Below are 115,343 nucleotides of genomic sequence, written 5' to 3' on the forward strand. Positions count from 1 at the left end.
TCTCGCGATAGACCGGCTCACCGGTCGTTACGACGGCAAGACTGCGAGTCGTCGGAATGCGCAGCCCATGCATGGCTTCACTGATGATGTACTCCCGCAGCATCGGCCCAAGTGCCGCACGTCCGTCTCCTCCTCGGGAGTAGGGTGTTCTCCCCGAACCCTTGAGCTGGATATCAAACCGCTCACCGCCCGGAGTCAGCTGCTCACCGACCAGCAGCGCGCGGCCGTCCCCAAGCCGGGTAAAGTTTCCGAACTGATGCCCGGCATAGGCTTGGGCAAGAGGCAAAGAGCCTTCCGGAACACGGTTGCCCGCAAATACGTCAATCCCCTCGCCGGCCTGCAGGGCTTCAGGATCCAGTCCCAGTGCTTTTGCCAGCGGCTGATTCAGAATGACCAGCTGCGGCGAGCGGACGGGATTCGGTTCGATTACGGAAAAGAAGAGCTCCGGCAGACGGGCATAGCTGTTGTCTAAATTCCATCCTGCTTTTTCGTTCATCATTAAAAACTCCTTTTTAGGAAGTATTGCTTTAGATTAGTTTCTTGATCACATTAATTCTCTCCAGATGCATGCCCTCATGATACAGGCAGCAGCTTAAAAATTCTTCAACAGAGGAAAGATGCAGCCCCATGGAGGTCGTATAGGGCTCTGTCTTTTCTTTTAGCCTATCCTTCAATGTGGATTCAATCCGGTCGATCTGGTTTTCCAATAAACGAACGATCTCTGAAAGCTCGACCGGCATCTTTTGCCCGTTTTCAGGCTTTGTGCCAGGGCTGAACAGGGAAGGGAAGGACTCGGGCATCACCCAATCTTCTTTTTCCTTTACGAATCGAAACGCATTACGCTCGTGGATGAAATAAATGTGGCCGAGATTCCATTTGATATGGTTGTTTAAAGGAGCTGGAATGATCTCGGAACGTTCATCCTCCAGGCCGTCAACCAATTTCAGCGTGTTGGATCGGACAAAACGCAGTTGATCGAAAAGATAAGAACTCATACAGACGCCTCCTCATAAAACGATTTTTTCTTTTAGTCTACCACCAAAAGCCGGAGGACCCTAACGTTAGGACTTAAAAAAGTGCACCCCCATTGTTAGTGTGTCTAACAATGGGGGTGCACTTCATAACCGGTTTAACGATTATGCTTTATTATTTTGATTCGCCTTTTCTTCCTTCTCATCTGTACTTATTAAATCTTTGGCAGAGTTTTTAAATTCACGAAGGGTATTGCCGAACGCCCGTCCGATCTCTGGCAGTTTCGCCGGGCCAAAAATGATTAACGCGATCACCAGTATAATGATTAATCCAGGAATCCCTATATTTTGCAGCATGAAAAGCCCTCCTTAGAAATTGAATCCTGTAATGGCAACAACCGATGGACGAGGCCTATTGCCCCCGCGCACCTGCGGCCAAGTACTCGTTGGGTGCAGCTTGTCTTTTGTTTCTTCTCCCGGGTGCTGCACGGATAAGAAGAGGGTGCGTTCGTCTGGTGTAAAACATGGTCCTGTTAATTCGGCCTGTACAGGTGCGGATGCGAATTGAAACGCGACCCCTTTATCGCGGCCTGCCGTTGGAATCATGAACATGCCGTTGTTTTTAAAGCTCGTCCACACAGCCGTATTAAGCTTGTCGGACGAGATATCCGTTACAGTCCAGAGATTGGCATTGCTGTCGAAGGTCAGGTTGTCCGGTGCGCTGAATCCGCTCTGTCTTCCGCCCGCGGCAAAAATCTCAAAGTCAAACTCGGCTGCGCCATGGTCGCTGTCTTTTTCAAAGAAACGGGTAATGTGCCCGTGGATGTTTCCGTGTTTGTCATTATTGGTGTGGGCAATAAAAACCGTTTGGTCCAACGGTGAAATTTCCACATCCTCCGGCCGGTCGGTTGGAGTGGCACCTAAAAGAATGGCTGCTTCGTGGCAGTTGGCCACGACATCGCCCTGGGTCTGAAACTTCTTCAGCACATTACTTTTCCCTTTTGCTGCGTTCTGTACCGCGTCAAGGGTCAAAGGCAGCCATTTCCCGTTTTTTAAATCCGCCGCATAAAGTGTTCCTTCTTCCAGCAATTTTGAATTTTTATTACCGAGACTTTCCTTGTATTTTCCGGCACTCACAAACTTATAGACGCACGCATCCTTCTTGTCGTCTCCCATATAGACAACGACCCTGCCGTCCTTTGCGATTCCCATGGAGGCATTTTCATGGTTGAATCGCCCAAGGGCAGTGTGCTTGCGCACCTGAAATTCCGGATCGAAAGGATCGACTTCAATGACCCAACCATAATGGGCGGCATCCAATTTTGCGTCAGCGGACGTGGTTTCATAGTTTTCTTCACAAGAGAGCACGGTATTCCATAACGTTCGGCCACCCGAGCAATTGGCAAACGTTCCTTGAACCATGCTTGCACCATTTACGGAACGGCTGCCTTTCGCCGGTCCTGTCAGGGCAAACGGCGTCAATCCGGTAATCCTTCGTGCCATCACGGAATCCTGAATCATGTTCCATGACCCTTTTCTCTTATCATAGATCACTTCAATAATGGATCCTCCCTGGTTATAGAGGAGCTTTTCAATTTGAGAAGAAGTGTATGTATCGTTTACTTTTTCTCCTTCGACGTATAAAGGATTGGTGTACTCATGGTTGACCCACAAAAGTCCGTGGTTTGCGGAATCGTAAATAGGAAAATAAAGGGTGAAATCATTATTAAAACCGAACGTGTCGCCCTTTTTGTTGATCACATCTCCGTAGGAGGCGATGACATCGTATTTATAGCCTCTTGGGAGTACAAGATCATCCTTGGTTGAAGGCTCGATTGGCTGAAAATGGTAGCCGTGCTTGCGCGGCCTGGTACGCAGCAGGCTGTTGCTTTGTGCATTCGCGGTTTCGCTTAAAACTCCCAGTCCTGTAGAAGCCGCGGCGAGCGCCGTAGCCCCTGTCCCTAAATAGGTCAAGAACGTTCGTCGATTCAATGGCTTATTCTCCACTCTAACCCCTCCAATAAAAGTAATGGTTCCATTTCACCATAGCGAAAGATTGTTAAGAAAATATAGAGGAAGGATGAACAATTTATAAAGGATGAGAAAAAAAGAAACGGCTGCGTATACCGCAGCCGTTTCTTTATAAGATTTTATTGGATCGTCTCCGGCAATCGTACTTTATTGTAGGTCGATGTTCCGATTTCTTTAGCCCCTGCTTTTCCGTTCTCAACCACCCAAGAGGACATGGTAAATGGTTTTGCGTTCACATCGCTGGCAGAAGGAACGGCACGGTAATCGCTCGTCCATGCATCACGCGTTACATGACAGCGTACGTATCCGCGCAAGTCCCCATTAAAGAACTTAACGTGCGGGTTAACAGAGAGTGCTTGTTCCACCGCACCTTTCCACCCGCATCCAGAGCTGATGGAGGTCCCGACAAATTCTGTTGCCAGGATTTCAGATTGGGGCTTGTTAAAGTCACTCTTTAAATCATTTACCCAGCCCGAGTGCCAATCCCCGGCTAAAACAATCGGATTAGAAGGACGATTTTGCTGAATAAAATCCAAGATACGGGCACGCTCGCCGGCATAACCGTCCCACTGGTCATGATTGACACTTATGCCTGACCCGGTGTCATAATCGTACTGGGCCATCATCGTTTGCTGGGCGATCACATTCCAACGGGCACCCGACTTCTGAAGATTATTCAATAGCCATTTTTCTTGTGTGGAGCCCATCATTGTACGAGTTGGATTCCATGCTTCAGGGTCTTGAGGGGCGCCCGGAAAACCATCTTTTAACTGGTCATCACGGTATTGCCTTGTATCTAGAACACTGAATTCGGCCAGATCCCCAAAGTTAAAATGACGGTAAAGAATCATGTCGGAGCCATGTGGTTTCGCCCGAAGCCTCAATGGCAAATGCTCATAATAGGCTTGAAACGCAGCAGCACGAATGGCAGGAAAATGCTCATTCGATGCTTCACCATCCGGCTGTGAAACTTGATTGGCCCAGTTATTTTCCACTTCATGATCATCAAATGTACAGATAAAAGGGAACTTGGCGTGAGCAGCCTGCAAATCGGGCGAGCTCTTATAAAGAGCATGCAGATTTCGGAAATCGGCCAACGTTTCAGTGTCTTTCTTTTCATAGATATAATCCCCAAGATGCATGACAAAATCCAGGTCTTGCTGTGCCATATCCTTGTATGCTGCATAGCGCCCTCCAGCCCATGACTGGCAGGAAGCAAAGGCAAATGATAGACGGTTTAATCGAGAGCCTGTTACCGGCGCCGTTTTTGTTCTTCCTACGGGACTTACCTCATTTCCAGATTGAAACCGATAATAATATTCTCTTCCCGGTTTCAAGCCGAACACTTCTGCATGTACAGAATGCGCAAGTTCAGGCATGGCTACTTCCTTTCCATGCCGTACAACTTTATTAAACTTCTCGTCCTCGGCAATCTCCCAATTGACGATAATATTACGATCCTTCATCCCTCCCAATCCGTCTGGGGACGCAGGATTTGGAGCTAATCGTGTCCATAAAACAACACTGTCCGGCAGCGGGTCACCCGATGCAACGCCAAGAGTAAATGGATAGCTGTCAAATGTAAAGGCAGCCTCCACACCCTTGTTTCCCAATGAAACGGGGACAGCTAGCCCGAGTGTTGTCGCGAGCGCTGCTTTACCAGATGACCCCAAAAACGTCCGTCGGTTTAATTTTTTCGAGCTTAAATCCTTCAGCCATTCCTCATAACCCATCATTTACCACTCCCAGATTAGTAATTTACGATTTACACAATCGTCAGAATAGCATGGGCCCGTTAAAAAATGGTGAGATTTACGAAAAACATAAAATAAGCTTACATACCACATGAAAATTTTAGAAAAGAGGGAAAATAGAGATGGACATCCTCAGCCGCCCTAACTAGATTCCAGACCGGAATGAATAGGAAATATGTATCGGGAAATAGGTGCGTTTTCATGTCGAATTTTCAAGGTTCACTGCCGATATTTCCCGGGAAAAATACTAAAGATTTGTCGTTACACGTCGATAAAAGGTATGAGGATCGATGAATTTTGAAAAAATGAACAGGAGAAAAAGAGATGGCAGACGAAATCGGATTTTTTAAAGGATGCATGTGGGGATTAGGGTTATCACTCCCATTATGGGCTTTAATCATCATGGTCGCGATATTCATTAATCATGCAGTGAACACACATCATTAACGAATCATAGAGTTTTGGTAAAAAATTTATATCGTCACCCGATATATACATTATCAGCATTGATGTAAGGTATGATCGATATCAAGCGTTGCATCATTTCAAACGGTGAGAAAGAAGCAGCAGGCTCGGGGTCGGTCTCTGCCATATGCATTACAAAAGGTGGGCGAGGCACGGAAGTCCGGCAATCACAAAAGTAATAAAGGAATGGCAGTTGGAAGGCCGCGAAATCCCTTACTTTAGTAAGGGATGCTGTGAACGGCATTACCGGCGAATGCGCAGGCGGATTTTAAAGCAAACCGCACAATGAATAAAAAAGAAGGTGCGGCCAGGCACCCTCTCTACATCGATCGTATGATGTAAGTTAGTAGATGGAATGATATTATTTCCACTTCTTTAATTTCATTTTTAATAGATCTCTAATTTCTTCTGTTTCTGCATCGCTGAGACTTTCAAATTGACCTTGATATTTTGCGATAAAAAAGGTGCTCTTTGGAACCTTTTTGTTATACGTAAGGTCATAGCCTTCTTCAATGCTGCATATGAGTTTGTATTGCTGCCGATGAAACGTTAATATGTCCGCGGGACCGCCCACGATTTCCTCAAACTTTTTAGAAGTATTGGGGATTTCCGTGATGTGCGGTCTTTTCTTTGGCAATACCATGACCACTTGTATGTCTGACATGATCTCCCTCCAATTGACCTGATTTGTAGTGACAGAATGTTCAATCAATTAAACCATATTCCCTATAAAAAGGAAATATATTCTCTGAAATCAGACAAAAAGTTACAGCTGCTAAACTTTTAGGTTAAAAACACATGATCATTTACAAAGATTTTCTGGAATAACAATCCACAAAAGAGATGTTGCAAGATTATAAAGTGGATATCAAATGTAAATCATACCTAAATAGGTAATAAATGACTTTTAAAGTTATATCAACAAAATATTAAAGGGTAAAAAATTTACACAAAAAGTGATTTTGTGTCTTTTAATTCCAAATTCCTATGCTATAATGAATCGTATGTGAATTTTTTACAAAAATGAAAAAGTGAATAACTCATGGAGGGTGTTATGGAAGAAACGATAAATTTAAAAGAGATTTACCAAACGATTAGGAAACGTTTGCTCATTATTGCGCTGATCACTATTGCAGCAGTAGCCATAAGCGGTATAGTTTCTTATTTCGTATTAACCCCAATCTACCAATCTTCCACTCAGATTCTCGTAAACCAGGAAAGAAAAAAAGATGTCCCGGATTACAATCAAGTTCAAACCAATGTTCAGATGGTCAATACGTACAGCGTCATTATTAAAAGTCCCGCCATTCTTTCTAAAGTCATCAATAACCTCAATTTAAATACAACAGTTGAAGAACTAACGAACAAGCTTACGATTAACAGTGAACAGGAATCCCAAGTATTTAACGTAACGGTTCAGGATCCCGATCCTGCCATGGCAGTTAAGATTGCCAACAACATCGCAACAACCTTCAAGGACGAAATTCCTTCCATCATGAAGATCGACAACGTGAGTATTTTGTCTAAAGCAGAACTAAAAGAAAACCCGTCTCCAGTAAAACCGAATCCGATGATGAACATGGCGATCGCCTTGGTGATTGGATTGATGGCAGGTGCAGGCCTGGCCTTCCTGCTGGAATACCTTGATAACACGTTAAAAACAGAACAGGATATTGAAAACTTCCTGGAGCTGCCTGTACTTGGAGCGATACCAAAAATGACCGCAAACGATGAAAAAGATGCTCCCTATCGAAGCCGAGCCGTATAAATATTGTAGGAGGAACGACCATTGAGCCGTAAATTGCGCAAAACCATCAGCAATCTTACACAGTTAATTACACACAATAACCCGAAGTCTCCGATCTCGGAGCAGTACCGAACGATCCGAACGAACATTCAATTTTCATCCATTGATACAGAATATACAACATTAATGGTAACGTCTCCCGGACCTGGAGAAGGGAAATCAACAACGGTTGCCAACCTGGCTGTAGTACTTGCTCAGCAAGGAAAAAGTGTATTGCTTATTGACGGAGATTTAAGAAAACCGACCGTCCATTATACCTTTAAAGTAAGTAATATCCAGGGGCTCACGAACGTACTGACACGACAGGCGGCATTAGAGGATGCGGTTCAACAAACGAACGTCGATGATCTCTATGTACTGCCAAGCGGGCCGATTCCTCCCAATCCATCAGAACTTTTAAATTCAAAAGCCATGGAAATGCTGGTGGAGGATGCAAACAAAAAGTATGATTACGTTCTTTTTGACTCACCGCCAGTTTTGGCAGTGACCGATGCACAAGTATTATCCAATCGCTGTGACGGAGTCGTATTGGTAACGAGCAGCGGAAAGACAGGAAGAGAAGAAGCATTGAAGGCGAAGGAACTGCTGGAGAATGCAAATGCGAAGATTTTAGGTGTCGTATTGAACGGAAAAGAAACGAAAGAGAACAGTTATTTCTACTATTACGGCAATAAGTAACAATAAGATTAAAAATTTACGGTTTTCGACAAAATAAGCCCCTTGCTAGAAGGGATAATTATGCTACTATAAAAAAGTAATTTAGTTTGATGGTAAAAAGAACCAAAAAAATGCGAAATTGGTTCTTTCACCTTTTTTTATGAAAGGGATGTGGGTACTTTGATTGATGTCCATAGTCACGTATTGCCGGCTTTAGACGACGGAGCAGTAGATTTATCTGCAAGTCTCGACATGGCTAAACAGGCCGTCGAAGACGGGATTACCACGTTATTTGCAACACCCCATCACCGCAACGGTAAATATGAGAATAGCAAACAGGACATTCTGCTCGAAACCGAACGCCTAAACGAAGCCCTGATCATCCATCAAATTCCTCTAACTATTCTCCCGGGGCAGGAAATTCGAGTGTATTCTGAATTTCTCGAGGATCTCGCTAATGATCAATTGCTGACATTAAACAACCTTGGGAAGTACATATTGATCGAGCTCCCATCCAATGCCGTACCCGAATACACCAGCCAAATCGTTTATGAGTGCAAGCTGCAGGATATCACGCCCATTATCGTTCACCCGGAACGCAACAGTGAACTGATGGAAAATCCACAACTGTTATATGAACTTGTCGCAGAGGGTGCATTAACTCAACTCACCGCCTCTAGTATTATCGGCAGGTTCGGAAAGAATATTAAGTCCTTCTCTCAAAAAATAATAGAAAATCACTTAACACACTTTATAGCATCCGATGCCCATAATATTTCGTCCCGCGGGTTCCATTTATGGGAGGCGTACGATGAAATAAGCAAAAAGTATGGCCATCAAATGACGTATGACCTGCAAGAAAACGCAGAGCTGATACTAAATAATCAGAACATTTATATAGAAGAACCAAGACCAATAAAGAAGAAAAAGCTGCTTGGTATTTTCTAAAGAAAAGAAATTCTTAGTATTTTTTGACGGAAATACTTTGTATTTAAAAATAATAGTTGATTAGGGGACGATAGGGATGAAAAAAGTACGAAAAGCAATCATTCCGGCAGCGGGATTAGGGACCCGTTTCTTGCCGGCAACGAAAGCGATGCCAAAAGAAATGCTGCCGATCGTGGACAAGCCGACGATTCAATACATCGTAGAAGAAGCGATTGAATCCGGAATTGAAGACATTATCATCGTAACCGGTAAAGGAAAGCGTGCCATCGAAGACCACTTCGACCATGCTTTTGAACTGGAACAGAATCTTTTTGAAAAAGGCAAAATCGATTTACTTCAAAAAGTGCAGCAATCTTCCAAAATGGCAGACATTCATTACATCCGCCAAAAGGAACCAAAAGGTCTTGGACATGCGGTATGGTGCGCACGCAAATTCATCGGAGACGAGCCGTTCGCTGTATTGCTTGGTGATGATATTGTGCAAGCAGACAAACCTTGCTTAAAGCAGCTGATTGAGCAATATGAAAACACCGGATCGTCTGTGATCGGGGTACAAACCGTACCTGAAGATCAAACAAGCCGCTACGGCATTGTGGATCCAACTTCTCAAAACGGAAGATTATATGGGGTTCAGAACTTTGTGGAAAAACCAGCATTAGGTGAAGCGCCTTCCAACCTGGCAATCATGGGTCGTTATGTCCTGTCTCCAGAAATCTTTCACTATCTTGACAAGCAGGAAAAAGGATCTGGCGGTGAGATTCAACTGACTGATGCGATTCAGAAGCTAAATACCTTCCAACGAGTGTTTGCATATGACTTTGAGGGTACCAGATATGACGTTGGGGAAAAACTGGGGTATATTACAACGACAATTGAATTCGCACTTACTAATTATGATATAAGAGATCAACTTTTAGAGTTTTTAACTAATTTGACTTTTGATAATAAAGAAATGGTTGAAAAAGGGTGATTATATGGAAGCTAGAGAACTGCATCAATTTGTTAATCAAGATGTTATTAATAGGGATTTTAATACTACCAATGTCCGAATATATTTGTTCTTAAGGGGCTTAATAGATTTTGTTCTTGCTTTGTTTGCACTTATATTAATTTCACCTATCATAATTTTATTTAGTGTAGTAATAGTCTTGGAATCTAAGGGGTCAGCTTTTTTTTACCAAGAAAGAGTTGGGTTAAATGGTAAGAAATTTAATATTATAAAGTTAAGATCTATGGGCATTGATGCAGAAAAAAGTGGTGCCCAATGGGCAACAAAGAATGATCCCAGAGTTACTCGTATAGGCTCTTTTATACGAAAAACTAGAATCGACGAGTTACCTCAACTAATAAATATTTTAAAAGGAGATATGAGTTTAATTGGTCCACGACCGGAGAGACCAATTTTTAATGATAGATTTTCTAAAGAAATACCTGGTTTTTCAAATAGATTAGTTATTAAGCCCGGAATCACAGGTTGGGCACAGGTAAATGGTGGTTATGAAATAACAGCTTCGGAAAAATTGAAGTTAGATTTACAATATATAAATAACTTAGGAATTATTATTGATTTGAAAATCATTTTTAAGACTATAAGAGTTGTTTTAACTGGAGACGGGGCTAGATAGACTAATAATTCACTAGTATATCCATATTTTATCAGACCAATATTAGTAAAATATTAAGATGATTTTAAAATAATGTAAATTGCAGGGTTCGAACAACGGGGGTAACGCATATGTACCTTAATATCAATAGACAAAATTTAAATTATATAGTGGCGATGCTATTGAGTGTAACAATTGGTTTTTGCTCAACTGATATATACTTTTCGATTTTGTTTTTTTTATTAATAGCTTTGTTGGTGGCTCTAAAGGTATATCTTATCAATCCTTTTTTTATAATAGGATTGATAATGCCCATTGAAGTTATAGGGCCTCTTCCGCAAGCTATTTTTAAGTTTTTAAAGATTTTTCTTTTAATAATATTAGGATTGCTAATTTATCTTAATTATTATAAAAAAATGACTATTGATTTGAAGCAAAAGTCGAATTTCTCGCCTTTTGTTTTCCTCTTTATTTTATTTTCTATTATTAGTTCTTTAATGAGTCCGGATATCTTACTTAGCTTATCAAAGGTGTTTCAATATTTAATTGTATTTTTTGTATATCTACTTATGAGTAAAACTAACTTAGAAAAAAAAGAACAAAAAAAAGTAATCGATTATTTCATAACTGGTGCAGTTTTTTCTTGTTTAATAGGAATTTGTCAATATGCCTTTAATGTGAGTTGGTTATGGCCTGATGCTGTTATACAATCAACAACGGGTACAAGCAGAATCACCGCCTTTTTTAATAATACTAATGGATTTGCTGGTTATTTAAGCTTAATTTTCCCTATTTTAATAATTAGAGTTTTTATTAGTTCACAAGAATATAATCTGAAAACAAAATTTTTTAATATCATAGTATTGCTATTAATGTTAATTGCTATTTTTTTGAGTAAGTCAAGTGGAGCGTTAATAAGTGTATTTATTTCAACTATTGTTATAATTCTTTCCCGAACAATCTCTTTCCGAAGAGCTTTGATTATAAGTACACCTGGATTTATTTTATTATTAATACTCTTGACTAATATCTTCAATAATTCTATTTTTCATATAGTTAAATCAATCTTAATTAGCCAAAATAGACTTTTTTTGTGGGAAGCCACTATAAAGATTATAAGAGATCATCCATGGTTTGGAATAGGGTTCTATAATTTTTATAATACCCTTAATAGTTATGGCGTTTACTCTCAATGGGGACAAGAATGGCCTCATCCTCATAATGTTTTTTTGGATATTATCGTCTGTATAGGGCTTAGTGGTTTAGTCGTTTTAATTTTGATAATATACAAAGTTATTAAGGGATTATTACAAATAGATAAAAATAAAAATATCTTTAGCTTAGGAGTTTATAGTGCCCTAATAGGTGGTTTATTTCATGATTTAGTAGATAGCGGATACTTTATAGGAACAAGTTCGGTTGCTACAACCCTATGGATCCTTTTGGGATTAATAGAAAATACAGAAAGAAGAAATGGCTCAGGTGTATAAATATGAACTTTAAGATGTTTTCTACTTCAGGAGTTATACTAATTATAGCGATATTCAGTTCAATATTAGGATTACTAAGAGAAACGCTACTTGCAGCTTACTTTGGAATTTCTTCTAGTTTAGAAGCATTTTTAATAGCTTCAGTGATTCCTTTGACAATCCTTCCAGCTGTTGGAAAATCAATAACTACTGCTTTCTTGCCAATTTTTTTAAAGTTAAAAAAAGATTCAAAAGATAAAGCACCTTTATTCTATAAAAATGTACAAATATGTATAACGATTGTTAGTTTAATATGCATTTTGTTGTTGTTAATTGTAACGCCGATTTATGTAGGATTCATTGGAATAGATGAGAATATAAGAGGAAAAACCATTATTCTAACATGTATACTATTACCAACTATTTTATTTTTGAACTTATTTGCCTTAGATAGAGGTTTATTTCAAGCAAACAATAAATATATTTTATCTTCATGGGTGGGTGTAATTCAAAATGTTACTTTTATTACCTTTATTTTTATAGCTGGGTATTTTCTTAATATAATTTATCTAGGCATTGGTTTATTAGTCTCCAGTTTTCTTCAATACATTTTTATGAAAAGGGATAGTTTAACTAAACAATCATTTAAAAAACATAAAAAATTAAAAATTAACTATGATCTATCTTTTAAACTGTTTGTATCATTATTCATTGGTTCACTGGTTACAAGTTTAGCTCCACAAGTACCACTTATATTAACACGTTTTTTTATTAATAAATTTGATAATGGTGGATTACCTAGCTTAATCTACTCTTTTACTATCTATACTCTTCCTGTACTCCTGCTGAATATGTCTGTTTTAACCATTTTATATACAAAATTCAACGAAGATTATATTGGAAAGAAAAAAGAAAACTTAGTGAAAAACCTTCTTGATGGCCTTAATTTACTAGTGATTTTAATAATACCCCTGTCAATTTTCTTTTATTTGTACAGTAAGGAAATTATCGCGTTAATTTTTGAAAGAGGAGCATTTGATGTAAACGCTACTAATTTAACAGCTCAATCATTAAAAATTCTCATGATTTGTCTACTTCCTACAGTGCTACGAGAATTATTATTTAAATTTTGTTTTGCTGTAGGTAAAACAAAAGCTGCCTTTAATAGTAGTATCATTATGATTATTAGTAGTGTCATTTTATGCTTTGTGTTAGTTCCTATATATAAGCAAAACGGAATTTCTTATGCAATTTTAGCCTCTAACTTTATAGTTGTATTTAATATTTTATATAAAATTAAAGAATATATTTCTACGAAATTCACAAAATATTTTATTTTGAATTTGATTGTTATTTTATTAATTTCTCTAATAATAGGGTTGTTTTCTAAAAAAATTTATAGCTTTTTTAATAATGCATTTTCTTCCCCTATCATTTCATTATTAATAACTGGTGTGAGTTGTGGCGTCATCTATTTAATTATTATTCTATTGTATAAATTTAAAGAACTGAAAAACTTTAGTAAAGGCAAAGCAGCAGCATAATTAAAAAGGAGGAAGTACAGAGTAGGTATGTTAGAAAAAATAAAATTATTGTTTAAAAGTATCCCTGCAATTATGTTAAGCCGATTTAAACAAGTTGATAATCAAAAAATTATTTTTTCATCTTCAAATAATACAGATTTTGATTACAATTCAAAATATTTGTTTGAATATTTTATAAATCATAAAAATAACTATGACTGTAAATTTGTTATAAATGATGAAGAAAAAAGACAGAGATTAAATAAAGAGATCGGTAACTATTTTATAGAAACAAAATCCTTTAAAGGAATGATGGATGTTTTACAATCTGGTTGTTGGATCACATCCGCTGGGTTGCCTATGTACTTTCCTTTTATCGGTAAAAGAAGAAAGATAATAAATTTGTGGCATGGCGTACCATTAAAAAAAGTATGTCTATTAGAAAATAATAAACCTCTAATAAATAAATTATTTTTTAAACTTATTTTTTCTATGAATTATACTAGTGTGGTAACTACTTCACGGCAATTAATACCACTAATGGCTAAGAGCATGGGAGTAAAAGAGAAAAGGGTATTAGTGCTAGGTCAACCGAGAAATGATTTAATTATGATACCTAAAAGCAAAGAAATCCTTAATTCCTATTTTAGCTCTCTTCCTTCATTTACAAATGTTATTTTATATGCTCCTACATGGCGAGATAAAGGTAGTACTAAGTATTTTCCTTTTGAAGATTTTGATGCTAATAAGATTAATGATTTTCTTGAAACTAAACAACTACTCTTACTTATAAGAGGGCACAAAGCCTCTTCTTCTAATTTTTTTAAAGAAACATCAAGGATTAAATTTTTAAATAACGATAAGGTCGAAGACATTATGGAAATTTTAAATATCTTTGATTTGCTTATTACCGATTATTCGGGAATGTATATTGATTATTTATTATTAAAAAGACCAATCTTATTCTTGCCCTACGATTTAGAGGAATATTCTACTTTAAGAGGATTTAACTTTGATTATGAAATGTTTGCACCTGGACCGAAACCATTAAATCAAAAAGATTTTTTGATTGAATTAGAAAGTCTAATTGAGAACGAAAACTACTATAGAGATGAGAGAGAAAAAGTAAACATGTATTTTAATGAAGTAGTAGAAGGAAATTGTAAAAGGAATTTTCAATATATTAATACATTATTAAATTAAAGGAGTTGAGTTTTAATATGTACTTACCCAAAGTATCTATAGTTACCCCTTGTTTTAATGCTTCAGAGTTTATTGAAGAAACAATTAAATCAGTGCAGAGTCAAACATATAACAACTGGGAGTTAATAATTGTTGACGATAATTCATCAGATAATAGCACTATATTAATAAATAATCTAAAAAAAACAGATAATAGAATAAAACTAATTGAACTAAACAATAATGTTGGTCCTGCAAAGGCTAGGAATATAGCTATGGAAAATGCAGAAGGAAAATACATTGCTTTTTTAGATAGTGACGATCTTTGGCTGCCGTCTAAGTTAGAAAGACAAATTGAAATAATGGAAAAACATGATTTGATCCTGACTTTTAGTAATTATCGGATAATCGAAGAAAACGGTGAATTAACTAGCAAAGTAATAAAAGTACCTGAAAAAATTAATTATGCACAACTGTTAGGTAATACAATTATTGGTTGTTTAACAGTTGTGTTTAATAGAGAAAAAACAGGTGATGTAAGAATGCCTGAGTTTAGGGATTGTCCAGAAGATTCAGCGTTGTGGTTATCAATATTAAGATCTGGTAGTGAAGCAGTGGGGATACAAGAAGAGCTAGCACTTTATAGGAAAACTAAAGGGTCCCTTTCAAGAAATAAGATTAAAGCAGCAAGAAAAACTTGGAATATGTATAGAAAGCTAGAAAAATTAAATGTTATTAAGTCTTCTTTTTGTTTTTTGAACTATTCTTATAATGCTATGAAAAAGTTATAAAACTATTTATGTGAAAAAATTAACTTGGAGGATATCATGATGATTTTAGTAACAGGAGGAGCTGGATACATCGGAAGTCATACATGTGTTCAGCTTCTAAATGAAGGATATGATATTGTAGTTCTAGATAATTTATCTAACAGCCAAGTGGAGTCTTTGAATCGAGTCAAAGAGATAACACACAAATCGTTTGCTTTTGAGGAAGTTGACTTATTAGATAAGCTAGAGATGGAACGAGTATTTCAACAATATTCTATCGAAGCTGTCATTCACTTTGCAGGGTTAAAAGCGGTCGGTGAATCAGTTGCTCAACCACTACATTACTATATAAATAATGTGACAGGGACTCTTGTTCTTTCTGAGATAATGAAGAAATTTAATGTGAAGAAGATGGTTTTTAGTTCATCTGCAACAGTCTATGGTTTAACCAACCAAGTGCCTATTGCAGAAGATACAAAGCTTGGGGCAACTAATCCTTATGGTCGTACTAAACTTATGATTGAGGAGATTCTTCGTGACCTACAGGCAGCAGATTCTGAGTGGAGCATATCTTTGCTGCGTTACTTCAATCCAGTCGGTGCTCATGAGAGCGGCCTTATCGGAGAGGATCCCAACGGAGTTCCCAATAACTTAACTCCTTATATCACACAAGTGGCAGTTGGTAAGCTAAATGAACTACAAATTTTCGGTAATGACTATGACACTATAGATGGCACAGGTGTCAGAGACTATATCCATGTAGTTGATTTAGCTAAGGGCCATTTGAAAGCTTTAGATAAAGTTTTGAATAGTACTGGAATTGAAGCCTATAATTTGGGAACCGGGAATGGTTATAGTGTTCTTGAAGTTCTTAGAGCTTTTGAAAAAGCTACAGGGAAAGTTATCCCGTATAAAATAGTTGATCGTAGATCTGGGGATGTTGCTGTGAGTTATGCTGATCCGACAAAAGCAAGAAATGATCTTGGTTGGAAAGCAGAGAAGGGAATCGACGAAATGTGTGCCGATGCATGGAATTGGCAGAAGAAAAATGTGAATGGGTATAAAACAGAAGAGCTTATGAAGTAGAGCTAATATGGATATAAATGAAATATGAAAACATTTAAATTTCTTATCGTTGTTGCCTGGACCCTTTTCCTTGGTATTCATACCTTTACGGACAATCTTGAGGCACTGTTAGGAAGCCACATTATTGAATTTAGACTGACATCACCTGACTTCTCTCACTTCTTCAGTTTCTCGGACATTACCCTGATCCATCCTAACTTTATTCTTATTAAAACCGGACACTTTTTAGGTTTTGCCATCCTTGATCTTTTGCTTTTTGCCTGGTTAGAAAAGCATGGACGAGCTGTGGTTCTGTCCTTTGGATTTGCTGTATTTACCGAAGTAATGCAGCTGTATTTTGGACGGGATGGCCGTTTGTATGATGTAATTATTGATACGATGGGAATTATTTCGGTGTATGTGCTGCTGAGGCAATTTAAAGCGAGAGGTCACGAGCCATCGATGTAATGAATGTAAGCCAAAAAAGGAGAAGCATCGATTCCCTAGAATGGATGCTTTTTCAAGTATCTAAGGGGGACACATATTGAAAACGGAAATCAAAGTCATAGCTTCAGCGATTCATATTATAAACCAACATGCGAAGAATGCACCTTCACTCTACTCCATTAAGCAGAGGGCAATTCAGCAATTGCTGAAAGAGGGCCGTGCTCACAAATTAGGTCTACATTATTCCCCGAACCCGGGAAAGGCGTGGCGGCAATTGGATGTGCTAATCAGAGTTGATGATTTTTTATTTCATCTCCCCTCCACGAAAGAAGACCGGAAAACATTAGAGGTGATAGAATCTAATCCTAATCATCGTAATCCCAAAGTAAGTATGTCTTTAAATGGTGCCAAGCAAATTCTAAAGATTTTTTATCCACAGCCAAAGCCTCCTGTTGTTCATAAGCACCCTACTCCAAAGCAATATACTCCTTATATTGGGTTGTCCACCTATCTGAATGGTAAAAAGAGATAATTAAGTTTGTCATTTAACATGAGTACTTACTTTTAAGTTACCCGGGAGATCCTTATTTACTACAAATGGATTCGTAAAGTAACGCTGCTCAATATCTCGCCAATGCACATTCTTGACATGGTCCATATAGTTAACAATTTCCCAGAAGATGTTCTCAGCATCAGGGTGAAAGCAGTTAAAGGTATTTCCTTGTTTCATGTGATAATCAATAAAGGTAGAAACGTCTTTTTGAGTTAACCTTACTGTATTCTTAGAGGCGAGTGAAAAAAGAAAATGTTTATTTTCCGCGCTTAATGGGGAGTTTTTAATGTAGTTGAATAACGGTTGTTCGCCTAATGAGTTGGCAAACTTTTCATTTCTACCCAGGGAGGGATGTAATATAAATTTTTCCAGGTCTGCCTGGTCCACCTTTAGTCTATGAGATAAGGAAGAGATGTCCCAGTTGGAATCGGCTAGAATGCATTTTATATAGAAGTTTTTCAAACTCCAATATCGGCATCCTTCTACGAACAAGTTATTAAGCGTTCGAATATAACGATCTATCTTGTCATTGTTTTCGTAGGTTGATACGTTGCATAGAAATACCCCGTTAGCCTCCATATATAAGCAGCTAAAAAAGTATTCAAAATTCCCCACTACATAGTAGCAGTCACTCATTTTTTCTAATTTAATCAGAGGGCCGGTAACTCCATTAGTCATTAACCTGTATTTTTTTACCATGGTGGCTTTAGAAGGGAAAATTTTAAAATCATAAGCAATGTCGTTTAACTTTACTTCTTCTATTCGAATAATTGCCATGACTCACCCCCAACAGTATTTTTATAATGCGGATTCATCTGCATTGAGCCAATCATACGTGTGAACCTCAGCATACCGCTCTCTTCTGCGCTCAACGGTTAAAATCCCATAGAGAACACCATAGAAGTATTGGGAGAACGTTGATTTAATCTTTCGCAGTTTGTATTGGTAAACCGTGATCTTAAAAGCCTGAATCACATCTGGAACCAATAACTCCAGCGGCCGTTCCATCTGCAATTTTTTATAAGCAATTCGCGCCTTCTGCCAAAGTGAACAAATTTCTGCAGCGGTTGTGAAGAAGGGTTTGACCGCAGAAATAAAATCCATGGGTATGTAGTCAGGAAGATATGAATAATCCAATGTTGGAGAAAACGCGGGTTGCTTACGTAGGGTTTTGGTTGTTAATTTCTTTATTTCTTTTGTTTCTAGGTTTTTAGTTTCCGATACTGAAATGTCGGGATTTTTCACAGTGCTGCTAGGTGTTTGGGGACTTTGCCGGCCCGTCAATTTTTGCGGAAGCGGTCTGTCAAAACGATGGAATACAAAAATGTTGTGGGCATAACCGCCCTTGTTCCGGATGGTGTGATGGATGGAAAGGACTCCAAACTTTCTTGCTTTGCGCAGCATGCGTTCAACCGTGGAACGGGAAATGCCGCCTTTTTCATGACACGCAGAAACTAGCGTACCAATTCTTGCATTGCATACGCCAATGACTTTGACACTATATCGTGTGAGCTGGTGAAAGGCGATCAACTCCCCCTTCGTAAACTTCTCCCCATGTACCTTCAAAAAGTGTTTGTTTGATTCATTGAACTCTTTTACCGTTTGGAACTCACTCAGCTCTTTAAAATTTGTAATCTTTCCAGGCAACATTGCGCTCTTCCTCTCTAAAAAGATATTCACTCTTTAAATAGAGAAAAAGAGGGAAAAGGGGGCATCACTTTGTATATTTTTTTATAAGAGCGTCTATAGGTGTCAAAAGCCCTAGGTAACTACATAAAGGTTGGTAAAAAGGATAGAGTTAAAGGTTTAACAAAATAAGGTAAAATATGATGGTGACTAACTATATAGGGATTTGTACGGTAAAGAGCTAAGGACGAAAGGAGGATGATCGGTATGCTGGGGTTTATGGATGGTGTCCGTGTACAAAGGCAGATTGAAACGATTAATCAGGATATACAACAGATTAAAGAGGTTCAGCAAGGCCTTCTTACCTTGCAAAAAGAGACAAATACGCTGTCTCAGAATATTGCTCGTGATGTGACTCAGGAAACGCGGGAAGACACCTGGAAGGGAAAGAAGCAGCAGGAATATAAGGACATGTATGAGTCACTGGATAAGACCCTTTCAAGCTTTAAGGGTGACATCGGACAGCAGGTCTATTACATAGATTACTGGATTTCTTATTTGGAGGGCGAACGTTCCAAGTTAATGGTGTCCCTTCGCGAAATTAAAGAAGCACTGAAGAAGCAGGAATCAACCAAATAAGGCAGGAGGGACTTCATGGAAATCAAAATAGAACCTAATCGGCTGGCAAGCCTGTCCAAACGGATGCTGGAGCATCAAAACCGGGCGAAGAACCTTCAGCACAGCCTGGAAAGAGAGACTGAAAAAGCTAGTTCCATACTCTCACATTCTGAATTCCCGCCTCCGTTTTCAGGGCAGATTTCCGCCATAAATGGTAGTATAAAAGAAACGAGCAAAATGATCGTACAGACTTTCGAATACCAGGCAGCCTGGCTCTCCTATTTTGCCCATAAGGCCTCCGGTGCCGATAACGTTCCGCTTTCGCTCACTCAGGCCACAGCGATCCTTGCAAAGTACGACGACCGCTTCAAGGATCCCGGCAAGACAGATGGCATTGATGCAGGAAAACTCGCTAAAGACGCAGCCGGGGAACTAAGCGGCGTCTATGATGCTCAACGTGCTGCCACAGGCATTGACCCGGTTACAGGAGAAAAAATCTCGGGATGGGGCAGGGTTTTGGCTGGAGGAATGTTTGTCTTTGGGCTTACCCCTATCGGGAAGGGTGTTAAGGCATTCAAAGTCGTACGAACGGCGGATAAAGTGATTGGAGTGGCGAAGGAAGGGCAGGCTGCGAGAAGGGTTGTTGGGTCGGCGGATGTCAGTAAAATAAGTAGTAAAACAAATAATCATTTTATAGGAACCCTAAAAGGAGAAAAAATTCATTTTGAAGGTGTAAGGGTAGAAGAAATTAAATACACTAAGAGACTTCCAGAAGAAACAGCTAAACTTAGGAAAGAATTTAACAGTTCTGTTAGGAAAAATTTTCTTAAAGGGTTTGCTAACGACCCAGTGAGAGTTGAACATCTTAGAAAAGCTGGTTTAACTGAAGGTGATATTGCAAGAATGAAAGATGGTCTTAATCCAAAAGGCTGGCAAGTCCATCATAACTTACCTTTGGACGATGGTGGCACAAATAATTTAAACAACTTAGTGTTGATAAAGAATGACCCTTATCATAAAGCGGTTACTAATGAACAGAACTCCTTAACAAGAGGATTAACTCCAACCGAAAGTAAAAAAATACATTGGCCATTGTTTCAGGATAATGTTTACCCACCAAAACTAAAAAGAAGGGAAGAGTAGATATGCCTCAATGGAAAGACTTGCTGATAGAAATAGAAAAAATCGAAAAAAAATATGGGAGTTCACTCAGGGAACCTGCTTTAGATACAGAGATTAGAAAAATGAATGATAATATTCATCAGAGATTAGGAAACATTACAATTACCCAGTCATATATTGAGTTTCTACAAAAAGTAAATGGATTAGATTTTAATGGTTTAGTAATCTATGGGATTGATGAAGATTTTTTAGATAATGAAATCGATGAAGAACTCCATGGGTTTATTGAGACCAATGAAATTTGGTATGAAAATGATTGGCAAAAAAAATATATATTTTATGGGGATTCCGATACAGCATGGTATTGTTTTGACTTAAAGGAACAACTTTATGTGGAACTCGATAAACCTTCAGGAACGTTAATTCAGTCATATGATAGCTTTGATTCCATGTTGAGTGATGCAATTGAAACAGTACTTTAATAACAAACAGATTTTTTGATTTACATATTCTAGGCGAGTATTAGAAATAATGTGACCTTGATAGGCAAAGGCCTCTCAAGGTTTATTTTCTATTCATTCTCTATTATCGATTTATACGGGTGAAAAAGTGCCTGGAGAGTATAACACACGTATTAATGCAACCAAGTACAAAGAATTTATTGATTATATCAACAGAATCTCCTCTGTAAATTGGGAGAAAGGACAAAAATACTTTTACGGGCATAAGCTTTAAAACCCGGTGAATGGAGGGCTGGATTTGTCAGTAGTACTTGTAGTGGTAGAACACGATGAAAATGTTAAAAAGTATATACCTGTAATTAGGAAGAATACATATTTAGGATCAGCAGAAATAACAAAAAGGATTCGGAAGGATAAACCAATCATGGAGTGTAAGTTATTTCATGATACAGATGACGATGTAAAACTAAAACAGTTAATAAAAGAGCTGATCGATGCTGGCGCAAAGATCAAACTCTTTCAGGATGAAATACATCAGAATAACGAAATAACGGTTGACTATTTGATCAATCGTTTTAATAGGTATGAAGAAATTCAGCGAATAAATGAAAATGCAGATGACTTTAAGGATAATGAAAAGCAGTTAATCGACCAGTTGAGAGTAGTGGTTAACAAATTACAGAAAGAAGCTGTTCATGACAATACTGAAATTTTACAACTTATAACCAAAAGATATAAGAATGCTTTAGAACTGTTAGAGAACCAAGGGGATATTAAGCAGATCATTATTTTAGGCAGTGTGCAAGCGTATATGGACAGCTATAACGATTATCAAAATTCTCTGTTAGGGGAGATGCATGAAGCTGAAAAATTATTAAAAGAATTAATAAGGTCTGTAGAAGAGTGAGGTGTGACAGTGATTTACGAGGCTCTTGGTAAAGACCTGGATTCGAATATTGAGGAAGAGGTGACTCTTGAAGTTGATGGTGTTGAGGTAACGGGATGTTTTTTAGTAAAGATTTGCTGTTTTCTTACTGACCCGACCTTATTCGAGTAAAACCCCTGGTCAGCAATTTAGGAGGGAAATTCATGGGTAAAATGAGACTGAAAATTGAAGACGATTCAAATAAATTAAAGTATGTATCCATTATTAGACAGAGTAATGGAACAAGTATTCAAGATATTAAAAGAAATATAGAAGATAATAATGTTGTACTTGAATGTGATTATTTTGATACAGATGAATTAAAAGACTTTAAAAAAACAATGGATGCTTTAATAAGTAAAGGAGCAACTGTACATTTGTTTCAAGATAATAGAGAGGTTCAAATTGATTATATAAGTAACCTTATTAGTTCTTATGAACAAATTGCTGAAGACAGAGAAAAGTTAGATGATAGAATTTTAGGTGATGATTAATACAAGAAATCAATGCTGGTAAAAAATGATGAGAAAATCTTGATTGGTGGAATATTCCTTTCGAGATTTTTTACATTTGGCCAGAAGTGGAAGAAATTTAATCATATGGGTGGAGCAATGAAGGGTATTGTAAAATAAAGAAACGAGGGGGAGATACATCAATCCTGCCGAGACGATCATAGTACTAGTAAAATATAAAAATTTATAACAATGGTATGCTACTGATAAGGAGATATGGTATTTAGATTTGAAAAAATTAATATCGAGTTATTTTGAGAAGGGATTCGAAATTCATAATCCTGATGATTTTTCAGACAGACTTGATATTGCTGTCGTTAACGAAAATACAGCAGAAGATTTTCTCCAAAGGCTTAGTGAATTCAAGGTGAGCAATCAGCAGTTACATAACATTATGGTGCAGAAATCATACGATCACATTTACGATATGCAGCCTTTTCTATATGTGAACTTTGACGATAAAGAATTGATATCTTCTTTTCCTGAGCCTTATGAACACTATGTTCCAGATGGAAAGGTGAAATTATATATCCAGTAACATTTAGAGAACATTTGTATCGATGGCATGGTGGTAGCTATAAGAAAAGCTTACCTGGTAAACCTCTAAATGATTCCGTCGATAATGACTTTTAAGGAGGATATAAATATGTCAGTAATACTTTTAGTAGTTGAACAAGATGAAAATTCAATGAAATATATATCCACAATAAGGAAAAATACGAATTTAGGACTATCTGAGATAAAAAAAAGAATAGGCAATGGTAGTCCAATAATGGAGTGTGATCTATTTAAAGATGAGGAAGACGATGCAAAACTAAAAAAATTAATTAATGAATTGATAAATATTGATGCAAATATAAGACTGTTTGATGGTGAAGTTGCTAAAAATAAGGAAGTATCGATTGAATACTTGATGAATAGATTTGATAGATTCAAAGAAATTCAACGACAAAATCAAGCGTTAGATGATTTAATGTATAGTGAAGATTAATTTCTAGGAATGTTATGCATATTTTTAGAGTGTGAAATTATTTTATTTATTATGGTTAAAGAAGGACAGAAAGATTATCAAACAGTGGCCTTCAAGCGGGGCTGCTGATTTTTTGTATATTGTACAGGGGAATGATTGAAAAAATTTATACTTGCAGAGAGGGTTATATGTTTACCAGTGACTTTGTTCTCGTAGAAAAAGCTCCTCAAAGTGTTATTGAAAAATATAAGAATAACATCCCAAAGCAAATGATTGAGTTATGGACTCAGTACGGCTTTGGTACAATAAAAAATGGGTATTTAAGAATCATTAATCCAAATAATTATCAGGAATTATTAGATGAAACATATATCAGTGAAGAGAAAGCGATACCTCTATTTACAACAGCTATGGGGGACATTTTGGTATGGGAAGACGACTATTTAATGTTGCTAAATTATAGAAAGAATTTAGTGGAAGTAGTCGGAGGTAATTTTGATATTTTTATTAAAAATTTGAGTGACGAGACATTTTTAAATGAGGCTCTTGACTGGATGCCATATCCAGAGGCCGTTCAAAAATATGGAGAACCCGCTTTTGACGAATGTTTTGGCTATGTTCCGCTTTTAAGTTTAGGTGGTCCAGAGGTGGCGGCAAATTTACAAAAGGTTAAGCTCAGAGAGCATCTCAATTTAATTACACAATTTTCAGGCCCTGTTGAATGATTTGAAGTAAAGAGAGAACATATTCCAAGTTAAAAAACTTCTGCTTATATAAAATGAGTAGAAGTTTTTAAATATTCTCATGGAGGTTCTAAGAATGGTCGAAGGTATTTAACAAAAGATTATATTTTACAAAACGGTGTGGAGTTTGAAGAACATCTGGATTACGGTGGTCCTTATGATTTAGGAATAGTAGAGTATACGGCTGACGGCAAAGAGAGGTTGTTTACCGGATTAGCGTATGATCTTTATGAAAATGGAAATTAGAGAGTTATTTCTTTGTGGAAAACGGTGTAAAACAAGGAAGATATGTTGAGTTTTATTCGAATGGTAATATTAAAAGAATAGGGAATATGAATAAAAATTCGGCAGAAGGATATCAAGTTGAGTTTTATGAGAACCAGAATAAAAAATATGAATCCGAATGAATTTGGCCAAGGGACTTTTAATGTTACCAAAAAATTTCTTACGAAGAGTTTAAAAATAATATTGGTCAATTGCAAGAAATTATGGAAGCTCCCTATAATGTAATAACGAGCACAATCCAATGCTTTAGAATTGCGCCCTATCGCGTATATACAAATTATTCTCGCTCCTTTGGCCAAGAGCCTTGTTGTTTACGGATTAATACAATTTGTCCTATGTGGTATACGTTGTGTAAAATTTGACGAGACAGGCCCCCAACAAGTTCCTCATCCAGCTGACTGTCATTAACTTGTGCCAGTGATTGACGCAAGTTTCCACAAATCAGGCGTGTTTCTGCCAAGACTTCCTTCCATTTTTCAGAGTCGGCTGGGTCCCCGATATCCCCAAAGGTATTCTCTGCCAAGACTGCCTGCCATTTCAAATTTGGTGGTTCCCCAATATCTCCAAATGAAGGCTTGTTATCAGATGCCTTTTTTTTGGGCGTTGTGTCATTGATTTGTCTAACAAGGAGGGCGTTGTAATAATTTAGATGGTTCACCGTTTGCCAAATGGTATTCCCTCCTCCAGGAGGCTGCCAGCTTGCATCTGCGGAATTTAAACCCTCAAGAGCAGATTCTAAAGGTAAAAACCAGGTCTCAGTATCCCAACTAAAGTCAAATTCCATGCGAAAAATATCCATCAGTTCCAGGCTCATTTGCTTTCTCCCCTCACCTCAAGTTATTTAATATCAACATTTTTATTTAACAGAGCCTTTCAATTAAGAATAAATCACTCTCATTAAAATATTCTGGGGATAATCACCTAATTGATTTCCAAACAGGTTGATCCCCCCAATGTTCGGAGCATCGGATTTAATACCGATTCTGAAATTCAGATGTTTTTGTTTATCGACAAGTACATCTTTTAACGAAGTTTGAGAAACCAGTATTTCATCTAAAAAGCTTCCCTCTTCGTTAATTTTCCAGGTTTTTAAAAGACCATACTGCGTGTGCCCCTCCGTTGGGAACCATACAGGGTTTAATTTCCCTTTCCTTTCACCAAAATCCCCGGGACATGTCCACGTACAGATTTCTGTATCATTTATCCATATCGTAATATCGGAAGGCCAATTATGGTCATAGTGCGGTGCCTCTGAACAGAGCTCCATTGAAAATTGAACAGACTGAATCTTTGCATTAGGCGGCAGCTGCAATGGGAATCGATAGTCGATATACCCCTTGCGAAACCAGATCAGTTGAGCATTCATTCTTTCCGGATGGTAAAATAATGCAGGTTCATCCAAGGGATCGAGTACCCCATTCTTCGTAATGATTCCGCAGGTTGGCGAAATATTAGCATCAAAATAATGACCAATCGGCATTTCCAGCTGATACATGTTTTCTTTATGGCCATAACCAGTACTCATCTTTAAATCCATATGGATATCTTCAAAAACCCGCGAACAAACCTTCATTGTCCCCCTCGTTGCAGGAAGCAGTTCCGTATAAATGATCCCGGCAGTCTCTAGAACCCGTATGTTTAAAGCAATTGTAGAAACGGGCAGATTTAATTGTTCCGCGATTTCATTGATGTTCATTTTTTTCGTATTTAATAATTTTAGAATATCGATTCTTACCTTTGACGAGAGCGCGTGAGCGACCTTAATCAAAGCGTCTGATTCATCAATTGTTAGTTCAAGCAAGAAAATGCAGCCCCTATCTTATTTTTATGAGGAGAACCATATAGCTCCATAATAAAGGAATATCTGGAAATGTAAAAAGATATTGACTTATCAATATGAAAGCGTTATCTTAACAATTAATACAACAATACTGTTTCAAACATAATATTTGTATTAAATACTACAGTATTTGTTATGAAAAAAACAGGATTTTTATTTGCGGCATCGGGGATTAGCAACATAAATTTTCAGAATGTTTAAACTTTTGGTCAGGAAGGGGGAACTATCGGTTTTAAGTGATCAAGCAGGTCATAGTTTTCTGTTTTTCCAACGGCCTTAACTAATTAACGAGGGGGAGATTCAAGATGCATAAGAAAATCAAAGTAATGATCAGCTGTATGATCATCGTTATTTTTATTCTTTCCTTAGGGGCGTGCAGTCAAAGTTCATCGTCTGATAAGGTAGGAAAAAATGAAATTGTGTTTTGGAATCCGTTTGTAGGTCCAGATGGCAAAAACATGCAGATGATGGTCGATGCCTATAACAAAACGAATCCGAAGTTTAAAGTGAGAAATATCTCACTAAAAGAAGCCGATATGTACGCAAAGATCCCTACCGTTGTCAATTCGGGCAGAAACATCCCTGATTTAAACATTGTTCATGCTGAGCGGATCAAACAATTTGTGGACAAGGATATGCTGATTCCAATGGATGATTCCCTTGCAAAATATCCTGAAATCAAAGCTGAAAATTATGTGAAAGCGGGCTGGGATATCGGCGGCCTGGACAATAAGCGATATAGCGTCCCTTTGGATGTGCATAGCTTTGTTATGTACTACAACAAAGATCTGGCTGCCAAATATGCGCCACATGCCCTTGATGATCATATCGTTACATTTGATGAAATAAAGGAAGCAGGATTAAAAGCGAAAAAAGATGGCATTATAGCGGCGCCTGTTACTTGGATGAAGCCTGCCTTCTTGTCGGTGTACAGCCAAATGGGTGGAAGCATTACGAGTGATGGCACGAAGCCGACGTTAAACACGGAACAAGCCGTAGACACGTTAAAACTCTACAATGGTTTTGTAAAGTCAGGCATCACTAATAAAGATGGCCAGGATGCGGGTCAAGCCTTTAAATCTGGAAAAGCGATCTTCTACCCTGAAGGAATCTGGATGCAAAATGATATTAAGAAGGCAAAGAATTTAAATTGGGGAATGACAAATTTCCCTCAGCTAAGTGATGACAAGAACAAAATGGTGAACTGGAGTTCTTCCCACCAATTTGTACTTCTTAAAAACCCTGAAAGAAACAAGAAGAAAACAGAGGGCGTCATAAAGTTTATTAACTGGGTAAGGGATAACTCCCTTCCATGGGCAGAAGCGGGGCAAAACCCGGCAGCATTGGCTACATTGGATAATCCCAAATATCACGAGATGCCTCAATCGTTCTTGATTAAAGATGCAACAGAGCAAAAATCGTTAAAAATCTTTGACTACAAATACAACGGCTATATCTCTGAACAACTGGACAAGATCGGCAACGATACGGTATTTGGAAAGCTCGATATTAAAAAGGCTCTAAAGGATTCCCAAAAAACCGTGGAGGATAAGATCGCTCAGGATAAGTAAGAGGAACCAGGTCTCCAGCAGAATGGATAGAAGGCAATGGAAGGATTTCTTCTATTGCCTTCTACTAAAAGAGAAGGAGAAAAAATATGGATCTTAAGCTGACAGAAAAAAAGAGAATAGACGTGCTTTCACCAGCCATGGGTAAGCCGCATCGGAAAGGAATCAATTTTTCGCCCATGATTTTTATCGGGCCGCATCTTTTGTTGTTTGCTTTATTTTTTCTTATCCCTATATTTTTTGGTGTGTACATTTCTTTTACGAACTGGGATTTGGTCAATACTCCCGAGTTTGTGGGGCTGGATAACTATAAGGAAATTTTATTAAATAAAGAATCAACGTTCTACACCCAGCTGCATACCGGACTGGGAAATACCTTTAAATTTGTGGCTTTTACGGTTCCTGCGTGCATCATTATCCCCTTGCTTTTAGCTGCTGCACTCCATGTGAAACCAAAGGGGATGAAGATCTTTCAAGCGATTTTCTACTTGCCCGTATTGTTTTCCATTTCAGCTGTCATGATCATCTGGTCCATGATGTTTAACGTTTCGTTTGGACCTATCAACCATTACTTCACTTCCTCACCCAACTGGCTGGGCACACAGCCTTACGCATGGATCGCACTCGTCGTTGTAACCGTCTGGTGGGGGATCGGCGGGAACATGATCATTTACCAGGCAGCATTAAACGGAGTATCCAAAGAATACTATGAAGCTGCGTCACTGGACGGGGCAGGCAGGCTGCAAAAGTTTTTCCACATCACTCTTCCAAGTATAAAGAATCAGCTGCTGTTCACGATCGTCATTACCACCATCGCCCAGTTTAATATCTATGGACAGGCGCTCATGCTCACAAAGGGGGGTCCTTCCAGTTCAACGACCGTGCTGCTTATGTATATCCAGCAGAATGCCTTTGGATCGGGTCAATCCATCGCAGGAATTGCGTCGGCCATGGCGGTTATCCTTGGTCTGTGCATCATGGCTGTCTCGGTTATTCAATTTTTCTTATTAAGAGAGAGGAAGTAGGAGGCGGGTACCATTGAAAAAAGTAAACATCTCCACCCTGATTTCATTCATTTTTCTGCTATGCATGACTTTAATCTGGATATTCCCTCTCGCCTGGTCACTTTTTACATCCTTTAAAAATGAGATCGATATCCAAACCTTTGGTTTTACGATGCTGCCCATCCACTGGGTCATCACCAATTACCAGGACGTTCTTTTTCATAACACAAGTGCTCCTGTAGCCAAGTGGTTTATGAATTCCATGATCATTTCTGTCACACAGACCATTCTTGTATTGGTTGTTGTTTCAATGGCAGCCTATGGATATACCCGGCTGCGATTTAAGGGAAGGGACTGGCTTTTTTCCTTCTTGCTGGCAACCATGATGTTCCCTGCTGTTGTGAACCTGATCCCGTTGTATAAAATTGTTGATACCCTCGGTTGGGTCAATAGTTATTGGGCGGCGATCGTTCCAGGAGCGGCAGCGGTGTTTAATGTTTTTTTAGTAAGACAGTTCATGATCGGGATTCCGATTGAACTGGATGAATCAGCGCGGATCGACGGAGCCAACGATTTTCAAATTTATACGAAGGTTACACTCCCCCTCATCAAACCCGTATTAACCGTTGTGGCGTTATTTACTTTTACGAGTTCATGGAATGACTTTTTGTGGCCTTCGATCGTGTTCAATGATATTGATAAAATGCCGATCACACCAGGGCTGCAGCTCCTGCAAGGAATGTATGTCACAGATATCGGACATGCGATGGCTGCCGCTATTATTGCAATCGTCCCCACCTTTATTTTGTATTTGTTTACTCAGCGTTATTTCTTACAATCGATGTCTTTATCTTCTGGAGTAAAAGGATAGGGGGGGAAACGCTTTGAATAGAAAACTGGAAAGAAAACTGATCATCATCGGATCGGCATGGCAAATGCTTTCGGGTCTGCTTACCATGTTTATCTATGGATCTTATATCAAATCACAAAGTAACGGTATTCAAGAAACGCAGTTTGCGCAAATGAAAGCGGTGGAATCCTTGTTTGGCAGTTTATATAGCTTTGCGGTAACATTCGGCCTCTTTTTTGTAGCTTTAGGGTTATTGAATCTTTATCTGGCAAGAAACTTTAAAGATGACAAAGTGGAAGTAAAACTCTCATTCTGGTTTATTTTATTAGGTGTTGCATCCTACTTTTTTATGGATTTCTTGAGTACTGTTCTTTTTCTTTCGGGCGGAATATTGGCCTTGGCAAAAAATAAAACGATTTCGAAGTTACATAGCCAGATAGAGCAAACCAACTAATTTATCAAGGAGCTGTTGATCATGGAAGTGAACATTCGCAAGGAATATCCCAGACCGCAATTTGAGAGAAAAGAATGGTTGAATCTTAATGGAGAATGGGATTTTCAGTTCGATCAGGCGAATCGCGGAGAAGAAGAGCAGTGGTACAAACAAACAACATTAAACCAAAAAATTATCGTTCCCTTTACGTATGAGACGAAGGCCAGCGGAATACATGAGGAAACCTTTTGCCCCTATATTTGGTATCAAAGGTTAGTAACTGTGCCTGAAGAGTATTCCCATAAAAAAACCATTCTCCATTTCCAGGCAGCCGATTATGTGACCAAACTATGGGTGAATGGTATGTTTGCCGGCCAGCATAAAGGGGGATATACGGCATTTTCCTTTGACATTACCAACTATATAAATGCAGGAAAAGAAAATAACGTAGTCGTCAAAATAGAGGATAGCCATAACGAACATCAACCAAGAGGAAAGCAACGATGGATCGATAAGAACTTTGGCTGCTGGTATGTACAATCCACCGGTATATGGCAAACCGTATGGCTGGAGTTTTTAAATCAAACGAGTATACAATCGGTTAAAATCACTCCCGATCTGGATACGGATTCCGTAGAGTTCGACTATAAATTGGCGAATGTTCAACAAGATCAAAAGGAGCTTTCGTTAAGAACATCGATCACATTTGATGGCCACCCTGTGAAGGAATTTCGTTTGAAGGTGGACCGTGAAAATGCAAGGATGAAAGTAAATCTGGCCAGTGAGATCCACGAGTGGAAAGTCATGCATTGGAGTCCGCAGCATCCTCATTTGTACGATGTGGAATTCACCCTTTACCATGGGGAACAAGAAATGGATCGGGTACAGTCCTATTTCGGCATGCGAAAAGTATCGATAAAGAATGGCAATATTTTATTGAATAATGTGCCGATTTATCAAAAACTGCTGTTAGATCAAGGATATTGGGAAGATTCCCATCTTACACCACCTTCAGAAGAGGCGATCATTTTAGATATCGAGAAGACATTCGAAATGGGCTTTAACGGGGTAAGGAAACATATGAAAGTAGAAGATCAGCGTTTTCTGTATTGGGCGGATAAGAAAGGCCTGTTAGTGTGGTCTGAAATGGCCGCAGCCTATCAGTTTTCGGATGAGGCGATCCAAAATTTCACGGAGGAATGGATGACCGTTGTCCAGCAGCACTATAATCACCCAAGTATTATCACGTGGACACCATTCAATGAATCCTGGGGAGTAAAGAATATTTACACGAATGAACAGCAGCAAAAATTTACGGAAGGCATCTATTATCTGACAAAATCAATGGATCCTATGAGGCCTGTCATCGTAAACGACGGTTGGGAGCATACGGTTTCAGATATCATTACGCTTCATGACTATGTGGAATATGGTGACGAATTTCTAAGCCGCTATAAGGAAAAAGAAAAAATCGTGGATAATGAGATTGCCTTTAATAACTTTAAACATGCCATGGCACAAGGATATGAGTATAAAGGACAGCCGATTATGATAAGTGAATACGGAGGCATTGCCTTTAATTCTGAAGAAGGCTGGGGATATGGGAACCAAGTAAAAGACGAGCAGGAATTTTTAGATCGTTATGCATCCATTACGAAGGCGATCATGAGCCTGGACTACATTTGTGGCTTTTGTTATACCCAAATTACCGATGTTCAGCAAGAAGTCAACGGATTGCTGACCGAAAACAGAAAACCTAAAGTGAATCTATCTAAAATTAAACAAATTAATGATAACTAAGGATTAAATGACAGTTAAGAAAAAAGTGCTTATGGGAATTGTTTGCATAGCGGTCTCGTTGCTGGTTTAAATATCAGCTTTTTAAAGACACAAAGAACCTTGCCAGCGAGAGGTTGGCAGGGTTCTATTTATTTCGTATTTTTTAGTTTTTACCTGCAGCTGTAACTTTAAAATCGTTCTCGTTAACGTTCTCGGTTTTTCCCACTGGCACCCTCCAAATAGGAGCAATAACGCCCAGTACGATAGAAAAAATGATAAATATTATCCCCTCTATAACCCCATCTCGTTTACCGATATGAGATAAGGTTAATTTAATAACATTTATTTTTTCCTTATCAGGTTCTATCTCTTGTTTTAATTCTTTTACTTCCTTTATAAGTTTATTTTGAGAATTTTCATGGTTATGTAGCACAAAGGTACTTATCTCACATGGTAGCCATGATTTTCGTAAAGCCCGGCAAACGAAATGCCATTACTGTCGTCTCTGGCCAAAGTGTTGAACAAAGATAGTTGCGTATAAAGACGCGGCCTCATTGTTTCAAGGCCGCTTTATGATGCCAGCAAGAAAGGCGTTCGGGATAAAGACTAAACCTACGGACTTTTGCACAAAAAAAGAGCAAGCTCCCTTTAAGAAACCTGCTCTACTAATCTTCTACTCCATCACCATAAGATAAAACTTTAAAATCCTGCATGTAATTAATGTTGATCAGCATTTTGTTATCTTTATCTTCCTTACAGTATCCGTATACCACTATTGAACCGGTGGAAGAATCTAGAAAGTCATAACCTGTTACCACAAACGTTTTCCCTCGTTCCTCCATAAAGTCTTTAGCTACCACCGCCGCTGTTTGCTTGATATCCTCCTCTTCCATGCCGTTCTCCTTTTTACATCCTGCCATTAGTAAGATACTCACAATTATTAACGCATACAGTATTTTTTTCATGCTGTACTCTCCATTTGATTGGAAAATTTTATATAATAAAATTATACCCTATTTAAATGAGGTGCGACAATGGGAGATAGAGTAAGAGACGAAGTTTATAACACATTAAGTAATGCTAGCTATCAGCCTACAATGGAAAAAAGGCTTAAAATCCCGTTAAAAGATGGCGAACAAGTTTGGAAGGTTATCGCGAAAGATAAGTACATACAGCACGATGATTACACCGGTTTTGATGCTACAATCTATAAAAAAGAGTCAAAGACAAAACACGGACAGGACGAGCTTATCATTGCTTATCGAGGCACAGAACCAAACAGATGGTACGGGAACGGTGCCAATGACATATATACAGACATAGTAAATATTGCTGGAAAAAAGAAGATTGATCATTTTGATGTTTCATTTTATGCATATGACGGAAAGCTTGATATTGATCTAAAACCTAAGAACCAATTTACGTTAGCTGAGAGACTGGCAAAGGATTTAAAGAAGGATCATCCGAAAGCTCACATCACATTAACAGGACATTCATTGGGAGCGGGTCTCGCTGGCTTCGTTGCCGCGAAACATGGTTTTGAGGCTGTGACGTTCAATGCGCCAGATGTTACTCATTTGCTGCCGGATGATCTGCAAGCAGAGGTTAAAGCCGGCAAATTTGATGACAAGATCATTAACTATGTGAATCCTAAAGATTCAATTGGGTCTGGAGCGGTTGTTGAATACGATGGCCATATCGGTTCAACTTATTACATTGGGCCAGCTTATGAAATTCAAAACAAAGACCAAAACCCTTTTTATCGGGCGTGGCAATCCATTGCTGGCGAAAAGAATCACAACCTTTTTCATTTTAAATTTGATCGGTATGGCAACTTGAACAATCCAATTATGGTGAATGCTGCTACAGGTGAATCCATTTGGCAATCACCACGCTATTATTCATCGGAAGCAGCTACCATAGATGTTACCCCCGAACACTTAAAGAATACTGCTAGGGACCTCAAGCAATTTTCCCATGAGGTTGAGGCAGAGTGCCAAAAGATTCGAGGATTGGTTTACACGTTAGATGCGATCCAAACTCAAGAACATGTTTTAAATCAGGTAGTCCACTCTTCTTCTGATTTCAGTTTCTGGTTCAATGAAAAAACGAATAGCCTATGCAAGACTTTGGAAACCAAGGCGCTGGCTTTCGCGGAGGCGGATGCACAAACATGAAACAAGACTATGAGCTCCTACAACAAAAACAAAAGTTAATGGAAGAGATTTCTCAATTAGAAACTTTGGACTCGAAGTATAGACTATACATCAATAGGTTAAGAGGAAAGCAGATGGGTATCCGACGTATTATTGAGCAGGCCAATTCCTGGAGATCGGGTCAATCACAAAAGGCATTTCAAATGGAACTCCAGGATTATTTTGGACAATATACCCGCAAGATTAATGAAATGGAAACAATATCGGATAATATAAAAAAAGCAAAACACGCAGCTCAAAACTCGCTCACCCTCCTCTTGGTTTCGAGAGGACCAAAGTGGTAAGGGCACAAGTGAAGACAAACATTATCGCTGAATTTTTATTATTCATCCAAGTTTATCCTACTGGATGCAGTAAGGACGGTGAACATCAATTGGATGATAAGGAACTCAAAGCAGTGGCTGCAGAGGTCGCAAAAAATGACATCGATAGAAAACAAAATCGGGAGCTCATCGTGAAAACGTTGTGTTTCCATATAATGTTATAAAACAAAAGCAAAAAAAAGAGCCTTATATAGGCACTTATTTCATGAAACTGGAGAGAAGTCTCCTCCATTTTCCTTTTGGTTTTCGCATCGCATTTTCTAAGCGTACGTTAAAATCATTTTGTGAACGCCATGCCTTTCTCTGTTCTTCCGACATAATTTGTAATTCGTTTTGTAAGAATTCGCTTTTTTGTTTTTCGTGCTGCAGCAATGCTTCGTAATGGATCTTTTGCTGTTTGGTTATATTTTCAAGTTTAGCATGCGTTTTTTGAGCGGAATTCCCAATGCTGGAACTTATGACATGATGGTCTTGCTGCAGCCGGGAAACCGTTGTTTTAAGCTGAGACACCTCATTGGTCAGATGGGCATTCATTTCACGTGTAGCTGTAAGTTCGTTCGCTAAAAACAGTAACATTTCCCTCAGTGGTTTGGCATCGTGGGGTAAATCCTCATATGTATCGCGTATCGCCATGTCGGTTTCATTGGAACCTTGTAATCTTTCTTTTTGTTGATTCACAAGGTCTTTCGCTGTATCGTCCAGGGGCTTCTCCGTATCGCGTAACGCTATGAGTGCTTCGATATCGGATTGAACAAAGATACGCCGATCGCCATCTTTAAAAAACTCATATCCGTTTCGCTCCAGAATTTGGCCGTACTTTCGAACAGTGGGGGTGGCTATCGCTACGACTTCTGCCACTTCCTTGGAAGAGAAAGCTCGTTCATTCGGTTGTATATCGCTTCGCATATCGGGTTTCCTTTCCTTTAGGATAATAAAGAATTTTTTGATGAATCGTATATCACCTCGCGATATGTTGATGGAGCCGGGAAACCGAGGCTTTACGCGGAGACACATCCAGTAAAATTCCCGTATGTATCGCGTATCGCAATCTCAGTTTTATTGGATCCTTGTAATCATTCGTTTTGTTGATATATAAGGTCTTTCGCTGAATCGTCTGGGGGCTTGTCCGTATCGCGTACGCTATATGCTCTTCGGTAGTTATTCTTCCATTAGAAATTATTTTAATAAACGCAAAAAAGGCGACTTTTCCTGGGGAAAGTCGCCTTTGATTCGGGGATGTGGGGAGGTGTGTTTTAGTTATACAGAAGCAGGCTCAGTCTTTGCCAGCAGACTTGGTTTGCCGTCTTCGACCACAAATGATGCCCGCGTTTCGATTGGAGCACCCGGCCTTGTGACATACGGCAAGACCAGATAATCCGTTTGCCACGTCTGCTGGGTTAGTTTGCAGCGCACATAACCGCGCTGGTTGCTGAAAAACTTAATATGGGGATTCTCCTCGAGTGTTTGTGCTGTGTCAGGCCGTACATCAGCACCGTCTCCGCCGGATGTAATGGATGTTCCGACAAATTCAACTGCCACATTCTTTGAGTTCGCATCGTCGAAATTGGCTTTCACTTCATTCGCCCAGCTCGAGTGGACATCTCCGGTTAAAACGACCGGGTTGGAAATGTTTTTCTCCGCTAAAAAGTTCAGAATCCTTTGGCGTGCTCCGGGATAGCCATCCCAAGCATCCATACTGAAGGATTGTTGATCCGGACCAAAAGCTCCATCTCGTCTGGCGAAAAAGACTTGCTGTGCAAGAACCTTCCATTTTGCCCGAGAGGCAGCCAGCCCATCCAATAACCAGCGCTCTTGTTTCTCACCCAGCAGGGTACGCGACGCATCCATGGACTCTGGTGTAGGGCTGTCCCACCCGTCACCGTTGGCTTGATCATCTCTGTACTGACGTGTATCCAGTAAACTAAAATCGACTAAATTTCCAAAAGAAAGACGCCGGTAGATTTGCATGCTGCTTCCGTTCGGGTAGGACGTGCGGCGGAGCGGCATGTGTTCATAATACGCTTGAAACGCAATCGCTCTGCGTTTTAAGAAAGCCTCCCTTGATTGTTTATCAGGATCCTGCGGCACATCCCCTGCCCAGTTATTATCCACTTCATGGTCATCATTGGTTACAAGCCATGGGAAATTGGCATGGGCGGCTTGAAGGTCACTGTCTAATTTATATAAGGCATAGCGGTTGCGATAATCGTCAATGGTATAGATTTCAGGATATTCTTTGTTAATCGGCCGAACGCCGGTCGAATTATGTGTGCCTTCATAAATGTAATCCCCTAAATGAATAACCAGATCCAGGTCATCCTTGGCCATATGCTGATAGGCGGTGTAATAGCCTGCTGGCCAATTTTGACAGGAAGCAAACGCAAATGTCAGATGATCAACCTGGCTATGCAGCGCAGGAGCCGTCTTTGTCCGCCCTACAGGACTGATCTCTGTACCTGCTTTAAAGCGATAATAATACCACTTAGAAGGTTGTAAGCCATTGACTTCGACATGAACAGAATGGCCGAGCTCCGGTTTTGAAATCTCTGTTCCTCGCTGTACAATTTTTTTAAAGGCTGAATCCAGTGAAATTTCCCATTGCACCGGGAGGGGAGTGGGTTTCATGCCGCCGCCGTTCAGCGGGTCTGGTGCTAGCCTTGTCCATAAAACAACACCATCTGGCAATGGGTCACCAGATGCCACGCCAAGTGTAAATGGATAAGATAGAGAGCTCGGCGCTGCTGATGCGAAATTCACTGGTAATGTATTGGCAATGGAAACACCGAGAGCAATTCCCGCTCCTTGTCCGGCTTTCTTTAAAAAACTTCTTCGATTCAGCTTTTCTGAATGATTGGAATCGTTCATTTTTAGTCCTCCTTGGAAGATTAATAGTGAAGTGTCAGGTCAGCTATAACTGGATAATGGTCACTCGGAAATTGACCGTTTTTTTGATAATTTAATATTTCTATGCTTTTCGCTTTTGCCTTATCATTGGATAGGATCCAATCGATTTTATTAGCGGAGCCTCCCCCCGTAGGATCGCGAAAACCGTTAAATGTACCGAGGTGTTCATTCTTCTTTATTTCTGCAGAATCCCATAGATCTGTAAAAGGTCCTTCGTTCGTCAGCGTTTGGTGAGGCTGGCTATCAGGGCCGGTATTAAAGTCTCCGGTTAACAAGACAGGAAGCTCGGGATTAAATTCTTTTATTTTTTCTGCAATTAATGCCGCACTTTTCTCTCTCGCTTCTACGGACCGATGATCAAAGTGTGTGTTCACAAAGTAGAATTGCTTATTGGTTTTCCTATCAAGAAACTTGACCCATGTAACCATGCGCGGAATGGTATTTCCCCATGACATGGATCCGACCTCATCCGGAGTATCAGAAAGCCAATAATGATCGTACTCTAAGGGAGAAAAGCGTGTTTTGTTAAAGTAGATGGCCATGAATTCGCCCTTACTGCCACCTTCCCGGCCCAAACCGATCCAATCATATTCCGGTAAGTCCTCATCAACATCCTTAAGCTGTTGATACACAGCTTCTTGCGTCCCGAAGATATCCGGCTGTTCATTGCGGATCAGCTGGCGGACGGTCGGACGCCTTTCTGCCCAAGTATGCGGTGACGCATCCGTAGTATTCAAATACCTGAGATTGTAGGTCATCACCCTTAACTCCCGGACAGAGTCTTCTTGAGCTGCTGCATAAGACGAAACAGGCAGCAATCCTCCTAAAAGTAAAAACGCAAACGCAAACAAAAGAAAAGATTTCATTGCCCTTTTCACCCAAAACCCTCCTGTGAATGTAGTTTTTTACAGGATTATGATAACGAAGCTATGTAAATTTCTTACGACAGGAATGTATAAATACTTCTGTAATTTCGTGAAATTTGTAAAGGTTCGTCGAAATCGATGGGAAAAATACGAAATACCTCAACAGATGCTTTTGCAAGGGTGATAGTTTCTAGCGACAGAATTTTTGAAAATGATGTGTTTTGCGAGTAATAGTGTCAGAACGGTGAGTAAAGTCCGAATTTCCGTGAGTAAAGGTGCTAAAATGGTGAGTAAAATCTGAATTTCCGTGAGTAATGGCATTAAAAACCAACTGGAAAGATAGGATAGTCACAATGATAGTGTTCGCTCTATCGTAACAGGAGTAAGGCCTGAGGTTGCCCGGAGTGTGGTTCAGCTCGGAATGGATCTATCCTTATACAAATCTATGGAACGGTACAGCAAGCATTGCGTGAATTTGGTGTAAAAAAATAGATTCGAAGGTTTTCAAATAATCAAGTGACAGCGCCAGCTTTTTCAGATGACTAAAAGCTCTGGCTTTTTTAGTCTCGTTTTAAATGACATAAAAAATTATCTTGCAATTCAGATAATTTCAGTTATACTAAATGTAACCGATTTCATTATGAGTTGAATGTAAACTTTGTAGTATAGGGGATGCACCAATGGTAAAGATGAGCGATGTTGCAGAAAAGGCGAATGTTTCGAAGGCTACCGTCTCAAGAGTACTGAGAAACCCGGAAGCTGTGAAAAAGGATACGCGGGATAAGGTACTGGCGATCATTGAGCAGATGAATTACCAGCCGAATATATTGGCGAGGCATTTCAGAAGAAGCCAGACGAATACGATCCTGGTGGTTGTTCCAAACATCATGAATACCGTGTTTTCCCATATTCTTGGCGGAATCGAGCATGCAGCGGGTGAGAATGGATACCGTGTGCTGCTCGCAAACACGAATAAGCAGGTGGAAAGGGAATATGAGTACCTCGACCATCTGAAACAGCGGCAAGTCGATGGAATGATACTTTTGTCTGCAAGAATGGATAAAAATGTGTTAACTGAAGTGATGAAACAGTTCCCGGTCGTTCTTACCGCTGACTATCTGGAGGGAGTTGCCATTCCAACGGTCACCATCGACAATGTGAGCAGCGCCCGAACGGCGACTGAGCATCTCATCAACATGGGCCATTCCCGCATCGCTCATATTACCGGTCCGCTTCATCTTTTAGTCAGTCAGGACCGCCTGAAGGGATATCGCCAAGCGCTGCTGCAGAACGGCCTGGCGTTTGACAACATTTTGATTCAGGAAGGTGATTTTTCCCATGAATCCGGCTATAACCAGATGACCAAGCTGATGGCGCTTGAAAAGCCGCCAACCGCCGTGTTTTCGGCGAACGATGAAATGGCTACTGGTGTAATAAAGGCTGCGAAAGAAAATGGACTTTCCGTCCCCGGGGATCTTGCTGTCGTTGGATTTGATAACATCAAGCTATCAGCGATTTACGATCCTGGAATCACTACGATTGCACAGCCGACGTTTGAGATGGGGAAAAAAGCGATGGAACTGCTGCTTGAGCAGATTAACGGCATTGAGATGGGAAAGAGGCAGCATGTGCTCGAGAACGAATTAATCATTCGGGAGTCCTGCGGCGCAAATTTCAAAAAAAACGGTTAGGTATGTAATGGGTTACATTTTACTACAGGCCATAACCTTTAAATTTAAAGGTTTATCGTGACTCAAAAATGAAACCGATTACATTTTAAAAATATAAGTTTAAAAGGAGAGGTTTTTCATGTCAAATCGCATACCCGTTGCACTGCAGATGTACACGTTAAGAAACGAAACAGAAAAAGATTTCATCGGAACATTGAAAAAGGTCGCGGATATTGGGTACGAAGGCGTAGAGTTTGCCGGTTATGGCGGCCTCCAGGCTTCAGAGCTGAAAAAGGTGCTGGATGATCTCGGGCTAAAGGCGGCATCCAGTCATGTGCCGTTGACTGCACTGGAATCCGAGTTGAACTCAGTCATCGAGTATCAGCACATCCTTGGAAACAAACATATCGTATGTCCTTACCTTCCGCCGGAACGACGCACTGAACAGGATTACCGCCAGCTTGTATCCATTCTAAATGCTGTCGGGGAAACGTGCCATAAAGAAGGACTAGCATTCGCATACCATAACCACGATTTTGAACTTCAACCAATGTCTGATGGCCGAAAGCCGCTTGAGCTGCTGCTGGAAGAAACCCATCCTGACTGGATGAAAGCGGAGTTTGATGTGTACTGGCTTACAAAAGCGGGAGAAGACCCGGTCAAGTGGCTTGAGAAATACGAGGGAAGAACACCGCTTGTCCATTTAAAGGACATGACAGCTAACGGCGAACAGTTCTTTGCTGAACTCGGTACAGGCGGCGTAGATTTAACGCCGATTTTAAACAAAGGAGAATCATCCGGCGTCAACTGGTGGATCGTTGAGCAGGACCAAAGCCGCCGTTCACCGCTTGAAAGCATCGAGATCAGTTTTCAATACCTCAACAAGAACTACATAACGGCGTGACCATCATTAAATGAGAGAAGAGGGGATAGCTGTGAAAAAAGCAGGGTTGATGCTGACCATTGTCTGTGTTCTATTGTTAACAGCATGCGGGTTGAACGGAGGAGGTTCAAAGGAATCAGCTTCCAGCAGCGGTTCAGGTTCCAAGGGGAAAAAGACGCTGGAGTTCTGGCAGATTGATCCGGGTGAAAAGGAAAAAGTGTATCAGGAAGCTGTGGCACGTTTTGAGAAGAAGCATCCGGATGTGAACGTGAAATTCTTGACGATTCCAAACGATGCCTACAAACAGAAGCTATCTGTTGCCATGTCGGGCAACCGTGCACCGGACGTATTTGTCAGCTGGGGCGGAGGCTGGCTCAAGAACTTTGCGGACCAGGGCAAGGTACTGGATATTACGGCTGATACGGACAAAGAACATTTCAACAAACTGGCTCTCGACAATTCCACGTTTGATAACAAAGTGTACGGATTGCCGCTCGGCTTATCCATTGACGTAGTGTTCTACAACAAAGATATCTTCAAAAAATATGGGTTAACGCCTCCAAAGACCTATGATGAGTGGCTCAAGATCAATGATACGCTCAAGAAAAACGACATTATTCCCCTTGCTTTGGCCAACAAGACCAAATGGCCTGGCGCGTACTATTTAATGAACTTCGCCAGCCGTGCAGGCGGAACGGAATTGTTTGACAGTGCGTTCCATCGTACCGGTAAAGGCTTTGACGATCAGGCATATGTGAAAGCAGGAGAACTCATTCAGGAAATGGTGAAGAAGAAAGCGTTCAACTCCGGATTTAATGGTATTCCTTATGATGAAGGACAAGGCCGTCAGCTCATGTATTCCGGTAAAGCTGCGATGATGGATATGACCATTTCGTTCGTAAACAACATGAAGGAAGAAGCACCTGACTTTGCGAGCAAGCTTGATTTCTTCGTATTCCCGACCGTTAAAGGCGGCAAAGGCGACCAAACGAACTTGGGTGCGTCAGCGAGCCCGGTATGGTCGGTTGCGAAAAACAGCAAAAACCAGAAGCTGGCCACTGAGCTTGCCAAGGAGCTGACCAGTACAGAAACGGCTCAGGCGTATGTAGACCGCACCGGTTCATTAAGTTCGGTGGATAATGTGGTTCCAAAAGATGAAATGACCAAACGTTTTTATGATGTCGTAAAAAATGCGACACACCTCCAGATGCCATATGACCAAACGCTTCCTCCGGAACTTGCAGAGCTTCACAAAGATACGACACAAGCGGTGTTCGGTCTGGATATGACGCCGCAGGAAGCAGCGAAAAAGATGGAGCAAAAAGCGAAGGAAGATTTGAAGAAGGAATAAATGTTGAGGAATCAAAGGGGCATGCTGCCCCTTTGATTCCTTACATGGCAAGACGCTGAGGAGGGATGACGTGGAAACGCAATTAAAAGGAGTACGAACGGCCAATACAGCGGTGCAGCCGGCTGTACGGCCCAAAAGGAAATCAGTGAACAAGTTTGTAACCATCAGTCTGTTTCTGGCACCGGCCATCATCGTGTACGTGTTTTATGTGCTATACCCGATCTTCTCGACCCTGCTCTACAGCTTTTACAAGTGGGACGGTGTGGGTGCCGGTACGTATGTTGGACTGCAGAACTATGTCAACCTGTTAAAAGACAACGTGTTTTGGACATCGCTGACGAATAACACGTGGGTCATCCTGACCTCGATATTTGTACAGATTCCGCTGGGGCTGATCATGGCACTTATGCTTCTCGCGCCGATCCGGGGCATTCGGCTGTTCAGCGGGGTTTATTTCTTCCCGTTCTTAATTTCCACGGTAGCCGTTGGATTGCTGTGGGTGCTCATGCTCGATCCTTTGAACGGCATCATCAACAGGCTCGTAAGTGTGTTCGGTTTTGAAAACGTCGAGTGGCTCAGCCAGTCCCATACGGCCATGTTTGCAGTATTGCTGGTCATCGTCTGGCAGTTCTCGCCATTTTATATGATTCTGTTTAAAGCGGCGATCGTCGGCATCCCTGAAGAGCTGTATGAGGCGGCAGAGATCGACGGGGCGAATGCGTTCACAAAGTTTTTCCGGATCACCTTGCCGTTGTTAATGCCTACCATCGTGAGTTCATCCATCCTGGCCATCGTCGGATCGCTGAAGGCGTTTGATATTTTCTATGTGATGACGGGCGGCGGGCCAAACCATGGAACCGAGCTGCTTGGGACGTACATGTTCAAGCAGGCGTTCGTGAACTTTAACATGGGCTATGCCAGCGCCATTGCATTCGTTATGTTTTTCCTAGCGATGATCGTGACCATCCTCATTCAGGCACTTGATTTTTACCGGAAAAAGAAAGGAGCCTACGCATGAATTTAGCGATAAAAAAAGTCCCTCTGTATGTGATTGCCCTTATCCTGCTTGTGTTCACAGGCTATCCCTTTCTTTATATGATTTCCACCAGCTTAAAGAGCCGGACCGAGTTCTTCGAAAAGCCGTATTCTCTTTTTTCTTCCTTTACACTTGAAAACTTTAAGAGTGTGTTCGAGATGGGATTGTCCCGTTATTTCCTGAACAGCATCCTCGTATCGGTCATCGCTGTGGTTGCGGTTATGCTCATCGCTGCATTGGCGAGCTATCCGTTAAGCCGAATGAAGTTTAAGCTGAACCGCGTCGTGTTCCTGCTGTTTATTGCGGGAATGATGCTGCCCATTCATGCCACCTTGATTCCCGTCTTCAAGCTCTCACAAAGCATGGGGCTGTATGATACGGTCTGGGCGCTTCTCGGGCCATATATCGCGTCCAGTCTGCCGATCTCCATCTTTATCCTGACTCAGTTCATGCAAGAAATTCCGGCCTCATTGGAGGAAGCGGCAAAGATTGACGGGTGCAGCCACTTCGGCATTTTCTGGCGCGTCATCTTGCCGATGCTGACACCGGCGTTAATGACCGTACTCATCTATAACTTTATTCATCTTTGGAACGAATTTATTTTTGCCCTCGTCCTGATCTCGAGTCCTGAAAATATGACCCTGCCGCTCGGACTGCAGGATTTTAAAGGAGAATTTTCAGTGAACATACCGGGCTTGATGGCGGCCCTCACCCTCGCCAGCTTGCCGATCCTGGTTGTCTACCTTTTCTCACAGGAAAAAGTCGTCAAGGGCTTGGCTGGAGGAGCAGTGAAAGAGTAAGGAAATGGAGAGAGACATCTTGAAAAAGATCAAGGTTGGACTGATTGGCTGTGGCGTCATCAGTGATATTTATTTGAAGAACTGTCGCAGTTTTGAGCATGTGGAGGTGGTCGCCGTTGCCGATCTGGAGCAGGTGCGGGCAGAACAGAAGTCGAAGGAGTATGGCATTCCTATTGTTCTCTCTGTCGATGAACTGATTCACCATGAGGAAATTGACATTGTCCGGAACCTGACCCCTCCTGGCGGACATTACGCTCTGTGTTTACAGGCACTTAATGCCGGTAAGCATGTGTATGTGGAAAAGCCGCTGAGTGTTTCGCTTGAAGAGGGAAAGGCATTGATCGAGACGGCCAGTAAGAAGGGTCTGTTGATTGGTGCAGCACCTGATACGTTCCTTGGAGCCGGGCTGCAGACGTGCAGAGCGCTCATAGAAGAAGGTGCAATCGGAAAGCCGGTTTTGGCTACAGCCTTTATGCTGAAGCGCGGGCCGGAGCACTGGCATCCGAATCCTGCGTTCTTTTACCAGGCGGACGGAGGTCCGATGTACGATATGGGGCCTTATTATTTAACGGCATTCATTAGCCTTATGGGTTCGGTGAAGCGGGTGACCGCATCCGCCGGCATTCCTTTTTTGGAACGAACCATCATGACTGGAGAGGATATCAAGGAAAGAAAATTCCGGTGCATACGGCGACCCATATTTCCGGCAATGTTGAATTTGAAAGCGGGGCGATCGGCACCATCCTTACAAGCTTTGATGTGAAGGCGACCCAGACACCTTTTATCGAAATCTACGGTACGGAAGGAACGATCTCGGTTCCGGATCCCAACACCTTTGATGGCCCTGTGCTTTTGAATCGCAAGGGCTCTGATGAATGGGTGGAGCAGGAGCTCGTGTCAGATGCTGTGGAGAACCTGCGAGGACTTGGGATCGCCGATATGGCGGACGCATTATTGAATGGCCGGCCGCACCTTGCATCGGGAGATCTTGCTTATCATGTGCTGGAAATCATGCACGGGTTTCACGAATCGTCGTCTCTTGGCAAGCATTATGAGATGCATAGCTCGTACAGCAGGCCTGCAGTGGTCAAACAAACGTTAATTTCAGGAGGTAATGAGAGATGAGTACATTAAGAGTCGGAGTGATCGGCTGCGGAAGTATCGCAAGAAAACGACACCTGCCAGAATATGAAGCCAATGAACACGTGGAAATTGCAGCGGTTTGTGATTTGATTCCTGAAAGAGTCGAGGAAACCTCCCAGCAGTATGGAGCTGCGAGCTATACGGATTATGAAGAACTGTTGAAAAATCCGGATATCGATGCCATCAGTGTGTGTCTGCCCAACTACCTGCATGCCCCCGTCACCATCGCGGCATTACAGGCAGGCAAGCATGTGCTCTGCGAAAAGCCGATGGCCACGTCCAAAGAAGAAGCAGAGGCCATGAACCAAGCGGCACAGGAAAGCGGCAAAACCTTGATGATTGCTCATAACCAGCGCTTTGTTGCCTCTCATGTCAAAGCGAAGCAGCTCATCGACAGCGGCAGGATCGGTAAAATCTACAGCTTCCGTACGACCTTCGGGCATCCCGGACCGGAACGATGGAGCATCGATGGCCGAAACAGCTGGTTCTTTGATCAGGAAAAAGCATTTATCGGCGCGATGGGTGACCTTGGCGTCCACAAAACCGACCTCATGCGCTACCTGCTCGGAGAGATCATCGAGGTGGGTTCCTTCATTGATACAAGTGCGAAGGAGAATACAGACGTAGATGACAACGCGGTTTGTATTTTAAAAACCGAAAAGGGTGTGATCGGCACCCTGGCGGCCAGCTGGTCCTACGTGTCAGGCGGCGATAACTCCACGGTCATCTACGGCGAAAAAGGTATACTCCGCCTGGAGGATGATCCAAATTATTCGCTCGTCGTTCAATACCAGACCGGCGAAACCGTTAACTACGAACTGGAACGGATCCAGTCCAACGAAAAAGGCGGCCAAACCCAGTCGCATGTCATCGACCACTTTACCGATTGTGTTTTGAATGGCCAGCCCCCGTTGATTACCGGAGAAGAAGGGATGAAGTCTCTCGATGTCATCCTGGCTGCAATCGAGTCGAACGAGACGAAGCAGATTGTGAAGGTTGGGGTAAGTGAGGGGAAAGCGGCAGTTAAGTAAATAAATGATGTCCGGGCCTGCATGACAATGCAGGTCGTTTTTTATGTCTGGTGTTAATTTGCGTAATTGATATGTTTTGTGAGTAATTGAATGAAAACAGTGAGTAAAGTCTGAATTTCCGTGAGTAAAGGTGCTAAAACGGTGAGTAAAGTCATAATTTCCGTGAGTAATACAATTAAACTTTTATGAGTATGACGTGTTTTGCAAGTAAATCGTGTCGAATCGCAAGTAAAGTCCAAGTTTCCGCAAGTAAAACAAGCCAAATCGCAAGTAACGGCTGACCGAAGAATGATTTACTAGACTAATCACTATTAAAATCTCAAAATCACTACTAAATGGTTACGAGTTTACATAGGATTGAAAGAGAAAAGATTATTGGCAGAGTACGGAGGGATGTATGGGTAAAAGACAGCCTTTCATCATTTTCCTAGCAACGATCGTGACGGGTTTATATGTTGGTTTTCAAGTGAATGACGCGCTGAACGCAAAATACGCGCAGCCGGCCTCGGTTTCAAAATACTTAGAACAAGAGGAGAAGCCCTATGATTCAGCCAGCCGGCATAGGGAAGCCAGGATCAAGATGAAAAAGGAGATTGAATCAGCGTTTGATACGTATATGTCCTACAATTTTGGGAGCGTAAACAGGTATCATGATGTTCTGGATACTGAGGCCATTATCGCGAAGGAAGAGAGTTTTTTTATCATCCAGTCCAAAAAAGCCGCCTATGATCAACAGGTGAAAAGCTTTTTTAACGTAAGCCTTGAGCACTTCAGGGGGACAGAAAGCGGCAGCCGGGTGAACCAGGTCTGGCTGGTCGACAGGGACTTCACGGTTCTTGAGAAGTATAGGGTGGACGATTGAAATAAGCGGATACTGTCATTTTTGACAGCCTTTCTTATGGAGTTCTATACTTTTACTAATGATAGAAGAGGCAGGAGGGGTGTTCATGTTCATAAAGCAAGCGTTTGATGAATTTTTGGATCTGGAGTATGAAAGAGTGGACCGGAAAACAGTGAAGGTGCGCTTACCTGTAAAACCACTGTATCGCAATAGTGTGGGAGTCGTACATGGGGGCATTATCTCATCATTGGCGGATGTAGCCATGTGCAATACGATTGAACCGGATGAAAACAATCAGCAAAAAGTGGTAACGGTCGATCTTAATGTCTCCTTTTTAAAAGGAGGAACAGGGGATTATTTAGTTGCCCATGCCCAGGTTGTTAAAGAGGGCCGAACACTGGCCCATGCTGAATGCCAAATCTTTAATGATCAAGATGTAATGGTCGCTAAAGCAAGTGCTGTGCTTTTTAATGTTCACGGGACATGACCATTCCCGGTTACCATCCTTTACCTTTTTCCCTGTAAAGGATGGGGATTTCTGTTATAATAAACGTATGACGCTTTTTCAGATCAGCTGCATTGTGAATAAATTGGCTGACTACATAGTGCCAGACCCCCCCACACCGGGCAACGTTTGTGGAGGAGTCGGGCATTTTCTTATTCATCTGCCTATTTGGAAAGCAGGACTGTGTTTTTCAGGATTTTTCATCATGAAAGAAAGTTGCATCATGAATTTTGAGGAGGAAACCATGTGAGTTCAAAAAAACAAATGTTGCACGGTCAAGCCGTTTCTAAGCCAGGATTATGGCTGCTCATCCTGGGCATTATATTTGCGGGTGCTAATCTAAGGGCACCTTTAACCTGTGTTGGTCCGATCATCGAAATCATTCGTAATCATACTGGAATGTCGAATACATTGGCGGGAATGCTGACTACGCTGCCCTTGCTTGCCTTTGCCCTGATCTCACCGATAGCCCCAAGACTGGCCCGCCGGTTTGGGTTGGAGCATACGCTTTTTGGAGCCTTGCTTTTATTAGGCGCGGGTATTCTTTTACGCTCTGTTCCTTATACAGATGCTTTGTTCAGCGGGACTGTTTTGCTTGGAGTTGCCATCGCGGTATGTAACGTATTATTGCCAAGCTTAATAAAAAGAGAGTTTCCTAACAAAGTGGGGTTGATGACAGGCACCTATTCCGTTTCCATGAATATGTGGGCTGCGATTGCTTCTGGTGTAAGTATTCCGATTACGAAAGGATTGGGGTACGGCTGGCGCTTTGCCCTCGTATGCTGGGCGCTTATCTCACTCGTATCCATTATTGTTTGGATCCCTCAGCTGCTTCAAAAACAGCATGTTCCCAATGCTTCTTCTTCAGGGACTGGCCTTTGGGGTTCCGGGCTTGCCTGGAAGGTGACCTTGTTTATGGGGCTGCAATCCACGGTCTTTTATGCCATTATTACGTGGCTTCCTGCCATTTTGCATCAACAGGGAATCAACCCGACAAAAGCGGGATGGCTTTTGTCATTAACTCAATTTGCAAGCCTTCCTCCTACGTTTATTGTGCCGATTTTAGCAGGCCGGAGTGCGAACCAGCGCAAATTAGTAACATTCACTGTCATCTTTTTGCTCTTGGGATATGCCGGCATACTTAGTGGAGTGACTGCGCTGGCACCCATTTATGTCATACTGATTGGTATTGCCATTGGTTCCGGGTTCGGCCTTGCGACCATGTTTTTTGTTCTGCGGACGCACAATGCTCAACAAGCTGCAGAGCTTTCGGGTATGGCACAATCTGTCGGGTATCTGCTGGCTGCAGTGGGACCAGCTCTTTTTGGTTACCTGCATGATCAGACCAACAGCTGGAACATTCCACTGATCCTATTAGCCGTTGCGGCGGTCCTCCTTTATATTGTTGGGATGGGTGCAGGCAGCAACCGCTTTGTATCAGCAGAAAATGAAAATAACACCGCTCCCCTTGAACAGAAGGCCCTATAAGCAATATGAAAAAAGCCGTCTAGAACCTTTGCCTGGCAATGGTTCTAGACGGCTTTTTAAATACAGGTTATTTCTGTTCCAGATTGACCGCCGTATTGGCGTCGGTCATCCGGACATTGCACGGGAACTTTACTCCTTTTAAACTCCCGGATAACTGTGAGGTCGAGGACGAAAAATTAGTACTGCTGGCGGATGCCGCTTCAACCGCTTACTGGAGTGTTGATCATGCCGGGGTCAAACCAGGAGACACGGTGATCGTCGTAGGATGCGGACCAGTCGGACTTCTGACGCAGAAGTTTGCATGGTACAAAGGCGCGGTCCGTTTGGCGCACGCAAAAAAGACGAATAAAGTGGAGACCATCAACTTCGAGGATTATGAGAATGTTGGTGATCATTTAAAAGAGATTACCCAAGGGGGAGCAGACATCGTTATCGATTGTTCGGGTATGAGCGGTAAGATGACCCCAATGGAATATCCGGCATCAGGAATGAAGCTGCATGGCGGTGCATTGGGAGGTTTTATCATTGCATCCCAAGGGTACGTAAAGCGGGAACCATTCAGGTTACCGGTGCTTACGGAGGCCGTTACAACGGTTTCCCATTAGGGGACATCTTCCAAAGAAACGTCGATATCAAAACGGGACAGGCACCTGTTATTCCGTTTATGCCTTTTCTTTATAATCTTGTTACGGAAGGCAAGGTCGATATTGGGGACGTAGTTACCCATGTCCTCCCATTGGATCAAGCAAAGCACGGATACGAGGTTTTTCACACAAGGACAGAGGATTGCATTAAGGTTGTTCTTAAACCATAAGAAAGCTCATGAAGAAAGGCCGCCAAGCTGGCCTTTTTTGCAATCATGAATCTGTATCTTCTGAACAAACCTGTGCTCTTACATACAAACCTTCTTTTTGCTCTTCCAGACAAAAACCAACTTAATCAAGTTGGTGTTTTATTACACCGAATTTAAGTAAAATACTTAGAATGTTAACAGATTATAAGCGTTTTACTTGTTAAGTTTATGGGATTGGTTTATCCTTAATAGGCAAGGGAGTGACATTATGGCGCAAAAGCGGCGTTTGGAAAAAATTTTGGATTGGCTACAAGTACATCATGAAATTAATGCTGAAGACATAATCACTCAATTTAACGTTTCACGCGATACGGCAAGGCGGGATCTTGTAAAACTGGAGGAAGAAGGGAAAATTCTCCGAGTGAAGGGAGGAGCGGTTCTGGCATCGCAAAGTACAGCACTCTCTCCCTATCGTGACAGGGGAATGCCCAGATACAAAGAAGAGATTGCCAGAAAAGCTGCCGCCTATGTAAGGGAACATGACCATATTTTTTTCGATACTTCAACCACTGTAGAATTGACGGCCCGTCTGATGGCGAATAAAGAAATCACCGCAGTAACCAATTCGATCGATATCTTCCAGATTCTTAGTGAGAGAGACGGGTATATAACCTACTTGACCGGCGGGAAATTCAATAAGTTTCACCGCAATTTCACTAGCTTCCATACGGCAGGGGAGGTTACAAAATATAAGACCGATGTTTTATTTCTCGGAGCATGCGGTTTAGGCATGGAGGGACTCACTTCTCCTGATGAAGGGGAAGCCTATGTGAAAAAGAGCATGATCCAATCGGCAAAAAAAGTCATTCTGCTTGCCGATCACACAAAATTTAACAAGGAATTTCTTCATCAGGTTTGTGATTTATCCCAGATTGATCTTATTATTACAGATCAAACTCCACCTAAACAAATGGAGCAAAAATTAAGGTCACTTCATATCGAACTAATGGTCACTGAAAAAGAGAGAGGAAGATAGGAATGGATATCATGAAAACGGGTTTGATTGGTTACGGACTTTCTGGAGCTACATTTCATGCCCCTTTTTTACAAGCGTTAGAGCAGTATGAGATTGTTAAAGTAATGTCTTCAGACCCGGAAAAGGTTCAGAAAGACTTAGGGAATGTGGAAGTTGTGGATGAACTTGAAAGTATCATGGAAGATCCTGATATTGAATTAGTTGTCATCACCACACCGAATGTTCTGCATTATGAAATGGCAAAAAAAAGCCTTCAGCACAACAAGCATGTCATTGTGGAAAAGCCGATGGTCATCGATCCTGACGAGGCAGAGGAGCTCATCGCGTTAGCCAGGGAAAATAACCGGATGCTGAGTGTCTATCAAAACAGAAGATGGGATAATGATTTTCTAACGATATGCAAGCTGCTTTCTGAGGACACGTTAGGTGAAATCGTAGAATATGAAGCCCATTTCGACCGTTACAGACCCGAAGTTCGTGATCGTTGGAGAGAGAAGCCTGGAAAAGGTGCGGGAATGCTGTATGATCTGGGCTCCCACTTAATTGATCAGGCGATTTTCTTATTCGGGGAGCCAGAATTCGTCACGGCTGATGTATTTGCTCAAAGAAAGAATTCCGCAACAGATGATTATTTCCACATTATCATGGGATACGAAAACCTGAGGGTCATTTTGCATTCAGGCTCCATTGTCGTCGATCAGGGGCCGCGTTATAAAGTACACGGAAGCAAGGGAAGCTTCATTAAATATGGAATAGACGGACAAGAAGACGCGCTAAAAGCAGGAAAAGTCCCTGGAAGCAACGAGTGGGGACGCGATAAAGAGGAATGGTTCGGAAAGTTGACATTAAGCCGCGAGGGGCAACAGGTGGAGGAGATTATAGAAACGGTGCCAGGCAATTATGCCGCTTATTATGAACAGGTGTATGAGCACATCAAGGAAGGAAAGGCTTGTCCCGTAAGCGGGGAAGATGGTTTAAAAACGATTCGCGTCATACATGCCGCCCTTCAAAGCAGCCGTGAAAAGAAAACCGTTTTTTTCAACAGGAAGGGATTATTGGGATGAAAGTCAGCGAAAAACTAACGGAAACGCTAAATCAGGAACAAGAATTGCAATTTGATGCATTTACAAATGGTACAGCCCTAAAATTAGGCCTGAAACTCATCGAGCTTGCCAAACAAGGAAATAAGTCAATAGCCGTCGACATTATGAAAAATGGGCAGCGATTATTTTATCATGCCATGGATGGCACAAGTCCGGACCAGGAGCATTGGATCCGAAGAAAATCGAATGTAGTCAACCGGCATTTTCATAGCTCTTTTTATGTAAAGTTATACAATGAATCTAAAAAACGTTCTTATTTTGATGCGTATTCCGTTAATCCTGAAGAGTATGCAGTGCACGGAGGATCCTTTCCGCTCATCATCAAAAACACTGGAGTGATTGGCACCATCACAGTTTCCGGATTGTCCCAAGAAGAAGATCATCAGCTGATCGTTGATGGCCTGCGGAGCATGCTGCACCTTTAAATTCTTTATCTGCATATTTCAGAGCTCACAAGCTATCCTATAAAAGGATATGAGCGGACAAATGGAAACATATGAAAGTCACTGTCCATTGTACGCCGCGTTTTAAGCCTCTTCTGCTAGGAAGGTGGCTTTTTTCATTCAATAGCATAAGAAAAAGCCGCCCGGATGGCAGCTTAAGATACAAAAGTTGCTTAGTAACCCTTTTCACCATGGCAGACCGGTGCCAAAATCCTTTGCCAGGCTGCTCGTTTCCTTTCTTCTTCGCTTGCGGTTTTCTGCTCTCGCTGCTGCTGTAGTAAACAACTGTTTTTCCACATCCGTTTCCGGGACCACCTGGGGAACGGGTGTGGGCTTTCCGTTTTCGTCGATGGCCACCATCGTTAAAAAGGAAAGGGCACATACATTTCGGTCGCCTGTTAATAAATCCTCAGCGATCACCTTGACGAATACTTCCATCGAGGTCCGTCCGGTATACGTTACAAATGCCTCAAGGCAAACCGCACTCGCTTCTGAAATGGGATGGAGGAAATCGACAGAATCAGTCGAAGCGGTTACTATGTTTCTTCGTGAATGACGCATGGAAGAGATGGAGGCTATATCATCTATATATGCCATCAGCTTCCCTCCAAAAAGGGTTCCATTATTATTGGTATCTGAAGGCAAAACTTTACTGGTTTTTACAACAAATGAATCCCTGCATTTCTTTTCAGTTGTCATATTGACACACCCTTCTATTTTTCTTAACACCCTGGTCTTTCATGATTTTTCCCTGTTCATGGGTTTTTTTCAGCGATCACACATAGCTGCTCATCATCCATATGTAAATCAAGTTCATTCGGTTTGTCATTGCTTTCGTCTGGCAAACGTATCAACTCCTTTCTTCGTCACAAGTATTAACATTAGTTGGCTGATTCAATCAAAATGAATAATCGGTGCCAGGCACCGCAATTACACACATGTGTAATGCGGGTGCCTGGCACCGGATAAACATCTTTTTGACACATATATTAGGTATTGGTAATATGATGTGTAACCATACATTAGTTTTTACTAATATGAGTGGAGGTAATAGATGGAAACCGTTAATCTAGACACAAAGGTGAAATTTCTTCGTGGTTTCGCTGATAAAACAAGGATTCAAATATTAGAGACATTGATGGATCAGGAAAAAACGGTCTCTCAGATCGTAGAAGATATCAACGGGAATCAATCCAACATATCCCAGCACCTGGCCTGTTTGAAAGGGTGCGGCATTATCTCTGGGAGACAGCAAGGAAGGTACTGCTATTACAGCATCCGTAACGAACAGATACGTGAACTGCTCACGATGTTTAACGTAGTTCTTGCCGACGTTCAAAATGATGTTGCCAGTTGTGACAGTCATATAGATTAGGAGTGATCCAGCATGTCAGAACAATGCTGCAGTACAGGTGAAAGCCAGGTGAAGAAGCAAGGTTATATGGCAGAGCCGATTTCTCTTAAGACCTACACGGTTGAAGGCATGGACTGCGGAAATTGTGCTAAAAGTATCGAAAATCATTTAAACCTGCATTCTTCTGTTCAACAAGTACATGTCAATTTTTCAACGGGAAAAATGAAAATTGAACATACCAACCTTCCGGAAGAAATTGTTTCAGAAGTTTCCAAGATTGGGTTTAAAGCGACTTTGGATACAGGCCGTACATCCAGTCAGCCTGTACAAAAGAAAAATGATAACGGTTTGCTGCTTCTTTCGGGACTATTCATTGCATTTGGTTTTGCCGGTTCCTATACCGGTGTATCCGCACTGATGTCCTCGATCCTCTATGCTGCGGCCATGATTCTGAGCGGCTATAAACCAGTGAAAAGTGCATATTATTCGATTAGGAGCCGTTCCTTAGATATGAATGTACTCATGTCAGCGGCAGCGATTGGAGCAGCTTTCATCGGGGAGTGGCTGGAAGGGGCAACCGTCGTTTGGTTATTCTCTCTGGGCAACGTTTTACAGAATAAATCCATCGAGCAAACGAGAAAATCGATCAGGAACCTCATGGATTTAGCTCCTCCTAAAGCGTGGGTGCAAGAAGGGTCGGAGGTGGTAAAAAAGCCCGTCGAGGAAATTTCCATTGGCGAGGTCATCATAGTTAAGCCAGGTGATAAGATCCCCTTGGATGGAGACGTAATGCAGGGAGAATCCACCGTTAACCAGGCTCCAATTACGGGTGAGTCCATCCCTGTCGATAAACGGCCTGGGGACAGCGTATATGCAGGCACCATTAACGAACACGGGACGCTTGAAGTACAGGTGACCAAGCTCGTCGAAGATACGACGATTTCAAAAATCATTCACTTGGTTGAAGAAGCCCAGGAGAAGAAAGCACCCGCTGAAGCCTTTATTGATAAATTTGCAGGGATTTATACCCCGATCGTTTTTGGACTGGCGTTGCTTCTTATGGTCCTCCCGCCGTTATTGGCGTTTGGAACGTGGGGTGAATGGTTTTATAAAGGGCTTGAATTATTGGTGATCGCCTGTCCGTGTGCGCTGGTGATTTCTACTCCAGTGGCCATTGTGTCAGCGATCGGAAATGCTGCAAAGAACGGAATCCTGATTAAAGGTGGAACGTTCTTGGAAAAAGCGGGTGCCGTTACAGCGATTGCGTTTGATAAAACAGGAACCCTGACCGAGGGGAAACCAAAAGTATCGAAGGTTGAAGTGCTGGCCGGTACCGAAGAGGAACTGTTATCCATCGCCTTCACATTAGAGAATTATTCCACTCACCCCATAGCTAAAGCCATAGTGGACTATGCGAGGATACAAGGGATTCCTCCAAGAGACGGCGAGCTGTACAGGGCGATTGTTGGGAAGGGCGTTCAAGCCGCCATTGACGGGGTGAACTATTACGCAGGCAACCTGGCGCTGTTTAGAGAAATGGCCGTGCCGCTGGATCCAATCACGCAAAATGTAGTGGAGCTGCAGAACCAAGGGAAAACCATTGTGATCATCGGTACGGAACAAAAGGTCCTCGGTTTGATCGCGGTGTCAGATATGCTGCGAGGATCCACCATCTCTGCGTTACAATCCTTAAAAGAAAAAGGAATACGCGAGACCGTCATGCTAACGGGAGATAATGAAGGCACCGCTAAGAAGATCGCGTCTGAAGCGAACGTGAGCCGTTGCTTTTCTCAATTATTGCCGGAAGATAAAGTGACCGCGATCAAGAAGCTGCAAAGCGAAGGCTACAAGGTGGCCATGGTCGGTGATGGCATTAATGATGCCCCTGCCCTGGCCGCTGCCGATCTGGGGATCGCGATGGGCGGAGCGGGGACGGATACTGCCATGGAGACCGCAGATATTGTGTTAATGGCCGATAATCTTGAAAAGCTGCCGCATATGATGAGATTAAGTAAAAATGCGTTATCCATCATTAAGCAAAACATATGGTTCTCCATTATCATAAAAGCCATTGCCCTAGGACTGATCTTCCCCGGCTTGCTCACGCTGTGGATGGCCGTATTAAGCGATACAGGCGCCGCATTGATCGTTATTTTAAACGCTTTGAGGCTGTTGAAGGATGGGGATTGAATCTAAAACCGGTGCCAGGCACCTCGGATCATTGGCCATAACAAAAGTAAATGGCATGCTGGTAAGGGAAGTGATTAATAGCAGCTGGGGGCCGAGTGAGTGCGGAATAATGGAGACAAGTGCTCGCTTCTGAAATCGTGGAAACCTATCAAAAAATGGTCAATGGCGTCGCTTTGGAAGTTTCTAAAAAAACGGATACCAATTTGAGCAATAGTTTTATAAGCTGAAGAGGGCTGCCGAAAAAGGCAGCCCTCTATTTATGGTAAAACAACTTCTCCATATGCTTCTGCTTAAAACGCTTAGGCGACTCTCCCGTAAACTTCTTAAACAGCATCGTGAAGTAGTTCGGGTTGTCATATCCGACCAGCTGGGCGACTTCTCTTATCTTCAGGTTCGTTGAAACAAGCAGCCGTTTCGCTTCGCCCATCCTTCTTGTGATGAGGTAGTGGATCGGCGAGAGGTTCTTTTCCTCTTTAAACACATGTGAAAGGTAGTAGGGACTGATAAAGAAGGCTTCTGCCAAGTCTTCTAAAGAAAGGCTCCTTGTATAGTGTTTATCGATATATTCTTTTATTCGGTGAGAGAGGGAGTCGTTCTTTTCGGTTGATGTGTCTTGATGATGCAGATGGATGATGCGGTGAATGACGGTTATGAGTGCCGTGAGCAGGTGCTGGCAGATCATCTCGTACCCTTCTGCTTGAAGGGCCGCTTCATCAAAAATCTCGGACACGTATGTTTCAATTTTAGAAGAATATTTATTACGGCGAATGACCGGATTGATGCCGGATGGTATGACATGCAGATCCTTTAAGCCTTCGATGGACAGGTTGGTGATGCCGCAAAAATACGTTTTTAGCGGATGATCAGGGTTAGACCATTCTTCGTGGAGGACGTCTTTATTGTAGACCAGAATGTCTCCTTTTGATGCTTCGTACGTTACTCCATCAATAATGAACGTCCCTTTTCCATCACAGATATAGACAATTTCACTGAGGTTATCATGCTTATGGCTTGAAAATTTCCAATGCGGATTATTGCTGATCTGCCCTGCATATAAAAGATGCGGGGCTTTTTGGATGTTTAAGGTTTCTGGGCCATCGGCACTTTGGTTCATGGAAAACTTCATTTGAAGACCCCCCGGTGGATTGATGCTCCTTTAAGTGTATAAGATTTACCGTCTGATCACCATAGTGGACAGCAAGATATGATAGTTTTTACTAAAAATGAGCAAGAAACTGATGGTGCATGAATGAAAACGCCATCAGACGGGTTATTCACGGCCGTTTTACGGAGCGAAACCACAAGATATCTTAGTTTTATGAGAAGGACAGCAACATCGTTTATTGTATTGATTTGCTGTGAGCCCTAACATGGAACCAATCAAAGGTACTATAAAAGGAGGAAGTTATATGAACCAGAAGCTGAATAATATTCTTGAGATTGCTGTTCCGCTGAATGAGAGGAAAAATAATGAGCCGCTGCGTGTCTTGAGTGAGGAGGATTGGAAGTTCTGGAAGGAGAACGGCTATGTGATCATACGTGATGCAGTTCCGAAAGACCATATCGATCGGCTGGCGAGGCTGATTTGGGATTTTGAAGAGAAGGATGCGGATGATTCCTCCACATGGTATACGGCGGCACGGCGCGAAATCGAGATGGAGGAATTGAAGAATACCGGCATGGTAGAGCTGTACAACCATCAATACTTATGGGACAACCGCATGTATCCAAAGGTGTACGATGCTTTCGTTGATATTTGGGGAACGGAAAAATTGTGGGCGAGCATTGACCGCTGCAACCTCAATCTCCCGATGAAGCCAGGGCACGAGTATAACAGCTTTATTCACTGGGACGTCGACACTTCGCTCGATCCGATTCCGGTAAACGTTCAGGGCGTTCTCTCACTCGTTGATACGGATGTGGATATGGGAGGATTCCAATGTATTCCTGAACTTTATCGTGACTTTGATGAATGGGTAAAAGATCAGCCGGCCGACCGCGATCCGCACAAGCCGGATACGGCGGGCTACACACCGACAAAAGTCGTGACCAAAGCGGGGGATTTACTTATCTTCAACAGCATGCAGCCGCATGGAATCCGTCCCAACTATTCAGATAAGCCGCGCCTCGCCCAATATATCTCCATGTTCCCGGCGCAAGAGGAGAATGAGCCGCTCATTGCTACGCGAGTAGAGTCATGGAAAGAGAGAATTCCACCGAGCGGCAAAGCCTTTCCTGGCGATCCCCGCAACCTGGAGCATGAGAAGTATGAGACCGCTCAGCTGACAGAACTAGGGGAGAAGCTGTTGGGGTTGAAGAAGTGGTAGCTTGGTCTTTTGGGGTGCCAGGCACCGGTTTTACACACTTGTGTAATCGCGGTGCCTGGCACCCGCCAATATGTTCCTTTTTAATCCCGTTTAGCCTATAATGGTTAAAAATAGAAGGGGGCTATATTATGGGAGAGCTGCAGACCGAGAGATTATTGTTGAGGGCGTGGAAGGAGTCAGACGTCAAAGACTTGTTCGAATACGCGAAAAGTGAGTTGGTGGGCCCGAATGCCGGCTGGAAACCTCATAAAGATGAGGAAGAAAGCAAAGAGATCATCCAAATGTTCATGGAAAGCAATGACGTGGTGTATGCCATTGAACTGCTCTCTGAAAACAAGGTCATCGGCAGTATCGGTCTGCATGATCGAAAGCCCGATGTAAGCCTTTCCCATTACAAGCAAAAGGAGATCGGATATGTGCTCAATCCAGCTTATTGGGGAAAAGGATATGTCCCTGAAGCCGTACACCGGGTGATTCAGCATGGTTTTGAAGATCTCGATCTAGATATTGTATGGTGCGGACATTTTGATTTTAATCATAATTCCAAGCGGGTCAATGAGAAATGCGGATTCAACTACCGTTTTAGTGAAAAAAAGAAATTGGACCGGTTGGATGGGCGTGAAGTCACCAGCTTGTATTATAATATTTTGAAGTCTGAGTATGAGGATCGCTTAAATATAAAGGCATCAAACACCGTTTAAAGAGTGTGATAGAAAAACACCGTGACAACGGTGTTTTTTATTTGGCGAAAGTGCTGGGAGTGATGTACTGCCAATTGATTTTATGAAAATGATGTCTTCTGTGAGTAATGGCAGAGAAACCGTGAGTAAAGTCAAAGTTTCCGTGAGTATATCGTGTCGAACCGCGAGTAAATAGAGCATTTCTGCAAGAAAGGCATGTCGAATCGCAAGTAATCGACACAGTCAAATGCATCACCCTTTTCCGGCAATTAATTTTGCATCATATGAAGGAAAAACCAGCATACAGTTCGAATGTTTACCTAGTAAACAAGGGAGTTGATCGATATTGATTGTAAAACAGCGAAAAGTACCTATTGTCATACACAAACTGGAAGCTTTACTGAGAAGGCTGCCTCCAGGGCACCCGAAACGGCCGATAATTTCTGATCATCTGGCAAGACGTATGGCTGGTTACAAAGGCGAGCTTGCTCTTGACTATCACCTTAAATTTCTCCACAAGAAAAATTTCCACATTCTGCATGACCTTCGGCTTAAAGATGGCGATTACTTTTTCCAGATTGATACCCTCATCCTTTCCCCTAGCTACATTCTCATTTTAGAAGTGAAAAATATCTCAGGAACACTTGTTTTTGATCACAATTTTACACAGCTCATTCGTGTGTCGGGTGAAAAAGAAGAAGGCTTTCCTGACCCGATATTGCAGGTTGAACGGCAAGGTACACAACTCCAGGAATGGCTTTCTAATCACAAACTCCCCAAGGTTCCCATAGAAAGGCTTGTAATCATCAGTAACCCCAACACTGTCATTAAAAACACTCTTTTAAAGCTGGATCCCGCCACGGCTAAGCACGTCATCCACAGTGCAAATCTCCCCTCAAAAATAAAAAGGTATGAAAAAAAGCATGCCATCGAGCAGTTAAACCCCCAGCAATTAAAAAAGCTCTCCCGTAAACTCGTCAACAGCCACATTCCAGATGATCCTCAAATTCTCCAGAAATTCCAGCTTTCTTCAAAAGAAATTTTAACTGGTGTCGTATGCCCGGAATGTTTTATGCTCCCCATGCACCGAATGAATGCTAAGTGGGTATGTACAAAATGCGGATCGTTCTCAAAAGATGCTCACGTTGCAGCCATCATGGATTATAAACTTCTTTTTGGACTTTTAATTACCAACTGCCAGCTCAGATCCTTCCTGCATTTGCCCTCAATTTCTGTTTCCACTCGCATTCTCCAATCCATGAATCTCGCATCCACTGGAACCTATCGAAATCGAACCTATGTGATGAAAATAGAAGATTGATGTTACTTGAGGTTGTGAAAATGATGTGTTCTGTGAGTAATGGCAGAGAAACCGCGAGTAAAGTCAAAGTTTCCGTTAGTAAATCGTGTCGAACCGCGAGTAATGCTTCGGTTTCCGTGAGTAAAGCCAAGAAACCTGCAAGTAATCTTCCAAACAGGTAACAAAAAACATGCAGGTCTCTTATCATGGCATAGGGAATCTATAAAACATACTGATTTTTGCTATGAGAGGAGTGCCTGCTGTGAAAATTGTTATTTTAGGATACGGCTTTATCGGAGACATTCACCTGAACGCCTACCGGCAGATGAACGATGTAGAAGTGGCGGGGATTTATTCGACGACCCGAACCGGCGATCTACAGGGAATTCCCTTTTATAATGATCTGGAGCGATGTCTGGAGATTGCGGATGTGGTTGATGTCTGCCTTCCTACTTTTATGCACCGGGATGTTTTTGAAAAAGCGGTGGAGAGGGGGAAGCATGTTTTTCTTGAAAAACCGATGGCGCATACGGATGAAGACTGCCAGCGCATGCTGGAGCTTGAAGAGCGGAGCCGCTCAAAAGTGATGGTCGGACAGGTGCTGCGCTATTTTCCAGAATACCGAAAGCTTAAGGAGAGCATTGATCCTGATAAGCCGGCTTCCACACTGCTTTCACGGCGCTCCCAATTGCCGGTGAGTGCAAAAAACTGGTCGCTTGACCGAAGCAATAGCGGCGGGGTTATCCTGGACCTCAGCCTTCATGATATTGACTTTGCACGATGGGCGTTCGGTCCGGTCACTCGGGTTTATGCCCAAACTGATCCCGATCATTATTATGCCCTCATCACGCTGCGTCACGAAAATGGTTCGATCAGCCGTATTGAAGGCAGCTGGCGGTATGATGGCGGATTTGCACAGGAAGCGGAAATCGCACAGGAGAATGATTTGTTGACGTTTAACAGCCAAGAAATTCATCCGCTCATGGTTCACCGGAAGGTTTCCCTTAAAAACGATTCCACTGAAGTTCCTCCTGTTCTGCGGCGGGATGATCCTTGGTATCTTGAACTGAGAGATTTTGTTGATAGTATCCGAAACGATGGGCCGGTTCCCGTTACGCTGCAGGATGCTTATGAAAGTACGAAAATTGCACTGCTTGCCTTGCGATCTGCTCATGAAAAACGACCGATTTCCTTAGCGAAGGAGCTGAACAAACGATGAGAATCTCCATTTTATCAGCCGCCCATGTCCATCTGGATGCGTTCGCGTCTGCCGTGAAGCTTTGCCCAGGCACGGAGTTGGCGGGTATCTTTGACGATGATGCTTATCGCGGAAAGAAGAAAGCGGCAGAGCATTCCACCATTTGTTATGACAGTTTGCGAGAGGCATTGGACGAGTGCGACGCGGTGATCGTCTGCTCGGAGAACACCAAGCATGAAGAGCTGGTACTGGCGGCATTGGAAGAGTACAAGCACGTCCTTTGTGAAAAACCATTGGCTGTATCAACTAAAAGTGCCTTACTCATGGCTAAAAAGGCGGTCGAGCAGGATGCTGTTCTGGCCACTGCTTTTCCATTGCGTTTTAATACGCCGGCCGTCCAAATGAAACGGATCATCGATCAAAAACAAATCGGTGACATTTTGGCTTTTCATGGTAAGAACCCGGGTCAGTGCCCGAAAGGCTGGTTTATCGATAAGAACTTGTCCGGCGGGGGTGCGCTGATGGATCACATTGTTCATCTCACGGATCTGATGAGATGGCTGACTGGGGCCGAAGTGACACGGGTCTATGCGGAGGCCGATTCGTTCCTGGTCCCGTGCATTACTATAGATGATGTCGGCCACGTGCAGCTGGAGTTTGATAATGGAATCATCGCCGACATCGATCCGAGCTGGTCGCGGCCTGAGGGGTATCCGACGTGGGGAGGCATAGATCTGCGGGCCACAGGAACGGAAGGAGCGATCGACTTAAAGGCGTATGCCCAGAACATCATCCAGCATAACAGTACAAAAACGCTTCACCATAACTTTGGTGATTTTGAATACCTTCACATGCTGAATGCGTTTGTTGAGACGATCCATAAAAATCCGACGGAGCTGGCCGATGCCTGGGACGGGGTGGCGGCAACAAAGATCGTCGAAGCGGCGTATCTTTCGGCGAAGGAGCATGAAGCTGTAAAGATCTAATATAATATACTTTGGGCTGGTTGGAGGAGCAAAAATGCTCCTCCATTCTGCTGAAAAAAGCGATGACAGGTGAATGGCGAGGAGGATCTTTTATGAGCAAACTAAATGAACTATTCCGTAAAAGGCTCAACATTCCAGAAAGCGAAAATATTACGTTTGAAACGTTGGATCAAGTGCTTGAAAAAACGGCAACGGCCATACCTTTTGAAAACATATGCGTGATTGATAATAGAACACGTGACATTTCAAAAGAAAATTTAATAGAAAAAATTCTGGTGAAAAAAGAGGGAGGTCTTTGTTACGAGTTGAATTCGCTTTTTTATTTCTTCTTGATTGAAAATGGATTTCATGCAGTCCTCGCGCGGGGGGACGTTTACGAAATTGCTGCTCAAGAGTACCAGACCCTTGGGAGGACTCATGTAACGATACTTATTACTCACGAAGAACGAACGTATTTAATCGATACGGGTTTTGGAGGCAATTTGCCTCTAAGGTCGGTCCCTTTAACCGGAGAAACGGTAACCTCCTATAATGGGGAATTTCGGATTAAAAAAATGAATGGTGAACATGGAGATTATGTGCTTGAGTTGAAATTGAGACATAAAGATAAAGATTGGCGAATTGGGTATGCCTTTGATTCCAAGAAAACGATAACCGACGTATCCGAATTTAATGAAATTCAAACCATTATTTCCGAACACAAGAACTCGCCCTTTAATAAACATCCATTAATGACCCGGCTGACCAATCAAGGGAACGTAACACTGACCCCAACCTCTTTTACTCAATGGGAGGATGGTAACGTCACAAAAGAAAAAGTGGATAAGGTAAGATTCAAAGAGCTGGCGATAGGGCATTTTGGGATACACCCTGATTCATAATGACCTAATCAAAAAGGCTTTTTTAATAATTTCCGAATCCCTTGACCGATCCTTTTTACCCCATCGGCGATGAGTTTTTCATCTGCTTGAGAAACGCTGAGCCTCAGTGTGTTTTGTTTTCTGAATTCAGGAAGGTACATCCTCTCGGTACTGTCGAGCAATAGCTGATCTTCTCTCAAACGTTCAATCAATTGAATCGCTTTGATGGGGGACGGAAGTTTAATTGGTTGCGCTTACATAAAAAGAATATTCTAAATTTACAATAAACTTGTTGACTTGGCATTTTGAAGCTGTTAATCTTAGTTTTAAAATTGAACACGAAAGTCGATGACGAGAAAAGTAGGATAATATTTTTGTTGCACAGAGAGTCGGTGATGGTGGGAGCCGATGAACAACCATTATCTGAAGATCATCTCGGAGATACAAGGCTGAAAGGGGAAGTAAGCCTTGTCGGGTAATCCGTTATAGTGTCTTTTAGACTGGAGAGCCGGAGTTTTTTTGCTTCGGAACTAGGGTGGTAACGCGAGCTGACTCGTCCCTATTGGGGTGCGAGTTTTTTTTGTGAAAAAAATACGAGTTTTTTTATTGAAAAAAACGAATGAAGGAAGGAAGAGGATGATGGAACAGGTACAGCAACGTCAAAAAATGGTGCTCGTCGAAGATATCATGATCGCCAATCAACGAATCAAAGATGTGGTCCTCCATACGCCGCTGCAGTATAATCCGCTGCTGTCCGCACAGTATGACTGTAAACTCTATTTGAAGCGGGAGGACTTGCAGGTTGTTCGCTCCTTCAAGCTCCGTGGTGCATACAACCGGATCAAAAAGCTGAGCCAGAGGGAACTCGAGGACGGCATCACCTGCGCGAGTGCCGGGAACCATGCCCAAGGTGTCGCTTATTCCTGCCACCTGCTGAAAAGCAACGGCAAGATCTTCATGCCTACGACAACGCCAAAACAAAAGGTGAATCAGGTGAAATTTTTTGGCGGTGAACATGTGGAGATTGTTCTGGCTGGAGATACGTTTGACGATGCGTACGAAAAGGCGATTACCTGCAGCGAGGCCGAAAACAGGACGTTCATCCACCCGTATGACGACGTCGATGTGATTTCCGGACAAGGCACGGTAGCGGTGGAGATTTTAAATGACTGCGACGAAAACATTGATTATTTGTTTGTTCCGATCGGAGGCGGGGGCCTCGCTTCGGGTATCGGAACGTATTTAAAGAGCGTTTCTCCGCAAACGAAGCTGATCGGTGCTGAACCGGCGGGTGCTCCGGCGATGAATGAATGCATGCAGCAGGGGAAACATGTTTGTCTTGACCACATCGACCCGTTCGTTGATGGGGCGGCAGTAAAAAACGTCGGGGCGCTTACGTACGAGATCTGCCAGGAACTCCTCGATGACATTGTTGTTGTACCAGAAGGAAAAGTATGTTCAACCCTGCTTTCGCTCTACAATCAAAACGCGATTGTCGCTGAACCGACCGGCTCTCTTTCCCTCGCTGCTCTGGATGAGTATGCTGATCAAATCAAAGGGAAAACGGTCGTCTGTATCGTGAGCGGCGGCAATAATGATATCGGCCGCATGCAGGAGATCAAGGAACGCTCCATGATCTACGAGGGCTTGCAGCATTATTTCATCGTTCATTTTCCGCAGCGTGCCGGTGCGCTTCGTGAGTTTTTGGATGAAGTGCTGGGACCGGATGATGATATCAACCGCTTCGAATATACGAAGAAAAATAACAAAGAAACCGGGCCGGTGCTGGTCGGCATCGAGCTCAAGCATAAAGAGGATTATCCGGAGCTGATCCAGCGAATGAACCGCAAAGGCTTTGCCTATCAAGAAGTGAATAAAGACAAGACGCTGTTTCAGCTGTTGATTTAGGAGGGAGATGACGTGCAGGACGCACGTCATCTTTTTTATTCAAAATTTCTGTGCGTCTAAGAAGTTTGTTCATGTGGAATAATTGCATTATCTAACGAGTAACGAGATAAGAGGTTATATCATGAATCCAAGCGTTCAGGATAAAAAGTTAAACAAAGCGGTATTCCATTTTATATTTCCTTTTTTGATCAAGCCGGATAATGAGCAAGCTCTGATGAATGATTTGCTGGACGAAAACTATCAGCATTTTAATATAGAGGATAAACAGCTGGAACAAGCATTCTATGGGGAAAATCAACGGGTGTCCCACAGAAATATGGAGCATTATTATTTGCCTTTTACATCTAAAATCCTCTTCCCGACCCGGAAGGAGGATAGGGGATTTCAGCGTTTTTCCAAATCAATCGACCAAAAAGTATCGGTAGTCTCTGAGTATTTCACTCTTCCATTTCTTCTCCTCTCTGTCGATGTCATCATTTGTCCATTTGGATTGGGCTTTCTAAGCTTACGGACAGAAATCGCAAATAATGACTTAACGTATACTGAGGCTTTAGAATATGCGGCCAGATTTAGAGTGATGGAAGATCGTACAACCCTGGATAAAAAATCGCAAATTTCATACCAGGGCCGTACTTTTAATCAAGTTGAACATTTCATTTTTGAAACAGTAGCCCCCATGATCCTGCCGCATTTTGATAAGGAAGGAATCAAGGGTTCCCATTTTGAAACATTGCCCTATTTTATTGATGAGCGGATGTATGTTCAAGGCTTTTTTTCATTTGAAGAGGGCGAATCCATTGATGAATCCGATATTTATCGAGCTGGGCAGCTGGATGGTATGGATGAAAAGGGGCAGCCATTTATCGGTGCAAGCAGCAAACGGTATTTGAAAGGGTATATTAAGGAACAAACCTACTGCCGCTGGGAACCGGATACTTACTATGTTACAGACCGGAACAGTTTTTGCTGTTTGACCAACCAACAAGGAGAAGTCCTGGACTCTCTGATCAGTCAAATGTATGGAGAATATTATTATAGTCTGCTGCTCAATTTATTTCACAAAATTGTCCTATTAAAATTAGCGAATGAATATTCACAGGTGAAACTTGAATCCGATCGGGAGAAAGTAGAAGACTTGATTCGATCCATTACCCGGTTTTCATCTGAATATTTCTTTTTGGAACTTGCATCTCAAACTCAGGGCAGAGAACTATTCGTTCAGTTGAGGAAGGTGTTTGGCACCCAAGAACTATATGATGATGTTAGAAACACGCTTTCGAGTTTATTTAAATATCAATCCAATTTTTCATCGGAACGAAACGGCTATCTGTTGTTAATCTTAACTGTCTATACCGTCGTAAGCGGGATTTATGGAATGAACCTCGCCATTGAAGATCTCAAAGGCGATATAAACTGGGACAAGATGGCTGGATACTCATTGTTTGAATCTATTGCCTTGATTACGGCGATGAGCGGATTAATCATTGGCATTCTGCTGGGAGCGAAAAGCATATACAATTGGGTCCGAAAAAAACGGAGAGTAAGACAGGATTAGTTTTCTTCTCCGAATTTAGCATTTATGATTTCTTCTTTGCCATAAACGATGACACGATCGCCATCCTGAAGCTCCTTCTTATTCAGGTTTTCTCGTAGGGGCCTGTTCCCACGAATGAGGGATAAGACATGCAGGTCTTCCCCGGGCTTGATCAAAGACTCTATTTTTTGCCCGACAAAAGGAGAATCGCCCTGTATATGTATGGAAGTAACATAATCATCGTCTTCAAAATAAAGAACATCCTTTATGGGCAGCTCTGACAAAGGATACGTATCCTTCGTTTCTTCTTTCAATTTTTTTGAGAACGTTTGTTTTATGATAGGTAATTTTAATAGGAAAAGAAGGAGGATCAGGATGGAACAGATGACTGTTAACTCTGTTGTCTGAAAATTATCAGAAAGTATATTGCTGATGGAGGAGATAATCACGGCCAGTGAAAATGCGCCAAAGAGGATAAGGAAGGCGCTGATCTTCCTTCGTAGCGGGTGATCAATGATTAACTTTGATTCATCCGTAGTAAAACCCGTACCGGTCAGCATGGAGATGACCTGATATCTCGAAATTTCAGGTTCCAGTCCTGTATACACCAGCAATGTTGAAGCGATTTCAATGACAAGTGCAACAAATAAAAGATATAAAAAAATGAAGAAATAACCCATAATGCCTCCAAATGATATGTTATCTGTAATTATTCCAAGTACACATGCATTTTAACCATCATTAAGAGGCAGCGAGAGGGGAGTGAGATCCGTTGCTGCCCCTCACCGTTTTCAGAATGGCAAAACACTAGCCATTCTTAACACTTGCAGACCATGAGATGATTTCCATCCGGGTCCTTAAAATTAAAATAGTGCCCATGTTCGATTTCAGTTGTTAACTGGACTTTCTTGCTTTTCATATACTCGTAGGCTTCCTCAATATTGTCCGTATTGAAATGGAATAAGGGTGTGTTCACAATCGTTTCTTCTGAAAAGATCTTGCTGTCCAATACAATCCCCGCACCCTTCATCGGCAGGATATAAAGATGGCCGAACAGTATTTCCCCATCTGCCGGTAAACCTAAAAGATCACAATACCAATCCCGAGCGTGTTCAATGTTGTTTACAGGAATAAAGACCGTTCCGATTTGATTTAAAATAGGACTGTTCAAAAAGAAACCTCCAAATCTTTTTTTCGTTCATGTAGTACATTCCCCTTTTTTTCGGATCCTCCTTCTGGTTGAAGGAAAATGAAAAAAGGAGAAGGGGGTCCCTTCTCCTGGATTCTGCTTATTTGTAAACGGACAAAGGTATGTCCACGGCAGGAGTTCCAGCTGCATAAGGGGCAACCGAGTACTCGCCGAATTTCAAAGTAATACCATTAAAATTAAAGTAAAACTCCGCATCACGTTTAATATTTACATCACTTTGACGGGTGACATAAAAAGTATCTTTATGCTGTTTCATATAGTTATACGCATATTTCTGTACAGCTTTGTATTTCGCATCACTTGTAAGAATGCTGCTCAGTTTAATTTCCTTGCCGTCGCTGACCGTAAAATTATATCCTTCGAGGGATGACATCCCGTGCGCACCGCCAGTATATTGATAGTCCTGGAAAAGAACACTCAGCTGCTTGCCATCATTATATTTAACGGAATAGCTGGATTGGTATTCATAGTTGCAGGAGGAAGGATACTCCTTGCATATTTTATCTCCCTGTGCCTCTTTTTCGTCTTTCAGCAACTGAAGGTATTCATTGTATGATGCTTTGGCATGGCTCAGCAGTACAGCGTTGATTTTATCCTGAGCTTTTTTGCTTTTTAGTCCGGCCACTTGAGGATAGGTTACAGCCTTCGTATTTTTATATAGATGTTTACTGATCGTTACACCGTTAAAAAATTTCAGATACTTGGTAGAGACATAGGCCTTCTTGCTTTTATAGCGGATCTCAGACCAGCCGGATTTGGTTTTTGAATAAACGGACACCGTCGCACCGGATTTTAAAGAGCCGACGATTTTGGCATTTACGCTTGGAGCGTTTCGGACATTTAATGTTGTTTTAACACTAACAAACGCGGTCTGTACGGATGCGGCCTTTGCCTCGCTATTCACAAAAAATACGGAAGCAATCAAAGCAAGCGCGATTGCAAGCATGGTGAAGCGGAAGATTGATTTTTTCATCATTACATGACACCCTTCATTTATTTTTTAACACTAGTTGATGACGCGTTTTGCGCTGATCACTTTTGTCTTCCAATAAGCGTCTTTTATGTTAATCGATTTAACACCCTTTGATGCTGCAGCGATGACTTGGCTGCCTCCACTGTAGATTCCAGCAAAGGAAGGTTTCTTTTTGCTGTTGAGATCAAAGAATACTAAATCGCCTTTTTTAGTTGAGATGAACAGCTGAACGGGATTAGCCTGTGCCTGGAATTGAGTTTTGGCTTGAGTTCCCGCGGCAGCCTGCGTCTCAAACCCTGCTGGCAGGATGAGTGATGCGGCTGATACGGAAACGACTAACCTTTTTTGATTACGTTCCTCCAATGAACCTTTTATGTAATCCAAAGGGACGATCGTTATATTACATTTATGTTACAAAGGTTACAGTGAAATTACAACAGGTATTTTAGACTATTTTTCCAAAAATGAGCCATACAGAATTTCTGGGCGAATCGTCATAGTCGTACGAAACTGAGGTTTCCGCCAGCACACGAGCGGGTAAAAATTTTTAGGGAATGGCTCAAACTCCCGAATATTCCTAACTATACAAGGGACAATATGGAAGTATTTGTGTAATTGAGGCAGTAACTGAAAAAGGAGACTACATAATGAAGAAAACCGTCGCTGATCTATTGGTCGATTCGTTAAGACACGCTGGAATTGAGCGAATTTACGGGATTGTGGGCGATTCATTGAATGCGGTGCTGGACTCCATTCGCCGGTCGGGAAAAATTGAATGGATCTCGGTCCGTCATGAAGAGGTCGCGGCCTTTGCTGCGGGCTCGGATGCCGTTTTAAGCAATAGTATCGCCGTCTGTGCGGGTAGCAGCGGTCCAGGGAACCTCCATCTGATCAACGGACTTTACGACTGCCATCGCAACCGGATCCCGGTGCTCGCTATTGCGGCGCACATTCCAAGCAATGAGCTTGGCGGAGATTATTTTCAGCAGACCCGTCCAGAAATGCTGTTCAGAGATTGCAGCCATTACTGCGAGGTGCTTACTCGTCCGGAACAGATGCCGCGCATGGTCACGATGGCGATGCAGCACGCGATCGGCAAAAAAGGCGTTTCAGTGATCATATTGCCGGGTGATGTGGCTTCCCTTCATGACGAACAGAAGGTGCCGGAACAAGTGATTCATGTAACAGAGCCGGTGATTCGTCCATCAGAAAACGAGTTGCAGAAGCTTGCGGATTACTTGAACAAAGGAAAGAAGGTAACGTTGTTATGCGGAGCGGGATGTGAAGGTGCGCATACTGAGGTGATGGCCTTATGTGACGCGCTGAAATCTCCAATGGTCATCGCGCTCAGAGGGAAGGAGCACCTCGAGTATGACAATCCTTATTCTGTCGGACTGACGGGGCTCATCGGGTATTCGTCCGGTTATCATGCGATGATGGACTGCGATGTGCTGCTCATGCTTGGGACTGATTTTCCGTATCGGCAGTTCTTCCCGGAAAAAGCCGTTATTTTACAGGTTGATATCCGGGCGGAGCACCTTGGACGAAGGGCTGCCTTAACGTATGGATTATGCGGGGATGTCAGGCATACAGTCGAGTCACTGCTCCCGTTAATAAAAGTGAGGAAAAGCACGAGTCACCTGGACAAGCATGTGAAGGACTATGCGAAAGTGCGCAAAGACTTGGACAAGCTGGCCACCGGGAAAAAAGGCAAAGCACCGATTCATCCGCAATATTTAACAAAAGTGGTCAGTGACCTTGCTGACGAGGATGCGGTTTTTACTTGTGATGTGGGGAGCCCAACCTTATGGGCGGCTCGTTACTTGGAGATGAACGGCAAACGCCGGCTGTTAGGATCGTTCAATCATGGCACGATGGCTAATGCCATGCCGCAAGCGATAGGGGCACAGGTCTCACAAAGAAAGAAGCAAGTCGTCGCTCTTTCCGGAGATGGCGGACTCTCCATGCTGATGGGTGATCTTTTGACGATCAAGCAGCATCAATTGCCGGTAAAAGTGGTGGTGTTCAACAATGAGTCACTGGCCTTTGTTGAGCTGGAAATGAAAGCGGCGGGATATTTGGAAACCGGTACAGGCCTTGGACAAACCAGTTATGCCGCCATCGCGGAAGGAATGGGGATCCACGGTATCCGTGTCGAGGATCCGGGTGACCTGGAGGGTGCCGTTAAACAAGCGTTTAAACATAAAGGCCCCGTCCTCCTTGATGTGGTCGTCAACCGCCAGGAGCTTGCGCTTCCGCCAAAAATTGAGTTCGAACAGGCGCATGGATTCACGCTCTGGATGCTCAAAACCGTGCTCAACGGCAAGGGAGACGAACTGATCGAGCTGGCGAAGACGAATCTGTTTAGATAGCTTTTATGAACAAGTGGCATGCAGAGTGTTTTTTATTTATATTTAAGAGTGCTTGTTAGACGTACTATTGCTTTGTAAGGCAAGCGGATAAGAGCAAATACTATGGCTTCGCATATTTTGGTTACAGGATTTAACTCGGTGATGGCTGGAACTCTGATTTTATCTGTATTTGGCATGGCTTTTCCGCTCATTTACTATCGGAATTATTCTGGTTTGAAACCTGTTCTAATGAAAACTTTCATTTACATGAACTTCCAACGAACCAGCTGCTGCGTCTGGCAGCTTTCACCCAAATGAAAAGGCCCCATCAGAGGCCTTTTTCGTGTTTAAAATAGAATTGTTCTTACTTGATTAGTTCGAACCCGAGTTCCAAACGTGTTGTTTTGTACTTTTAGAAGTTTCATCGGCTGTTCATTCAAATTGGCCAACTGTGCTTCTTCCACAGCATGCCGTGCTTCAAAAGACGCGGAGATTTCTTCGTCCGTTGCATTGTAAAATCGCAGCACATAGCGATCTTCTTTTTCTGCTTTTTTCAGCGTGCTCAGCACGGCACCAGGCTGTACCTCGTTTAAGAAGCTGTAGCTGAGCGGAGTTTTTATTTCTGCGTTGTTCAGCTTCATGGCGTTGAACGGGATCTTGTTATAGAAATGGATCGGTGTGAGATACTCTTTCGCCATTCGTGCCACATTTGCTTTCAGCGTAGAGTCTGAATGAATCACAAGTGAGAAGTCCAAAGAAATCCTCCCAAGCAATTGTGAGTCAGGTGTCGGAAGTTTAATACCAGAAGGACGTCCTGGCCTTCTCAGCATATTTTCCTTTCCGAGAACACCCACACTTCTAAACAGTGTTACCGCAATGGTGTCATACTCCTCACCGACAATTTCATATTCCCGCGAGCTGTTTGTCAAAAGACTCACGCCGTATTCCTTGTCCGATAAACCAGCATATGTCAGCATCGGATAAATGCTGTCAGGACGTTCGTCCCAGTCTTCCTCTTCCCAAATATCCATCGCTTCATCGATAACATGGCGCGTAATTGATCCAAATTGATTATCGGAAACAGAGAAGGAGGAAGCAATGCCCGTTGGAATCAGCGCTCTCAACCGATGATCTTTTGCATGGTTATCGATATCAAAAGCGACCTCAATGATCGGCTTATGATGAGCAACCGTTACAGTGATCTGAACATCAACAGAGCTGTTTGCCAACAGGTTCTTTCGATCGTCCAGGTTTTCCGGAACAGTCAGGCTGTATCGAATGGTAATAACAGCTTCAAATTGATTCTGTTTAATATTCACATCCGCTTTTGCTTTATCACTGTAGATCAGCTTTTCGTCTGGCAGGGGGGAGAAGTCGTACTCATCACCGTCATCTCCGCCATCCTCCAGCATCAGGATATTACTGAAACGCTTGTTTAGTTTTTTATCGAAAATATTTAGTGTTCCGTTCGGATTGACGGTGATTTTATAAAAGTCCGTTTCCACTTGATCGACTGCAGATTCAGAGCTTCTCACTTCCGTGTCACTTTCCGTCACAAAATATGTTTTATATCCCATGGCTGGAATACGGTCTTTCAATTGAATGGTGTACTTGATAAAAGGATCATAGTTTCCATAATGAACGATTTGGCGGTCGATTAAGCCCGGATCCATAATTTTCTGGTCCAGAACCTCAAATTCCAGCTCAGCATTATTTTCATCCACCAGTTTAAAGGAGCCCAGTTTCGAAATGACACTGGCAGTCATCACATCCTCGCGCTCATATGGCAGCAGGTTGAAAGCGGAAAGGCGGTCCTGTTCCGTTTCTGTAGCCATTGAATCCACAATCTTGCGTTTATAAAAGTGAATGAGCTGGTCGACTTTTTCCTCTGCAAGGAAAAAACGGTTGGATATTTCCTGATGCACCTTGTCCGAGCAGCAGCATCCGATACTGTCGTGAGCATGGTTCTTCATGATCTCTTTCCAGATCGGCTCGATCAGCCCGTGATGATACTCAAAGCCAAGACTGTATGCCAGGGAAGCGAGCGGTTCTAAAATATTGGTGATCTTGTTCTCAATCCTGGTATTGGCTGCCTTGATGTCCATGCGGGTAGAGTAGATGCTGCGGTGAACACGGGAATATTTTCCGTCCAGGAATTCGCCTGTTAACGTTGGAAGTTCTTGATTTCTTTCAAGCTCCGCAAAAATATTTTCATAGCGGCTTAAAAAGAATTCACGGTCTGGATATAGCTTTCGCAGTTTTTCCATAATCGTAAAGATATTCTTCTGAATCGGCATCTGGTCATGTCCGTTTGGCAGTATGATGTTCCCGGTTGTTGCTCCGCGATCCAGTACGGCGAAATATTTATTGATACGTTCCTGAAGCTTCTCCTCATCCTCAGGCAAATATTTACCGATGGCATAGCCCAGTGGAAACAACTGAACGAGGACCTTTGAACCTTCGTCTGTCTCCCAATAAAATTCTGTTTTATCCGTACCGTGGCGCTCAGAAGTTCCCCGCCAGAAAATAGAGTACTTAATGTCAAAGCCGTTTAAGATCTGTGGCATTTGTGACGATTGTCCGAATGAATCGGGCAGATAGCCGATCATCATCGGACTCCCTAATTCTTCGCAATCCTTCAGTCCATAGAGGAGATTGCGGACGATGGATTCTCCACCTACCACCATTTCATCTGTTTGGGTATACCACGGTCCGATAATCAGCCTGCCTTCCTGAACAAGTTTTTTCACTCGATCTTTGTTCTCGGGTTTGATGGCGAAATAGTCTTCGAGTATGGCAGTCTGTCCGTCCAGAACATAGTGGGGATACTCAGGATTCGTTTCGAGCATCTCCAGGATTTCTTCCATGTTGTTGACAAGCAATATTCGAGATTCCTCCGTTGAAAAATACCACTCTCTATCCCAATGCATATGGGGAACGATATGAACGTTTTTCATGATGTCCTCCAATTTTCTCTTTTGATTTCACATTAAGCCGCAGCTTGTGATGACTGTTTCTCTTTTCGCATTTTTCTTTGCCGGGTTGCGATCAATAAAACCATTGAGATGGCTCCTCCGATAAGAGCTGCTCCAAACCAGATGCCGCCAGCTGCAAGTAATGGCTGCCCTTTTAATAAAGCAAGAGAGAAGATGCCTGCGCCCGGTACATTTAATCCGATGTGGAAGTAGGAAACGATGGCTCCTGTAACGGCAGATCCAGCAATCAATGACGGAATGACGCGTAAAGGATCATTGATCATAAACGGAATGGCTCCTTCCGTAATCCCCGCTAAGCCGAGCAGCCAGGTTTGCTTTCCGATTTCCTGTTCGGCTTTTGTAAAATGTTTTTTTCCGAGAATGGTTGCCCCTGTTACCGAAAACGCGGAGACCATTTTGACAGAGGCGAACGTTGCATATGGGACAATGTTACCGCTGGCCATCGCGCCAATACAGAACGTGTAAGCTGCTTTATTCACGGGTCCTCCCAGATCAAAGGAAACCATGGCACCGATGATGGCACCCATAATCAAGGCGTTTGTGCCAGACATGCCTTTCAGCCAGTCGATCAGACCTTCGTTGACAAAAGCCAATGGCTTGCCGATAACAAAAAGCATGATCGATCCAACGACGAGCGTTCCGACGACGGGATACAGCCAGAAGCTGATAAAACCAGCGAACGTCCCTTTAGGTTTGACCGTATTCTTCAGGAATTTTATGAAATAACCAGCCAAGATTCCGCCTAGCATACCTCCGAGAAAACCACTGCCGATCAAGTTGGCGGCAATCCCTGCAGCGAACCCGGGGCCCAGTGCAGGTTTATCGGAAATGGAATAGGCCATGTAGGCTGATAGAATGGGAACCATCATTGTTCCAAGCAATGTTCCCCCAAGCTGTCTTAACAGCCAGAGCCATGATCCTTCCTCGTTGAAGAGGCCCTGCAGATCAAAGGCCTGAGAAAACAGTACAGCTGCAGCGAGTGTCATTCCCCCGGCAACGATGACCGGAATAATGTAGGAGATACCAGTTAAGATGGAGTCCTTGATCTCTGTTTTAAAGCCCTTGCTGTCATTTTCTTTTGTTTCAAGAGAGAACTCCTTTCTGTTACCGCTTTCAGATTTAGCCAGCGCTTGATTGACAATATCCTTTGCCTTTTTAAGCGGGGCAGCAACAGAAGTTTTCACCTTTGGCAGGTGGCTGTATCGTATTTCATCTTTGACTGCTACATCCGTTGCAAAAATGACAGCATGGGCTTGCTGCAACTGAGCATGGGTGTGTTTGCCGTCAATACCGTTGGCGCCTTGCTTCTCAACGATCACGTTTACGCCAAGTTCGTTTCCGGCCTTGACCAGGGCTTCAGCAGCCATGTACGTATGTGCAATGCCTGCTGGGCAGGCGGTAACGGCAAGAATGGTCTTGCTGAGGCTTTGTCCTTGCTGATCCGCTGTTTTTGGCTCTCTTTGTGGATCGAGTTTTTGAAAGAGATCATGATTGGATGTGGAGTGAAGCAGCTCGTTCTTATACTCTTCATTCGATAAACGGGTCACGAGTTCAGCTAAAAGCGAAAGGTGAGTAGAGCCTGCCTCCGTTTCAGGAATCGCCAGTAAAAAGACCAATTCCACTTCATTGGACGGATCGATGCTCTCCCATGTTTTGATCGGCTCGTCCAGTGTAATAACAGCGAAGGCGGCCTCTTTTACCGCCGTTGATTTTCCGTGCGGAATGGCTAAACCGCCTTCAAATCCAGTAGGGGATAAAGCCTCCCGGTCCATTACTGCCTGGTAAAATTCTTCTTTAGAATGGAGTTTGCCTTGCTCGTCCAGCCTGTCAACCATATATTTGATCATTTCATCTTTGGAATGAAAGGCTTGTTTTGTACTGATTAAATTTGGAGAAGTAAGCCTCTGCAGCAACATGAATGGAACCTCCCTTATCTTGGTTCTTTCGTAATGTGCCTTCATACTAGCATAAAAAAAATAAGAAGAATTTTTCTTCTTATTTGTACACTGGGTTTTTAAAAAATAGCGCTTTCATGTGTAATTATACACAGATGTCTTGTCGGTATTGAACCTAGTTTTGATTAGCCTTCCAGTAAGTTTCTGACAGGGCCCTCAGTATGATCATAATGGGCGTTCGGTCTGTAATGTTATAGCCGTTTAGCTCTTCTCTTGGAGCGTAGCAATATAAGTGAAGATGAGCTAACCTATGCAGAGAGGTCTGTTTGAAATGGGTGAGGGAAATAATTTTCACATTTCTTTCTCGGGCAAGCGCCGCCATCTCAAGTACTTGCGGCGTCTCACCGGATAAACTGATCAAAAACAGAACATCGTCTGTTTCCATCCGATTAATTTCATGCATGGTCTCATGGCGATGTATTTCAAAATCTGCTTTCTTTCCTGATACCTTCAGATTTTTCACCATCATCTCGCAAAAGGGTGCTGTATCGCCAACGCCGAAAAAGAGCACTCTTTTTGCTTCCTGCAGCCATTTAATGACTTGAACGAGTTTTTCTGAATCAATCAGGTCAATGGTCTTTTTCAGATTCACATGGGGTCCGTTTTCTTGTACAGTTTCACTTTGTAATTCCTCTTTAAGGTTATTTTTCAGTTGGGAGTAGCCGTCATAACCCAGCTTTTTCGCAAAGCGAGTGATCGTATTGGGGACTGTGAACAGTTCGGCTGCTAATGCCTGTATGGATAAACTCACCACTTTGTTCTTATGATGTGAAATGTATTCTATGATTTGGTCGTCTGTGTCGCTTAGCTTGTATTCGTATTTATAAGCCCGTTCCTCAAAGCGCATGACGGATTCACCTGCCATCCTGACTTTTTATATCTCATTATATCAAACGCGATCAACTCTCAATTCCATTTGGTATAATGGAGAAAAATATATAAAACACCCGAGGTCGCCAATGAAAAAATATATACGTATTCTAATGGTGTTTCTGATTCTTTTTCTCGTATTGGCAGGCACCTATAAATTAATGAACGCCCGCAATTTCCAGCTGTTCAGCGGGTTGACAAGCCATGTGGAAACCAAGCAAAAAGTAGTTGCGATCACGTTTGATGACGGCCCGACAATGAATGTGGACAAGCTGCTGCCGATTCTCGAACGATACCACGCCAAAGGGACCTTTTTTCTGATCGGAAATGAACTTGAGAAGAATATGGCAGAAGGGAAGAGGATTGCAAAAGCCGGCCATCAGATCGGCAATCACACCTATTCCCACAAGCGGATGGTGCTCAAGTCACCGTCCTTTATCAAGCAGGAGCTGAAGAAAACAAATGCGCTGATCCGCCAGACAGGGTACGAGGGGACGATCGACTTCCGGCCGCCCAACGGCAAGAAACTGATCGGACTGCCTTATTACACGAACAAACTCAATATGGATACGATCACATGGAACCTTGAACCAGATACATACTATACGGCCGTCTCGGATAAAGTCCGTTATGTCACCAAAAATGTGAAACCGGGCTCGATCATACTGTTCCATCCGATGTACGACAGATCCGGCAATGAGCTGGAATCGATAGAGAAGACATTGGACGTGTTATCCAAAAAGGGCTATAAGTTCGTGACGGTGAACGAGCTCCAGAAGTACGGGTAAAAAGCAAAAGGCACAACCCGAGGGTTGTGCCTTTTGATATTTAGTCCATTTTTCGGCAAGGCTTGCTGTTTGGATTGGATAGAATACGATGTGCCTTTTCAATATCTGACACGGCCATATATAAGGTGTTGTCTTCTCCGATGTAGATGGAATTAATACATACTCTGCACCAGAGCAGATGGTAAATCGCACTAATCTGACCAGGTATGCCTGGTGTCAAAATAAATTGAATGATGGTTTTCTGCCTATAGCATACACTAAACTTTTTGAGGATCTTTTTCAGGTTCCAAAGATCCTCGCAGCTTTTATCTTCAGCACTTCCAGCGACCAGCCTCACTGTATTCAGGAAATTCCTGTTTCCCGCCGCACGTGTCTGTTCAAAAGCCGTAATGTTTCCGCCTAGGTCCTCAAGCTCTTTTAAAATACAAGCAATAGTTTCGTCACTGGCGACAAAAAGAAACTGTTCTCTTAATTTATAATTGAACATTCTGCTGTTCCCCCCTAGGATTCCTATAGTATATGCCGGCGTTCAGGACTTGTCCTAGGACAGAACAACCAAAAAAATCGGCCTCCGCGCGTGCGTGAGCCGATTTCTTAAAATCATTATACCTGTAATTCAAACTGTTTGGCGTACAGATGAGCATAGACACCATCTCGAGCAAGCAATGCCTCGTGTGTGCCTTCTTCCACAATGCCATCTTCAGTTAAGACGATGATCCGCTCTGCCTTGCGAATCGTGGACAGGCGATGGGCGATGACGATCGTTGTACGCCCTTTTGCTAAGTGTTCGAGTGAATCTTTAATGATGCTCTCACTCTCGTTATCCAGTGCGCTCGTAGCCTCATCTAATATGAGGACTGGCGGGTTTTTTAAGAACACACGCGCGATGCTCAATCGCTGTTTTTGGCCGCCGGAAAGCCTGACGCCGCGCTGCCCGATTTCGGAGTGATAGCCGTTGGGCAGGTTCATGATAAAGTCATGGGCATTGGCTCGCTTGGCTGCCGCCACAATTTCCTCGTCACTCGCCCCCGGTTTTCCATAGCGAATGTTATCCATCACTGTCCCCGAGAAAAGGTACACATCCTGCTGAACGATACCGATTTGATTTCGTAAGGACTTCAGGTCAATGTCACGGACATTCCACCCGTCTACAAGAACCTCACCCTCTGATACATCATAAAAGCGGGGGATGAGCGAGCATAGTGTCGTTTTTCCCGCACCCGACGGACCAACCAATGCGACGTATTCACCCGGGTGTACCCGCAGCGATAAATCGGCGAAGACAGGAGCGAAATCATCATCGTAACGGAAAGAAACATTCTTGAACGATATCTCGCCATTCACCCTATCAAGTTTCACGGCATCTCGCTTGCTCTCGATCGCCGGATTCACATTCATGATTTCCATAAAGCGCTGGAAGCCGGTTATTCCTTCTTGTAGCTGGGTGCTCATATGGGTCAGCTTTTGAATCGGTTCGACCATATAGCCGATGTACAGCAGAAACGTGATGAGATCCGCCAGATCCAGCTTGTGATGAACAATACTGGCACTGCCGAACACAATCACCGTGATTGTAATCAGCTGAATGAGCGTTTCAACACCATCGTAGTAGATGGCTTCCGCTTTGTACGTACTTTTTCGGCTTTCGAAGAACCGCTGATTTTCCTGATTAAACTTCCTGATTTCTGCCTGCTCATTGGCGAAAGATTGTACGACCCGGATTCCGGAAAGGCTGTCCTCGACCTGTGCGTTCACGTCTGCAATCCGCTCTTTGTTTCTTTTATATGCCCGGTTGAGCCATTTATTAAGAACGAGGGAAAAGACACCGATGATCGGCAAGAAACAGAAGACAGCGAGCGTTAATGGTGCATTGATCATGAACAGGATCACGAAGGCTCCGATAAAACGGACGAGATACTTCAGGTAGTCCTCGGGACCGTGATGGTACAGCTCGGAAAGCAGCAGCAGGTCATTCGTGATTCGGGACATGAGCTGGCCGGTCTTCTCCTTATCGTAAAAGCTGAAGGAGAGCTTTTGCATATGCGCGAACAGCTCGCTGCGCAAGTCTCGTTCCATCCTTCCGCCGACTTCATGGCCTTTGTAGTCCACTACGTAGTTACCGATATTCTGAATGGCGACTAAAATGAGCATCAATCCGCCAATCCAGCACACTTTGCCCAGTGCAATGGACAAGTCTCCTTCAAGAACATCTTTTGTAATGTACCGAACGAGCAGCGGAATGACCAGGGTGACAGCGGATGCGATAAACGCACACGCCAGCACCGAAAGAAACAAACGTAAATATGGTCTGTAATACGAGAGAAATTTTTTTATTGGAAAATGCATGTTTTACCCCTTTGTGTTATGAGCTAGGCACACATAAGGGGGTACACCGTTACCTTTAAGAACGTGTTCCACCCTCATATGCTTGGAGTGATTGAGTTCTCGTGTTTTTCATTTAAATTCCTCCTTGTTTATTGTTATTTCCATTGTAAGCGATTTCTCCTTAAAAGTGTGACTGCCTTTTTACAAAAAGTGATTCGAGATAAAATTTTTAACAGGAGGCTTCAGCATGAAAAGGGGAAATCACGTATGCAGCATTTTGGAGGACGATGGATACCCCCTGCTTTTTTCTTGTCGCCCGGCTCAATGTCATATATTCTGAAAATATAGTCAATATTACATAAGGGGTGCAGAAGGATGGAGATGAAAAATTTAGAGGATACGATGCTGGGCGCGCTTGGGATTGAAATTGTGGAACTGTCAGATGAAAAAGCAGTAGCTACTATGCCGGTCCACGCCGCGACCCATCAGCCGTTCGGCCTGCTTCACGGCGGAGCGTCTGTCGCTCTTGCGGAAACTATTGCAAGTGTTGGAACCTATCATTTTATTGACGAGGAAACGGAGATGGCGGTTGGCATGGAGATCAACGCGAACCACCTGCGCGGCAAGCGTGACGGGATTGTTACGGCCACAGCCATACCTCTCCATAAAGGCAGAACATCGATGATCTGGGATATCAAGATTACGGATGAGGAAGGAAAGCTCGTCTGTGTTTCCCGCTGCACGATGGCGATTATGGCAAAAAGATAAGGGGGGAGAGGGTGCCGCATTGCGATGTGACACCCTCTCGTATCGTAAAAGGCGGATTCTAGAGATACAGCCAGAGTTTTAAATCTAATTTTGTTATCATCCTTTTTCATTAGTGATGGGGATATCAGCAATTTTAGATAACTTTCGGCCCTGTAAAAGATGAGGGAATTACCAACTAAACCCTTATAACGAAAGGCCGTTATAAGGGTTTATCTAAGTGCTGACTAAAGTGTTAACCAAGATTGCGGGATTCTAAGTGATTAAGTTTGGGCTCAGCAGTTGCATAGCCAGCCGATTAACAGCACTAATAGGGGAGGATTAACACACATTCGCGTTCTCGCATTCAGTTCTGGACCGTTTGGCATTTCCTGCTCATGGTTTTATGCATTCTTACACTTCCTTAAGTGAAATCTTTCTTAATCTTGCTTTCTCATACCCAGTTTGTGTGCAAATGTGGCCAATCATGATGTTTGATCCGAATAAAAGTCGGAAAATTCCCAAAAATTATTGTACTTCAGCAGGGGGCGTTGTACAATAAACCACATCGAAAATGTTAACGTTAACATTTCCGGTTGCTCCTTAACGGCATTTCTCAAAATACCCAGAAGAAACCGTTTCTTTTATCCGAAAAATAGTAGCATTAACATTATTAAACAAGAAAGATGGTGAAATGATGGGAAAGTTTATGGACGAGGATTTTCTGCTTAAGAATGAGACAGCAAAGGTACTTTATCATGACTATGCAGGCAAGATGCCGATTATTGATTACCACTGCCATTTAAGTCCTAAGGAAATTTATGAAAATAAAACATTCAAGAATATTACGGATGTATGGTTATCTGGTGATCATTATAAATGGCGTGTCATGAGGGCAAATGGTATATCCGAAGAGTACATTACGGGGAGTGCTTCAGATTACGATAAGTTTATGGCGTGGGCCAAAACGGTTCCGATGACGATCGGGAATCCATTATACAACTGGACCCATTTGGAACTGCAGCGTTTCTTTGGAATCCATGACATTGTAAATGAAAAGAGTGCCCCGGAGATCTGGGAGCGGACAAACGCCCTGTTAAGCGGTGGAGGGTTTGGAGCAAGAGAACTCATCACCCGTTCTAATGTAAAGGTGATCTGCACAACGGATGATCCGACAGATACACTCGAGTACCATGCCCTTTTAAAAGAGACTAAAGATTTTCCGGTCAGCATTCTGCCCGGCTTTCGGCCGGATAAGGGGCTTGAGATCAACCGCGATACGTTCCTTCCGTGGGTCGAAAAGCTTGCAGAAGCGGCTGGACATACGATCGAATCCTACGGCGGTTTTCTGGAATCACTGGAATCGAGAGTTCACTATTTCCATTCACTTGGAGGAAGGGTTTCGGACCATGGAATAGATTCCATGATCTATGAAGAAACGACCAAAGCGGAAGTATCTGAAATCTTTAAAAGGCGATTGTCGGGAACAGAGGTGACCCATGAGGAGGAGAAGAAATACAAGACCTATACGCTGCAGTTCCTAGGGAAGCTGTACGCGGAATTGGATTGGGCGATGCAGTTCCATATTAATGTACTCCGAAACAATAACACGAAAATGTTTAAGCTGCTTGGTCCTGACACGGGCTATGATGCCATGAATGATGACGAAGTCGCGAAACCGCTCGTTCAGCTGCTGGATTCGCTGGACCGTGTCGGCAAACTGCCAAAAACCGTTCTCTATTCTCTGAACCCAAAGGACAACTATGTGATCGCCAGCATGATTAATAGTTTTCAGGATGGCATCACACCCGGAAAGATTCAGTATGGAACCGCCTGGTGGTTTAACGATACGAAGGATGGAATGCTGGATCAAATGAAAGCGCTGTCCAACGTTGGACTTTTCAGCCGGTTTATCGGGATGCTGACGGATTCCCGAAGTTTTCTATCGTATACGCGGCATGAGTATTTTAGAAGAATTGTCTGCAATCTGATTGGAGAATGGGTGGGAAATGGAGAGGTACCGGAAGATTTGGAGCTTTTGGGCTCCATCGTACAAGGGATTTCCTATGAAAATGCGAAGGAATATTTTCAGTTTCAAGACAAAGAGGCAGGCCGTCCTGCATCGGTGTGAAACCGTAAAAAGAAATGAGAATCTCTTGACTTAAAATCAAATAATAACAGGTCTCATATGGCTTTGGGCATCAAAAAGGATAACTCATTTTGAAAACGTGATCATCTACAGTTTGGGTATGGGGTACATCGTGATAGAATAGAAAAAACGGTTTTCCTAAGAGGATGCAAAAGGATGAAAAGACATGGTAACGATAAAAGACATCGCAAAATTGGCTAATGTTTCTCATACAACGGTTTCGAGAGCATTGAATAATAGCCCTTTAATTAAGGAACCGACAAAACGAAAAATACTTGAGATTGCCTCCCAGCTGAACTATACGCCAAATTACAATGCGAAAAACCTGGTCATGCAAAAATCCCATACGATTGGGCTGTTTTTTACGAGCATCAGCAACGGAACATCGCCGAGCTTTTTGGCAGACACAATCAAAGGCGTCAACAGTGTGATCAGCCAGGATTTTAACCTGTTCGTACGGGGAATCGACGACTATGATGATTTCACTTCCATCAATAACATGAGGTTCGACGGCATCATTCTAATGAGCCAGAGTGAGATCGACAATACGTTCATTTATCACGTCCTTCAAAAGAATATTCCGCTCGTTGTACTCAACCGCGAAATCCAGGGCCGAGACATCATCAACCTGCTGTCAGATGATCAAGAGGGTTCCCGTCAGGCGGTTGAATACCTGATCACCAATGGGCATAAAGATATCGCCATTATTGAAGGGAAGAAGGCTTTTAAATCTTCACAGGAACGGAAAGAAGGATACATGGCGGCTCTTATGCAATATAAGCTTCCGATACAAAAGGAATATATGGTAAAAGGCCATTATGACATGCAGAGCGGATACCGTGCGATGGAGGAGCTGATGGAACTGAAGCAGCCTCCTACTGCCGTGTTCTGTTCCAATGATGATATGGCGATCGGTGCCATGAATGCGGTGTTTGCCAAAGGATTAAAAGTTCCTGAAGATATTTCCATCATTGGGTTTGATGATATCGGTTTTGCGCAGTATACCACTCCAAGACTGACAACCGTTAAGCGTCCGGTAGAAAAAATCAGCATTAAAGGTGCGAAGCGTCTTCTTGCTGCCATCGGTGGCAGCAGTGCTGAGAGTGAAGTTCTTTACGAAAAAACATCATTGATCCTCAGAGATTCGGTAAAAAGCTATCGTTAGAAATTCGGAGATTTTCACATGATCCTCGAAGGCTGGAAAAAACCCGTTGGGCTTTTTGAGAAACATTATTGTTAACGTGTGCATTAAAGGGGGGTTTTTTGTTGAAAGGATTAAACCGAGCATTTTCCGATTATCCGGTCTACCCTGAGAGGGTGCTTCAGTTCGGGGAAGGCAATTTTCTAAGAGGCTTTGCCGACTGGCAGATCCAGATGCTGAATGAAAAGGCTGGCTTTAACGGCAGCGCTGTCGTGGTCCAGCCGAGGGGTTCTGGCAAAATTGAACGATTAAACCAGCAGGACGGCCTTTTTACGCTTTACTTACAGGGGATCAAGAACGGGCAGACGACGAGCGCGCATGTGGTGGTTCATTCGGTCAGCCGCGGTATTGATCTGGCTGCAGATTATGGGAAGTTTGTAAGACTGGCTGAAAAAGAAGAGCTTCGTTTCATCATTTCCAATGCGACAGAAGCCGGTATTGCGTTCGAAGAGGATGCGAGGCTGGAGGAGCGGCCACAAAAAGGATTTCCGGGAAGATTAACGGCTTTTTTGTACCACCGGTATCAGGCCTTTCAAGGGGATGTCAATAAAGGATGCGTCATTATCCCGTGTGAATTGATTGAGGATAATGGTCCGAAGCTGCAGCAGATCGTTCTGAAGTATGCGATGCATTGGAATCTGGAGGAGGCATTCATTGATTGGCTTCAATCGGCCAATACCTTTTGTTCGAGTTTGGTCGACCGAATTGTTCCCGGGTTTCCGAAGGACACGAGCGAAGAAAAGGAGGATGAGCTGGGCTACAGGGATGAGCTTATGGTCGTTTCCGAACCCTATTATCTCTGGGTGATCCAGGGACCGGAATGGCTTAAACAAGAGCTTCCTTTTGAAGAGGCAGGTTTGAACAGCTTTATTGTGGACGACTTGGCGAAATACCGTGAACGAAAAGTGCGTATTTTAAACGGCGCCCATACGGCCATGCTTCCTGTTTGCTATTTATATGGGCTGCGTACAGTGGGTGAATCTGTCAGCGGTGAGGTAACAGGCCCTTTTATCAAGGATCTGATCACAGAAGAAATTATTCTGGCGATGGATGATCCCCAGAATGAGATGAAAGTCTATGCGGAGGAAGTGATGGAGCGTTTCATGAATCCTTACATTCATCATTTCTTAAGAAGCCTGGCGATGAATGCGATCTCCAAATTCAAAGCACGGAATGTTCCCTCCGTACTGGACTTTGTAAAACGAAAGGGAAAGCTGCCTTCCCGCCATGTATTCGCGCTCAGCGCCCTTCTTTACTTCTATAAAGGAAAAAGGGAAGAACAGGAGATCCCGCTGGACGACAGTCCGGAAGTCTTAGAAGGATTCTGCAGTCTATGGAAAAGATTTGATGACAAAGAAATCACGATAGAAGAATTGGCTGGCGAGGTGTTGTCCAACGAACTGTGGTGGGGAACGAATCTTGCTGAAATACCTGATTTAACGGCAGCTGTTGCGTCTAACCTCACAGCCATTGAGGAACAGGGGATGAAGGCTGCTCTTCATGGATTAAACACTGCCATTTCAAGCAAAGGAGTTGTGAGATGAAGGATTACATGCAGATTCGAGAAATGATAACGTGATTCTTGCCCTCCGTGACCTGGGAAGGAAACGATGATGAAAGGAATCGTTTGTGAAGAGCCGCATTCTTTTAAGCTAAAAGACTATGAAATTCGAACTGTAATAAACAGAAATTTTAAAATTTATAGAAAACAAGTATTGCAATTGTAAGGGTTTTCATTTAGAATTCTACTAAACCGGTTTACCAAACCGATTTAGTAGAATTCTTATTTTGTAAAATACCCTCCCATGGATGATTAGAAAAAGAAAGGGGTATGAATTTGTCAACGAATTTTGGAATCTTAACGCTCGGTGATGCGATGATCACCTTAAATCCGGCAACTACAGGACCTTTACGGTTTGTTTCGGCTTTTGAACGAAAAGTAGGAGGGGCAGAACTGAACTTTGCCATCGGCTGTGCCAGACTGGGCCTTCGGTCAAAATGGATCAGCCGGCTTGGGAAAGATGAGTTTGGAAGAGCGATATATACTTTTGTGAAAGGCGAAGGAGTCGATATGACGGATGTTGCCATGGTAGAAGGGTATCCCACTTCTTTAAATGTGAAGGAAATCCGTGAAGACGGATCTGGGAAAACCTTTTACTACCGCCATCAATCACCTGTATTGACCCTAGAGCCAGAAGAAATAAAGGCTGAGATGTTTGAAGGCATTGATGTTGTCCATTTGACCGGTGTCTTTTTAGCGATCCACCGCAAAAATATGGATATTGTTCAAAAGGTGATCTCTATCGCTAAAGGAAAAGGAATCATCATTTCCTTTGATCCAAACATACGGCTGAAGATGTGGAGCATAGAAGAAGCAAGAACAGCGTATCATACGCTATTTCCAGATATTGATATTTTACTGACAGGAAGAGATGAGATTAAGAGCATCATCGGAAGTGATGAAGAGAAGGAATTAACCTCACTGGCAGAGCGGTACTCGATCGGTCAGCTTGTCATTAAGGATGGTGCTGATGGTTCAGCGCTTTACGCTGACGGGCAGTGGCTGCATAAGGAAGCCTTCCCGGTGAAACCTGTCGATACGGTCGGGGCAGGCGATGGATTTGATGCCGGGTACTTGTATTCGCTTCTTCACGGGTATGGACCCGAACAACGATTGGAATTCGCCAATGCTGTTGGAGCGCTAGTGACCACTGTGTCCGGTGATAATGAAGGGCTGCCGCTAATGGAGGAAGTTTTGTCTTTTATCAATAAAGAAGCAGTTGTTGAACGCTAGGAGGCTATTAGTTATGGGAACGGTTAAAATCTCGGCAGAAGAAGCTAAGGAACTGGTCATACAGAAGCTGATTTCGGCAGGCTTGAATGGGGATGATGCGGACAAGGTGGCAGAGGTGCTCGTCCATGCTGATCTGCGGAATGTAAATTCACATGGTGTACTTCGTACGGAACATTATATGAACCGGCTCAAGGCGGGCGGAATTAATCCGGAAGCAAAGCCGGTCTTTAAAGGGACAGGTCCTGTGACGGGAATCGTGGACGGCAAGGATGGATTCGGACACGTCATAGGCGATATCGCAATGGACCATGCGATCCAGATGGCGCAGGAAAATGGCGTCGGAATGGTGACGGCAGTCAACAGCAGTCATTGCGGAGCGTTAAGCTATTTCGTACAAAAGGCGGCCGATGCCAAGCTGATCGGTATTGCGATGAGCCACACCGATAAAATTGTGGTCCCTTTTGGGGGAAAGTCTTCGTTCTTGGGAACCAACCCGATTGCCTATGGAGTACCATCTAAATTGAAGAAGCCGTTTATCTTGGATATGGCAACTTCCAATGTGGCTTTCGGAAAGATTCTTCAGGCCCGGGAAGAAGGGAAAGAGATTCCTGAAGGATGGGGCGTGGACGAAAACGGCCGAGCCGTCACCGATCCGAACAAAGTCGTTTCGCTTTCTACATTCGGGGGGCCTAAAGGCTATGGGCTTTCCGTCATCGTTGATGTATTCTCCGGTCTGCTCGCTGGAGCAGCGTTTGGCCCTCACATTAACAGTATGTACGGCGACCTGGACAAAAAGCGAAAACTCGGCCATTACTTTTGTGCTATCAACCCTTCGTTCTTTACAGACAGGGACGTCTTCCTGGAGCAGATGGACAGAATGCTCGAAGAATTGCAGAACGCAGAGCCGGCTCCGGGATTCGAACGTGTATATGTGCCGGGAGAAATCGAACAGCTGCATGAGGAACGCAACCGGGTGGAAGGAATTACGATTGCAGAAAGTGTTTATGAATTTTTAAAAAGCAGGTGAGAAAAATGAAAGCGGTTAAAGTTAGGAAAGCATTTGACCTTGTGACCGAGGAAGTGGAGAAGCCATCTATCGTTAACGCGGATGATGTTCTTGTAAAAGTAAAGCGGGTCGGAATCTGCGGATCCGATCTGCACATCTATCATGGGACCAATCCGCTGGCCACTCTCCCAAGGGTGATCGGCCATGAAGTCACTGGAGAAGTAGAAGAGATCGGTCCAAACGTGCACCATCTCCGGGCTGGCGACCATGTTGTAGTAGAACCTATCCGTTATTGCGGCACATGTTATGCGTGCCGAAAGGGCCGTCCCAATGTTTGTTCCTCTCTTTCCGTTTTTGGGGTCCATGAGGATGGCGGTATGAGGGAATGGATTGTATTGCCGGAAAAACAGCTGCATGCGGTTGACGCAGCATTGCCATGGGAAGAGACCGTTATGGCAGAGCCCTACACGATCGGTGCCCAGGCGGTCTGGAGAGGCCAGGTTGAAAAAGGCGATACGGTTTTGATCCAGGGCGCAGGCCCGATCGGCATCTGTATTTTAAAGATGGCCAAACTGCTTGGGGCCGCTGTTTTGATCACTGATTTAAACGAAGAGCGATTGGCCTTCGCAAAGGAAAATGGCGCAGATCACGTTGTAAATCCACAAAAAGAGGATGTCATGCAGCAGGTGAAGGCTTGGACGGACGGTGAGGGTGCAAATGTCGTCATTGATGCCGTCTGTCTTCCATCGACCTTTGAACTTTCCATTGAAGCGGTATCCACGGCGGGGAATGTGGTCGTGCTCGGTTTTGATGAAAAAACGTCTGCGATCTCCCAGCTGCCTATTACAAAAAAAGAAGTAACCGTAACAGGATCCAGGCTGCAAACGTACCAGTTTCCTAAAGTAGTAGATTTATTGAACAAAGGAAAATTAACGCATGGCGGCCTGGTGACTCATTCATTTTCACTTGCAGATGTGCAGGATGCTTTCCGGTTTGTAGAAGAACACCCTGATCAGGTTCGAAAAGCGGTTATAACATTTGATTAAAGGAGGAGAGAAGATGCTTCCGAAATACTCGGTTTTACACAAGCTGCTGGAATCACGGGTTGTGGCTGTGATCCGCGGCAAGGACAGGCATGAAGCAGCAGAAGTGTCCAAAGCAGCCGTCGAAGGGGGAATTACAGCGATAGAGCTGACTTATACAACCCCTCAGGTGGAGGATGTATTCAAGGAATTGAGGCAACTGAACGTTCTCTTGGGCGCAGGCTCGGTCATGGATTCAGAAACGGCCCGCCATGCGATTCTAGCCGGAGCAAAATTCATCGTCAGTTCCCATTTTGTAAAAGAGATTGCCGCACTCTGCAACCGGTACAGTGTCCCTTATCTGCCGGGCTGTATGAACATCAGCGATATGGCAATCGCGCTTGAGGCCGGGTGTGATGTACTGAAGCTGTTCCCGGCAAATACCTTTGATCCTTCATTTATCCGTTCTGTCAACGGTCCTCTGCCGAACGTGCGAATTATGCCTACGGGAGGAATCTCTTTGAACAACATGAACGAATGGCTAGCAGCAGGAGCTGTTGCTGTCGGTGTCGGAAGTGATCTTACGAAAACCTATCAAAAGGGCGGTTATGAAGAAGCTGTCTCGTTAAGCAGAAAATATATGAATACTTTGAACCAATATTCGGAGGTGTAAGATGAATATCACATTTCGATGGTACGGACGTGGAAACGATACCGTCACGCTGGATCACGTCAAACAAATTCCGGGAGTGAAGGGAATCGTTTGGGCGCTGCACGAAAAGCCGGTCGGAGCAGTATGGGAAAAGGAAGAAATAAAAGCTGAAGTGGAATACATTCAATCCAACGGCTTTCATGCAGAGGTCGTAGAAAGCGTGAACGTCCATGAAGCGATCAAGCTCGGCAATGAAGAACGCGGACATTATATCGAAAATTATAAGCAGACGATCCGCAATCTTTCCGAATTTGGCGTAAAGGTCATCTGCTACAACTTTATGCCGGTCTTTGACTGGACAAGAACAGATATGTTTCACCCATTGGAAGACGGTTCCACTGCTCTGTTTTTTGAAAAAGCCAAAGTGGAGAACCTCGATCCCCAAGAGCTGATCCGTACGGTGGCAGAAGCCTCTGACCTGACCCTGCCCGGCTGGGAGCCTGAAAAAATGGCGAGGATCAAGGAGCTTTTTGAGGCTTACAAGGAGGTCGACGAAGAGAAGCTTTGGGCGAACCTTCAAGTCTTTTTGGATGAAATCCTGCCCGTGGCAGAAGCGTGCGGCATCAAAATGGCCATCCATCCTGACGATCCGCCCTGGCCGATCTTCGGCTTGCCTCGCATCATAACAGGTGAGAAGAGCTACGAGAAATTGCGCGCGATCTCAGATTCACCGTCCAACAGCATTACGATGTGTACGGGTTCAATGGGTGCCAACCCTGCCAATGATATGGTGGAGATCGCCAGAAAATATGCAGGCAGCGCTCCGTTTTCCCATATCCGGAATGTCAAAATCCATGACAATGGTGACTTTGTAGAAACCTCCCACTTGACTCAGGATGGCTCGATTAATATCAAGGGTGTTGTAGAGGAGCTTCACAAACAGCAATACGAAGGATATGTGAGACCCGATCATGGGCGCCATATCTGGGGTGAACAGTGCCGCCCGGGATACGGGCTCTATGACCGTGCGCTTGGGATCATGTATTTGAACGGTCTATGGGATGCCTATCAGTCCATCGCAAAAAAGGAGTTGGCCTATGATTCCCGTGCATGAAAACTTAAACCGTAAAACAGCTGTCATCACCGGCGGCAGCGGGGTCCTTTGTTCCGAGATGGCCCGTGAGCTCGCCCGCCACGGCATGAAGGTGGCCGTTCTGAACCGAACCGCTGAAAAAGGGCAAAAGGTCGTCGATGAGATCCGGCAGTCTGGCGGCACCGCCCTTTCTGTTTCTACCGATGTATTAAACCGGAATTCGCTTGAAAAGGCAAAGGAGGAGATTTTGGAAACGTTCGGCTCCATTGATCTTTTGATCAACGGGGCTGGAGGTAACCATCCCGATGCGATCACCGATTTTGAGACGTACGACGCAGACGCTTCAGGAAAATCATTCTTTGATATGGATGAGAACGGATTTTCTACTGTGTTCTCTACCAACTTTACCGGCTCTTTTCTTGCGTCTCAAGTGTTCGGTAGGGCCTTGCTGCAGGCAGAATCACCAGCAATCATCAACATTTCATCCATGAGTGCCTATTCCCCAATGACAAAGGTACCGGCTTACAGTGCGGCAAAAGCATCGATCAATAACTTTACCATGTGGATGGCCGTCCATTTTGCTGAAACCGGCTTGCGTGTGAATGCCATCGCTCCGGGGTTCTTTTTAACGGCGCAAAACCGGGGATTGCTCTTGAAGAAGGATGGAAGTTATACCGATCGGTCCAAAAAAATAATTTCCGGCACCCCTATGAAGCGGTTTGGGAAGCCGGAGGATCTGCTCGGGACACTGCTCTGGCTAGCGGATGAATCCTGTTCAGGTTTCGTTACTGGCATCACGGTTCCTGTTGACGGAGGCTTCATGGCCTATTCCGGAGTATAGCAAAGTCCCCGATTGTAAAGCACTTTCAGGTATCTTATAATGTTTGAATGGAATGAATTGGACGGGGATGATGCACATGAAAAACATTACGATAGCTGATGTAGCCAAACATGCAAAGGTTTCAAAAAGTACGGTATCTCAGTTTTTAAACAAGCGGTTTGATTATATGAGCGAAAAGACGAAGAAAAAAATAGAAGAAACCATCAAAGAACTGAATTACCAGCCAAATATTGTGGCCCGCAGCTTAAAACAAAAAGCAACGTTTACAGTTGGAGTAGTGGTCGCCAATATTCTTCACACCTTTTCCACTCAGATTATAAGGGCAATGGAAGATGCGTTTCATGAACAAGGCTATCAGATTATTGTGTGCAATGCAGACGATGAGCCGGAAAAAGAAAAGAAGTATATTGAAATGCTGCTGGCCAAGCAAGTTGATGGAATCATGATTTTTCCGACGGGCTGTAACCTTGATCTTTATGAACGAATGAAGCGCCAGCAGTTTCCGGTCGTGTTTATTGACCGAACGATTAAGGACCTGAATATAGCCACCGTCATGCTGGACAACCAGATGGCAGCAAAACTGGCCGTTTCTCAGTTTGTAAAAAATGGCCGCAAACGGATTGCACTGATTACAACTTCGATCATCCGAAACATCAGCCCCCGGGTGGAACGTCTGGAAGGTTTTAAGAACGCTCTGGCCGATCATGGTCTGCCAGTTAATAAAGCATACTTGAAGAGTGCATCTGCCGATCAGCTGCCGGCCGTGCTTGAGGAAATGTTTAACCTGCCGGCACCGCCGGATGCCCTATTGGCAGGGAATGATATTGTCCTTTATGAAGTGCTGAGATTCATGAAGAAACGGAATTTAACGATTCCTGGCGACGCAGCAGTGATCGGGATCGATGATGTGCCGTTTGCGAGCTTTTTTACTCCGCCGATTTCGACTGTTGCTCAGCCGGTGGCTGAAATGGCGGAAAAAGCTGTCGAGCTGCTGCTGTTCCAGATTAAAAACAAAGAAGATAGAGAGTTTGAGGACATCTTTCGCTATAAACCAAGTCTTATTGAAAGAGATTCAGATTAATACTGTTAAGCATGGGGGAGTAATATGCAGCCTATTTTTATTACTTTAAATTCCTTTCAGTCAAAAGAAGTACAGGAGAAAGGCCAGGGGCATTTTTTTCCGCTTATTGCCCATGCCGGGGCACAGGGTGCAGAGATCAGAAGAGAGCTTTTTAGTGAGGAGGGAGGTTCTTTGCAAGACCTGCGCACCCAGTTGGAGGAAGCACATTTAACCTCCGTTTATTCGGCGCCTGTAGATTTGTTTAACGTTTTAGGATCATTAAATAAAGAGGCAGCTGCATTGACTGTTATGGAAGCGATTACACTTGGTGCTTCCCTTGTCAAGTTTTCACTCGGCCACTATAACATGCAGCGATCAAGCGTTACGGAATTAAAAGAATGGCTGGCTTCACTAAGCCCTAACGATCATAATTTGCAGATCACGATTGAAAATGACCAGACAAACCATGGCGGTTCCCTTGAAAAGATTCATCATTTCCTTAAGGAAGCCAAGGAGCAGCATGTACCTGTAAAGATGACGTTCGATATTGGAAATTGGTCATTTACCGGGGAAGACGTGTTCTCGGCGGCAAAAGTACTTTCAGAATATGTGGTTTATCTGCATTTCAAGCACATCGAACAACAGAACGGCAGGCTGGTCACCTTGCCTCTGCCTGCAGGTGAAACTTCCGAATGGAGGGAACTTGTTTCCCATTTTTCAAATGATATTCCGAGGGCTATTGAATTTCCCATATCCGACGGTAATGAAGCGTGCAGTTATACAGCGCTTCTTGCAAACGCGTAACATCACAAAATAAAGGAGTGGTTACTGTCATGAAGAACATTGATCCATTAGCAAGCAAAAAGCGCTGGATGATCTTGATTCCAATTGCTTTTATTACGTACAGCCTGGCGTATCTTGATCGTGCGAATTATGGTTTCGGTGTTGCCGGTGGAATGGGTGAAGACTTAAAAATTACAGCATCTGTTTCTTCCCTCCTGGCTTCTTTATTCTTTTTAGGTTATTTCTTTTTTCAGATTCCTGGAGCGATCTATGCTGAAAAGAAGAGTGCAAAGAAGCTCGTCTTCTGGTCATTAATTCTTTGGGGAGGACTTGCAACGGCTACCGGTTTTGCGACCAATGTCGCCTGGCTTTATCCGATTCGTTTTTTTCTTGGAGTTGTTGAAAGCGCTGTTATGCCCGCGATGCTCGTTTTCTTAAGCGGCTGGTTTTTAAAGACTGAGCGTTCCCGTGCGAACACTTTCCTTATTTTAGGGAACCCTGTAACGGTTTTATGGATGTCTATTTTATCTGGCTATCTGTTGAAGGCTTTCGATTGGCGCATGATGTTTATCCTTGAAGGGGCACCTGCCGTTCTATGGGCTTTTATCTGGTGGAAGCTTGTGAATGACCGTCCAAAAGAAGCAAAATGGCTGACTGATGAGCAGAAAATGAATCTCGAAACGGAAATGAAAAAAGAACAATCAGGGATGAGGCCTGTTAAAAATTATCGTGAAGCATTCAAATCCAAAAAGGTTATTTACCTTTGCTTTCAATACTTTTTCTGGAGTATTGGTGTATACGGTTTTGTCATGTGGCTTCCTTCCATTATTTCCAAGGCATCCAAAATGGACATCGTTGCCACAGGCTGGCTTTCTGCAGCGCCCTATGTCCTTGCGGTAATCGGGATGCTGCTCGTTTCCTATTACTCCGATAAAACACTCAATCGAAAAAGCTTTGTATGGGTTTCATTGCTGATCGGCGCCATTGCTTTTTATGGTTCCTATGCAGTGGGTACATCTGACTTTTGGGTATCGTTTGTTCTCTTAGTGATTGCAGGCGGGGCCATGTATGCACCTTACGGGCCGTTCTTTGCGATCATTCCGGAGATTCTGCCGCGGAATGTTGCAGGCGGAGCAATGGCATTAATCAACAGTATGGGCGCTTTAGGATCATTCGTCGGTTCCTATTTTGTAGGGTACCTGAACGGAGTGACCGGCGGACCTAGTGCATCCTATATCTTTATGGCTGGTTCCCTGTTGCTGTCCGTCATCTTTACATTGCTTGTGAAAACAAAAGATGAGCATTCCGTTCAAAAAATGGAGGTTCAATCCCTGTGAATATTCAACTTGCTTTAGACCGGCTATCGATTGAAGAAGCGCTGTCCATTGCTGATCGAGTGGAGCCATACATTGACTGGATCGAAGTAGGGACTTCATTGATTAAGGAATTCGGCATGGAAAGCGTGCGCCTTTTAAAAGAAGCGTTTCCTCATATAATGATCGTGGCAGACTGTAAGACGTTTGATAACGCAGTGTATGAATTTGAGCTTTGTTTTTCGGCGGGTGCCGATGTGGCAACAGTGCTGGGAACTGCTCCAGCCGTATCCATTGAAGCTTGTATGGAGACCGCTAAAAAGCATGGCAAGCAAGTCATGGTTGATCTGCTGAATGCATCCGAAGAACAAATCCAAATGTGCAGCCAATTTGAAGAGGCGATTCTTTGTTCACATGTAAGTAAAGATGAGCAGGAAATGAGAGGGCAAAAAGGGCGCCTGCATATCCCTTCTTTTTCAAACAGGTTAGCCATGGCTGGGGGTATATCGATAGATTCCTTTTGTGAAATTAAAAAACACAGCCCATATGTTGCCATAATCGGGTCAAGCATTACAAAGGCGGATGATCCCGCGTTGGCTGCTAAAACCTTTTATGAGATGGCAAAACAGCAGAAGGAGAAGGCTTGTGAATGATATGAACACCATTTTGCAGGAGATTCAGGGTGTTGTTGATCAGATTGATCCCGGTTTAGTAGAAGCTGTAACGGAACATGTGCAGTCGGGAAAACGGATCTTTGTCGTTGGTGAAGGCAGGTCTGGATTCATGGCGAAATCATTTGCCATGCGATTAATGCATTTGGGGGCAACTGTCTTCGTAGTAGGGGAAACCATTACTCCCGCCTTGAAATCTGGGGACGTGGTGGCAGCGGTGTCTGGTTCAGGAACGACAAAAAGTGTAGTGAATACGGCAAAAAAAGCCAGAGAGCTTGAATGCCGGGTCATTGCGATTACGACGAGGACGGATTCAGAGCTGGCAGATTACTCGACCCTAGTGGCACACCTTCCTGCAGCAACAAAATATAGAGGGGAAGACGAAGCAGCTAGCGTTCAGCCATTGGGCTCCCTTTTTGATCAATGTGTACATGTCTTTTGTGACGCGGTGTGCTTGAGCTATGGTGCAAAGCAAACTGAAAATAATGAATCCGCTTTTATGCGTCACAGTAACTTGGAGTAGATCAAATTCTGCACTCCATTACTAAACCGGTTTATATCCGGTTCGCCTAAAAATATCAGAATATTTCAAATGTATAGGGAGGGATTGCCATGTTTTCAAAAGGTAAACTGCCAATTATTATCATGTTGTTTCTTGCGGGCGTTATCAACTATTTGGACCGTTCGGCACTTTCGATCGCAGCCCCATTTATTCAGGATGATTTAACATTATCTGCTACACAAATGGGTCTGATTTTCAGCAGCTTCTCCGTCGGCTACGCCATCTTTAACTTTTTGGGAGGAATGGCATCGGACCGCTATGGAGCGAAGTTAACATTGTTTGTCGCCATGGTTGTCTGGTCCTTATTCAGTGGTGCGATCGCACTCGCCGTAGGCTTTGTAAGCTTAATGGTCATTCGTGTATTGTTTGGAATGGGAGAAGGGCCTCTTTCAGCCACGATCAACAAAATGGTCAATAACTGGTTCCCGCCGACACAAAGAGCTTCAGCCATCGGAGTCACAAATAGCGGAACGCCATTAGGAGGAGCGATCTCGGGACCAATCGTCGGCATGATCGCAGTGGCGTTCAGCTGGAAGGTGTCCTTCATTCTGATCATGATCATCGGGTTGGTATGGGCAGTATGCTGGTTTAAATTTGTAAAAGAAAAACCGGCCAAACCAATGGGGGAGGCACCGGCAGTCAAAGTGGATGTTGCGCCTCAAGAGAAAATTCCACTGACGTTTTACTTGAAACAAAAAACGGTGCTGTTTACCGCCTTTGCCTTTTTTGCTTACAACTACATCTTGTTCTTCTTCCTGACGTGGTTCCCGAGCTATCTCGTAAAAGAACGCGGTTTGAGTGTGGAATCTATGAGCGTCATCACGGTCATTCCATGGATTTTGGGCTTTATCGGTCTTGCAGCCGGCGGCTTTGTTTCAGATTATGTATTTAAAAAGGCAGCCAAAAAAGGCGTGCTGTTCTCACGTAAAGTAGTGCTTGTTACCTGCCTGCTTGCTTCTGCAATCTGCATCGGGGTTGCCGGACTGGTAACAACAACTGTAAGTGCGGTTATTCTCGTGGCATTATCCGTATTCTTCCTGTATCTAACGGGAGCCATCTATTGGGCCATTGTCCAGGACGTGGTCGATCAGAACAATGTAGGATCGGTTGGGGGATTCATGCATTTCCTGGCCAACACAGCGGGTATTATCGGGCCTGCGTTAACAGGTTTTATCGTCGATAAGACGGGGACGTTCTCAGGTGCCTTCCTTCTCGCGGGCGGTCTGGCCGTATTTGCTTCCCTCACTGTCATCCGTTTCGTCCGTCCGATCATCAGCGGAACAAAAGATCGTTCAGTCAACGATTCTGTTTCTTTTTAAGGAAATGGAGAGATAAACCCCGAAGCCTTGTTGGCTTTGGGTTTTTTCTTTTATCTCCTCGGACCTAATGGCGTATGGCGGTTTAAAGATGGGGCATTAACGCTTTGTGCATTATTTTTATTTAGTGCTGGGAGCGGGGTCTTTTTTTTTTATAAAAACATTATTCATTGGGCGAATAGGACAAATTTGGTACCGGGGAGACTGAAAATAAAGGAGGCGATGTTCAATGAACACATTCGAAGTCATCTCGTTGATGCTTAGTTTTGGAATGTTTGTGATCGCTGTTCTCGATTTTCATAACCATGACAAGAAGTCCTAGGAGACAGGAGTTACCCTTCTACCCATACGGCTGTGGCCGTGTGGTTTTTTTGATGCAGGGCAATCACACACATATTACAAACCTATACTCCCTGTCTCGAAAAACCCTCCTTTTGGCCTAGGAATTTATTCCATCAAGTGATTGTAATACTTTTTCATTAAATATATCATTATGTTTAATATATTGTTAGAAAATTCAATTTATTGAAAAGAGGTGTAACTATTTGTCAGAAACGGCGCTCTGAACCTGAAGGAACGGCAATGGCCTCGCAAGACGCCTTACTTTCCCTATCCAACCTCTCACCTAGAATCGACGTCTATCCTTACTATTACCACATGACTCTGCCCGGAGCAGAAAACGATTGTTTTTTGCGAAAGGGCACGGTAGAAAAACTGATCAAAGCAGCCAATTACTTACCTCAAAATTTAAAGCTGGTCATCTTCGACGGCTGGAGGTCCTATGAAACTCAGTTCGCGATCTATGAAGCCATTAAAGCACACCTCGAAACCCGAAACCTCACCAAGGAAAAAATGCAGGAAGAAATCTCTAAATATGTGGCGATTCCGACCCGCGATCTGAATAAGCCTGCACCGCACCTTACCGGTGGAGCGGTGGATTTGACGATCGCGGACGAGAACGGATGGCTCGACATGGGGACAGACTTTGATGATTTTACCGAAAAGGCACAGCTTGAGTGGTACGAGAAAAAGCACCAGCTGACCCGCCAGGAAGAAGCCATTCGGGACAATCGCCGGCTGTTGCGAAAGGTGATGGAGGGAGCAGGATTTGTCTCCAACTCCGAGGAGTGGTGGCATTATGACTACGGAAATCGGAGGTGGGCGAACGCAACAGGAAACAGCATTATTTATTTCGGTATTCAAAAAAATTAAAACGTGATGGAGGAGAATGATGAAAAGAAAACTTAGCCTTCTGCTCGTTGCAGTGATGATTCTTGCTTTGTTATCGGCCTGTGTGAAGAATTCAAACGCTACACCATCCAGTAGCGAAGGTACAAAGGGCTCAAATGCGTCAAATGGAAAGGATGTCCTGACAATTGCCACGACTGCGGATCAGGGGACGCTTGACCCGGCGGTGACGATGGATAATTCCGCATGGAAACTTACATATCCGGCCTATGAGCGCCTTGTGGAATATGACGGAGGAAGCACAAAAGTAAAGCCTGGTCTCGCAAAGGAATGGAAAGTAAGCAAAGACGGCAAGACGTGGACGTTCACCCTGAACGAAGGCCATAAATTTGCCGATGGAACCCCAGTGGACGCACAAGCGGTCCAAAAAAGCTTTGAGCGCCTCAAGAAAGTCGCCAAAGGCCCCTCGGAAGTATACAGCCTCGTTTCCGAAATCAAGGCTGAGAATCCAACAACCATCACGTTTAAACTCAAAGAAAATTTTCCGCCCTTTTTATCCACACTGGCTGCCAACTACGGCAGCATCGTAAACCCGAAAGTCATGGATCATGAACAGAATGGTGACGCAGGACAAAACTATCTGGCGACCACGACCATGGGAAGCGGCCCTTATAAACTCGCAAAATGGAAAAAAGGCGAGTATGTGAGACTCGATCAGAATAAATATGCGGCCAAAAAGCCCGCGTTCAAAAAGGTATATTTTAAAATTGTAGCCGATCCTTCTGCACAGCGCCTCCAGCTGGAAAAAGGCGAGATTGACATCGCGGAAGGCATTCCGGTCGATCAAATCAACAGCGTGAAAAAGATGAAAAACGCCACGATTCTCCAGGAGCCGAGCCTTCTCGTGGAATATGTATATGTTAACTCCAGCAAAGGCAATAAAGCCCTTCAGAACAAGAAGGTACGCCAGGCTTTGAACTACGCCATCGACTACGACAAGCTGATCGACGCGGTACAGCAAGGATACGGAACACAGATGCGCGGCCCGATCCCGAAAGGATTGTGGGGCCATGACGGTCAAGCACAGCAGTACAAGTATGACAAGGCAAAAGCGAAATCGCTGTTAAAAGAAGCGGGAGTGTCGAACTTGAGCTTAGACCTTCTGTATTCTGACAACAAAACCTGGTGGGAGACGGAAGCATTGACGATTCAGTCGAACCTGAAGGACATTGGAATAAAGGTCAACCTGAAAAAAGTAGCCTATGCCACCTCAAGGGAAATGATTGATAAAGGTGATTTTGACTTGGCGCTTGGAATGTGGAGCCCTGACTTCGGGGATCCGTATGCGTTCATGAACTACTGGTTCGATTCCAAGAACTTCGGGCTTGCCGGTAACCGTGCGTTCTATAAAAACAACACCGTCGATCAGAAGCTGAGAAAAGCAGCGACATTAAACGATGAGAAAAAACGTGAAGCACTTTACCAGGAGGCTCAGCGTATGGTCATTGATGACGCGCCGTACATTCTCTTGTATCAGAAAGACTTCTTGCTGCCAATGAGTAAAGGTGTCAAAGGATTTGTGTACAATCCGATGCTCGAGAGCATGTACAACCTTGGAGATATGTCCAAATAACAGAGAATCGGAGTGTTGAACGATGAAGAAGATGATCTTAAACCGTATGGGCCTCCTTCTCTTCGTAGTGTTTGGCGTCACTTTGGTCTCCTTTTTGCTGTCACACGTCATTCCGGGCGATCCAGCCCGGATGATGGTAGGGCAGCGGGCAAATGAGGAAACACTGCAGCAAGTACGCCAGCAGCTCGGTTTGGACCAGTCCCTTTGGGTTCAATATGAAACCTATATGAAAGGGATATTAAGCGGGGACCTCGGTACGTCGATCCGTACGCAAAAACCGGTCCTGGATGATCTGGAAGCCTTTTTCCCTGCCACGATGGAACTGGCAGTGATTGCATTTATCTTTGCTTTAGGCATCGGCATTCCTCTTGGTGTGCTGGCGGCTGTCAAAAAGAACAGCATATGGGATCATGCGAGCCGGATCTTTTCTATCAGCGGTGTCTCGACACCGGTGTTTTGGAGCGGTCTTGTTGTCATTTTGTTTTTTTACGGGTATCTTGGATGGTTTCCAGCGAACGGGCGCTTGGACATCAGCATCCATCCGCCGACTCGCATTACAGGTTTTTATATTTTGGACAGCCTCTTGAGCGGGGATATGGTCGCACTGAAAAGCAGCCTTCATCATATTCTTCTGCCGGCCATCGTGCTGTCCTATGCGCAATTAGCGGTCATCACCCGCCAGGTGCGGGCCAGCATGCTCGAGATCATGGAGCAGGAGTACATCCGTACGGCGATCGCCAACGGTATTCATGGGCCATTCCTGTTCTTCCGTTATGCCCTAAGGAATGCCTTGATCCCCACGATAACGGTCGTTGGAATTTCCTTTGGCTCCTTGCTGGGAGGGGCAGTAGTAACAGAGACGATCTTCGGGTGGCCGGGAATGGGAAAATACGTGGTCGACTCCATTGCTTATCTTGATTTTCCGGCCATGATGGGCTTTACGCTGCTGATCGCCGTCGGATACGTCATCATCAATCTTATCGTGGATCTTACGTATTACGTGCTTGATCCACAGATTAAAGGATAGGAGGGAGGACATGGAAACACCTCTGCACAGAGAAACAAGCCAGCCCAAGCCGATTAAGGCTGTTCACCCTTTCTGGTACAAGCTGAAACAAAATCGGATGACGTGGGTGGGGTTAGGCATCCTGGCGTTTATCGTAATCTGCTCCTTGTTCGCGCCTGTCCTGACCTCCTACAACCCAACGCAGATTGATATCTCGCAAAAGTTTCAGGCGCCATCCATGCATCACTGGTTTGGTACGGATGAAGTAGGAAGAGATATTTTAACAAGGATCTTGTACGGAGCAAGGATTTCACTTGGCGTAGGGATCACCGTCATCATTATTGCAAGTATCATTGGAATTCTGATCGGGACCGTTTCCGGTTATTTTGGCGGGATCATGGATTTGGTCATCATGCGGATCATGGATATGGTCATGGCCTTTCCGACCCTCATTCTCGCAATGGCTCTTGCTGCCGCTTTAGGACCGAGTCTGCAAAACGCGATGCTTGCCATTGCGATTGTCAAGATACCGGTCTATGTCCGGCTGGCGCGGGGTGAGTCGCTTGTCATCAAGGAAAAGCTTTTCGTCAAATCTGCAGAGTCATTCGGAATCAATCCATGGCGGATCATCGTCAAACACATCGTTCCAAACTCGGTATCACCGGTCATCATTCAGGCCACACTTGATGTGGGCGACGCGATCCTCATGATTGCCACGCTCGGTTTCCTTGGATTGGGAGCACAGCCGCCGGCACCTGAATGGGGGGCCATGATCAGCATCGGCTGGAAGTACTTGCTGGATTACTGGTGGTATCCGGCGTTTCCAGGACTATTTCTCTTCCTGTCTGCAGGTTCTTTAAATTTAATCGGTGACGGGATCCGCGACATTCTGGATCCAAAAGCCGGGCGCTAGGAGGGCCGCATCATGGTATTGGAGATGAAAGATTTATGCGTCGATTTTACAGGTATGAGAGGGAAGGTGCAGGCTCTCCGCAATGTCAGCCTTTCGATTCATAAAGGAGAAATATTAGGAGTAGTAGGCGAGTCGGGATCAGGAAAATCGGTCACTGCTTTATCCATTCTTGGTCTGCTCGGCTCCAATGCCCATATCTCAAAAGGAGAGATCTCCTATTTGGGCAGAGATCTTCTTAGCCTTGGTAAAAAGGAAATGCAGAGCCTCCGGGGCAAAAAAATCGGCATGGTGTTCCAGGAGCCGATGACCGCCCTGCATCCGACGATGAAGGTAGGGAATCAGCTCGCGGAAGTGATCAAACGGCACAGGGAGGTTTCAAAAAGAGAAGCAAACCTGCTTGCCGTTCAAGCGTTAAGGGAGGTGCACATCCATGATCCGGAGCTTGTGGCGAAAAAGTATCCGTTTGAACTGAGCGGCGGCATGCGCCAGCGGATCGTGATCGCCCTTGCGATGTCCGCGCCTCCTGACCTGCTGATTGCGGATGAACCGACGACCGCTCTGGATGTGACTATTCAGCAGGAGATATTACAATTGATCAAAGAGCTGAACTCGAAAAGAGGGACGTCTGTCCTTTTGATCACACACGATCTGGGCGTTGTGTCCAAGGTGTGCGATCGGGTGATGGTCATGTACGCGGGTGAAGTGGTGGAGGAAGGGAAGACGGAAGCGGTCCTGAACGCACCCTCTCATCCGTATACAGAAGCCCTACTGCACGCACTTCCTGATCGGGCGGATCCCGGACAGCCGTTACAAGCGATTCCAGGTGAGGTTCCGGATCTGCAAAACCGTCCCGTCGGCTGTGCCTTTGCCTCCAGATGCAGCAAAGCCATGGATATATGCAGTGTTTCTGCACCAGCGCTTGAGCCGGTATCCGGCAACCGTTCAGCCGCCTGCTGGCTAAGGGGGACAAGACATTGAGCACACTCATTCAATTCGAAAAAGTGGAGAAGTCGTTTTCTAAAGGACAACATGTGATACGGGCGGTCAGTAACGCGAATTTTTCTGTTAAAAAGGGCAGTGTTCTCGGACTGGTCGGTGAATCCGGTTCGGGTAAGAGCACACTGGGCAAGATGCTCATCGGCTTGGAAATGCCATCAGAAGGAATGATCCATTATCAAGGAAATCCGTTATGGAAGAAGAACAAATTTAAACGCCCCCGTCCAGGTGAAATCCAGACCGTGTTTCAGGATCCGCAGTCTTCGCTTGATCCGAGGATGCGCGTAAAAGATATTATCCTCGAGCCGCTGCTGGCACTGGACAACAAGCAGAGAGAGGAGAAAGGTGAAAGCCTGCGCCTTATTTCTCTCGTGAAGAGGGTTGGATTAAAAGCCGAACACCTTGACAGGTATCCGCATGAGTTCAGCGGAGGCCAGCGGCAGCGGATTGCCATTGCCCGTGCGCTCATCACTGATCCTGCGTTTATCGTGCTGGACGAACCGACCTCCGCACTGGACGTATCGGTGCAGGCACAAGTGCTGAATCTGCTAAAAGATCTGAAGAAAGAACGAGGGCTGACGTATCTCTTTATTTCACATAACATGTCGGTCATCCGGTACATGTGCGATCAAATTGCCGTCATGTACAAAGGGCGGATCGTGGAGATGGGGCCATCCGCGGAGCTTTTCGAGCGGCCGCGTCATCCTTATACGAAAATTTTGCTCTCTTCTTTGCCTGGTCTGTTTGAGTCAGCGGATGAAGGAAAATTGGGTTTTGCAAACCCTTCAGAGGTAAAACCGGGTCATGAAGCCTGTGTGTTCTATGATCGGTGTCCTTACCGTATGGAGGCCTGCCTTAAGGCACCTGCTTATCGAAACGAAACGGACGAGCATGGATTTGCCTGTCATCTGAAAAAGTAGAGGAGGGGTGTCTTTGATTCAGGGAGAACGGCTACGAGAATTACGAAAGCAGCGCAACTTTACACTGCAGGAATTTGCGGTGCAAACCGGATTAAGCTCCAGTCTGCTGTCCCAGATTGAGCGGGGGCTTGTAGACCCCACGGTCAGTACGTTTTGGAAGATCTGCAGCAGTCTGAGCGTCCCTCTTCATTATTTTTTTCAAGGTGCAGAAGAAGATGAGCTTGTTGTAAGGAAAAATCAGCGGCGATTGATTCAGTTGTCTGATGAAAAGGTACGATACCATGAACTGACGCCCAATCGCGGCGGAAAACTGGATTTCCTGATGGTCGAGATCGAGCCGGGGGAAATGAACGAAGCAGAGCTTGTTTCACACCAGGGCCACGAATGCGGAATCGTGCTGAAGGGGGAACTGAAGGTGATTTTAGGAGAAAAAGAGATTCATCTTCATGAAGGAGACAGTATTCACTTCCCGAGTATAACGCCTCACCGTTATATCAACCCCGGGGAGAGAATGTCAGTGTCCATTTGGGCGATGACGACGGTATAGAAGAATAAATGAACGGCCGCTTGTTAACCAGCGGCCGTTCTTTAACGTAAATGTACTGCAGTTGTTTCTTTATATCTTTTTTGGTGATCAGCAAGCCTGATTGACCCAGAAAACTTGCAGGCAGCTTAAATAGTAATCATCCGATGACAGTACCCAAGATGTTCATTATTAAATCGTCAATATCACAGGCTCTGTAATTATAGCCCCGTAAAAACCAGCTATAGCTTGGATGATTTCTATAGACAAACTTATGGCCGGACCAGAAAGAATGACTTTCAAGTTCACTTTCTCGCCCTCAATGAGATGGTCGATGACTTCATCCGCATTCCATGTTCCTTCGCCTTCATTGCATTTCAGCCAGCAAAACGATAGCCGGATAAAAAGTGTTCGAGCGTTTGCGGGGTACGCTCCAGGACCTCAATTGCTTCCTTCATCGTAAAATTCATGCCGCCACTCCTTTCTGTCATCGACATTAAACGGAACGAGCAAAAACTTCTCCATCCAAAAACGAGTAAAAACCCCACTCCCTGCTAGCAAACTAGCAAAAGGGCGGGGTTTATCATTCAATCCATCATAGGGCTTGCTGACTTCTCCTCATATTTGCTTCTGATCGCATCATTTCTTCTTTTCAATAAAAAATAGGATGCGATGACCAATGCGGTTACGAGCAATGTGAGCAGCAGCTGTGAGCGCATGGAACTGATCAGCGCCATGGACACGAGGATAACGGTAATACTAAGGATGACAAAATAGGACAAGCCTGGAAAAAGCCACATTTTAAGTTCGAGGTCTTCACCGTTCGCTTCCGCCCGCCGCCGGATCACGATGTGAGAGATGGCGATGGCCAGATACACGATCAGCGCGATGGCGCCGGATGCGTTAACAAGAAACTGGAAAAGCTTGTCCGGTGATACAAAGTTAAAGATGGCGGCGATAAATGCAACGATGGTTCCTGCCCATACCGCCCGGACCGGAACGCCTTGCTTGCTCAGCTTGAGGAATCCTTTTGGCGCATCTCCCCGCTGTGCAAGAGAATAGATCATACGTGAGTTCGTATAGAGCGCCGAGTTCAAACACGATAGCACCGACGTGAGGACGACAATGTTCATGATGAGTCCTGCACCCGGGATGTTGACCATCTTCAGCATCGTTACATATGGGCTTTCCAGCGCGGTTGTGGAGTTCCACGGCAGAAGGGTGACGAGTATGGCCACGGAACCGATATAGAAAATAAGAATACGCCAGACCACGCTTTTGATGGCGATTTGGATCGTCTTTTTTGGATCTTTTGACTCGCCAGCCGCAATGGCCGCGATCTCAGCTCCAAAGTAGGCGAAGATCACCGTCGCTACACCAAGGAAGATCGAGCTTAAACCGTTTGGCGCAAAGCCGCCTCTTCCGAACAAGTTTTCTGTGCCCGGAGACTTGATGCCCGGGAACAAATGAAAGATGATGGCTAGGCCGATCCCCATGAAGAGCGAGATCGCGACGATTTTAATCAGTGCAAACCAGTATTCGAATTCACCGAACGATTTGACGGAAAAGATGTTCGTCATGGTGAGCAGTACGGTTAGAACAAGGCTCCATGTCCAGATCGGAATAGAAGGGATCCATCCGTGAACGATCGCTCCGCCGGCTACAGCCTCGATGGCGATGACGATGACCCAGAAGAACCAGTAGAGCCAGCCGATGGTGTATCCTGCCCAAGGGCCGATGGCTTCCCGGGAGTAGGTGGCAAATGAACCGCTGTCCGGATTGCGGGCAGCCATCTCGCCAAGCATACGCATGAGGAACACGACGAGTATGCCGGCAAATGCATAAGACATGACGGCTGCAGGTCCGGTAGCGTTGATGACGGAGCCTGCGCCGACAAAAAGCCCGGCTCCGATAATGCCTCCTAAGGAGATCATCGTGATGTGCCTTGTTTTCAGTTGTTGCTGCAGTCCTTCTTTATTCTTCAATCCTTTTCGCCTCCCTGTCTTTATCGTGATACGAGGTTCTAACTGCTATAAGCCAATGGAAACGTATTTCACTTCCAGATATTCTTCGATTCCAAAATGGCCGCCTTCCCGGCCCAATCCGCTCTGCTTTGTTCCACTGAACGGTGCTTGAGCGACAGACGGCAGTGCATCGTTCAAACCGATGATGCCGTAGTCGAGCTCTTCGGAAAGGGTAAGGGCTTGACTCAAGTTCTCAGTATAAACATAGGCTGCCAGGCCATAAGGTGTATTGTTGGCGCGCCCGATCGCCTCTTCAGCCGTTTTGAACGTGGCGATCGGTGCCAGCGGTCCGAATGTTTCTTCCTTCATACAGAGCATGTCATCGGTAGCGCCCGTGATGACGGTCGGCTCCATGAACAGGGATCCGGCTGGAGCATCGCCCCCGCAAGCGAGCGTTCCGCCTTTTTCTATTGCGTCCCGCGTGTGCTGTTTTACTTTTTCAACCGCTTTTTGATCAATTAACGGCCCGATATCCGTTCCGTCTTCCAACCCATCTCCTATTTTTAACTCAGCGACCGCTTCTACAAAAGCAGTACTGAATTCGTCGGCGATCGATTCCTGAACGTACACGCGGTTCGTGCAGACACATGTCTGGCCGGCATTGCGGTACTTGGAGGCCACCAATCCCTGCACGGCCTTTTCGATGTTGGCGTCTTCCATTACGATAAAAGGAGCGTGTCCGCCAAGTTCAAGCGAGATCTTTTTTACAGTATCGGCGGCTTTGCGCATGAGCAGTTTGCCGATTTCAGTCGACCCTGTAAACGAGATCTTCCTCACGCGTGTGTCCTCCATCCAGGCGTCTGAAATTTCAGCTGCGTCGCCGGTTACGACCTGAAGCACGCCTTTTGGAATGCCCGCCTTCTCTGCAAGTTCCGCCAAGCGGATGGCCGTTAACGGTGTTTGTTCCGCTGGCTTGACGACGGCCGTACATCCGGCAGCAAGTGCGGGCGCCACCTTTCTTGTAATCATAGCCGCCGGGAAATTCCATGGCGTAATCGCGGCGATGACACCAACGGGCTGCTTCTGCACGAGGATCCGCTTGTCAGGATGGGAAGCGGGGATCGTTTGCCCATACACCCGCTTGCCTTCTTCCGCATACCAGGAAATGAAGCTGTTGGCGTACGTAATCTCGCCTGCCGCTTCTTTTAGCGGTTTTCCTTGTTCCTTTGTCATAAGGGCGGCCAGTTCCTGTTTGGATTCCTCAATGAGCTGGTACCATTTCATGAGCAGCTCCCCACGGTCTTCAGCCGTCCGCTTCGACCAGCTTTTGAATGCCTCATAAGCGGCATCTGCTGCGGCAAGAGCTTCTTTTCGTCCTCCGTTCGGCACGGTATCGACGACGGCGTTTGTTGCCGGGTTGGTTACTTCGATCAGTGATTGCATGAAATGAAATTCCTCCTGTCGTGTCTAGTTGGATGCAGAAACGGCTTTGCTTTCAACCGCTTCGATCGCCTCATCTAAAATCTGAATGAGCTCACCGATTTCCTGCTTATTGATGATCAGCGGCGGGGCGAAGACGAGCGTATCCTGGTTATCAAACACAACAGAACGCATGATGAGTCCGCGTTTCGCCGCTTCGGCCAATACTTTCGGCGCGAGGGGCTCAGGGAATCGTTCGTTTGTGTATTTGCTCTTGACGAGTTCAACCGCCCCAATGAGTCCGAGGGCTCTGACGTCACCGACGATCGAACGTTCAGACTGGATCTGTTTAAAGCCTTTCAGCAGTTCTTCACCCATGACTCGGGCATTATCGATTAAGTTCTCCCGTTCGAGGATCTCAAGGTTCTTCAATGCGACCGCACAAGCCATCGGATGTCCGCTGTACGTGTAGCCATGAAGAAGCGTTCCTTCTGACAGTTCGATGAAATCTTTGTGCATCGTTTCCGAGATCATGACACCGCCAAGCTGGGCATAACCGCTTGTGATTCCTTTCGCGAAGCACATCATGTCAGGTGCAACGTCATAGTGGTCGATTCCGAAATACGTGCCTGTGCGGCCGAACGCGGTGATGACTTCGTCCGTGATAAATAGGATGCCGAACTCGTCACAGATGCTTCTGATTTCTTTAAAATAGCCGTCCGGTGCGATGTGCACGCCGCCAGCTCCCTGAACCGGTTCCGCGATATACGCAGCGATCGTTTCCGGTCCTTCTTCCTGAATTTTGTCGCGGAGTGCCTGTGGTGAAAAATGATCGACATAATGAAAGTCGGGTGCGAGCGAATTTGTGAAATCACGGAATGGCTTAAGGCCTGTGGCGCTTGTTGCTCCCATCGCCACTCCATGATAGGACTGTGAGCGGGAGATGATCTTCTTGCGTTTCGGCTGCCCTTTTAAAATCCAGTAGTGGCGGGCGAGTTTATAAGCTGAATCGTTGGATTCGGAACCGCCTGATGTGAAGAAGGTAGCGGTTAAGTTTCCTGGTGCAATTTCAGCCAGTTTTGCTGCAAGTTTGATCGCCGGCTCGTTGCTGAAGGTCGCAAAGCAAGAGCTGTAGCCGAGTGTTTTCATCTGCTCGAAGGCGACTTGAGCGATTTCTTCGCGTCCGTGTCCGATGTTCACGTTCCAAAGGGAAGAGAGGCCGTCGATGGCAGATCTCCCTTTTAAGTCATACAATCGGACACCTTCACCTTTCGTTAAAATAAAATCAGGGCCGCTGGCCTGCTGTTGCTTGATTGAAGTCGTCGGATGCAAAAAATGCTTTTTATCAAGTTCTGCCAATTGTTCATAGGATTTTTGATTATCCATCATAACCACCCTTTGCCAGTTAATTCGCACTTTTCTGATTTATAAGCGCTTTCGAAATATAGTTGCAAGTTTCGTGCCAAACGGTTTGACGGGGGTTTGCGTGGATCTGATTCAATTATGAATGAAATAATCGTAATGTTGATTCGTTTTTGAATTATTGATTCGTTTTTGAATCGATGTTGTATTTTTTAAGACGACGGACGACAGTGGGCTGGCTTATCCCCAAATACTCCGCCATCTCATACGTGGATTTGCATTCCCTGTATGCCTGAAGCAGCCAGCTTCTTTCTACATGTTCCAATGATTCCTGAAGGGATGTGCCATGCGTCTCGAACTTCTCTATGGATTTTTCCTCAGCTTTTTCGGTAAACGGAAGATGGTCCGGCAAGATGACTTTATTTTCAAGCGTAACGGCAAGACGTTCTATCAGGTTCTCGAGCTCCCTCACGTTCCCTGGCCAATCATACTGCCAGAACGCTTTCAGAGCGGATGGGTGCATCGTTTTATCGGTATCGTATTTCTCGTTGAATTTTTGCAAAAACGCTTCCGTCAGCTGATGGATATCTTCCTTTCGTTCACGGAGCGCGGGAATGCTGATCGGCACGACATTCAGACGGTAAAAAAGGTCATCCCGGAAGGTCCTTGTCTTTACCATCGCCTGCAGATCACGGTTTGTTGCTGCGACAAGCCGGAAGTTGACCGTGCGGCTCTTCGTGCTTCCCATTCGTGTTACTTTCTTTTCCTGAAGCACCTTCAGTAATTTGACCTGAATCGATAGAGGAAGTTCACCGACCTCATCGAGAAAAAGAGTCCCCTGGTCGGCAAGCTCGATAAGGCCCATCTTTCCACGGCTCGCCGCTCCGGTAAATGCTCCGGCCTCGTAACCGAACATCTCCGATTCAAACAGGCTCTCAGGGATGGCCCCGCAGTTTACTTCGATCATCGGCTTGCCTTTTCGGTGACTGCCGTTATGAAGGGCCTTCGCGAAAACGGTTTTTCCAACGCCTGATTCCCCTTGAAGAACAACGGTCGCTTCGCTTTTTGCCACCTTATTCACGAGGCTCCATACGGTCTGCATCGCCTTGCTGTTGATAAAAACTTCAGAAGGAAGCCGTTCACGTTCACGCAGCTGCTCGATTTCTGTCTCGTACTGTTCCATCTTTTGCTGCAGTTTTTCGTATTTGCCCTTCAGCTCTTCAATCTCCGTCATATCATGCGAAAAGCTGATGACCCTCGTAATCTTTTTTTCTTCATTAAAAATGGGCACGCCGCGGGTCATGATGATTTTCCCCGTCGCTGTTTTTTGCATAAAAGTAACGGGTGCTTTCTGCTGCAGCACACTGAGTGTTACAGACGGACTAAAAATCTTTTTCTGTTCCAGTTCTTTAACAGATGATCCAACCAGCTCTTCCGAAGCGATGCCGTACATCTCTTCGCTGTTTTTTACGGCACGCAAAATAATGCCCTCGCTGTCGGTAATGATGATGTTTTCCCCTGATTCGTTGATGATTCCTTCGATTTCGAGCTCCAGCAGCCTTAGCTTCTCACTCATACCTTATCTCTCCCTGACCAAATGCATCATTATTCTGATAAATTTTTAATTAGGATAACATAGATTACGAGTGACCTTTATGAAAATGCGGTGTTTGGCGAGTAATCCTTGTCGAATCGATCGTAACCTCACATAGCCAAGCATACATATCAATGAAGAATGTATTTCTGGCTTTTTTCATAGCGTAGTAAGGTCAAAGATAAGAAAAAATAAAGATATTGTGCTAACCTGTGGGTAGCGAAACGAAGAAAGGGATGTTATGAGTGGGAGTGGAACAAAAAGAAATAAAGCTGATTGCCCTGGATATGGACGGAACGTTGTTGAATGATGAGCAGGAGATTTCAGAAGGGAACCGGATGGCCATACGGGAGGCGCAGGCGGAGGGCGTCCATGTGGTCCTCAGTACAGGCCGGTCGCTCATGACGTGCCGTGATTATGCTAAATCATTGGAACTGAATTCATATCTTGTGACGGTGAACGGCAGTGAGGTATGGGACAGCAACGGAAACCTTATTGAACGAACGCTGCTTCATAACGATCATATCGAGGCGATGATGGAGCTAACGAAAAAGCACAGCGCACAGTTCTGGGCGGTTTCGACCGATAAAGTGTGGCGTGAAACCTTTCCGGAAAACTGCGCAGAGATGGAATGGCTGAAATTCGGCTTCAACATTGCTGATGACGAGGTTCGTAAACTCGTTCTCGAAGAACTGGCGAAAAACAAGGAGCTCGAGATCAGCAATTCCAGCCTGACGAACATCGAAGTCAATGCAGTCGGAATCAACAAGGCGAGGGCTCTCGACCGTGTGTGCCGGGATCTTGGCATCACGATGGACCATGTCATTGCGATGGGAGACAGCCTGAACGATATCGCGATGATTACAGAAGCTGGGATTGGCGTGGCGATGGGCAATGCGCAGGATGTTGTAAAAGACGCTGCCGACTGGGTGACAGGCACCAACGTGGAAGATGGTGTCGCTCAGGCGATCCGGCATTGGGTGCTTTAAAATGGGAAAACCATTCAGACGTTGTCTGGATGGTTTTTTTTACGGCTGCCAGTCGGTAATTGCAGCGAAATACGCCTTAAGTCTTATTTGGAAATACAGCCAGGGTACATTACAGAAAACCGGGCAGGCCAGTAAGATAGGATTATGAAAAATTTTACAGGAATATTTACTTTTTTTGGTTTATATATCCTTAAAATGTAAGTATACTGTATATGGGCTTTTAGTCTGCCTTAAATTTCGAACAAAAGCAGCAGACAGTCCGTCATACATATGGGGAGGAAGGTGCAAACCAGGGTTTGTTTGTTCTGACAGCTCTATACTAATCAAAATGGGGAATGGTGGGAAACGTATGCAGTTTATAACAAATTGGGCTTTTCGCAATAAAGCGCCGGTCACACTGTTGGTCATTATTGCGCTTATTATGGGTGTGGTCAGCTATTTCCGCTTACCGATGGAATTTTTGCCGGAAGCGGACAATCCACAGGTGAGTGTCGTGACGCTCGCACAAGGATATGACGCAGGATCCATGACAGACAAAGTGACCGAACCGGTGGAACAGGCTGTTGCAGGTGTTAAAGGCAAGTCTTCGGTCCTGTCATCAACTGGTGATGGATATTCTCAGATTACGATTAATTTTGATTCAAAAACAAACATGAAGGATGCAAAACGAGAGGTTTCTGAAGCCGTCAGCTCTCTCCAGTTTCCTGAAACCGTCGGGAAACCGCAGGTGTCTCAGCTGAACACCTCCATGATTCCGATCGGCCAGGTTTCCTTTACCTTTGATGATGGTCTGACAAAGGCCAATATGGAAAAGGCGAAAAAGAATCTGCTTCCGCTTTTCGAAAATAAGAAAAGCCTTGCCCAAGCCAGTATTTTTGGTGAGAGCACACCGAGTGTGGAAGTGAAGCTGGATACGAAGAAAATGAAAGAAAAGAAGGTTCCCGTCAACAGTGTGATGACCGTTCTTCAAGGGCAGAATGCTTCAGTTACTGCCGGCGGGGCGACGATTGACGGGAAGAAAAGCACGATCAATGTGACGGATAATCTAACATCCATCAGTGCGCTGGAAAAACTGGCCGTTCCGGTTCAATCCATGAATCCGACAGCACCAGTCGTTCAATTAAAAGATATCGCAACGCTTGAACGCAAAAACACTGAAAATACGGTGCTGCGCATCAATGGAAAAGAAAGCATGGCTGTCACCGTATTTAAAGAAAACCGTTCAAGTGCGGTGACCGCCAGTAAAGATGTGAAGGCTGTCGTAAAGGAAATCAACAAAGACTACCCTGGTGTCAAAGCAGATACTGTTTTTACAACGGGTGACATGGTTGAAAACTCTGTAAACAGCATGATGAAGGAAGTGCTTCTTGGTGCTCTTTTTGCGACGATCGTTATTCTTGTCTTCTTGCGCAGGGTAAAGCCTACATTAGTGACCATCGTGTCCATCCCGCTTTCTCTTGCCATCACGCTCTTGCTGCTCTGGCTGTCAGGCGTTACGCTGAACATCCTGACGCTTGGAGGAGTGGCGGTAGCAGTTGGACGCCTTGTCGATGACAGCATCGTTGTCGTCGAAAATATTTTCAGGCGAAGCCAGAACAAAGCCTTTACAAAAGAAAATGTTCTGGAGGCTACTGCAGAAGTATCACGTGCGATTACGTCGTCGACTCTGATCACCGTAGCAGTGTTCCTGCCAATGGGGCTTGTCAACGGTTCACTGAAAGAGTTCTTATTGCCGTTCGGCCTCACGGTGACATATTCACTTCTTGCTTCACTTTTAGTTGCATTGGCCGTCGTTCCGTTATTGAGCCAGGGCATGCTGAAGAACATGAAGCTTCCTGCCCACTCTGAACCAAAACGCTATTTGAATCTATTAAAATGGTCGCTGAATCATAAGTACGTCCCGATCATTGTTGCTGTGGCCGTGCTTGTAGGTTCCATCGGCTTGTACATTTCCCTGCCGAAGGGGGCCATCAGTGCGAAGGATGCCAGTATGGTTTCCGTAAAAATGGAGTTCCCGAGCAACGCGCCTGAAGAAACCATTAAACAGCGTATGCTTGCCTTTGAAGATAAGCTGTCGGCTATTAAGGGATATGATTATTTGATCACCCAGTACGGAGCCAGTGAAGATGAAGCGAAATACGGCAGCGTCAGCAATCCGGATACCGTTACTTTCACAGTCGTCATGAAAGAAGATGCAAACGCTGATACCTTTATTAAGAGTGTAAATAAAGCGAAGAAAGAAGAGAATGGAGTAAACATTACGGCTTCTGCCGGTTCCATGTTCGGAGGGGGTTCCGGAGGTTCTGAAATCACCTACGACATCAGCGGAAACGATCCTGATGAGCTTCTAAGCACCTCTAAAGAACTGATGAGCAAAATAAAAGAAGTGGACGGAGTGAAGGAGGTCTCAAGCAACCAGGATAAGACCGCTCCTGTCTATACAGTTAAAGTGAACACCGAGAAAATGAACACGGAGCAAGCGGCACATCAGGTCGCTTCACTCATCCAGCCGATGCCGATCGGTTCCATCACCCTTGATGGGAAAACAACGCCAATCATGCTGGATTCAGGGATCAATCCATCCAAGGCGTCTGATCTGAAGGATCTTTCCATCCAGACAGCGCAAGGCATTGTGCCGCTTTCCAAAGTGGCTCAGATTACTGTGGAAGACAAACCGAGCACGGAGCTTCATAAAGACGGCAAACCTTACATCCGCATCTCTGCAGAAGTAAAGCCTGAGAAGCTGTCCGCCTTGTCAGCTGCTATCGATAAAAAAGTGAAAAAGGTCGATCTGCCAAAAGGCGTGAGCATGGAGCAGGGCGGAGCTGCACAGCAGCAATCCAGCGATTTTGCTGACCTTGGTCTCACGATGCTTGCTTCCATTTTAATCGTGTACCTGATTATGGTGATCACGTTTAAAACGTTCCGCGCGCCGCTCGCTATTTTAATGACACTGCCGCTGGCTTCCATCGGCGCGGTTCTCGGATTGCTGATTTCAGGAGTACCGGCTGATCCGACTGCATTGATCGGCGGACTCATGCTGATAGGTATCGTCATCACAAACGCGATCGTACTGATCGACCGAGTGAAGCAGAACGAAGAAACAATGATCATTCGGGACGCGATCATCGAAGCGTGCGGTACACGTCTCCGCCCGGTCATCATGACAGCGGTCGCTACCATTTTCGCCATGCTTCCGCTTCTGTTCGCTCATTCCGAGGACGGCAGCCTTGTCTCCAAGTCACTGGCCGTCGTTGTTATTGGAGGGCTCACAGGCGCAACTATTTTAACGCTTGTTATCGTTCCAGTCTTCTACGAGCTGCTTCATTTTAGAAAGTCAAAACGCCAACGCATCAAAATATCCCAAGAAACTCAGCCGTTGAAGGAGAGCATGTAATCTTGATAAAGGC

Annotated in this window: 113 protein-coding genes, 4 pseudogenes and 1 other annotated feature (1 of these 118 only partly in view); of the genes and pseudogenes, 86 read left to right on the forward strand and 31 right to left on the reverse strand. The window is 44.0% G+C overall.

Annotated elements, in window-relative coordinates; all coding sequences use genetic code 11:
* From QYF49_RS01725 to QYF49_RS01745, 5 genes are all read right to left on the reverse strand, one after another.
* Positions 1–499 carry the beginning of a protein adenylyltransferase SelO gene (locus QYF49_RS01725; RefSeq protein ID WP_290397909.1) on the reverse strand. It extends 965 nt beyond the left edge of the window, so 499 of the gene's 1,464 nt are visible here — the first part of the coding sequence; its start codon is at positions 497–499; its stop codon lies beyond the left edge, outside the window.
* Between the two features lie 28 nt (positions 500–527).
* Positions 528–995 carry a DinB family protein gene (locus QYF49_RS01730; RefSeq protein WP_290397910.1) on the reverse strand — a complete coding sequence of 156 codons (468 nt, stop codon included), beginning with the start codon at positions 993–995 and terminating at the stop codon, positions 528–530.
* A 141-nt stretch (positions 996–1,136) separates the two neighbouring features.
* Positions 1,137–1,328 carry a twin-arginine translocase TatA/TatE family subunit gene (gene tatA / locus QYF49_RS01735; protein WP_290397911.1) on the reverse strand — a complete coding sequence of 64 codons (192 nt, stop codon included), beginning with the start codon at positions 1,326–1,328 and terminating at the stop codon, positions 1,137–1,139.
* A gap of 12 nt (positions 1,329–1,340) precedes the next feature.
* Positions 1,341–2,978: a PhoX family protein gene (locus QYF49_RS01740; protein ID WP_290397912.1), complete on the reverse strand. Its 1,638-nt coding sequence runs from the start codon at positions 2,976–2,978 to the stop codon at positions 1,341–1,343.
* A gap of 143 nt (positions 2,979–3,121) precedes the next feature.
* Positions 3,122–4,738, reverse strand: a complete 1,617-nt coding sequence (locus QYF49_RS01745; RefSeq protein WP_290397913.1) for an alkaline phosphatase D family protein — start codon at positions 4,736–4,738, stop codon at positions 3,122–3,124.
* Between the two features lie 342 nt (positions 4,739–5,080).
* Between QYF49_RS01745 and QYF49_RS01750 the strand changes: the two genes are divergently transcribed.
* A complete protein-coding gene (locus QYF49_RS01750) occupies positions 5,081–5,203 on the forward strand; it encodes a hypothetical protein (RefSeq protein ID WP_290397914.1) in 123 nt (40 codons plus the stop codon).
* Between the two features lie 379 nt (positions 5,204–5,582).
* Here the strand turns inward: QYF49_RS01750 and QYF49_RS01755 are convergent, their stop codons facing one another.
* Positions 5,583–5,885 carry a hypothetical protein gene (locus QYF49_RS01755; RefSeq protein WP_290397915.1) on the reverse strand — a complete coding sequence of 101 codons (303 nt, stop codon included), beginning with the start codon at positions 5,883–5,885 and terminating at the stop codon, positions 5,583–5,585.
* Between the two features lie 390 nt (positions 5,886–6,275).
* Between QYF49_RS01755 and QYF49_RS01760 the strand changes: the two genes are divergently transcribed.
* The 12 genes from QYF49_RS01760 (at position 6,276) to QYF49_RS01815 (ending at position 17,225) form a co-directional block, all read left to right on the forward strand.
* On the forward strand, positions 6,276–6,989 hold the full coding sequence (locus QYF49_RS01760; RefSeq protein ID WP_290397916.1) for a YveK family protein: 714 nt from the start codon (positions 6,276–6,278) through the stop codon (positions 6,987–6,989).
* 21 nt (positions 6,990–7,010) lie between these two features.
* Positions 7,011–7,706 (forward strand): CpsD/CapB family tyrosine-protein kinase, encoded by a 696-nt coding sequence (locus tag QYF49_RS01765; protein WP_290397917.1) that lies wholly within the window; start codon positions 7,011–7,013, stop codon positions 7,704–7,706.
* Positions 7,707–7,865: 159 nt separating this feature from the next.
* The gene (locus tag QYF49_RS01770; protein WP_290397918.1) at positions 7,866–8,633 is read left to right on the forward strand and encodes a tyrosine-protein phosphatase; all 768 of its coding nucleotides are present in this window, start codon (positions 7,866–7,868) and stop codon (positions 8,631–8,633) included.
* Between the two features lie 76 nt (positions 8,634–8,709).
* Positions 8,710–9,603, forward strand: a complete 894-nt coding sequence (galU, locus tag QYF49_RS01775) for a UTP--glucose-1-phosphate uridylyltransferase GalU (RefSeq protein WP_290397919.1) — start codon at positions 8,710–8,712, stop codon at positions 9,601–9,603.
* A gap of 4 nt (positions 9,604–9,607) precedes the next feature.
* On the forward strand, positions 9,608–10,258 hold the full coding sequence (locus tag QYF49_RS01780) for an exopolysaccharide biosynthesis polyprenyl glycosylphosphotransferase (protein WP_425589531.1): 651 nt from the start codon (positions 9,608–9,610) through the stop codon (positions 10,256–10,258).
* Positions 10,259–10,368: 110 nt separating this feature from the next.
* The gene (locus QYF49_RS01785; protein WP_290397921.1) at positions 10,369–11,727 is read left to right on the forward strand and encodes an O-antigen ligase family protein; all 1,359 of its coding nucleotides are present in this window, start codon (positions 10,369–10,371) and stop codon (positions 11,725–11,727) included.
* Between the two features lie 2 nt (positions 11,728–11,729).
* Positions 11,730–13,250, forward strand: coding sequence for a murein biosynthesis integral membrane protein MurJ (murJ, locus tag QYF49_RS01790; RefSeq protein WP_290397922.1), 1,521 nt, complete (start codon positions 11,730–11,732; stop codon positions 13,248–13,250).
* A 27-nt stretch (positions 13,251–13,277) separates the two neighbouring features.
* Entirely contained in the window at positions 13,278–14,432 is a 1,155-nt protein-coding gene (locus QYF49_RS01795) for a CDP-glycerol glycerophosphotransferase family protein (protein WP_290397923.1), read from the forward strand.
* A gap of 17 nt (positions 14,433–14,449) precedes the next feature.
* Positions 14,450–15,202, forward strand: coding sequence for a glycosyltransferase family 2 protein (locus QYF49_RS01800; RefSeq protein WP_290397924.1), 753 nt, complete (start codon positions 14,450–14,452; stop codon positions 15,200–15,202).
* Positions 15,203–15,238: 36 nt separating this feature from the next.
* Positions 15,239–16,267 (forward strand): UDP-glucose 4-epimerase GalE, encoded by a 1,029-nt coding sequence (gene galE / locus QYF49_RS01805; RefSeq protein WP_290397925.1) that lies wholly within the window; start codon positions 15,239–15,241, stop codon positions 16,265–16,267.
* A gap of 24 nt (positions 16,268–16,291) precedes the next feature.
* Positions 16,292–16,714 carry a VanZ family protein gene (locus QYF49_RS01810; RefSeq protein WP_290397926.1) on the forward strand — a complete coding sequence of 141 codons (423 nt, stop codon included), beginning with the start codon at positions 16,292–16,294 and terminating at the stop codon, positions 16,712–16,714.
* Between the two features lie 76 nt (positions 16,715–16,790).
* A complete protein-coding gene (locus QYF49_RS01815) occupies positions 16,791–17,225 on the forward strand; it encodes a YkyB family protein (RefSeq protein ID WP_290397927.1) in 435 nt (144 codons plus the stop codon).
* Positions 17,226–17,234: 9 nt separating this feature from the next.
* Here QYF49_RS01815 and QYF49_RS01820 read toward each other — a convergent pair whose 3' ends face one another.
* Complete coding sequence (locus QYF49_RS01820) at positions 17,235–18,023, reverse strand: hypothetical protein (RefSeq protein ID WP_290397928.1); 789 nt, start codon at positions 18,021–18,023, stop codon at positions 17,235–17,237.
* A 21-nt stretch (positions 18,024–18,044) separates the two neighbouring features.
* The gene (locus tag QYF49_RS01825) at positions 18,045–18,896 is read right to left on the reverse strand and encodes a hypothetical protein (protein WP_290397929.1); all 852 of its coding nucleotides are present in this window, start codon (positions 18,894–18,896) and stop codon (positions 18,045–18,047) included.
* A gap of 243 nt (positions 18,897–19,139) precedes the next feature.
* Here QYF49_RS01825 and QYF49_RS01830 point away from each other — a divergent pair, with 243 nt between their 5' ends.
* From QYF49_RS01830 to QYF49_RS01880, 11 genes and pseudogenes are all read left to right on the forward strand, one after another.
* The gene (locus tag QYF49_RS01830) at positions 19,140–19,511 is read left to right on the forward strand and encodes a hypothetical protein (RefSeq protein WP_290397930.1); all 372 of its coding nucleotides are present in this window, start codon (positions 19,140–19,142) and stop codon (positions 19,509–19,511) included.
* Positions 19,512–19,526: 15 nt separating this feature from the next.
* Complete coding sequence (locus QYF49_RS01835; RefSeq protein ID WP_290397931.1) at positions 19,527–20,633, forward strand: pre-toxin TG domain-containing protein; 1,107 nt, start codon at positions 19,527–19,529, stop codon at positions 20,631–20,633.
* A 2-nt stretch (positions 20,634–20,635) separates the two neighbouring features.
* Positions 20,636–21,094: a YrhA family protein gene (locus tag QYF49_RS01840; protein WP_290397932.1), complete on the forward strand. Its 459-nt coding sequence runs from the start codon at positions 20,636–20,638 to the stop codon at positions 21,092–21,094.
* A gap of 91 nt (positions 21,095–21,185) precedes the next feature.
* Positions 21,186–21,347, forward strand: a pseudogene (imm47, locus tag QYF49_RS01845) (Imm47 family immunity protein); the annotation flags it as partial.
* A gap of 24 nt (positions 21,348–21,371) precedes the next feature.
* A complete protein-coding gene (locus QYF49_RS25625; RefSeq protein WP_354005785.1) occupies positions 21,372–21,980 on the forward strand; it encodes a hypothetical protein in 609 nt (202 codons plus the stop codon).
* 3 nt (positions 21,981–21,983) lie between these two features.
* Entirely contained in the window at positions 21,984–22,130 is a 147-nt protein-coding gene (locus QYF49_RS01855) for a hypothetical protein (protein WP_290397933.1), read from the forward strand.
* A 32-nt stretch (positions 22,131–22,162) separates the two neighbouring features.
* Entirely contained in the window at positions 22,163–22,492 is a 330-nt protein-coding gene (locus QYF49_RS01860) for a hypothetical protein (protein ID WP_290397934.1), read from the forward strand.
* Positions 22,493–22,739: 247 nt separating this feature from the next.
* Complete coding sequence (locus QYF49_RS01865; RefSeq protein WP_290397935.1) at positions 22,740–23,048, forward strand: hypothetical protein; 309 nt, start codon at positions 22,740–22,742, stop codon at positions 23,046–23,048.
* Between the two features lie 108 nt (positions 23,049–23,156).
* Complete coding sequence (locus QYF49_RS01870) at positions 23,157–23,501, forward strand: hypothetical protein (RefSeq protein WP_290397936.1); 345 nt, start codon at positions 23,157–23,159, stop codon at positions 23,499–23,501.
* 131 nt (positions 23,502–23,632) lie between these two features.
* A complete protein-coding gene (locus QYF49_RS01875) occupies positions 23,633–24,205 on the forward strand; it encodes a T6SS immunity protein Tdi1 domain-containing protein (protein WP_290397937.1) in 573 nt (190 codons plus the stop codon).
* A gap of 123 nt (positions 24,206–24,328) precedes the next feature.
* Positions 24,329–24,627, forward strand: a pseudogene (locus QYF49_RS01880) (toxin-antitoxin system YwqK family antitoxin); the annotation flags it as partial.
* A gap of 158 nt (positions 24,628–24,785) precedes the next feature.
* Here the strand turns inward: QYF49_RS01880 and QYF49_RS01885 are convergent.
* Positions 24,786–25,322 (reverse strand): DinB family protein, encoded by a 537-nt coding sequence (locus QYF49_RS01885; RefSeq protein ID WP_290397938.1) that lies wholly within the window; start codon positions 25,320–25,322, stop codon positions 24,786–24,788.
* Between the two features lie 63 nt (positions 25,323–25,385).
* Entirely contained in the window at positions 25,386–26,309 is a 924-nt protein-coding gene (locus QYF49_RS01890; protein ID WP_290397939.1) for an ArsR/SmtB family transcription factor, read from the reverse strand.
* Between the two features lie 344 nt (positions 26,310–26,653).
* On the opposite strand from QYF49_RS01890, the gene QYF49_RS01895 reads away from it, so the two are divergent.
* The 5 genes from QYF49_RS01895 (at position 26,654) to QYF49_RS01915 (ending at position 32,003) form a co-directional block, all read left to right on the forward strand.
* Positions 26,654–27,919, forward strand: coding sequence for an extracellular solute-binding protein (locus tag QYF49_RS01895; RefSeq protein ID WP_290397940.1), 1,266 nt, complete (start codon positions 26,654–26,656; stop codon positions 27,917–27,919).
* Positions 27,920–28,095: 176 nt separating this feature from the next.
* Complete coding sequence (locus QYF49_RS01900) at positions 28,096–28,941, forward strand: carbohydrate ABC transporter permease (protein ID WP_254781419.1); 846 nt, start codon at positions 28,096–28,098, stop codon at positions 28,939–28,941.
* Between the two features lie 13 nt (positions 28,942–28,954).
* The gene (locus QYF49_RS01905; protein ID WP_290397941.1) at positions 28,955–29,791 is read left to right on the forward strand and encodes a carbohydrate ABC transporter permease; all 837 of its coding nucleotides are present in this window, start codon (positions 28,955–28,957) and stop codon (positions 29,789–29,791) included.
* Positions 29,792–29,804: 13 nt separating this feature from the next.
* Positions 29,805–30,224: a hypothetical protein gene (locus tag QYF49_RS01910; RefSeq protein ID WP_290397942.1), complete on the forward strand. Its 420-nt coding sequence runs from the start codon at positions 29,805–29,807 to the stop codon at positions 30,222–30,224.
* Between the two features lie 21 nt (positions 30,225–30,245).
* Entirely contained in the window at positions 30,246–32,003 is a 1,758-nt protein-coding gene (locus QYF49_RS01915; protein ID WP_290397943.1) for a glycoside hydrolase family 2 protein, read from the forward strand.
* 142 nt (positions 32,004–32,145) lie between these two features.
* Here the strand turns inward: QYF49_RS01915 and QYF49_RS01920 are convergent, their stop codons facing one another.
* Positions 32,146–32,415, reverse strand: coding sequence for a hypothetical protein (locus QYF49_RS01920; protein WP_290397944.1), 270 nt, complete (start codon positions 32,413–32,415; stop codon positions 32,146–32,148).
* A 232-nt stretch (positions 32,416–32,647) separates the two neighbouring features.
* Positions 32,648–32,947, reverse strand: coding sequence for a hypothetical protein (locus tag QYF49_RS01925; RefSeq protein WP_290397945.1), 300 nt, complete (start codon positions 32,945–32,947; stop codon positions 32,648–32,650).
* 69 nt (positions 32,948–33,016) lie between these two features.
* Between QYF49_RS01925 and QYF49_RS01930 the strand changes: the two genes are divergently transcribed.
* From QYF49_RS01930 to QYF49_RS01940, 3 genes are read left to right on the forward strand one after another with little or no spacing between them, the layout of a single operon-like run.
* Entirely contained in the window at positions 33,017–34,159 is a 1,143-nt protein-coding gene (locus QYF49_RS01930) for a Tle-like phospholipase domain-containing protein (protein ID WP_290397946.1), read from the forward strand.
* Entirely contained in the window at positions 34,156–34,482 is a 327-nt protein-coding gene (locus QYF49_RS01935; RefSeq protein WP_290397947.1) for a hypothetical protein, read from the forward strand. The genes QYF49_RS01930 and QYF49_RS01935 overlap by 4 nt, the downstream gene beginning before the upstream one ends.
* An 8-nt stretch (positions 34,483–34,490) precedes the next feature.
* Positions 34,491–34,685 (forward strand): hypothetical protein, encoded by a 195-nt coding sequence (locus QYF49_RS01940; RefSeq protein ID WP_290397948.1) that lies wholly within the window; start codon positions 34,491–34,493, stop codon positions 34,683–34,685.
* A 34-nt stretch (positions 34,686–34,719) separates the two neighbouring features.
* Here the strand turns inward: QYF49_RS01940 and QYF49_RS01945 are convergent, their stop codons facing one another.
* The 3 genes from QYF49_RS01945 to QYF49_RS01955 form a co-directional block, all read right to left on the reverse strand.
* A complete protein-coding gene (locus tag QYF49_RS01945) occupies positions 34,720–35,427 on the reverse strand; it encodes a hypothetical protein (protein WP_290397949.1) in 708 nt (235 codons plus the stop codon).
* 351 nt (positions 35,428–35,778) lie between these two features.
* Entirely contained in the window at positions 35,779–37,386 is a 1,608-nt protein-coding gene (locus QYF49_RS01950; RefSeq protein ID WP_290397950.1) for an alkaline phosphatase D family protein, read from the reverse strand.
* A 20-nt stretch (positions 37,387–37,406) separates the two neighbouring features.
* Positions 37,407–38,303 carry an endonuclease/exonuclease/phosphatase family protein gene (locus QYF49_RS01955; protein WP_290397951.1) on the reverse strand — a complete coding sequence of 299 codons (897 nt, stop codon included), beginning with the start codon at positions 38,301–38,303 and terminating at the stop codon, positions 37,407–37,409.
* 668 nt (positions 38,304–38,971) lie between these two features.
* On the opposite strand from QYF49_RS01955, the gene QYF49_RS01960 reads away from it, so the two are divergent.
* From QYF49_RS01960 to QYF49_RS02025, 15 genes and pseudogenes are all read left to right on the forward strand, one after another.
* Entirely contained in the window at positions 38,972–39,982 is a 1,011-nt protein-coding gene (locus tag QYF49_RS01960; RefSeq protein WP_290397952.1) for a LacI family DNA-binding transcriptional regulator, read from the forward strand.
* A 118-nt stretch (positions 39,983–40,100) separates the two neighbouring features.
* A complete protein-coding gene (locus QYF49_RS01965; RefSeq protein ID WP_290397953.1) occupies positions 40,101–40,865 on the forward strand; it encodes a sugar phosphate isomerase/epimerase family protein in 765 nt (254 codons plus the stop codon).
* A gap of 31 nt (positions 40,866–40,896) precedes the next feature.
* On the forward strand, positions 40,897–42,195 hold the full coding sequence (locus QYF49_RS01970) for an extracellular solute-binding protein (RefSeq protein ID WP_290397954.1): 1,299 nt from the start codon (positions 40,897–40,899) through the stop codon (positions 42,193–42,195).
* Between the two features lie 70 nt (positions 42,196–42,265).
* A complete protein-coding gene (locus tag QYF49_RS01975; RefSeq protein ID WP_290397955.1) occupies positions 42,266–43,213 on the forward strand; it encodes a carbohydrate ABC transporter permease in 948 nt (315 codons plus the stop codon).
* The gene (locus QYF49_RS01980) at positions 43,210–44,031 is read left to right on the forward strand and encodes a carbohydrate ABC transporter permease (protein ID WP_290397956.1); all 822 of its coding nucleotides are present in this window, start codon (positions 43,210–43,212) and stop codon (positions 44,029–44,031) included. The genes QYF49_RS01975 and QYF49_RS01980 overlap by 4 nt, the downstream gene beginning before the upstream one ends.
* Positions 44,032–44,050: 19 nt before the next feature.
* Complete coding sequence (locus QYF49_RS01985) at positions 44,051–44,794, forward strand: Gfo/Idh/MocA family protein (protein ID WP_354005786.1); 744 nt, start codon at positions 44,051–44,053, stop codon at positions 44,792–44,794.
* Positions 44,713–45,156 carry a Gfo/Idh/MocA family oxidoreductase gene (locus QYF49_RS25630; RefSeq protein WP_354005787.1) on the forward strand — a complete coding sequence of 148 codons (444 nt, stop codon included), beginning with the start codon at positions 44,713–44,715 and terminating at the stop codon, positions 45,154–45,156. The genes QYF49_RS01985 and QYF49_RS25630 overlap by 82 nt, the downstream gene beginning before the upstream one ends.
* Positions 45,153–46,205 carry a Gfo/Idh/MocA family protein gene (locus tag QYF49_RS01990; RefSeq protein WP_290397957.1) on the forward strand — a complete coding sequence of 351 codons (1,053 nt, stop codon included), beginning with the start codon at positions 45,153–45,155 and terminating at the stop codon, positions 46,203–46,205. Before QYF49_RS25630 ends, QYF49_RS01990 begins: the two co-directional genes overlap by 4 nt.
* Positions 46,206–46,602: 397 nt before the next feature.
* The gene (locus QYF49_RS01995) at positions 46,603–47,067 is read left to right on the forward strand and encodes a hypothetical protein (RefSeq protein WP_290397958.1); all 465 of its coding nucleotides are present in this window, start codon (positions 46,603–46,605) and stop codon (positions 47,065–47,067) included.
* 85 nt (positions 47,068–47,152) lie between these two features.
* Positions 47,153–47,533: a PaaI family thioesterase gene (locus QYF49_RS02000; RefSeq protein WP_290397959.1), complete on the forward strand. Its 381-nt coding sequence runs from the start codon at positions 47,153–47,155 to the stop codon at positions 47,531–47,533.
* 264 nt (positions 47,534–47,797) lie between these two features.
* Positions 47,798–49,039: a CynX/NimT family MFS transporter gene (locus QYF49_RS02005; protein WP_425589532.1), complete on the forward strand. Its 1,242-nt coding sequence runs from the start codon at positions 47,798–47,800 to the stop codon at positions 49,037–49,039.
* A gap of 119 nt (positions 49,040–49,158) precedes the next feature.
* Positions 49,159–49,853: pseudogene (locus tag QYF49_RS02010) on the forward strand (MDR/zinc-dependent alcohol dehydrogenase-like family protein); the annotation flags it as partial.
* Positions 49,854–50,100: 247 nt separating this feature from the next.
* Positions 50,101–50,868 (forward strand): DeoR/GlpR family DNA-binding transcription regulator, encoded by a 768-nt coding sequence (locus QYF49_RS02015; protein WP_290397960.1) that lies wholly within the window; start codon positions 50,101–50,103, stop codon positions 50,866–50,868.
* A gap of 2 nt (positions 50,869–50,870) precedes the next feature.
* Positions 50,871–51,932 carry an oxidoreductase gene (locus QYF49_RS02020; RefSeq protein WP_290397961.1) on the forward strand — a complete coding sequence of 354 codons (1,062 nt, stop codon included), beginning with the start codon at positions 50,871–50,873 and terminating at the stop codon, positions 51,930–51,932.
* Complete coding sequence (locus QYF49_RS02025; protein WP_290397962.1) at positions 51,929–52,396, forward strand: heme-degrading domain-containing protein; 468 nt, start codon at positions 51,929–51,931, stop codon at positions 52,394–52,396. The genes QYF49_RS02020 and QYF49_RS02025 overlap by 4 nt, the downstream gene beginning before the upstream one ends.
* Positions 52,397–52,600: 204 nt before the next feature.
* Here the strand turns inward: QYF49_RS02025 and QYF49_RS02030 are convergent, their stop codons facing one another.
* The gene (locus QYF49_RS02030) at positions 52,601–53,113 is read right to left on the reverse strand and encodes an acyl-CoA thioesterase (protein ID WP_290397963.1); all 513 of its coding nucleotides are present in this window, start codon (positions 53,111–53,113) and stop codon (positions 52,601–52,603) included.
* 355 nt (positions 53,114–53,468) lie between these two features.
* Between QYF49_RS02030 and QYF49_RS02035 the strand changes: the two genes are divergently transcribed.
* From QYF49_RS02035 to QYF49_RS02045, 3 genes are read left to right on the forward strand one after another with little or no spacing between them, the layout of a single operon-like run.
* Complete coding sequence (locus QYF49_RS02035) at positions 53,469–53,789, forward strand: ArsR/SmtB family transcription factor (RefSeq protein ID WP_290397964.1); 321 nt, start codon at positions 53,469–53,471, stop codon at positions 53,787–53,789.
* 12 nt (positions 53,790–53,801) lie between these two features.
* Complete coding sequence (locus QYF49_RS02040; protein ID WP_290397965.1) at positions 53,802–55,958, forward strand: heavy metal translocating P-type ATPase; 2,157 nt, start codon at positions 53,802–53,804, stop codon at positions 55,956–55,958.
* Positions 55,948–56,091 carry a hypothetical protein gene (locus tag QYF49_RS02045; protein ID WP_290397966.1) on the forward strand — a complete coding sequence of 48 codons (144 nt, stop codon included), beginning with the start codon at positions 55,948–55,950 and terminating at the stop codon, positions 56,089–56,091. Before QYF49_RS02040 ends, QYF49_RS02045 begins: the two co-directional genes overlap by 11 nt.
* A gap of 120 nt (positions 56,092–56,211) precedes the next feature.
* Here the strand turns inward: QYF49_RS02045 and QYF49_RS02050 are convergent, their stop codons facing one another.
* Complete coding sequence (locus QYF49_RS02050) at positions 56,212–57,084, reverse strand: AraC family transcriptional regulator (protein WP_290397967.1); 873 nt, start codon at positions 57,082–57,084, stop codon at positions 56,212–56,214.
* Between the two features lie 283 nt (positions 57,085–57,367).
* Here QYF49_RS02050 and QYF49_RS02055 point away from each other — a divergent pair, with 283 nt between their 5' ends.
* From QYF49_RS02055 to QYF49_RS02090, 8 genes are all read left to right on the forward strand, one after another.
* A complete protein-coding gene (locus QYF49_RS02055; protein WP_290397968.1) occupies positions 57,368–58,285 on the forward strand; it encodes a phytanoyl-CoA dioxygenase family protein in 918 nt (305 codons plus the stop codon).
* A gap of 128 nt (positions 58,286–58,413) precedes the next feature.
* Entirely contained in the window at positions 58,414–58,986 is a 573-nt protein-coding gene (locus tag QYF49_RS02060; protein ID WP_290397969.1) for a GNAT family N-acetyltransferase, read from the forward strand.
* Positions 58,987–59,311: 325 nt separating this feature from the next.
* Positions 59,312–60,286 (forward strand): nuclease-related domain-containing protein, encoded by a 975-nt coding sequence (locus tag QYF49_RS02065; protein ID WP_290397970.1) that lies wholly within the window; start codon positions 59,312–59,314, stop codon positions 60,284–60,286.
* Between the two features lie 241 nt (positions 60,287–60,527).
* Positions 60,528–61,484: a Gfo/Idh/MocA family protein gene (locus tag QYF49_RS02070; RefSeq protein WP_290397971.1), complete on the forward strand. Its 957-nt coding sequence runs from the start codon at positions 60,528–60,530 to the stop codon at positions 61,482–61,484.
* A complete protein-coding gene (locus QYF49_RS02075) occupies positions 61,481–62,449 on the forward strand; it encodes a Gfo/Idh/MocA family protein (protein ID WP_290397972.1) in 969 nt (322 codons plus the stop codon). The genes QYF49_RS02070 and QYF49_RS02075 overlap by 4 nt, the downstream gene beginning before the upstream one ends.
* Positions 62,450–62,541: 92 nt before the next feature.
* Complete coding sequence (locus tag QYF49_RS02080; RefSeq protein WP_290397973.1) at positions 62,542–63,330, forward strand: arylamine N-acetyltransferase family protein; 789 nt, start codon at positions 62,542–62,544, stop codon at positions 63,328–63,330.
* A gap of 318 nt (positions 63,331–63,648) precedes the next feature.
* Positions 63,649–63,873 (forward strand) — a binding site (T-box leader).
* Positions 63,874–63,945: 72 nt separating this feature from the next.
* Entirely contained in the window at positions 63,946–65,217 is a 1,272-nt protein-coding gene (gene ilvA, locus QYF49_RS02085; RefSeq protein ID WP_290397974.1) for a threonine ammonia-lyase IlvA, read from the forward strand.
* A gap of 121 nt (positions 65,218–65,338) precedes the next feature.
* Complete coding sequence (locus tag QYF49_RS02090) at positions 65,339–66,772, forward strand: magnesium transporter CorA family protein (protein WP_290397975.1); 1,434 nt, start codon at positions 65,339–65,341, stop codon at positions 66,770–66,772.
* On the opposite strand, the gene QYF49_RS02095 is transcribed toward QYF49_RS02090, so the two are convergent.
* From QYF49_RS02095 to QYF49_RS02110, 4 genes are all read right to left on the reverse strand, one after another.
* Complete coding sequence (locus QYF49_RS02095; RefSeq protein ID WP_290397976.1) at positions 66,769–67,431, reverse strand: TrkA C-terminal domain-containing protein; 663 nt, start codon at positions 67,429–67,431, stop codon at positions 66,769–66,771. The genes QYF49_RS02090 and QYF49_RS02095 overlap by 4 nt on opposite strands.
* A gap of 137 nt (positions 67,432–67,568) precedes the next feature.
* Positions 67,569–67,922, reverse strand: coding sequence for a VOC family protein (locus QYF49_RS02100; RefSeq protein ID WP_290397977.1), 354 nt, complete (start codon positions 67,920–67,922; stop codon positions 67,569–67,571).
* A 118-nt stretch (positions 67,923–68,040) separates the two neighbouring features.
* Complete coding sequence (locus tag QYF49_RS02105) at positions 68,041–68,937, reverse strand: PdaC/SigV domain-containing protein (protein ID WP_290397978.1); 897 nt, start codon at positions 68,935–68,937, stop codon at positions 68,041–68,043.
* 30 nt (positions 68,938–68,967) lie between these two features.
* Complete coding sequence (locus tag QYF49_RS02110; protein WP_290397979.1) at positions 68,968–69,297, reverse strand: NlpC/P60 family protein; 330 nt, start codon at positions 69,295–69,297, stop codon at positions 68,968–68,970.
* Between the two features lie 284 nt (positions 69,298–69,581).
* Here QYF49_RS02110 and poxB point away from each other — a divergent pair, with 284 nt between their 5' ends.
* Positions 69,582–71,306: a ubiquinone-dependent pyruvate dehydrogenase gene (gene poxB, locus QYF49_RS02115; protein WP_290397980.1), complete on the forward strand. Its 1,725-nt coding sequence runs from the start codon at positions 69,582–69,584 to the stop codon at positions 71,304–71,306.
* Between the two features lie 326 nt (positions 71,307–71,632).
* On the opposite strand, the gene mngB is transcribed toward poxB, so the two are convergent.
* The 3 genes from mngB to QYF49_RS02130 all read right to left on the reverse strand — a co-directional run bounded on the left by mngB (position 71,633) and on the right by QYF49_RS02130 (position 77,083).
* Positions 71,633–74,242, reverse strand: a complete 2,610-nt coding sequence (mngB, locus tag QYF49_RS02120; RefSeq protein WP_290397981.1) for a mannosylglycerate hydrolase — start codon at positions 74,240–74,242, stop codon at positions 71,633–71,635.
* A gap of 32 nt (positions 74,243–74,274) precedes the next feature.
* On the reverse strand, positions 74,275–76,197 hold the full coding sequence (gene mngA, locus QYF49_RS02125; protein ID WP_290397982.1) for a PTS 2-O-a-mannosyl-D-glycerate transporter subunit IIABC: 1,923 nt from the start codon (positions 76,195–76,197) through the stop codon (positions 74,275–74,277).
* Positions 76,198–76,351: 154 nt separating this feature from the next.
* Positions 76,352–77,083 carry a MurR/RpiR family transcriptional regulator gene (locus tag QYF49_RS02130; protein ID WP_290397983.1) on the reverse strand — a complete coding sequence of 244 codons (732 nt, stop codon included), beginning with the start codon at positions 77,081–77,083 and terminating at the stop codon, positions 76,352–76,354.
* 112 nt (positions 77,084–77,195) lie between these two features.
* Here QYF49_RS02130 and QYF49_RS02135 point away from each other — a divergent pair, with 112 nt between their 5' ends.
* Positions 77,196–77,894 (forward strand): polysaccharide deacetylase family protein, encoded by a 699-nt coding sequence (locus QYF49_RS02135; RefSeq protein WP_290397984.1) that lies wholly within the window; start codon positions 77,196–77,198, stop codon positions 77,892–77,894.
* A gap of 40 nt (positions 77,895–77,934) precedes the next feature.
* On the opposite strand, the gene QYF49_RS02140 is transcribed toward QYF49_RS02135, so the two are convergent.
* Together QYF49_RS02140 and QYF49_RS02145 are read right to left on the reverse strand one after the other, a co-directional pair.
* Positions 77,935–78,381 carry a hypothetical protein gene (locus QYF49_RS02140; RefSeq protein ID WP_290397985.1) on the reverse strand — a complete coding sequence of 149 codons (447 nt, stop codon included), beginning with the start codon at positions 78,379–78,381 and terminating at the stop codon, positions 77,935–77,937.
* A gap of 116 nt (positions 78,382–78,497) precedes the next feature.
* On the reverse strand, positions 78,498–80,240 hold the full coding sequence (locus QYF49_RS02145) for an ABC transporter ATP-binding protein (RefSeq protein ID WP_290397986.1): 1,743 nt from the start codon (positions 80,238–80,240) through the stop codon (positions 78,498–78,500).
* Between the two features lie 354 nt (positions 80,241–80,594).
* Here QYF49_RS02145 and QYF49_RS02150 point away from each other — a divergent pair, with 354 nt between their 5' ends.
* From QYF49_RS02150 to QYF49_RS02265, 24 genes are all read left to right on the forward strand, one after another.
* Positions 80,595–80,987 carry a hotdog fold thioesterase gene (locus QYF49_RS02150; RefSeq protein ID WP_290397987.1) on the forward strand — a complete coding sequence of 131 codons (393 nt, stop codon included), beginning with the start codon at positions 80,595–80,597 and terminating at the stop codon, positions 80,985–80,987.
* Positions 80,988–81,660: 673 nt separating this feature from the next.
* The gene (gene uxaC / locus QYF49_RS02155; protein WP_290399018.1) at positions 81,661–83,094 is read left to right on the forward strand and encodes a glucuronate isomerase; all 1,434 of its coding nucleotides are present in this window, start codon (positions 81,661–81,663) and stop codon (positions 83,092–83,094) included.
* A 184-nt stretch (positions 83,095–83,278) separates the two neighbouring features.
* Complete coding sequence (locus tag QYF49_RS02160) at positions 83,279–84,277, forward strand: LacI family DNA-binding transcriptional regulator (protein WP_290397988.1); 999 nt, start codon at positions 83,279–83,281, stop codon at positions 84,275–84,277.
* A gap of 101 nt (positions 84,278–84,378) precedes the next feature.
* On the forward strand, positions 84,379–85,857 hold the full coding sequence (locus QYF49_RS02165) for a tagaturonate reductase (protein WP_290397989.1): 1,479 nt from the start codon (positions 84,379–84,381) through the stop codon (positions 85,855–85,857).
* Between the two features lie 287 nt (positions 85,858–86,144).
* Positions 86,145–87,107 (forward strand): sugar kinase, encoded by a 963-nt coding sequence (locus QYF49_RS02170; protein WP_425589533.1) that lies wholly within the window; start codon positions 86,145–86,147, stop codon positions 87,105–87,107.
* A 13-nt stretch (positions 87,108–87,120) separates the two neighbouring features.
* Positions 87,121–88,134 carry an ureidoglycolate dehydrogenase gene (gene allD / locus QYF49_RS02175; RefSeq protein WP_290397991.1) on the forward strand — a complete coding sequence of 338 codons (1,014 nt, stop codon included), beginning with the start codon at positions 87,121–87,123 and terminating at the stop codon, positions 88,132–88,134.
* A gap of 5 nt (positions 88,135–88,139) precedes the next feature.
* Complete coding sequence (locus QYF49_RS02180; RefSeq protein ID WP_290397992.1) at positions 88,140–89,159, forward strand: zinc-binding alcohol dehydrogenase family protein; 1,020 nt, start codon at positions 88,140–88,142, stop codon at positions 89,157–89,159.
* A 13-nt stretch (positions 89,160–89,172) separates the two neighbouring features.
* The gene (locus QYF49_RS02185; RefSeq protein ID WP_290397993.1) at positions 89,173–89,808 is read left to right on the forward strand and encodes a bifunctional 2-keto-4-hydroxyglutarate aldolase/2-keto-3-deoxy-6-phosphogluconate aldolase; all 636 of its coding nucleotides are present in this window, start codon (positions 89,173–89,175) and stop codon (positions 89,806–89,808) included.
* 1 nt (position 89,809) lies between these two features.
* Positions 89,810–90,901 carry a mannonate dehydratase gene (uxuA, locus tag QYF49_RS02190; RefSeq protein ID WP_290397994.1) on the forward strand — a complete coding sequence of 364 codons (1,092 nt, stop codon included), beginning with the start codon at positions 89,810–89,812 and terminating at the stop codon, positions 90,899–90,901.
* Entirely contained in the window at positions 90,885–91,721 is an 837-nt protein-coding gene (locus tag QYF49_RS02195) for an SDR family oxidoreductase (RefSeq protein ID WP_290397995.1), read from the forward strand. Before uxuA ends, QYF49_RS02195 begins: the two co-directional genes overlap by 17 nt.
* 76 nt (positions 91,722–91,797) lie before the next feature.
* On the forward strand, positions 91,798–92,802 hold the full coding sequence (locus tag QYF49_RS02200; RefSeq protein ID WP_290397996.1) for a LacI family DNA-binding transcriptional regulator: 1,005 nt from the start codon (positions 91,798–91,800) through the stop codon (positions 92,800–92,802).
* A gap of 24 nt (positions 92,803–92,826) precedes the next feature.
* Positions 92,827–93,585 (forward strand): sugar phosphate isomerase/epimerase family protein, encoded by a 759-nt coding sequence (locus QYF49_RS02205; protein ID WP_290397997.1) that lies wholly within the window; start codon positions 92,827–92,829, stop codon positions 93,583–93,585.
* Positions 93,586–93,614: 29 nt separating this feature from the next.
* The gene (locus tag QYF49_RS02210) at positions 93,615–94,901 is read left to right on the forward strand and encodes an MFS transporter (protein WP_290397998.1); all 1,287 of its coding nucleotides are present in this window, start codon (positions 93,615–93,617) and stop codon (positions 94,899–94,901) included.
* Complete coding sequence (gene hxlA, locus QYF49_RS02215; RefSeq protein ID WP_290397999.1) at positions 94,898–95,530, forward strand: 3-hexulose-6-phosphate synthase; 633 nt, start codon at positions 94,898–94,900, stop codon at positions 95,528–95,530. The genes QYF49_RS02210 and hxlA overlap by 4 nt, the downstream gene beginning before the upstream one ends.
* Positions 95,523–96,071 (forward strand): 6-phospho-3-hexuloisomerase, encoded by a 549-nt coding sequence (hxlB, locus tag QYF49_RS02220; protein WP_425589534.1) that lies wholly within the window; start codon positions 95,523–95,525, stop codon positions 96,069–96,071. The genes hxlA and hxlB overlap by 8 nt, the downstream gene beginning before the upstream one ends.
* 89 nt (positions 96,072–96,160) lie before the next feature.
* Positions 96,161–97,429 carry an MFS transporter gene (locus tag QYF49_RS02225; RefSeq protein ID WP_290398000.1) on the forward strand — a complete coding sequence of 423 codons (1,269 nt, stop codon included), beginning with the start codon at positions 96,161–96,163 and terminating at the stop codon, positions 97,427–97,429.
* 226 nt (positions 97,430–97,655) lie between these two features.
* Positions 97,656–97,748, forward strand: coding sequence for a putative holin-like toxin (locus QYF49_RS02230; protein ID WP_231689193.1), 93 nt, complete (start codon positions 97,656–97,658; stop codon positions 97,746–97,748).
* A 260-nt stretch (positions 97,749–98,008) separates the two neighbouring features.
* Positions 98,009–98,638 (forward strand): M15 family metallopeptidase, encoded by a 630-nt coding sequence (locus QYF49_RS02235; RefSeq protein WP_290398001.1) that lies wholly within the window; start codon positions 98,009–98,011, stop codon positions 98,636–98,638.
* 16 nt (positions 98,639–98,654) lie between these two features.
* A complete protein-coding gene (locus QYF49_RS02240) occupies positions 98,655–100,247 on the forward strand; it encodes an ABC transporter substrate-binding protein (protein WP_290398002.1) in 1,593 nt (530 codons plus the stop codon).
* Between the two features lie 22 nt (positions 100,248–100,269).
* Complete coding sequence (locus QYF49_RS02245; protein ID WP_290398003.1) at positions 100,270–101,274, forward strand: ABC transporter permease; 1,005 nt, start codon at positions 100,270–100,272, stop codon at positions 101,272–101,274.
* A gap of 10 nt (positions 101,275–101,284) precedes the next feature.
* Entirely contained in the window at positions 101,285–102,166 is an 882-nt protein-coding gene (locus QYF49_RS02250; protein WP_290398004.1) for an ABC transporter permease, read from the forward strand.
* A 12-nt stretch (positions 102,167–102,178) separates the two neighbouring features.
* Positions 102,179–103,144, forward strand: coding sequence for an ABC transporter ATP-binding protein (locus QYF49_RS02255; protein WP_290398005.1), 966 nt, complete (start codon positions 102,179–102,181; stop codon positions 103,142–103,144).
* Positions 103,141–104,082, forward strand: a complete 942-nt coding sequence (locus tag QYF49_RS02260) for an oligopeptide/dipeptide ABC transporter ATP-binding protein (protein ID WP_290398006.1) — start codon at positions 103,141–103,143, stop codon at positions 104,080–104,082. Before QYF49_RS02255 ends, QYF49_RS02260 begins: the two co-directional genes overlap by 4 nt.
* Positions 104,083–104,095: 13 nt before the next feature.
* Positions 104,096–104,629, forward strand: a complete 534-nt coding sequence (locus QYF49_RS02265; RefSeq protein WP_290398007.1) for a helix-turn-helix domain-containing protein — start codon at positions 104,096–104,098, stop codon at positions 104,627–104,629.
* A gap of 279 nt (positions 104,630–104,908) precedes the next feature.
* On the opposite strand, the pseudogene QYF49_RS02270 reads toward QYF49_RS02265, so the two are convergent.
* The 5 genes and pseudogenes from QYF49_RS02270 to QYF49_RS02290 form a co-directional block, all read right to left on the reverse strand.
* Positions 104,909–105,075: pseudogene (locus tag QYF49_RS02270) on the reverse strand (DinB family protein); the annotation flags it as partial.
* Between the two features lie 117 nt (positions 105,076–105,192).
* The gene (locus QYF49_RS02275; protein ID WP_290398008.1) at positions 105,193–106,590 is read right to left on the reverse strand and encodes an amino acid permease; all 1,398 of its coding nucleotides are present in this window, start codon (positions 106,588–106,590) and stop codon (positions 105,193–105,195) included.
* A 45-nt stretch (positions 106,591–106,635) separates the two neighbouring features.
* Positions 106,636–108,012, reverse strand: a complete 1,377-nt coding sequence (locus tag QYF49_RS02280) for an NAD-dependent succinate-semialdehyde dehydrogenase (protein ID WP_290398009.1) — start codon at positions 108,010–108,012, stop codon at positions 106,636–106,638.
* 24 nt (positions 108,013–108,036) lie between these two features.
* Positions 108,037–109,377 carry an aminotransferase family protein gene (locus QYF49_RS02285; protein ID WP_290398010.1) on the reverse strand — a complete coding sequence of 447 codons (1,341 nt, stop codon included), beginning with the start codon at positions 109,375–109,377 and terminating at the stop codon, positions 108,037–108,039.
* A 151-nt stretch (positions 109,378–109,528) separates the two neighbouring features.
* A complete protein-coding gene (locus QYF49_RS02290) occupies positions 109,529–110,926 on the reverse strand; it encodes a sigma-54 interaction domain-containing protein (RefSeq protein ID WP_290398011.1) in 1,398 nt (465 codons plus the stop codon).
* Between the two features lie 263 nt (positions 110,927–111,189).
* Between QYF49_RS02290 and QYF49_RS02295 the strand changes: the two genes are divergently transcribed.
* The gene (locus QYF49_RS02295) at positions 111,190–111,933 is read left to right on the forward strand and encodes a Cof-type HAD-IIB family hydrolase (protein ID WP_290398012.1); all 744 of its coding nucleotides are present in this window, start codon (positions 111,190–111,192) and stop codon (positions 111,931–111,933) included.
* 349 nt (positions 111,934–112,282) lie between these two features.
* Entirely contained in the window at positions 112,283–115,330 is a 3,048-nt protein-coding gene (locus QYF49_RS02300; protein ID WP_290398013.1) for an efflux RND transporter permease subunit, read from the forward strand.
* Positions 115,331–115,343 lie beyond the last annotated feature (13 nt).

Origin of the sequence: Fictibacillus terranigra (genome assembly GCF_030412265.1) — a bacterium.
Classification (GTDB): Bacteria; Bacillota; Bacilli; order Bacillales; family Fictibacillaceae; genus Fictibacillus_C; species Fictibacillus_C terrinigri.

Excerpts from the sequence above, each read along its gene's own strand:
- QYF49_RS02015 (WP_290397960.1), top strand. The coding sequence starts at position 50,101 with ATGGCGCAAAAGCGGCGTTTGGAAAAAATTTTGGATTGGCTACAAGTA.
- QYF49_RS01885 (WP_290397938.1), bottom strand. The coding sequence starts at position 25,322 with ATGAGCCTGGAACTGATGGATATTTTTCGCATGGAATTTGACTTTAGT.
- QYF49_RS01785 (WP_290397921.1), top strand. The coding sequence starts at position 10,369 with ATGTACCTTAATATCAATAGACAAAATTTAAATTATATAGTGGCGATG.
- QYF49_RS02045 (WP_290397966.1), top strand. The coding sequence starts at position 55,948 with ATGGGGATTGAATCTAAAACCGGTGCCAGGCACCTCGGATCATTGGCC.
- QYF49_RS01745 (WP_290397913.1), bottom strand. The coding sequence starts at position 4,738 with ATGATGGGTTATGAGGAATGGCTGAAGGATTTAAGCTCGAAAAAATTA.
- QYF49_RS02020 (WP_290397961.1), top strand. The coding sequence starts at position 50,871 with ATGGATATCATGAAAACGGGTTTGATTGGTTACGGACTTTCTGGAGCT.
- QYF49_RS01755 (WP_290397915.1), bottom strand. The coding sequence starts at position 5,885 with ATGTCAGACATACAAGTGGTCATGGTATTGCCAAAGAAAAGACCGCAC.
- uxuA (WP_290397994.1), top strand. The coding sequence starts at position 89,810 with ATGAATATCACATTTCGATGGTACGGACGTGGAAACGATACCGTCACG.
- mngB (WP_290397981.1), bottom strand. The coding sequence starts at position 74,242 with ATGAAAAACGTTCATATCGTTCCCCATATGCATTGGGATAGAGAGTGG.
- QYF49_RS02290 (WP_290398011.1), bottom strand. The coding sequence starts at position 110,926 with ATGAGTGAGAAGCTAAGGCTGCTGGAGCTCGAAATCGAAGGAATCATC.
- QYF49_RS01950 (WP_290397950.1), bottom strand. The coding sequence starts at position 37,386 with ATGAACGATTCCAATCATTCAGAAAAGCTGAATCGAAGAAGTTTTTTA.
- QYF49_RS02135 (WP_290397984.1), top strand. The coding sequence starts at position 77,196 with ATGAAAAAATATATACGTATTCTAATGGTGTTTCTGATTCTTTTTCTC.
- QYF49_RS02055 (WP_290397968.1), top strand. The coding sequence starts at position 57,368 with ATGAACCAGAAGCTGAATAATATTCTTGAGATTGCTGTTCCGCTGAAT.
- QYF49_RS02205 (WP_290397997.1), top strand. The coding sequence starts at position 92,827 with ATGCAGCCTATTTTTATTACTTTAAATTCCTTTCAGTCAAAAGAAGTA.
- QYF49_RS01800 (WP_290397924.1), top strand. The coding sequence starts at position 14,450 with ATGTACTTACCCAAAGTATCTATAGTTACCCCTTGTTTTAATGCTTCA.
- QYF49_RS01875 (WP_290397937.1), top strand. The coding sequence starts at position 23,633 with ATGATTGAAAAAATTTATACTTGCAGAGAGGGTTATATGTTTACCAGT.
- QYF49_RS01895 (WP_290397940.1), top strand. The coding sequence starts at position 26,654 with ATGCATAAGAAAATCAAAGTAATGATCAGCTGTATGATCATCGTTATT.
- uxaC (WP_290399018.1), top strand. The coding sequence starts at position 81,661 with ATGGGAAAGTTTATGGACGAGGATTTTCTGCTTAAGAATGAGACAGCA.
- QYF49_RS02235 (WP_290398001.1), top strand. The coding sequence starts at position 98,009 with ATGGCCTCGCAAGACGCCTTACTTTCCCTATCCAACCTCTCACCTAGA.
- QYF49_RS01820 (WP_290397928.1), bottom strand. The coding sequence starts at position 18,023 with ATGGCAATTATTCGAATAGAAGAAGTAAAGTTAAACGACATTGCTTAT.
- QYF49_RS02025 (WP_290397962.1), top strand. The coding sequence starts at position 51,929 with ATGAAAGTCAGCGAAAAACTAACGGAAACGCTAAATCAGGAACAAGAA.
- QYF49_RS02140 (WP_290397985.1), bottom strand. The coding sequence starts at position 78,381 with ATGTTCAATTATAAATTAAGAGAACAGTTTCTTTTTGTCGCCAGTGAC.
- QYF49_RS02195 (WP_290397995.1), top strand. The coding sequence starts at position 90,885 with ATGATTCCCGTGCATGAAAACTTAAACCGTAAAACAGCTGTCATCACC.
- murJ (WP_290397922.1), top strand. The coding sequence starts at position 11,730 with ATGAACTTTAAGATGTTTTCTACTTCAGGAGTTATACTAATTATAGCG.
- poxB (WP_290397980.1), top strand. The coding sequence starts at position 69,582 with ATGAAGAAAACCGTCGCTGATCTATTGGTCGATTCGTTAAGACACGCT.
- QYF49_RS02030 (WP_290397963.1), bottom strand. The coding sequence starts at position 53,113 with ATGACAACTGAAAAGAAATGCAGGGATTCATTTGTTGTAAAAACCAGT.
- tatA (WP_290397911.1), bottom strand. The coding sequence starts at position 1,328 with ATGCTGCAAAATATAGGGATTCCTGGATTAATCATTATACTGGTGATC.
- QYF49_RS02105 (WP_290397978.1), bottom strand. The coding sequence starts at position 68,937 with ATGATGAAAAAATCAATCTTCCGCTTCACCATGCTTGCAATCGCGCTT.
- QYF49_RS01925 (WP_290397945.1), bottom strand. The coding sequence starts at position 32,947 with ATGAAAAAAATACTGTATGCGTTAATAATTGTGAGTATCTTACTAATG.
- QYF49_RS02075 (WP_290397972.1), top strand. The coding sequence starts at position 61,481 with ATGAGAATCTCCATTTTATCAGCCGCCCATGTCCATCTGGATGCGTTC.
- QYF49_RS01750 (WP_290397914.1), top strand. The coding sequence starts at position 5,081 with ATGGCAGACGAAATCGGATTTTTTAAAGGATGCATGTGGGGATTAGGG.
- QYF49_RS01900 (WP_254781419.1), top strand. The coding sequence starts at position 28,096 with ATGATTTTTATCGGGCCGCATCTTTTGTTGTTTGCTTTATTTTTTCTT.
- QYF49_RS02000 (WP_290397959.1), top strand. The coding sequence starts at position 47,153 with ATGTTCATAAAGCAAGCGTTTGATGAATTTTTGGATCTGGAGTATGAA.
- QYF49_RS02285 (WP_290398010.1), bottom strand. The coding sequence starts at position 109,377 with ATGATGGATAATCAAAAATCCTATGAACAATTGGCAGAACTTGATAAA.
- QYF49_RS02210 (WP_290397998.1), top strand. The coding sequence starts at position 93,615 with ATGAAGAACATTGATCCATTAGCAAGCAAAAAGCGCTGGATGATCTTG.
- QYF49_RS01730 (WP_290397910.1), bottom strand. The coding sequence starts at position 995 with ATGAGTTCTTATCTTTTCGATCAACTGCGTTTTGTCCGATCCAACACG.
- QYF49_RS02160 (WP_290397988.1), top strand. The coding sequence starts at position 83,279 with ATGGTAACGATAAAAGACATCGCAAAATTGGCTAATGTTTCTCATACA.
- QYF49_RS01965 (WP_290397953.1), top strand. The coding sequence starts at position 40,101 with ATGTCAAATCGCATACCCGTTGCACTGCAGATGTACACGTTAAGAAAC.
- QYF49_RS02225 (WP_290398000.1), top strand. The coding sequence starts at position 96,161 with ATGTTTTCAAAAGGTAAACTGCCAATTATTATCATGTTGTTTCTTGCG.
- QYF49_RS01945 (WP_290397949.1), bottom strand. The coding sequence starts at position 35,427 with ATGCGAAGCGATATACAACCGAATGAACGAGCTTTCTCTTCCAAGGAA.
- QYF49_RS02095 (WP_290397976.1), bottom strand. The coding sequence starts at position 67,431 with ATGGGTTATTTCTTCATTTTTTTATATCTTTTATTTGTTGCACTTGTC.
- QYF49_RS01810 (WP_290397926.1), top strand. The coding sequence starts at position 16,292 with ATGAAAACATTTAAATTTCTTATCGTTGTTGCCTGGACCCTTTTCCTT.
- QYF49_RS02250 (WP_290398004.1), top strand. The coding sequence starts at position 101,285 with ATGGAAACACCTCTGCACAGAGAAACAAGCCAGCCCAAGCCGATTAAG.
- QYF49_RS01830 (WP_290397930.1), top strand. The coding sequence starts at position 19,140 with ATGCTGGGGTTTATGGATGGTGTCCGTGTACAAAGGCAGATTGAAACG.
- QYF49_RS02035 (WP_290397964.1), top strand. The coding sequence starts at position 53,469 with ATGGAAACCGTTAATCTAGACACAAAGGTGAAATTTCTTCGTGGTTTC.
- QYF49_RS02050 (WP_290397967.1), bottom strand. The coding sequence starts at position 57,084 with ATGAAGTTTTCCATGAACCAAAGTGCCGATGGCCCAGAAACCTTAAAC.
- QYF49_RS01840 (WP_290397932.1), top strand. The coding sequence starts at position 20,636 with ATGCCTCAATGGAAAGACTTGCTGATAGAAATAGAAAAAATCGAAAAA.
- QYF49_RS02240 (WP_290398002.1), top strand. The coding sequence starts at position 98,655 with ATGATGAAAAGAAAACTTAGCCTTCTGCTCGTTGCAGTGATGATTCTT.
- QYF49_RS01870 (WP_290397936.1), top strand. The coding sequence starts at position 23,157 with ATGTCAGTAATACTTTTAGTAGTTGAACAAGATGAAAATTCAATGAAA.
- QYF49_RS01860 (WP_290397934.1), top strand. The coding sequence starts at position 22,163 with ATGGGTAAAATGAGACTGAAAATTGAAGACGATTCAAATAAATTAAAG.
- QYF49_RS01930 (WP_290397946.1), top strand. The coding sequence starts at position 33,017 with ATGGGAGATAGAGTAAGAGACGAAGTTTATAACACATTAAGTAATGCT.
- QYF49_RS02185 (WP_290397993.1), top strand. The coding sequence starts at position 89,173 with ATGCTTCCGAAATACTCGGTTTTACACAAGCTGCTGGAATCACGGGTT.
- galE (WP_290397925.1), top strand. The coding sequence starts at position 15,239 with ATGATGATTTTAGTAACAGGAGGAGCTGGATACATCGGAAGTCATACA.
- QYF49_RS02090 (WP_290397975.1), top strand. The coding sequence starts at position 65,339 with ATGAATCCAAGCGTTCAGGATAAAAAGTTAAACAAAGCGGTATTCCAT.
- QYF49_RS02060 (WP_290397969.1), top strand. The coding sequence starts at position 58,414 with ATGGGAGAGCTGCAGACCGAGAGATTATTGTTGAGGGCGTGGAAGGAG.
- QYF49_RS02180 (WP_290397992.1), top strand. The coding sequence starts at position 88,140 with ATGAAAGCGGTTAAAGTTAGGAAAGCATTTGACCTTGTGACCGAGGAA.
- mngA (WP_290397982.1), bottom strand. The coding sequence starts at position 76,197 with ATGTTGCTGCAGAGGCTTACTTCTCCAAATTTAATCAGTACAAAACAA.
- QYF49_RS01960 (WP_290397952.1), top strand. The coding sequence starts at position 38,972 with ATGGTAAAGATGAGCGATGTTGCAGAAAAGGCGAATGTTTCGAAGGCT.
- QYF49_RS02145 (WP_290397986.1), bottom strand. The coding sequence starts at position 80,240 with ATGCATTTTCCAATAAAAAAATTTCTCTCGTATTACAGACCATATTTA.
- QYF49_RS01980 (WP_290397956.1), top strand. The coding sequence starts at position 43,210 with ATGAATTTAGCGATAAAAAAAGTCCCTCTGTATGTGATTGCCCTTATC.
- allD (WP_290397991.1), top strand. The coding sequence starts at position 87,121 with ATGGGAACGGTTAAAATCTCGGCAGAAGAAGCTAAGGAACTGGTCATA.
- QYF49_RS02245 (WP_290398003.1), top strand. The coding sequence starts at position 100,270 with ATGAAGAAGATGATCTTAAACCGTATGGGCCTCCTTCTCTTCGTAGTG.
- QYF49_RS02130 (WP_290397983.1), bottom strand. The coding sequence starts at position 77,083 with ATGCGCTTTGAGGAACGGGCTTATAAATACGAATACAAGCTAAGCGAC.
- QYF49_RS02200 (WP_290397996.1), top strand. The coding sequence starts at position 91,798 with ATGAAAAACATTACGATAGCTGATGTAGCCAAACATGCAAAGGTTTCA.
- QYF49_RS01760 (WP_290397916.1), top strand. The coding sequence starts at position 6,276 with ATGGAAGAAACGATAAATTTAAAAGAGATTTACCAAACGATTAGGAAA.
- QYF49_RS01935 (WP_290397947.1), top strand. The coding sequence starts at position 34,156 with ATGAAACAAGACTATGAGCTCCTACAACAAAAACAAAAGTTAATGGAA.
- QYF49_RS02040 (WP_290397965.1), top strand. The coding sequence starts at position 53,802 with ATGTCAGAACAATGCTGCAGTACAGGTGAAAGCCAGGTGAAGAAGCAA.
- QYF49_RS02150 (WP_290397987.1), top strand. The coding sequence starts at position 80,595 with ATGGAGATGAAAAATTTAGAGGATACGATGCTGGGCGCGCTTGGGATT.
- QYF49_RS01990 (WP_290397957.1), top strand. The coding sequence starts at position 45,153 with ATGAGTACATTAAGAGTCGGAGTGATCGGCTGCGGAAGTATCGCAAGA.
- QYF49_RS01795 (WP_290397923.1), top strand. The coding sequence starts at position 13,278 with ATGTTAGAAAAAATAAAATTATTGTTTAAAAGTATCCCTGCAATTATG.
- QYF49_RS01780 (WP_425589531.1), top strand. The coding sequence starts at position 9,608 with ATGGAAGCTAGAGAACTGCATCAATTTGTTAATCAAGATGTTATTAAT.
- QYF49_RS02080 (WP_290397973.1), top strand. The coding sequence starts at position 62,542 with ATGAGCAAACTAAATGAACTATTCCGTAAAAGGCTCAACATTCCAGAA.
- QYF49_RS02280 (WP_290398009.1), bottom strand. The coding sequence starts at position 108,012 with ATGCAATCACTGATCGAAGTAACCAACCCGGCAACAAACGCCGTCGTC.
- QYF49_RS02300 (WP_290398013.1), top strand. The coding sequence starts at position 112,283 with ATGCAGTTTATAACAAATTGGGCTTTTCGCAATAAAGCGCCGGTCACA.
- QYF49_RS01995 (WP_290397958.1), top strand. The coding sequence starts at position 46,603 with ATGGGTAAAAGACAGCCTTTCATCATTTTCCTAGCAACGATCGTGACG.
- QYF49_RS01825 (WP_290397929.1), bottom strand. The coding sequence starts at position 18,896 with ATGTTGCCTGGAAAGATTACAAATTTTAAAGAGCTGAGTGAGTTCCAA.
- QYF49_RS02255 (WP_290398005.1), top strand. The coding sequence starts at position 102,179 with ATGGTATTGGAGATGAAAGATTTATGCGTCGATTTTACAGGTATGAGA.
- QYF49_RS02230 (WP_231689193.1), top strand. The coding sequence starts at position 97,656 with ATGAACACATTCGAAGTCATCTCGTTGATGCTTAGTTTTGGAATGTTT.
- QYF49_RS01835 (WP_290397931.1), top strand. The coding sequence starts at position 19,527 with ATGGAAATCAAAATAGAACCTAATCGGCTGGCAAGCCTGTCCAAACGG.
- QYF49_RS01915 (WP_290397943.1), top strand. The coding sequence starts at position 30,246 with ATGGAAGTGAACATTCGCAAGGAATATCCCAGACCGCAATTTGAGAGA.
- ilvA (WP_290397974.1), top strand. The coding sequence starts at position 63,946 with ATGATGGAACAGGTACAGCAACGTCAAAAAATGGTGCTCGTCGAAGAT.
- galU (WP_290397919.1), top strand. The coding sequence starts at position 8,710 with ATGAAAAAAGTACGAAAAGCAATCATTCCGGCAGCGGGATTAGGGACC.
- QYF49_RS02170 (WP_425589533.1), top strand. The coding sequence starts at position 86,145 with ATGAATTTGTCAACGAATTTTGGAATCTTAACGCTCGGTGATGCGATG.